The following is a 115,343-nucleotide window of genomic DNA, read 5'->3' on the forward strand; positions in this document are numbered from 1 at the left end:
AGTTCAGAAAAAGGAACTTCAGATAAAAAGACAGTAAAAATTGAAAATAGTTATAAATTAAACGGTAAAGATCCAAAAGGCAGCGATGCTAAACAAGTGAAAGATACAGTAGAAGTACCTGTTAATCCTAAAAACGCAGTTGTTTTAGATTACGGTGCATTAGATACGTTAAAAGCATTAGGTGTGGCAGACAAGGTAAAAGCAACACCTAAAGGTGAAGACAACAGCACTTTACCAGATTTCTTAAAAGAATTTAAAGATGAAAAATACTTAAACACAGGTTCATTGAAAGAAGTCAACTTTGATAAAGTTGCACAAGCAAAACCAGAAGTAATCTTCATTTCAAACCGTACAGCGAACCAAAAGAACTTAGATGAATTCAAAAAAGCAGCACCTAAAGCAAAAGTAGTTTATGTCGGTGCAGATGATAAAGACTACATGAATTCAGTTAAGAAAAACGCTGAAAACTTAGGTAAAATCTACGACAAAGAAGATAAAGCAAAAGAATTGAACAAAAAATTAGATAAAAAAGTTGCGGACATGAAAGCTAAAACGAAAGACTTCGATAAATCAGTGATGTACTTATTAGTGAACGAAGGCGAATTATCAACATTCGGTCCTAAAGAACGTTTCGGAAGCTTAGTTTATAACACATTAGGTTTCAAACCAGCAGATGAAAAAATTAAAGCAAGTGCACATGGTCAAAACGTCACAAACGAATATGTTAACGAAAAAAATCCAGGTGTAATCATTGCGATGGACCGCGGTCAAGCTATCGGCGGTAAATCTACTGCGAAACAAGTATTAGGCAATGACGTAATTAAAAACGTTAAAGCTATCAAAGATGACCAAGTATACGAAGTAGATCCTAAACTTTGGTACTTCGCATCAGGTTCTACAACTACAACAATGAAACAAATCGACGAATTAAAAGACATAGTTAAATAATTATCGTTAAACATGGGGGAAGACGATAAAAAAACGGGTGAGTCACGATGATAAGTTATCGTAACTCGCCCGTTTTGATTTTATATTTCAAAGTAATGCGGATAGTGTGCTTCGCAACGCGGATTGAATGGTGCGTTGCAATGAGGACAATGATTGGTTTTGGTATATTCTGCAATGGTAAGTTCATGTCCGCATACACCGCACAAAATCGCATGTGTATCATATTCTTCTTTGGACCATGGAATAGGTGCGTGGTCTTCTGATTCGTTATGGCAATGAATACAAGCATAGTATTTGCCGCAGCATTTGAATTTAATAGCGACTACGTCTAAGAGTGTGTGATAGTGTGTACATCTTGTTTCGCTGTCTAAACCAATGCCGTGTACTTGTTGTGAATGCGACATATCAATTGCCTGCCTTATTGCTGGTCTTCTGGATGGTCGCCGATGATACGCACTTCCGGATGCAATTCAACATCGAACTTTTCTTTTACCACTTGCTGAACATGGTGGATCAAGTCTTCGTAGTCCGTTGCTGTGCCGTTATCGACATTGACCATGAAACCTGCGTGTTTGGTAGAAACTTCGACACCGCCGATACGATGGCCTTGCAAGTCTGAATCTTGAATCAGTTTACCTGCAAAGTGGCCTGGAGGTCTTTGGAAGACACTGCCGCATGATGGATGTTCAAGCGGTTGTTTTGATTCACGGCGTTCAGTCAAGTCGTCCATGACAGCTTGAATATCCTCTTGATTGCCTGGTGCTAAGTTAAAGGCAGCTTCTAAGACTACTAAGTGCTGCTTTTGCACAATACTGCTGCGGTAGCCAAGTTCTAATTCATCACGTGTCAATTGGACTAAGTCGCCGCGTTCATTGACGCATACAGCGTAATCGATACAATCACGGACTTCTCCGCCATAAGCACCTGCATTCATGAAGACAGCACCGCCGATTGAACCTGGGATGCCGCATGCAAATTCTAATCCAGTTAAAGATTTGTCGCGAGCGGTACGGGAGACATCAATAATCGCTGCACCGCTGCCTGCGATTATGACATTATCTTCAACTTTAATATAATCCATGGATAATAAGCTCAATACAATTCCGCGGATACCGCCTTCGCGGATAATAATGTTAGAGCCGTTGCCTAAGTATGTGACAGGGATGTTGTTGATTCTAGCAAGATGATTGATGGCTTGGACTTCTTTGAAATTTGTCGGACTGAGATAGAAATCAGCCTTTCCTCCTGTTTGCGTATAAGTATAGCGTTTTAATGGTTCATCAACTTTAATTTTTTCTTCTGGCAGAATTTTAGCTAATTCTGTAAGAATGTCATCTTTGTGCAACGATAGAACTCCCTTTCAATTGTTTTCATCTTCTTATTATAGCAATGAAACCTTTAGTTTGTGAAATGCTATAACCTTAATTTAAATGAAATTGACGTGACAATTTTTCAAACAATGCATCTTTAGCTTCTTCATATTCGCGAATGGTTGCGGCTTGTGTATGCAATGTTTGTTTTTCCTTTGAAAACTGCGCGCTGAGTTCAGTATCTTGGCTCAGTGCAGCATCCATTTCTTTATAATGGCAATATTGTTTTGATTCAATCTGCAAGATATGCAGGCGTACAGTTTGTTTTAGTTCAGTCATATCATTGAACTTTACCATCACGGCTTTTTTCTTGTAGCTGTGATGCACACGATAAAAGCCGGCATAATTCAAGCGCTTTTCATCTAATGCAGTAATATCATGCAGGTTGTTCACACCGACCAAAATATCTAAAATAGGTTCAGTCGGATAGTTGAAATGTGCAGTTCCTCCGATGTGCTGCACGGTTTGAACAGGTGTATTCAACAAACCAAGCAAAAGTTTACTTAACCTGTCGAATTGATCTTGATAAGAGGGTAATGCCTTTTTATCTTTTATTAAAGGCTGTGTTTTTGAATACATAATCAACCGTCCTTTGTAAAAGTCTCTAAAATATTATATTATGAATCTTGACTTACTCAAACACTTAACACGCAAATTATAAAGATAAACAGACAGGAGTGGACAAAAGTGAAAAGGTGGCTTCTCATAATAACGATTGCTTGTCTAACGCTGTCTCTTGCGGCATGCAGTAATAAAACGCAGTCAGATTTAAAACATTTTGAAAAAGCAAAGCATGAAGTAGATAAAGAAGAGCGTCAAGTTGAAAAAATTATGGATGACATGCGCTTGAATCGTTTGAATGAACTCAGCAAATCAGATTTAACAGATAGAAATAAAACAGACTTCAAACAATTGGAAAAGGATATGGATAAGAAGCTGATGCCTGCATTTGAATCTTATCAGCACGCCGCAGAACAATTGCCGGCTGAAACTAAAGATGTCAAAGCCTTGCGTAAAACTTACATAAGTGAGGTTAATGAACAAGAAAAAGATTTAAAAGCCATCCGCAGTTTTATACACCTTTGCAACGCCTCGATTAAAGCAAATGAAGATATTTTGAATTATACGAGGCTGTTTGAGAAGAACCGTGCGCAGTTAGAGAAGCAAGTCGAAACAGCACGCCAAGCAGGGGAGTCTGACAGTATCGATAAATTTATTCATAAGTTGAAGCATCATAACAAAGAGCTGCAGCAGATTGCGAAAAAATATTTAGATACAGATGATCCGGCTAATACGAAAACCGTGATTAAAGATAAAGTACAGCCTCTGATTAATCGACAAATCGAAGAGCTGAACCAAGCGAGTGTGTCAGAGCCGAATACTGCAAAAGCACATCAAACGGCTATTGAAATGTATTACAGTCTGCAAAACTATTATGAGACACGACAAAAGACAATAGATGTCAGCAATGGTTTAGAACGATATGATATGAATAAAACGCCTTTAACAGGGAAAGAATTAGATGAAGCGCATAAACCGTTTAAGCGCGAGTTGACGGACTTAAAAAACAAATTGCACAAGAATGATTGAAAAAAGCAAGGAAAATGTTAGTGTTTTGGTTAACATTGAAATATAAAGTGTGTATAATTAGACACATTGAAATAGCAATTAGAATGGGACTATCACGTGTAGTGATAAATATTTTTAGAGGTGAATAGAATGGCTACAAAGCTGACTTCAATTGACCAGTTTGAACAGGTAATTAACGACAACAAATATGTATTTATAATGAAACACAGCGACACTTGTCCAATTTCAGCAAATGCTTATGATCAATTCAATAAGTTTTTGTATGAACGTGATATTGATGGATATTACTTAATTGTACAAGAACAAAGAGACGTATCAGATTATATTGCTGAAAAAACTGGAGTGAAGCACGAATCGCCGCAAGCTTTCTACTTTGTAAATGGAGAAGTGAAGTGGCATGCGAGTCATGATGACATTAATGTGACCTCACTCGCACAAGCTGAAGAATAAGCTTGTTAGGGGAAAACATCAATAATAAAATATGAACGAAAACAGGCTCCAAGCTTTGGAAGGCGGAAATGAAAGAAAATAAAACAGTTCCAACTTCCGATAGGCTTGGAGTTATTTTAATTTTAAGGGCTAGACGTAACAGTGGGCATTTTGAATAATGCCCTGTATAATATTAAAGTGAATGCAACAAACATTGGGAAACTTTATTTGAGGTGACAAAATGAGAGTATTAGTCGCAATGGATGAATTTAATGGAATCGTTTCGAGTTACGAAGCGAATCGCTACGTAGAAGAAGCAGTAGCAAGCCAAATCGAAGGGGCAGATATCGTGCAAGTGCCTTTGTTCAACGGCCGGCATGAACTGATGGATTCGGTCTTTTTATGGCAATCCGGAACAAAATACCGTGTGAATGTACATGATGCAGATATGGAACCAGTTGAAGCGGTTTACGGCAAAACAGAGAGCGGCATGACGATTATTGAAGCGGATTTATTCTTGCAAGGTAACAAGCCGATTGTCGATCGTTCAAGCTATGGTTTAGGTGAAGTGATTGCGGCTGCATTAGAAAATGATGCACAGCATATTGTCATTTCCCTTGGCAACATTGCAAGCTTTGACGGCGGTGCAGGTATGCTGCAAGCTTTAGGCGCAAAATATTATAATGACGAAGGCGAATCAATTGATGCAAGCAAAGGTGTCAATGTTCTAAAATATATTCGCCACGTCGATTTTTCTGGTTTGAATCCACGCTTATCAAAAACACGCTTCCAGCTAGTGTCGGATTTCTCAAGCAAAATGTACGGCAAAGCCAGTGAAATCATGCAAGTCTATCCGTTATTAGGTATTTCACGCGAAGAAGCAGCGGCAGTAGATAATCTTGTATGGTACTTCAGCGAGATTTTGAAAAATGAAACACGTACCGTAACAAGCACAGTCGAACGCGGCGGTGCAGGCGGCGGTGTTGCGGCTGTCTTAGCAGCGCTATACAACGCAGAGGTGCTGACAAGCCATAATCTGGTGGATCAAATCACACATTTAGAAAGCTTGATTGAACAAGCAGATTTAATTATGTTCGGTGAAGGCATCAATGAACAAGACCAGCTTTTAGAAACAACGACATTGCGTATTGCGGAACTTGCGACGAAATATCATAAGCCTTGCATTGCGATTAATGCGACTGCTGATAAATTCGATCGCTATGAAGCTTTAGGTGTTACAGGCATGTTCAATTTATTTATGAAAATGCCGAAAAATTATACGAGTTTTGAAGCGGGTCTGCAAATTCGTTTCTATGCAGTACAAGCACTTAAACTGTTGACAACATCTTTTGATAATGATGAGAAACAAGCATAATTCAAGCAATAAAACGGCTGAATCCTTTTAATAGGGACTCAGCCGTTTTTTCGTAGAGATAACTATTTTTTTATTTTGATGATGCTGCAACTTCTTCAGCAATGCCTAAAATCACTTGTACTGCTTTTTCCATAACATCGATAGATGCATACTCGAATGGACCATGGAAGTTGTCGCAGCCTGTGAAGATATTAGGTGTCGGCAAGCCCATAAATGAAAGTTGAGAGCCGTCTGTTCCGCCGCGAATCGGTTCTGTATTCGGTTCGATACCTAATTGTTTGAAGACACGTTTTGGAATCTCGATAACTTTAGGTACTTCATTGATTTTTTCAGCCATATTATAGTATTGGTCATTAACTTCTAATTCTACCGGATCATTCGCATAGTCTTGATTGATAGTATCTTTAATCTCTTCAAGCAATGCTTTGCGTGCTTCGAATTGGTCGCGGTTATGATCGCGAACGATATATTTTAATTGTGCTTTTTCAGTAGTACCATTGAAGCTCATTAAGTGGAAGAAGCCTTCATAGCCTTCTGTTTGTTCTGGTACTTCATCTTGCGGCAATGCATGATCAAAGCGTTCGCCTAATTTAATTGCGTTGACCATCACATTTTTCGCTGAACCCGGATGTACATTGACACCGTGGCAAGTGATAGTTGCTTCAGCAGCATTGAAGCTTTCAAATTGAAGCTCGCCGTACTGGCTGCCGTCCATTGTATAACCGAAGTCAGCCCCAAAGCGTTCAACATCAAATTTGTGCGGACCGCGTCCGATTTCTTCATCTGGTGTGAATGCGACTCGGATACGTCCATGTTTCACTTCCGGATGTTCCACTAAATAGTTTAACGCGGTCATGATTTCCGCTACACCTGCTTTATCATCTGCGCCAAGCAATGATGTACCATCTGTAATCATTAGCCTATGGCCTTCGACGGATTTCATAGCAGGGAAGACGTCTTGGTTCAATTCGCGATCTGTATCGCCTAATTGAATAGGTTGGCCGTCATATTTTTCAATGATTTGCGGTTTGACATTAGTCGCATTGAAATCTGGCGATGTATCGATATGAGCTAAGAATCCGACAGTAGGTACTTCAGTTGCGATATTGCTTTCTAATGTCGCAAATAAATAACCATAGTCGTCGATATCTGTTTTAAGACCAAGTTCTTCTAATTCTTGTTTGAGTAAATTTAATAAGTCCCATTGTTTCTCAGTAGATGGTGTTGTTTCTGAGTCGGGATTAGATTGAGTATCAATCTCCGCATAACGTTTCAGTCTGTCGATTAATTGTTCTTTCACTTGATATGCACCTCTTATCCTCGATTATTCATATTAAATTGCTTCTTATATGATTTACCTTTCATTTTACCATAGTATATTCTAATTCGATTATAAATATGATAGCTGATTTCTGCACATAAGATACCGAATGCTATGGCACCTGAAATTAAAGTCACCTCTAAGAAGGTATTGACTGCGTGTGTATATTGGTTGGTAACTAAGAAACGTGTTGCTTCATACGCAGCACCCCCAGGTACAAGAGGAATAATACCAGGAACGATAAAGATAATAACCGGTTGGAAATAACGTTTTGCCATTGCGTGACTCATAATAGCCAAGATAAAGCTTCCAAGGAAAGAAGCAGCAACTTTTCCTAAATTCAAATCCATGGACAAGATATAAATCGTCCAGCCCATTGCGCCTACATAACCACAAGCAGGTAACAACTTACGCGGCGCGTTGAAAAGTATCGAAAACAGAGTTGTAGAACTAAAACTGATAATGAAATGGAATAAATAATGTAAGATCAATTCTGTAACACGCCTTTCTTAAAAGAAGAGTAAGATGATTGCGACGCCGGCACCGATTGCAAATGCGGTTAATGCCGCTTCCATTCCGCGCGACATACCAGCAAGCAATTCGCCAGCCATTAAATCTCTGATAGCATTTGTAATTAAGACACCCGGTACTAAGACCATGACACCAGAAATGGTGATAATGTCTTGGTTGACCGATAAGCCAAGCTTGTGGCTGATGGCGGCAACACTGACGACTACGATAGCACTGATGAATTCTGAGAAGAATTTGATTTGGATAAAGCGTTGTACAAAATCAAAGGTTAAATAAGCACCAGCGCCAGCAATAATTGCGAAGATAAAGTCTTGCGCAACACCGCCGAACATGAATAAGAAAAATCCGCAGGCGATAGACACTGCTAAAAACTTTGTTAAATATGAATATTGCAGCGAGGCATGCTCCAAATGAATCAATTCAGATTTTGCTTCGTCAATATTCAATTCGTGTTTTGCAATTTTACGAGAAATGTTATTGGCTAAAGCAATCTTTTCTAAATCCGTAGTTCTATCTCGGACTCGAATTAAACGCGTGTTCGTTCGATCGTTTAATGAGAAGATAATTGCTGTGTTAGATACAAAGCTGTTGGTATTATCTAACCCAAAGCTGTAAGCAATACGTGACATCGTATCTTCGACACGATATGTTTCCGCACCGCTTTCAAGTAAAATTTTTCCTGCCGTGAGCACAACATCGATAACTTTGTTCTCATCTATTATGGTAATTGCTTCTTCAGGCACCTTGTAGCTCTCCTTCTTGTTTGTATTGGTTGATACTTGAAAGTTTACAGGGAAGATTTAAATCTTGCAATAGAACGGCGGTGATTGCAATAGAATTGCAAAAAAAGAGACAAGAACATCGAATTTGTCCTTGTCTCTGAAGTATTCATCTGAAACAAAATATTATTTAACAATCGGGTTAAACATCACTTGGTTACGTCCTTCATTTTTTGCCATATGCAGCATATCATCTGCGTCTTTAAAGACTTTGCGCTGTGATTTATAGTCATCTTCTGTTAAATAGCCGATACCGATAGAAACAGAGAGTTTAATCACTTCTTTGTTCGGCAAGTGGAAAGAAGATTGTTCTACACCTGCACGAATGCTTTCAGCGAGTTTCACACTTTGATCCAGCGAGTAGCCGAGCAAGACGACTGAAAACTCCTCGCCGCCGTTTCTGAATATCTTCATATTCGGCGGAACATAATTTATCAGCAATTGTGAAATCTGCTTTAATACTGCATCCCCAGAACGATGTGTAAAGGCATCATTCACATCTTTAAAGCCGTCAATATCGATTAATAACAGACCTAGGCTTGTGTGTTTGCTGTCAGCTTTGTCAGTCATTTTATTTAAGTGTCGGTCGAATTCTTTTACATTGCCGAGTCCTGTTAAATAGTCAAAACGTTCTTCGCTTTCATACCGTTGAACTAATGTGAAGAAACGCCAAATATCGACAAAGATAATAGATGATGAAATCGTTAATACAAATGATATCGGAATAAGATAAATAATTTCTTGCAATGTATAGAGACGTGTAATCACTGATACAATGCTGAGTATAATCAGACTGATAACGTTTAAAATCTGCAGCGAAACGATATCATTCTGCTTGATAAACGGTCCGATGAAACTCACAGCCAAAGCAATGATGATTAAGGCAATGTTGTAAGATAACGGGTCGCCATATACAAACACGCCTATCACAAAGAGAATTGCGGCTGAGACCATTGTAAAGAATACATTTGTATAACGGCCTAAGAATAATAGCGGAACAAATGTTAAATAAAGTGAATAATTATGAACTGGAATAGGATATGCCGCAAGCAATAGCGCTACAACAGTCATAAGTATTGTGACGTAAGTTTGTGAAAACTTCATTTGTTTCGTTTCTGAATATTGCAACCTATGGAATAGGTAAATTCCTGCAACGGTAACAGAAATATTGTAAATGATAGCTTCAATCATTTCGATCGGCTCCTTTGTTTTACCACTTAGTTATTGTAAGTGAAAATATACATTTTGTCATCTCAAACATTGCTAAGAGTTGCCAGAATTTACTACAATTAATAATAATTCGTGTTAAAATAGATTATTAGTATTGTATACATATGAAAAACTGAAGGGAGGTTCCCTTGTCAAAAGACAGATAGCAGCGTGCTCATCTTATGTATAACATAATTTGAGAAGCATTTTGGCAATGGAAATAAGATGATAACACTTTTATTGATACTTATTTCAATGGTCGTCAGTGTAGTGTTGACACCGATTGTTATTAAAATATCCAAAAAACTGGATATTATGGATAAGCCGAACTATCGAAAAGTGCACACCAAACCTGTTTCTGTACTTGGCGGAACGGTGGTACTCTTTTCATTTGTGTTAGGCATTTGGATCGGCCATCCGATTGAACGCGAAATCATTCCACTGCTAATCGGTATGATTATTATGTACATTGTCGGCTTGATTGATGACGTGCATGAATTAAAACCTTTATATAAGTTATTCGGTCAATGTTTAGCCGCGCTGGTAGTTGTGTATCATGGTGTGACGATTGATTTCATTCAGTTGCCCTTCGGTACGATTCAATTCGGGATTTTAAGCATTCCCTTTACTGTCTTTTGGATTATCGCTATTACGAATGCCATCAACTTAATAGATGGTTTAGACGGTTTAGCAGCAGGGGTGTCTACCATTGCTTTTATGACTATCGGGTTTATTGCGATACTGCAAGCGGATATCTTCATCATGATGATTTGTTCTGTCATGATCGGTTCATTAATCGGATTCTTATTTTATAATTTCCATCCGGCTAAGATTTTCTTAGGGGACAGCGGTTCCTTGCAGCTGGGCTTTATTATCAGCTTTGTTTCACTGCTCGGGTTTAAGAATATTACATTCTTCTCACTATTCTTCCCGATGGTGATTTTAGCAGTACCTTTCATTGATACATTATTTGCGATGATCAGACGTGCAAAGAAGGGACAGCGTATTATGCAGCCGGATAAATCCCACCTGCATCATAAATTGCTGAAACTCGGTTATACACATCGTCAAACGGTTGTACTGATATATTCCATCGCGATTATGTTCAGTATTTCAAGTATTATTTTATACTTATCGCAACCATGGGGTGTTGTGATGATGTTGATCCTAATCTTAATTACGATTGAATTGATTGTTGAGTTTACTGGACTGATTGATGATAATTACAGACCATTGCTCGGACTCTTAGAAAGAAGAGCCAACCGAGGACATAAAAATAAATAACACTGAAATGAAACCGCCTAAGTTCTATGTCGATGATAGAGCTTGGGCGGTCTTTCATTTGAAATCATGTATTATTTTGTTTCGATATCAAAAGGCAAGCGTGTCACTGTGCCTTCATCTAATTCAAATTTGCCGGCAGTAATACGATTTAAAAAGGCGATAAAATCTTCATAGTCATCTTCTAATACATCGATTTTATAGCTGACTTTGTCAGTATAAATCGTATCTCTTAAGATGAAATCAGTAGATTGCAACTCGTATTCGAATTTGCCGGTTTGATCATAGCTGATTGTTACTGTAGTAGGAAGTGCATTGCGCAATTCTACGCGTCCGCCTTCTTTGATAGCATCTCGGACTGCACCGCTGTATGCTCTGATTAATCCGCCGGTGCCAAGTTTAATACCGCCGAAATATCGTGTCACTACAGCAGCTGTATTATGTGTTTCTAATTTTTTTAAGATTTCAAGCATCGGTACACCTGCAGTCCCGCTCGGTTCGCCGTCATCATTTGCTTTTTGTGTCAGCATATTATCGCCGATGGTATAGGCTGAACAGTTATGTGTTGCATCACGGTGTTCTTTTTTGACCGCTTCGATGAATGCTTTCGCTTCTTCTTCGGTTGCTACCGGCTTGATATGAGCAATAAACCGTGATTTGTTAATGACATTTTCAATCACGTATTCTTGCTTGATAGTAATAATATGATTCTCCATTGTATGACATCCTTTTATGCATTTCTTGAACGCAATTTGTTCTCAATCTTAACTCCTATTATACATGGCGAAACAGTTTTTTCTAAACGTAAGAATCGATTTTCTTTTCTAATGAAATAAGGTATGATTAAAAATGAGTATATTTGAGGAGGAAAACTATGAAGATTGCTGTAATGACGGATTCAACAACATCATTAACACAAGCTTTATTAGATAAATATGATATTTCAGTTGTGTCATTAAGTGTGACATTTGAAAACGGAGATAATTATACAGAGAGAGTCGATCTTGCGCCGAGTCAGTTGTATCAGCGTATGAAATCAGAGAAGAAGATTCCTACAACAAGTCAACCGGCAATCGGAGAAGTCGTCGAAGTCTATGAAAGACTAAAAGCAGAAGGCTATACAGATGTAATCGGCTTATACTTGTCTGCAGGTATCAGCGGAACGTATCAATCTGCAACACAAGCAGGCGAAATGGTAGACGGCATTAATGTACATTCATTCGATTCTAAATTGTCGGGTATGATTTTAGGCGGTTATGTCATTCATGCGGCACAACGTGCTAAAGAAGGCCTTTCAGCTGAAGCCATCATGGATGAGTTATATGAAATGAGAGACCATACAGGTGCGATGATTGTAGTAGATGACTTGAAGAACCTGCAAAAGAGCGGACGTATTACAGGTGCGCAAGCCTTTATCGGTACGCTGCTTAAGATGAAACCTGTTTTGAAGTTCGATGATGGTTTAATTGTTCCGGTTGATAAAGTACGTACGAAAAAGCGTGCGATCCAACGTATCGAAGACGGCGTATTAGAACAAGTCAAAGACTATGATGAAGTGACACTATATGTGGTTAATGGAGATTCAAAAGAAGATGGATTAAAGCTTTATGAAAGTCTGAAAAAGCGTTGTCCAGACCATTATGTCATCAACTATTCAGATTTCAGTCCGGTCATTGCTTCGCATTTAGGCGTCGGCAGTGTTGCGTTAGGCTTTACGAATAAAAGTCTTGAAGTCTTAGCAAATCGACCAGAGGATTATGTAGAAGAATAAAATTTAATAAGCAATAACAATATTTCGGGCAAATGAAGTGCGCTATGAAGCGGCTTGATTTGTCCCTTTTTTGTTTGAAGGAGGAATCATAATAATCAAACACTACGGCAAACTCGTCAGAAATACAGCGCATCTGACAGATGAAACAATCCTTTATCAAGGGCCTGGTGTCATAAAAGACAGCAAAGGCAAATGGTATTGCCGACAATGTGCAACACCGAATCAACACGATTATTATACGTATGCATCACCATTTCATCAGCAGACCATCACTTACTGCAGAAGGTGCTTGCAGCTGGGACGGATGGATACACTGCAAATGATTGCTGTGACAGAAACTGCACATTATAAAAGCTCGGGGGACTATCATTTGGATTTTCAACTCTCGCAGCAGCAAGCGTATGCTTCGTCGCATATTATCAGAGCTATTCAAACACAAGAAATGCTGCTGTTATATGCAGTAACAGGAGCAGGGAAGACAGAAATGATGTTTGAAAGTATCCGATATGCCAGGCAAGAAGGGCTGAATGTAGCAATTGTATCGCCAAGAGTCGATGTTGTCGTTGAAATCAGCAAGCGTATTATCGAAGCATTTTCTCATGAATCAATTGATGTGTTATATCAAGGTCAGTCACAAAAGTACTGCGGGCATTTTGTAGTTGCTACGGTCCATCAATTGTATCGGTTCAAACAACATTTCGACGTTATTTTTATTGATGAAGTGGATGCTTTCCCGCTTGCGATGGATCCGCTGTTAATGCAGACGCTGATTCATGCTTCTGCATCTTGCTATAGTCATATTTATATGACTGCTACACCCTCTAAACACTTGTTAAAGCAATTCAAAAAAGAAAATATTATTACTTTGCCGGCACGTTATCATAGAAAGCCGCTGCCTGTACCGAAGTTTCGCTATTTTAAATTCAAACCCAAGCGAATGCAGCCCTATTTACTGAAGCTGTTGCAAAAGCAGATTGAAAACAAACGTATTACTTTAGTGTTCTTTAACCAAATCGAAGCAATGGAACAAGCTTTAGTGCATTATCAAAAGCATTTTGATGATTTAGCTGCGGTGCATAGTGAAGATGTACTGCGTTTTGAAAAAGTTGAAGCATTAAGAGCGGGTAAACACCGAATCATTTTTACGACGACTATTTTAGAACGCGGCTTTACTATGGCACATTTAGATGTCATTGTACTAGAGAGCCAAACCTTCCAAGCTGCAGCACTGGTTCAGATTGCAGGGCGTACGGGACGCAAGTTGCAAGATACATCAGGTAATGTACTATTTCTGCATAATGGTGTAACTTTAGCGATGCTCAGTGCAAAGCACCAAATTCAGCGTATGAATCGACTGGGATTTGAGAAAGGGTGGTTAGATGCCAAGATGTAAACAATGTCTTGTGCCATTTCATGAGCCGTTAACTGCCGCAAATTTTTATAAATCGCCTGAAATATTATGCGAACGCTGCAGACTAGAGTGGGAGGCTTGCCGTTTAACAACAGTACACCGCTGCAAGCGTTGTTTGAAACCGTTAGCTGAAAAAGAAACCGTGTGTTTGGATTGTGCTTTTTTAGAACAAAAGTTTCAATTGATGCATCAGCTATACTGTGATTATCGTTATATCGGCAAAGTACGCGATACGATCCACCAATACAAAATAGCAGGGGATACTGCTTTGTGTGAGGTGATTGCGGATCGAATTCAGCTGCCGAAAGAAAAATACGACCTCATTATACCGATTCCCTCTCCAATCCTTAGAGACCAAAATAGAACCTTCAATCCTGTGCAGCAAGTACTGGATGCAAAAGGTATCCGTTATCAGGATGTGTTGCAGACGGACCTCAGACCGAAACAATCCAGCTTGAATAAGGTGATGCGTGCAAAAGCGGAGAATCCTTTTTATATCAACAATGAAAACGCAATCAAAAATCTTGAGAACAGTTCAATTTTACTCGTAGATGATATTTATACAACAGGTCTTACTGTTCATCATGCGATAGCAACGCTATTTGTCAGAAAAATTGGAAAAATAGATGTCTTTGCTTTCGCTAGGTAGTTGAAACATGTTATTATAATAGTGAGCATTACCAATCAAACATATATAGAGGTTAAAGGAGTCGATCACTATGATTAGATTTGAAATTCATGGAGACAACCTCACTATTACAGACGCAATCCGTAATTACATTGAGGACAAAGTTGGTAAACTAGAACGTTACTTTACAAATGTGCCGAACGTTGATGCACATGTAAAAGTAAAAACTTACGCAAATTCAAGCACTAAAATTGAAGTGACAATTCCGCTTAAAGACGTGACACTTCGTGCAGAAGAAAGAAACGATGATTTATATGCGGGAATTGATTTAATTACTAATAAATTAGAACGTCAAGTGCGTAAGTACAAAACACGCGTAAATCGTAAAAAACGCAAAGAGAATGAGAAAGAACCATTCCCAGCTATTCCAGAAACACCTCCGGAAGCAGCTGATCAAGATAAAGATGATGAAATCGAAATCATCCGTTCTAAACAATTCAGCTTGAAACCAATGGATTCTGAAGAAGCAGTATTACAAATGGACTTATTAGGTCATGACTTCTTCATTTTCACAGACCGTGATACAGATGGTACAAGCATCGTTTACCGCAGAAAAGATGGTAAATACGGTTTAATCGAAACAGTTGAAAATTAAGATTCATATGTAAGAGAAGGGGGCTTGCAGCTGTATCAGCTGCAAGTCTCTTTTTCTATTTCACAAAGATTAAGATTGTATTAATAGAATTGTATTTGATTGATTTAGGCAACTTAAACATGTCAGAATAAGAGAGATATGTGCATTTGGTGCAGAAATAACGCATCGAGCAATAGATACTTATGCATAGGGTAAAAGAAAAAGACTTGAATCGTAATAGTCAAAACAAGGGACAGACGGCTATTATAATGAGTATTTAAGTGTAAATTTGACGATATAAATGGTAAGATGAATTGTTGTAAGCCAAACAGTTTTTATACCAAAGGAGCGAACAGAATGGGTTTTTTATCAAAAATTGTTGACGGCAATAAAAGAGAAATCAAACGCCTAGGTAAGCAAGCTGACAAAGTACTCGCTTTAGAAGAAGAAATGTCAATTCTTACTGACGAAGAAATTAGAAACAAAACAAGAGAATTCCAAGAGAGAGTTCAAGCTGAAGAAGATGTAAGAAAGCAAGATAAAATATTAGATGAAATCCTTCCTGAAGCTTTTGCTTTAGTAAGAGAGGGAGCTAAACGCGTATTCAATATGATTCCTTACCGTGTCCAAGTGATGGGCGGTATTGCGATTCATAATGGCGATATTGCGGAAATGAGAACCGGTGAAGGTAAAACATTAACAGCTACGATGCCGACGTATTTAAACGCATTAGCAGGCCGTGGTGTACACGTTATTACAGTCAACGAATATTTATCAAGTGTACAAAGTGAAGAAATGGCTGAGCTGTATAACTTCTTAGGTTTATCAGTAGGGTTAAACTTAAACAGTTTATCTACTGCTGAAAAGCGCCAAGCTTATAAAGAAGATATTACGTATAGTACGAATAATGAATTAGGGTTCGACTATCTGCGCGACAACATGGTGAATTATGCGGAAGAACGTGTTATGCGTCCGCTGCACTTTGCTATCATTGATGAGGTCGACTCTATCTTAATCGACGAAGCGCGTACACCATTAATCATCTCAGGCGAAGCTGAAAAATCAACATCGCTTTATACGCAAGCAAACGTATTTGCGAAGATGTTGAAAGCGGAAGATGATTACAACTATGATGAGAAAACAAAATCTGTACAATTAACAGATCAAGGTGCAGATAAAGCTGAACGTATGTTTAAATTGGATAACTTATATGATTTAAACAACGTAGATATCATTACACATATCAACACAGCTTTACGTGCCAACTACACATTGCAGCGCGATGTTGACTACATGGTGACTGACGGCGAAGTCTTAATCGTTGACCAATTTACAGGTCGTACAATGCCGGGACGTCGTTTCTCTGAAGGTTTGCACCAAGCGATTGAAGCGAAAGAGGGCGTGCAAATCCAAAACGAATCTAAAACAATGGCATCGATTACGTTCCAAAACTTCTTCCGTATGTACAACAAATTGTCAGGTATGACAGGTACAGCGAAAACAGAGGAAGAAGAGTTCCGTAACATTTACAATATGACGGTGACGCAAATACCGACAAACCGTCCAGTTCAGCGTTTAGATAAACCTGACTTGATTTACATCAGTCAAAAAGGCAAATTCAACGCCGTTGTTGAAGATGTAGTGGAGAAACATAAAAAAGGCCAACCGATTCTATTAGGTACAGTTGCGGTTGAAACCAGTGAATATATTTCTAAACTATTGAAAAAACGCGGTGTACGCCATGATGTACTTAACGCGAAAAACCACGAACGCGAAGCAGAAATCGTATCGACTGCAGGTCAAAAAGGCGCAGTAACGATTGCGACAAACATGGCCGGACGCGGTACCGATATTAAATTAGGCGAAGGTGTAGAAGAATTAGGCGGCTTAGCAGTTATCGGTACAGAACGTCATGAATCACGCCGTATCGATGACCAATTACGTGGTCGTTCCGGACGTCAAGGCGACAAAGGCGAAAGTCGTTTCTACTTATCATTGCAAGACGAATTAATGGTACGTTTCGGTTCTGAACGATTACAAAACATGATGGGCCGTTTAGGTATGGATGATTCAACACCGATTGAATCTAAAATGGTATCGCGTGCAGTTGAATCTGCGCAAAAACGTGTTGAAGGGAACAACTTCGATGCACGTAAACGTATTCTTGAATATGACGAAGTATTGCGTAAACAACGTGAAATCATTTACGGTGAAAGAAATAACATTATTGATAACGAATCAAGTTCAGAACTTGTGCAAACAATGATGCGTTCTACATTAGACCGTGCTATCGGCAACTATGTCAATGAAGATATCGACGAAATAGATTATGAACCGTTCATCAACTATGTTGAGGATGTCTTCTTGCATGAAGGCGAATTGAGCGAGTCAGAAATCAAAGGCAAAGACCGCGAAGATATCTTTGATACAGTTTGGGCTAAAGTTGAACAAGCGTATGAAAATCAAAAAGCGAATATCCCTGAGCAATTCAATGAGTTCGAACGTATGATTTTATTACGTTCTATCGATAGCCGTTGGACAGACCATATCGATACAATGGATCAATTGCGTCAAGGTATTCACTTGCGTTCATATGGTCAGCAAAACCCATTGCGTGATTATCAAAACGAAGGACATCAGCTTTTCGATAACATGATGATGATGATTGAAGAAGATGTCAGCAAATATATCCTTAAGTCTGTAATCACAGTAGAAGATGATGTGGAACGTGATAAAGCAAAGGAGTATCAGGGGCAGCACGTCTCAGCTGAGGACGGCAAAGAAAAAGCTAAACCGAAGCCGATTGTAAAAGGCGACCAAGTAGGCCGAAATGATCCCTGCCCATGCGGAAGCGGCAAAAAATACAAAAACTGCTGCGGTAAATAATCAGCGTTGTTAAGAACCGCTGCGAGATGCTTTGACAAGAAGTGTATGCTTTTTGTCAATGCCTGCTTTTGGTTCTTTTTCTCATTCATGACAAGAGATGAAATATGCTAAAATAATACCAGTATAAAATGAAATGAAAATAAGTGTACAGGAGAGAGATAAGATGGAGCTATCTGAAATTAAGCGCAACATAGTCAATTACGAAGAAAAATTAGAACAACTTAGGGGGTCTCTTTGACTTAGAGGAAAAAGAGACAAACATCCAAGAATATGAAGAAATGATGACAGAACCGAATTTCTGGGATGATCAAAATAAAGCGCAAGAAATTATAGATAAAAACAATGCGTTGAAATCAGTGGTACAAGGTTACCGTGATTTAGAAGCAGAAATCGAAGATATGACAGCGACACATGAGCTGCTGCAAGAAGAATATGACGAAGACTTAAAAGCGGATCTGGAAGAAGAAACCAACAGTTTTAAAGAAAAATTGGACCAATTCGAATTGCAGCTGTTATTAAACGGACCTTATGATGTCAATAATGCAATTCTTGAATTGCATCCTGGTGCCGGCGGTACAGAGTCTCAAGACTGGGCAAGCATGTTATTGCGTATGTATCAGCGCTATGCAGAGAATAAAGGCTTTAAAGTGGAAGTGGCAGATTATCTGCCAGGTGATGAAGCGGGTGTTAAGAGTGTTACATTAGTGATTAAAGGACATAACGCTTATGGTTATTTAAAAGCTGAGAAAGGTGTACATCGTCTAGTACGTATTTCACCATTCGACTCTTCAGGCCGACGTCATACTTCATTCGTTTCATGCGATGTGATTCCTGAATTCAGTAATAATGAAATTGAAATCGATATTAACCCGGATGATATTACAGTAGATACGTTCCGTGCATCAGGTGCCGGCGGTCAGCACATCAACAAAACAGAATCTGCAATCCGTATTACCCACCATCCTACAGGCATTGTAGTAAACAACCAAAACGAACGTTCTCAAATCAAGAACCGTGAAGCAGCAATGAAAATGCTGAAATCGAAATTGTATCAATTGAAATTAGAAGAACAAGAACGTGAAATGGCAGAAATCCGAGGCGAACAAAAAGATATCGGATGGGGCAGCCAAATTCGTTCTTATGTCTTCCATCCATATTCAATGGTTAAAGATCATCGTACAAATGAAGAAACAGGTAATGTGAATGCGGTAATGGATGGAGATATCGGTCCATTCATCGAAGCTTACTTGCGTACACAAATGGATAATCGCGAAGCTTAATCTCTATACTTATGAAGGCCAGGACAGGAAATGTCTTGGCCTTTTCTTTTGCTGCAGCGAAAAAAGCGTTTCGCATAAAAATAATTTTAGATGTTTAATGCATAGATTAATATTACTGTTATGTGACATGAAAAGTTATTAAATAACCTATCGAGCATTGAAATGCCTATGATTTGCTTTAATTGACAGAAAGTTTGTTCAATTTAGAGTTTAAACGATAGTATAACGATTATATTACAAAATTATAACAAAGCCCCCAGGGTAAGAAAGTTGTGCTATATTGAATGCATTACAAATTGACAGCAAAGGATGAAATAATAAATGAAGAAAGCTTTATTACTATCAGCATCATCACTAACTTTACTTACATCATTAAATGGTGTTGCATCTGCAGAACAAACACACGTAGTTAAAGAAGATGCTAAGTTAAGCGAAGTTGCAGCTTTGTTTGCCACTACTACAGACGAGATTAAAAATTTAAACCAATTAAACCAAGACGAAGTTAAAAAAGATACTTCTTTAGTTTTACCTGATACAGACGTTGTAGAAGTCAAAGCTGGAGATACTTTAAAATCAATCGCAAAAGCACATAATATTACATTAGATACATTGTATAAATTAAACCCAGGTGTTTCTCACGTTATCTTACCTGGAGATATCTTAGCAGTTTCAGAAAAAGGCGCAGCGCATTTAGAAGCATTATATACTGGTAAAGCTGTACCAACTGAAGCACAAGCATCACAATCTAAACAAGATACAGCAGCTCCAAAAGCAGCTGCAAACTACGACGCACCGGCAAATACAACAGCAGCACCTGTAAACTATACATCAGATGCAGCTTACAACAGCTACAATACAAACTATACAAGCTATGAAGCACCAACTTACAACGCTACTGAAACATACAGTGCGCCAGCAGCTTCATACAGCGCTCCATCATATCAAACAAGCGCACCATCTTACTATTCAGGTGCTAACTTATACACTGCAGGACAATGTACTTATTACGCATTCAGTCGTGCAGGCGGCAACATCGGATCAACTTGGGGTAATGCAAATAACTGGGCGAACGCAGCAGCAGCGGCAGGACATACAGTTAACAATACACCAGCAGCTGGTTCAATCATGCAATCTTCAGCAGGTGCATACGGTCACGTAGCATACGTTGAAGGTGTTAACAGCGACGGTTCAGTTCGCGTATCTGAAATGAACTACGGTTACGGCCCAGGTGTTGTAACTTCACGTACAATTTCAGCAGGCCAAGCAGGCGGATATAACTACATCCACTAATTAATAATTGATATAGCGCACTGTTCTCTTTTGAGGACGGTGCTTTTTTTGTACCTTGTGCTATGAATAGATGAAGTCGAAAAATTGCTTGAGAAAGGGTAATATTAATTTAAAGTCGCTGTTGAAAATGGTAAAGTTAAATCAACTTTTAGTATTCGGGTTGTTCTTATATGAAATGCGGATGAATAAGAAATTTCTTTGACAAAGCATCAATATATTTTGAATAGAAAATAAAGAATGTTTGAATGAACTTGAATGATATGTTTTCAAAGTGCTTGCGCAATGCGAAGACATGCGCGTATAATATTCGATTAAATAGATAAGGGGTGAGCTCAACGTGGGTGTACATCAATATTTTAAAAGACTGTCTGATTTAGAAAAGCTGATACGCTTGCCTGGTAAGTTTAAGTATTTTGAGCATAATGTAGCAGCACATTCATTTAAAGTGACTAAAATTGCACAATATTTAGGTACAGTAGAAGAACAGCACGGCAATACGATTGATTGGAAGAGTTTATATGAAAAGGCTTTAAATCATGACTTTGCGGAAGTATTTACAGGAGATATCAAAACCCCGGTTAAATATGCGAGCAGTGATTTGAAAAAGTTGTTTTCCCAAGTGGAAGAAGAAATGGTAGATAACTTTATCAGAGAAGAATTCCCAGAGGAATATCAAGATGTGTATAGAGAACGTCTGCAAGAAGGCAAAGATGATTCATTAGAAGGTCAGATTTTGGCTGTCGCAGATAAAATAGATTTGCTTTATGAAACATTCGGAGAAATTCAAAAGCGTAATCCAGATTCGTTATTCTTCGAAATTTATGAAATGTCATTAGAAACAATTATGCAGTTTGATCATTTGGTCTCCGTACAAGACTTTATCGATAATGTGATACCTGAAATGCTGACAGAAAACTTTATTCCGCGTTCAGAATTGCGTGAGTTGACGATGTCAATTTTAAATAAAAGAGATGGGTGACTGACAAATGGTTCTCATTTGGTATCTTTGCGCCTCATTTTTCCCTTGTATCTTAGTGGTACTTTTCAGTGTCGTTACTAAGAACAAATGGGTCGGTGCAATTGTAACGTTGATGTTAATCGGCGGTTCGATTTATAAAGGATTCTTTCACAACGAGTGGATTATATTTATAGATGTCGTTTCATTGTTGGCAGGCTTTGTCATCGTGGATCAATTAAAACTGCATCAACATCATGAAGATGACCGTTAAATTGCAATACAGGTACTTGTCAAAGCAGAGACAAGTGCTTTTTTGTTTGGTAAAAAACTTCTGTTTTACGAACAGATGTTTGTATTTCTTTGACATGATTTGTTATAATACTAAGTGATGTAAATAGTTTGAAAACAAGTAATTGAGAGTATAAATAGAGTAAATAGATAGATTATATGAAAATTGAGAAGTTGCGAATTAACAAGCTTAATTGCAATCTCAACATGAAGTGAACGGTTGGGACAATGGTGGAATGTCTCAGCCTATTTATATTTTAGAGACGCTTCAGTATGCATCGTATAAAAAGGAGGATACCTGATTTATGGAACATCATCCATTTAAAGTGGTTTCAGAGTTTACACCTCAAGGAGACCAGCCTGCCGCAATTGAAAAGATTTCTAAAGGAATTAAGGAAGGCAAACATCATCAAACTTTGCTCGGTGCAACAGGGACAGGTAAAACTTTCACAATGAGCAACGTAATACAACAAGCCGGCAAGCCTACATTAGTACTTGCCCACAACAAGACTTTAGCAGGTCAGTTATACAACGAATTCAAAGCATTTTTCCCAGAAAACAGAGTAGAATATTTTGTCAGTTTCTATGATTATTATCAACCAGAAGCTTATGTACCTTCTACGGATACATTTATCGAAAAAGATGCGACAATTAACGACGAAATCGACCAATTACGCCACTCAGCTACAAGTTCATTATTCGAACGCGATGATGTAATTGTAGTTGCCAGTGTCAGCAGTATCTTCGGTTTAGGGGATCCGTCTGAATACAGCAGTTTGGTTGTCAACGTGCGTCGAGGCATGGAAATGGACCGCAGCCAATTCTTGCGCGGATTAGTAGATATCCAATATACACGTAACGATATCGACTTCAAACGCGGTACATTCAGAGTACGCGGCGATGTGGTAGAAGTCTTCCCGGCGTCTCGCGATGAAATGTGTATTCGTGTCGAATTCTTCGGTGATGAAATTGATCGTATCAGCGAAGTGAACTATTTAACAGGAGAAGTACTGCGTGAAAGAGACCACTTCTCTATTTATCCAGCATCTCACTTCGTAACGCGTGATGAAAAATTAGAGTTAGCCATCCAACGTATTGAAAAAGAACTTGCAGACCGTCTGAAATATTTAAGAGAAAATAACAAATTGTTAGAAGCGCAAAGACTGGAACAACGTACTAACTATGATTTAGAAATGATGAGAGAGATGGGCTTTGTTTCAGGAATCGAGAACTATTCTGTGCATTTAAACTTAAGAGACTATGGTTCTACACCTTATACATTGCTTGATTATTTCGGTGATGATTGGCTGATTATGATTGATGAATCACACGTGACTTTACCGCAAATCAGAGGGATGTATAACGGTGACAGAGCACGTAAACAAGTGCTGATTGATCACGGTTTCAGATTACCGAGTGCTTTAGATAACAGACCGTTAACGTTTGAAGAGTTTGAAAAGAAAGCGCATCAATTAGTATACGTTTCAGCAACACCAGGTCCTTATGAATTAGAACATTCAGATGAAGTGGTTGAGCAGATTATTCGACCGACAGGATTGCTGGACCCTAAAATAGATGTCCGTCCAACGAAAAATCAAATTGATGATTTATTAAGCGAGATTCAAGATAGAATCGATAAAAATGAACGTGTACTCATTACAACATTAACGAAAAAAATGAGTGAAGATTTAACGACTTATATGAAAGAAGCAGGTATCAAAGTCAACTATCTGCATTCTGAAATCAAGACATTAGAACGTATCGAAATTATTCGCGACTTAAGAATGGGCACTTATGATGCGGTTGTCGGTATCAACTTATTAAGAGAAGGTATCGATATTCCGGAAGTATCGCTAGTGGTGATACTTGATGCAGATAAAGAAGGCTTCTTGCGTTCAGAGCGTTCGTTAGTTCAAACTATCGGCCGTGCAGCACGTAACGAGCATGGTCAAGTGATTATGTACGCAGACAAAATTACAGATTCTATGAAATATGCGATGGATGAAACAGAACGCCGTCGCAAGATTCAACAAGCGTATAACGAAGAACATGGTATTACACCGAAAACCATCAAGAAGAAAATTCATGATGTTATCAGTGCTACTGTGGAAACAGAAGAAGAAAACGAACAAGAACAAAAAGTGGTACCTAAGAAATTAACGAAAAAAGAACGTGAAAAAACGATTGAAAATGTAGAAAAAGAAATGAAACAAGCAGCAAAAGCATTAGACTTTGAAAGAGCAACAGAATTACGAGACATGTTGTTTGAACTCAAAGCAGAAAGATGAGGTGACGCGGGTGAGTAAGAAAGATCCATCAATTGTTGTAAAAGGTGCACGTGAGAATAACTTAAAAAATGTGAATGTGGAACTGCCGAAAAATAAATTGATCGTCATGACAGGCTTATCAGGTTCTGGTAAGTCTTCCTTAGCATTCGATACTATCTATGCGGAAGGACAAAGACGTTATGTAGAATCCTTAAGTGCTTATGCACGTCAATTCTTAGGACAAATGGATAAGCCGGATGTAGATACGATTGAAGGTTTATCTCCAGCGATTTCAATCGACCAGAAGACAACAAGCAAAAACCCGAGATCAACTGTAGCGACAGTCACAGAGATTTATGACTATATTCGTTTGTTGTATGCACGTGTCGGTAAAGCATTTTGTCCGCATCACGGCATCGAAATCGAATCGCAAACTGTTCAGCAAATGGCAGACCGCATTTTAGAACTGGAAGAACGTACTAAAATACAACTCATGGCACCGATTGTAAATCACCGCAAAGGTTCGCATGAAAAACTGCTTCAAGACATTAGCAAAAAAGGTTATGTGCGTGTCAGAGTCGATGGCGAAATCAGAGATATTAATGATGTGCCGGAATTAGACAAAAACAAAAATCACACAATTGAAGTGGTAGTGGACCGTCTTGTTGTTAAAGAAGGCATTGAAACACGTTTAGCAGACTCAATTGAGACGGCTTTAGAATTAGCAGAAGGCAATTTAACAGTAGATGTCATTGACGGCGAAGAAATGAAGTTCTCTGAAAATCATGCATGTCCGATTTGCGGGTTCAGTATCGGAGAACTTGAACCGCGTATGTTCAGTTTCAATAGTCCGTTCGGAGCTTGTCCAACATGTGACGGGCTAGGCCAAAAGCTGAAAGTGGATATTGATTTAGTGATTCCAGATCCGGACAAATCATTAAGCGAAGGTGCGATTGTGCCTTGGGAACCGAAGAGCTCTGACTTCTATCCTACATTATTAAAACGTGTAGCTGAAGTGTATAAAATCAATATGGATAAGCCGTTCAAAAAACTGACTGAACGTCAAAAAGATATTATTTTATATGGCTCTAAAGGTAAAGAAATTACATTTACTTTCGGACAGAAAAACGGAACGACACGTACAAGAACGATGGAATTCGAAGGTGTAATTCCAAATATCGAACGCCGTTATCATGAATCGCCATCAGAATATGTACGTGAAATGATGCAGAAATATATGACAGAATTGCCATGTGAAACGTGCCACGGCAAACGTTTAAGCCAAGAAGCATTATCTGTCTACGTATCAGGCTTGAATATCGGAGAAGTGGTTGAATATTCTATTAAAGAAGCACTCCATTTCTTTGAAAATATCGATTTATCCAGCCAAGACCGTAAAATCGCAGACTTGATTTTAAAAGAAATTATTTCGAGACTTTATTTCTTAAATAACGTAGGTTTGGACTATCTGACATTGAATCGTTCATCAGGTACGCTATCCGGCGGTGAAGCACAACGTATCCGTTTAGCTACACAAATCGGTTCAAGATTGTCTGGTGTGTTGTATGTCTTAGATGAACCGTCTATCGGGCTCCATCAACGAGACAATGACCGCTTAATCAATACATTGAAAGAGATGCGTGATTTAGGCAATACTCTGATTGTTGTAGAACATGATGATGATACGATGAGAGAAGCGGATTATCTTGTCGATGTAGGACCGGGTGCAGGCGAACACGGCGGTGAAATTGTCGCAGCGGGCACACCTAAACAAGTGATGCGCAATTCTAAATCACTGACAGGCCAATACCTCAGCGGCAAAAAACGTATTGAAGTACCTGAATACCGCAGACCAGTTACAGACCGCAAATTAAAAGTACACGGGGCGCAAAGCAACAACTTGAAAAATGTAGATGTGGACTTCCCGCTATCTACTATGACTGTTGTGACTGGCGTATCAGGTTCAGGTAAAAGTTCATTAGTAAACGAAGTACTGTATAAAACACTAGCGCAAAAAATTAACCGTGCCAAAGCAAGACCCGGCAAGGTAGATGAGATTGAAGGTATCGATCAATTAGATAAAGTCATTGATATCGACCAATCTCCAATCGGACGTACACCGCGTTCCAACCCTGCGACTTATACAGGTGTCTTTGATGATATCCGTGATGTCTTTGCGTCAACGAACGAAGCGAAAATCAGAGGGTACCAAAAAGGACGTTTCAGCTTCAATGTTAAAGGCGGACGTTGCGAAGCTTGTAAAGGCGACGGTATCATTAAAATCGAAATGCACTTCTTGCCGGATGTTTATGTTCCTTGCGAAGTTTGCGGAGGCAATCGCTACAATCGTGAAACATTAGAAGTCACATACAAAGGTAAAAACATCGCAGAAGTATTGGATATGACTGCAGAAGAAGCGACACACTTCTTTGAAAATATCCCTAAAATCAAACGCAAACTTCAAACACTAGTCGATGTGGGATTAGGTTATGTGCGTTTAGGCCAACCTGCGACAACATTATCCGGCGGTGAAGCACAGCGTGTAAAATTGGCTTCAGAGCTGCATAAACGTTCCACAGGACGCTCGATTTATATTTTAGACGAACCGACAACAGGCTTGCATGTAGATGATATCAATCGTCTCTTGAAAGTGTTGAATCGTATTGTAGATAACGGTGACACTGTTGTGATTATCGAACACAACTTAGATGTCATTAAAACTGCAGATTATCTGATAGATTTAGGACCTGAAGGCGGCGACGGCGGCGGTACGATTGTCGCAACAGGCACACCTGAAGAAATCGCAGCATCAAAAGACTCTTATACCGGAAAATATTTGAAAACAGTATTAGAACGAGACGCTGCTCAAAATGTTTAAGCATGAAGTAAACGGTATTTTGCCTTAAATAAGGTAAAATGCCGTTTTTTTACATATTTGAAGCGAAAAACAGTGTTAAAATTTGATTTTTGAATCATCATGAGAAATGATAAAATAGGTAGGGAATTTAAGTAGTAATACCAATAACGTTTTCGCATTCTTTTTTGATATGATAGTAGTAAGCATAGAAAGAAGAATGACGATTGAGGTGAAAATATGTTAAGTGCTAGAGCTTTAGTAAACAGATTTAAATTGAATTTAGCAGCCGGAGAAGAAGGATTGGATCGTCCAATCCATAATACAGATATTTCAAGACCAGGATTAGAAATGGCAGGATACTTTTCGCATTATGCATCAGATCGTATCCAGTTATTAGGAACAACAGAACTGTCATTTTATAATCTATTGCCTGATAAAGAAAGACATGGCAGATTACGCAAGTTGTGCCGCCCTGATACACCTGCAATTATTGTGACAAGAGGGATTGAGCCTCCAGAAGAGTTAGTCAATGCGGCGAAAGAACTCGGAACACCTTTACTTACATCTAAAGATGCGACAACAAGTTTAATGAGTCGATTAACTACATATTTAGAACATGAACTTGCCAAAACAACATCTTTGCATGGTGTATTAGTGGATGTGTATGGTGTCGGTGTTTTAATTACTGGTGATTCTGGTATCGGTAAAAGCGAAACTGCTTTAGAGTTAGTCAAACGCGGGCACCGCTTAGTCGCAGATGACAACGTAGAAATCCGCGAAATCACTAAAGATGAACTTATCGGCAAACCGCCGAAATTGATTGAGCATTTATTAGAAATCAGAGGGCTTGGTATTATCAACGTGATGACACTATTCGGTGCAGGGTCTATCTTGACTGAAAAGAAAATCGGTTTGAATATCAACTTAGAAAACTGGGACAAAGATAAGTTATATGACCGTGTCGGTTTGAATGAAGAAACCTTGCGTATTTTGGATACAGAAATCACTAAGAAAACCATTCCAGTACGACCAGGAAGAAATGTGGCAGTTATTATTGAAGTCGCAGCGATGAACTATCGTTTGAATATTATGGGCATTAATACTGCTGAAGAGTTTAACGAACGATTAAATGCTGAAATACTAAGAAAAAACGAACATAAAGAGGAGTAAGCAATTATGTTTTTTAACTTTGGTTATATTGATCCGGTGGCTTTTAATCTAGGTCCTATCTCCGTGCGCTGGTATGGGATTATCATTGCACTTGGAATTTTATTAGGATACTTTATTGCACAAGCAACCGCGAAAAGAGTGGGCCTGCATAAAGACGCATTGATTGATATTATCTTTTGGAGTGCGATTTTCGGGTTCATAGCAGCGAGAATCTACTTTGTAATTTTCCAATGGCCGTATTATGCGGCACATCCCGCTGAAATACCGATGATTTGGCATGGAGGTATTGCGATTCACGGCGGCTTGATCGGCGGCTTCATTACAGGGGTTATCGTATGTAAAATGAATAACCATAATCCATGGCAGATCGGCGATATCGTTGCGCCGAGTATTATCTTAGCGCAAGGTATCGGACGCTGGGGGAACTTTATGAACCATGAAGCACATGGCGGTCCAGTGTCGCAATCATTTTTAGAAAATCTGCATATTCCAAGATTCATCATTGATAACATGTACATTGACGGCAAATATTATCAGCCTACATTTTTATATGAATCAATTTGGGATGTGATTGGTTTTGCGTTATTGCTGTTCTTGCGCAAACATTTGCGTATCGGAGAAACATTCTTCTTATACTTGATCTGGTATTCTATCGGAAGATTCTTCGTTGAAGGCATGCGTACAGATAGTTTGATGTTAACGAGCAATATCAGAGTCGCACAAGTTATGTCGATTATTTTGATTATTATCAGCGTAGTGATGATTATTTACCGCAGATATAAAAGCCAACAGCCGAAATTCAAAGATGCCGGCGATCTTTCATGGCCGAAATAAAGAGGGGATTCAATGAGGCGTTATCAAAAAGTTGAAGATAAAGCGACACATATCAATCCATTATGGAGAATGTATCATTTCATTAAATTCACAAAGCTGTTTAAACAAACTTTATTCATTGAATTAGCACGGTTCATGCCATCGTTGAGATTAAAACGATGGATTTACCGTGCTTGTTTAGGCATGCAAGTCGGCAAACATACAGCTTTTGCGTATAAAGTTATGCCGGATGTGATTTATCCGCATTTAATTCGTATTGGAGATAATTGTGTGATAGGGTATAATACAACAATATTGACACACGAATTTTTAGTGACAGAATGGCGTGTAGGAAAAGTGAATATCGGCAACCACACATTAGTAGGTGCCAATGTGACAATTTTGCCTGGCGTAACAATCGGAGATCATGTGCGTATCGGTGCAGGTACAGTCGTAAACAAAGATGTGCCTGATGGTGCACTTGCCTACGGCAATCCGATGCAGATTAGAAAATAATGAGAAAGGAGGGGCAATCCATGGTACAAGAACCGCATAAAAACGTAATACCTATGACGCAAGATGCGTCTTTCTTCAAAAAGCTGGCTGACTCGAAATTAAAACATCGTGATTACCATAAAGCTGCAGAACATTATAGAAAAGTCCTTGAATTGTCACCTTCTGACTTTGAAGCATTGAAAGACTATACAACAGCACTGACTGAAATGGGCCAAGGCAAACAAGTCATTGATCATTATTTTGATTTTATTGCGAAAGATGCACATACTGCGGATGCTTTCTACCAATTAAGCCAGCTGTTTATTCAATTAAACGACCCGAACAAAGCATTTTGTTTCGGTATCAATTACGTTATTATTTCAAATGATGAGGCGTATCGAAAAGAATTAGAAGAAATGTTTGAAGTCGTGTATGATGACTTGGACAAACTTGAACAAGAAAGCAAAGTCTTTGCGGTACAACTTATCTTCCAACACCTCTTTGCGAGAGGCAGATTAGAAGATGCCCGCGATTACATTACGAACCAAGATATGGATGTGCAGACACATCATGGTACGCGTAATTTATTAGCGATGATTTATTTATATCTCGGCAATTACGATTCTGCGAGAGAGATGCTGAAACAATTGCTGAAAGAAAATCAGACAGACGTGCATGCTTTATGCCACTATACATTGCTTTTATATAATACGAAAGATGAGGCTTATCCGACATATTTAGAGTCTTTATCAAAAGTTGTACCCATGAATGATGATGAAAGTTTCAAACTAGGCATTGTGCTGAGCTATTTGAAGAAGTATCAAGCTTCGCAAAAGTTGCTTTATCCGCTGTATCGAAAAGGAAAGTTTATTTCGTTGCAGTTGTTTCATGCGCTCAGCTATAATTTTTATTTCCTGGGAAATCAAGAACGAAGCCATGAGTTTTGGAAGAAACTAGAAGATATTACACAAGGCAATCCAGGATATCCGCCGTGGCTGATGTCTGAAAAGAACGGTTACTTCAAAACGAATATCTTGCCATTGCTGATGAGTGAAGATAACCATGAAAGACTGTATGGTATTTTCTTATTAGATCAAGTGAATGAGAAAGAACTGCTCATTACAGAAGAAATCTGGTCTGTACTAGAAGGTATGGGAGAGTACGAAAAGCTCTATCTTACCTATTTGATTAAAGATTTGAAGTTGATAAAATTAGGCTTTATTCACCGAGGCATGTTAGCCTTATATGAGAATGAAGAATTAAAGTTTTTAAAACCTTTATTTTTAAATTGGATCGATCGCGCTGAAGGGATTATCGAACATGGCTATGATTTAGACCATGTGGAAGGATATACTGCAGCGCTCGTGTATTTATACTTCAAATCTTTAGAGCATCCTTATACCAAAAAGCAAGTTGCAGAATGGTTTGGGGTAACGCTTTATCGTTTGAATAAATCGATTAACATTCTTCTAGAAGTTTAAATAATGTACAAGTGAAATTAGTATATTTTACAATTTGAGCATAAAAGTATATTTCAAGGACACAGTATAATATAATAACTGTTGATTAAAGACTAGGAGGCTATAAGAATGGCGAAACAACAAGCTGAATATGATGTTGTAATTATCGGCGCAGGTCCAGCAGGAATGACTGCAGCTGTATATGCTTCTCGTGCGAACTTAAAAACTGTAATGATTGAACGCGGTGTGCCCGGCGGACAAATGGCGAATACAGAAGATGTAGAAAACTTCCCAGGATTCGAATCGATTTCTGGTCCGGATTTATCAACAAAAATGTTTGATCATGCGCAAAAATTCGGTGCAGTATATCAATATGGTGATATTAAATCCATCGAAGATAAAGGCGATATCAAAGAAGTCTTTTACGGCAATAAATCAGTAACAGCCTACGCAGTAATTATTGCGACAGGTGCAGAATACAAGAAAATCGGTGTGCCTGGCGAAGAAGAACTCGGCGGTCGCGGTGTAAGTTACTGTGCAGTTTGTGACGGCGCGTTCTTTAAAGGCAAAAACTTATTCGTAATCGGCGGCGGAGACTCTGCAGTCGAAGAAGGTACATTCTTGACTAAATTCGCAGACAGCGTAACAGTAGTTCACCGCAGAGACCAATTACGTGCACAAAAAATCTTGCAAGATCGTGCATTCAAAAACGAAAAAATGCACTTCATTTGGGATCACACATTAGCATCTATTAATGAAAAAGACGGCAAAGTCGGTTCAGTAACTTTACAATCTACTAAAGACGGTAAAGAAGAAACATTAGATGCAGATGGTGTATTCGTATATATCGGTATGAAACCTTTAACAGCACCTATCGTTGATTTAGGTATCACAAACGACGCAGGCTACATCGTGACAAACGATGAAATGGAAACTAAAGTGCCGGGTGTCTTTGCGGCAGGCGATGTGCGCGAAAAAGGTTTAAGACAAATCGTTACAGCAACTGGCGATGGAAGTATTGCGGCTCAAAATGCGCAATCTTATATTGAAGGTATTAAAGACAAATTAGAAGCTGAAACAGAAGAAGCATAAGCAAAACACAAACAAGGTTTGAGTAGTGCATGCAGCGTTTAGGTTGCATGCATATATTCAAACCTTTTTTCATAATATACGGTATTAATGTCCAACATAGAAATGAATATGATACTATTGTTATGATAAGGATATTATGAGCGAATTTAAATACAGGATGGTGTCGTCATGCAACATGAAGAAAATGAAGTCGTAAATAAGAGTGAATTATTAGTGGTTACGGGTATGTCAGGAGCGGGTAAGTCTGTAGTACTTCAAAGTTTAGAAGATTTAGGGTATTTTTGTGTAGACAATTTACCTCCGATTTTACTGCCGAAATTTGTTGAATTGATGGAACAAGGAACACCATCATTGCAAAAAGTCGCAATCGCAATTGATTTACGCGGACGCGAATTTTTCAAATCCTTAGTAAAAGAAGTGGATTTACTGCGCAGCAAGAATAAAATTATTGTTGACGTTATGTTTGTAGAAGCCAGCGAATCTAAATTGATTTCAAGATATAAAGAAACACGCCGTGCGCATCCATTAAGCGACAACGGTCAGAATTCATTGATTGATTCTATCAGAGAAGAACGTCAATCATTGTCTGAAATTCGCAGTTTCGCAAACTTTGTCATAGATACTACAGAATTAAAACCAAAAGAATTACGTGCAAAAATAAATAAACTCTTTAACAGAGATGATATCGAAACATTTAGTATCAGTGTTACAAGCTTCGGCTTTAAACATGGTATTCAACAAGATGCGGACTTAGTTTTTGATGTGCGCTTCTTACCGAATCCTTTCTATGTGAAATCACTGCGTCCATTAACAGGAAATGATGATCCAGTGTATCAATATGTGATGAAATGGCAAGAGACTGCTATTTTCTACGATAAATTATTAGACTTATTGAAATTTATGATTCCAGGTTATAAGAAAGAAGGTAAGACGCAGTTAGTTATCGCTATCGGTTGTACCGGAGGACAGCACCGTTCTGTAGCTTTAGCAAAAAGATTGGCTGAAGACTTGAACGACAGTTACGACTATAATGTTTACGTTCATCATAGAGATGCACATATCGAAAGTGGCGAGAAAAATGAAAAAGCTTAAAATCGTATTAATCGGGGGAGGCACAGGTTTATCTGTCCTTGCTCGTGGTTTAAAAGATTTTCCGATAGATATCACTGCAATCGTGACTGTTGCGGATGATGGCGGAAGTACAGGCAAAATCAGAAGTGAAATGGATATCCCGGCACCAGGCGATATCCGAAATGTTATCGCAGCATTAAGCGATACGGAACCGACGTTAAAGGAGCTATTCCAATATCGTTTTAAAGAGAATCAAGTAGAAGGCCATTCTGTCGGCAATCTCCTGATTGCAGCGTTGACGAACATTATGGACGACTTTGGTCATGCAGTGAAAGAACTGAGTAAAATTTTAAATATTAAGGGCCGTGTGATTCCCTCAACCAACTCCAGTATTCGTTTGAATGCAGAAATGGATGATGGCGAAATTGTTTATGGCGAATCTAATATACCAAAACGCGAAAAACCGATTAAAAGGGTCTTTATCGAACCGGCAGATGTGCAGCCTATGGAAGAAGCGGTAGAAGCGTTAGAAGAGGCGGATTTAATAGTCTTAGGACCGGGTTCGCTTTATACTAGTGTGCTTTCAAACTTGTGTGTCCCAGGCATCGGTCAAGCGATTGTAGAAAGCTTGGCACCTAAAGTCTATGTGTCTAATGTGATGACACAGCATGGGGAAACAGATCATTTTGATGTGATGGATCATGTAAATGCCATTCATAGACATATGGATACCAAGTTTATTGATTACGTGATTTGCTGTATCAATCATGACTACAGCAAGGAAATTTTAGAGAACTATCGTAAAGAGCATGCAGAGCCGGTAAAGTATCATAAAGAAGAGATAGAAGCGGCTGGTATTGTACCGTTAACAGCAGATGACCTTGTGCATATCTCAGATAAAAATCGAGTCCGTCATAATACGACACGTTTATCACGTATGATTTATGAACTTGCACTTGATTTAACAAGTACAATCCAATTTAATCCAAAACAAAGAAAAAAATAACGAAAGGAATGGCACGGCATGAGCTTTGCATCAGACATGAAAAATGAATTGACAAGAATAGATGTCGATGATAAAAATGCGCGCGCTGAATTAAGTGCATTGATACGGATGAATGGTGCGCTCAGTTTGTCGAACCAGCAATTTGTCATCAATGTGCAAACTGAAAATGCGACAACAGCCAGACGTATCTACTCTTTGATTAAGAAAGTATTTAATATTGAAGTAGAGATTCTTGTTAGAAAGAAAATGAAATTGAAGAAAAATAATATCTATATTTGCAGAACGAAAGTGAAATCTCGCGAAATTCTGCATGAATTAGGTATTTTAAAAGATGGCGTATTTACGCATGCGATAGATTTGGACATGATACGTGATGATGAAATGAAACGCAGTTATTTAAGAGGTGCCTTTTTAGCAGGCGGCTCTGTCAATAATCCGGAAACGTCATCATATCATTTGGAGATATTTTCGCTGTATGAGAGTCATTCAGAAGGCTTAACAGCGTTGATGAATGAGTATGAATTGAATGCAAAGCATCTTGAACGTAAAAAGGGCAATATCGTTTATTTGAAGGAAGCGGAAAAGATTTCTGATTTCCTAAGTTTAATCGGCGGTTATCAAGCAATGCTGAAGTTTGAAGATGTACGTATTGTCAGAGATATGCGTAATTCAGTGAACCGTTTAGTGAATTGCGAAACAGCTAACCTGAACAAAACTGTCAGTGCTGCAATGAAACAAGTGGAAAGTATTCAATTGATTGATCAAGAAATCGGTATTGAGAATCTGCCTGACCGCTTAAGAGAAATTGCAAAGCTGCGTGTAGAGAATCAAGATGTATCTTTAAAAGAGTTAGGTGAAATGGTGTCGACAGGTACTATTTCAAAATCAGGTGTGAATCATCGTTTGCGTAAATTAAATGAATTAGCAGATAAAATCAGAAGCGGCGAACATATTGAAATGTAAACCATAAAAAGAAGACTGCACTTCCTTGAAAAACAATCAGGAAAGTGCAGTCTTCTTTTAGTATTTTATGGGGCCTTACAACTATTCTGTTACACTTTTATTCGGAATCCACAGTGCAATAAGGAAGCCGATAAAGTTAACCAGCGATAATAAGATAAACATCATTTTAAATGAATGCAAGTGACTCATCAGCTGCATAGAAAGTACCGGTGCAATCGCTGTACCGATAAATAACATAAAGGTATTGATAGATAAGTAGAAACCTTTATCTTTCACTGTAAGCAAGCCGATTTGTGAAATCACAGAAGGGATGACAAATGCGATACCTGCAACAAAGATGACGCTGAAGATAGTGATAATCAAGATATTGTGTGTCAGACCCATGAATATCATAGAGATGCCTGCTGTAAGCAAAGCGATTAAGATAATACGTTTAACACCTAGATGATCACTGAGACGTCCGGCAAATAATGCCAGCAGCATACCGATAAGTCCAAACAGTTTAACAGTAGAAATCGTTGTTAAGTCTGCATTAATCGGATTTGAAGTCAGATATTCATTTAAGAGTGTATACATAGAAACAAATGAAGTTAAGATTGTCAGTGATACGAAGAAGCATAATACAATGCCTTTATAGTCAAAGATGTGACGCATATTTTTAAAGAACACTGAAAACTTCGTATCAGGCATGTGATAAGGACTTTTAGGAATGGATTTATAAATCCATAAGATAAGCAAGAGATAGACGATTGTCAGAATAAAGTAAACCACACGCCAACTTGTATGCGCAGCGATAATATCACTCAAGTTTTGTCCTAAAACTCCTGAAAGCATAAAACTTGTACTGATAAAGCTGATTGCTGTAACACGCTTAGTAATCGGGAATACTTCTGTTACATATGTTAATGAGACCGGAGAGAAACTAGCGGCCGCAATACCTTGAATAACACGTACAATCAATAATAAAGCGAAGCTGTGGATAAAGCCAATCGCTAATGTGGTCAATGTCAGCAAGGCTAAGCCGACGAGTATGACTTTTTTCTTTCCGAATTTATCTGCAATAATGCCGTAAAACATACAGCTGACAGAATAGGAAACTGAAAAGACAACGCCGATTAAAGTTGTTGCACTTTCAGTCAAATGCAATTCTTCGCCCATAATCGGCATGAGCGGAATCGCAGAATACAAACTGCACATCACAGCAATACCAGAGATAAAGAAGACTGTGGTAATCAAGTTGTAATTAAATGATTGTTGTTTCAAGATAAACCTCCCTTTCTTTGAATAGATTAAATAGTTGATAGGGGTTTAATATATAAACAGACAAATAAAAAATGACATCATCATGCCATTAGAAATTTGTAAATCAATGAATCAAAATGTTTAAAACAGTGAAAAAAGGTCTGATTTCATCCGGCCTTTGTTTTCACCTTTAAATTGCATTGTTAATTTTAACACATTTAATCGAGAATTAAATAGAAAGGGTTGATATTGAAATATTGTGACAATAGTAAGGTGCTAAATCATAAAAAAGACCTTTCCCTAATGAAAAGGAAAGGCTTTAGTGTATTACGATGCGGTTGTGCTTGATTGTGTCTGTTTCTTATTACGTATAAAGTCGATGATCATACCAATCATTGTTAAAGCGATAAATGGGAATAACCAAGCAAGACCTAAGTCAGATAAAGGTAATTTTTGGTAAACCGCATTTAAAGGTTTGATAAGTTTAAATGTGTTGAAGATTTCAAGAACTGAAATGACCAATGTTGAAATGGTTGGTAAGATATAAGCCACTTTCAAGTGTGTCGGAATAGCAATTGCGAAGAGTGAAATCAACACTAACACAATTGAAATCGGATAAATAAATGTCAGTAAAGGTACTGCGATTTGTAATATCATATCCAGTCCAAGAATAGATATTAAGAAACCGACTAACGCAAATGAAACGACATATGTTTTATACGAAATTTTAGGGAACTTCTTCATACCGAAAGCGGCACTTGCGTTCACTAAACCAATACATGTTGTTAAACAAGCTAAGATGACAATCATACCGAATAAGATGTTTCCGAACGCACCGAACAAGCGGACTGAATTGTATGTTAAGATGCTTGCGCCGTTTTCAAAGCCTGGCTTGCTCGTGGTAATTCCTAAGTAAGCCAATGAAAAGTAGATTACTGTTAATAATACAGCTGATATTAATCCTGATAGAATCACATTCTTAACAATCTTTTTGCTGTCAGTTAAGCCAGCAAGTTTAAAACTTTGTACAATAACGACTGAGAATGCCAATGCAGCAACTAAGTCCATTGTGTAATAACCTTCTAAAATACCAGAAACGAAAGGTGCTTTTTCATATTTTCCGTGCGGTTGTCCTACTGGACCTTCTGGATTAACAATCGCCCCGATACATAATGCCCCGATAATGATTAAAAGTGCGGGTGTTAAAATTTTACCTAAATTATCGACCATTTTAGTTGGATATAAAGCAATAAGTCCTACAACGATAAAGAAAACCAATGAGAATCCAACTAGTGTCCATGTATTATGGATAGGGATAATAGATTTCGCCCCGATTTCGTAAGCTACGTTTGCGGCACGTGGAATACCGTAAAGTGCTCCGATTGATAAATATATACATACAGCAAATATAAACCCGAATTTTGGATGGACACGGTTCCCGATAAATTCAACGCCTCCATCATAATAGGCAATGACAATCACTGTGATAAAAGGCATTAAAATACCTGTTATCGCAAAGCCTGTCATGCCAGTCCACATATTGCTTTGCGCGGTATAACCGAGCATAGGCGGGAAGATCAAGTTGCCTGCCCCAAAGAATAATGAGAAGAGCATTAAACCTGATACTAGTATTACTTTTTTCATATTAACCTCCTGGTGTTGCAAATCTTTCTCTATTTACAAAAATTTCTGACAATTTATGTAGATAAATTTCTATCAAACATATAAACTTTAACATATTTCCAAATATTAGAAAAGAGAATTTTTTTGAAAATTTAAAAGACATTGGGGTCAGTTAATAGGAAAATCAAAATAAATAAGCGAAAACAAGAAGGAAACAGGTGCTTCAGCTTGGCGTTTAATATTGTATTTTTCCAACAGACAAAAGAAAAGCCCTTAAACAAAGTGTTTAAAGGCTTAAAATTACCCCCTCGAAGGGAATCGAACCCCTATTTCAAGAACCGGAATCTTACGTGTTATCCATTACACTACGAGGGGTAAATATTAGCATGCAATTAATAGTGTACCTTTATCGGATAGAGTGGTCAATATAGTCAATTTAAGAAGTATGAGTTTTATTTTTGACCATTTTTGACTTTTGAGTTAAAATAAGGATAATTCATTAAAAGTACAAGGAGGAAATAGAATGAATTTAATTCCTACAGTAATTGAAACAACAAATCGCGGCGAACGTGCTTATGACATTTACTCAAGATTGTTGAAAGACCGTATTATTATGTTAGGTTCAGCAATTGATGATAACGTAGCAAACTCAATCGTATCACAATTGTTATTCTTACAAGCACAAGATGCTGAAAAAGATATTTATCTTTATATCAATTCACCAGGCGGCAGTGTAACAGCTGGTTTCGCTATTTATGATACAATCCAACACATTAAACCTGATGTACAAACAATCTGCATTGGTATGGCAGCATCAATGGGTTCATTCTTGCTTGCTGCAGGTGCGAAAGGCAAACGCTTTGCTTTACCGAACGCTGAAGTAATGATTCACCAACCACTTGGCGGTGCACAAGGTCAAGCAACTGAAATCGAAATTGCTGCTACACACATCTTAAAAACACGTGCTAAATTAAACAAAATCTTATCTGAACGCACAGGTCAATCTATCGAACAAATCGAAAAAGATACTGATCGCGATAACTTCTTAACAGCAGATGAAGCGAAAGAATACGGCTTAATCGACGAAGTTATGCAACCTGAAAAATAAGATGTTCAAGCATAAAGAAAGTTCCGGCATTATTGCTCCGGAACTTTTTTGTGTCTTTCTTATTTTGCTTTTGATACATAACGAAATTGTAGACTGTCCATCCCAGTAAAATGATGCCGCTAACCAGATAGAGACATGCAATATACAATGAAGGGATGGCGCGTGTCATTGAGAAGCTGCCGATACAGATTAACAGTATCGCAGCAATCATAAGTAATATTCGTGTTACCATACTACTCTTATCCATTGATCCACCTTCATTCAAAAACAATCTTGCTTTTAGTTTGTTTAAGTGAGTGCTGCTTGTTAAATAAACGCTCACAATTCAAATCTATTATATCTCTTTTTACTCATGAACTAAACTATCTAAAGCTGATTTCAAGTTAGGGTAGGCGAATTGGAAACCATATGCGTCTAAACGGTTAGGAATCGCTTTTTGCGTATCTAATATAATGGTTGCTCTTTGGCCTAATACTAGACGCAATAATGCGCTCGGTACCCATGTTTCGTGCGGTTTATGCATTGCGCGTGCAAGGGTATAGCCGAATAAGTTTTGACGTTCTGCGACAGGTGTTGTCATATTAAATACACCAGAAGCTTCGTCTTTATTGATTAAGAATAAAATGGCACGTGTTAAATCTGTGATGTGGATCCATGAATACCATTGGAAACCAGTGCCGAGTTTACCGCCTGCATAAAAACGATAAGGCAATTCCATCATCGGAAGCGCGCCGCCTTCATCTGACAGCACCATTCCGAAACGGCCGATAATAACACGTGTTTGATGTTGTTCGAATTTACGTGCAAAACGTTCCCATTGATAGGTAATATCTGATAGGAAATCATGCGGGTCGCACTTTGATAATTCGGTATAAGTGCGGTGAACATCAGGTCTGTAGTAACCGACTGCACTTGCATTAAATAAAATTTCCGGGAATTTTCCTTTATGCTCAAACAGTTCATAAAGCGCTTGTGTTGCTTGAATACGGCTTAGCATTAAGGTTTGTTTATATTCATCTGTCCATTTTTTATTTAAAGTTGCACCTGCTAAATTGATTACGATATCAATATGATCAGGGACTTTATCTTCCCAACCTTCTTTGTTCCAGTTAATATAGGTGATTTTCTCATCTAAGTTCTGACGATCTTGACGTGTCAAAATCGTAATGTGGGAGTCTGTGTTGTGTATGGCATCAACTAAATGACTGCCTACCAAACCTGTACCGCCTGTAATTAGAAACTGCTTCATTACCTTTCACCTCATTAATAGTAATCATTATCAATTATAACAACGGATGTTCAGATTGTAGAAATTCTAAACATTCAATGATTATTCAATATTTAGTCATTAATATGTCAAGATAATCTAAATAATCTCGTTTAAATCACTTTTAGAAAAGTTATAATAGAAGTACCTTCGGAATTAATTAAACATCTCTTAATTAAAAATAGTATACCCCATAATATACATGCGAAGGTGAAATTTTGACTCCCTTTAGTTTTGGGCCTATGCGAGCAGCGTATAGGTCCATTATTTTTGTCTTCTTCCATTGATTGATGATGTTATTATAACAATCTTACTGTCATTAATCACTTGTATTGGATTTTACTATTTCATTCCTTCAACTTGCGAATATTCTCAATATATATAAAATCAATTGTTTGCTAACTAAAATGATGTATCCCTTGTGTGAAAATGTTATGATAAATAAATGAATACAACGAAGAAATAATAGTGAAGTTATCAAGAAACGGGTAATAGATAATATCGTGAGAAAACACACTTGTACTTATATGAGAAAAAGAAATGAGACTGAAAAGAGGAGAGCGCATGTCTAACAATAAAATGAGTAGACTCGCAAAGATAGTGAGTTCTATCATCGTCATAATATTATTGTTTGGTTTAGCATTTGCTACATTTGCTTTTGTAGATAATAACAAAAAAAGCAGCGAACGCTATAGTCAGCAGCAAAAGAAAGAGAAACAAGAGAAAAAAGAACGTGCTGAGAAGAAAAAGAAAGAAGAAGAAAAGCAAAAGCGCGAACAAGAGTTAGAAGAACAAAGACAGCAAGAAATTGCGAATCAGCAGGCTGCAGAACAGCAGCGTCAAAATGAAATCAATGCACAACGCGAGCAACAGCGTCAACAAGAACAAGCGCGTCAAAATGCTGCGGCACAAAAACAAGCTGATAAACAACAAGATGAAAAGCAGAAAAAAGCACAAGAAGCAGCACAAAAACAAAGAGAACAAGCCAGCAAAGAAGCAGCTGAAAAACAAAAAGCACAGCAAGAAGCACAACAAAAACGACAAGAAGAAGCGCAAAAGCAAGCGCAAGAACAAGCTCAAAAACAAAGAGAAGAAGCTGCACAACAGAGAGAACGTGCACAAGAACAAGCAAAACAAGAACAAAGCCAACGCAGCAGCCAATCCTCTCAACAACCCAGGCCAGGGCAAGAACAGCAGTCAAAACCAGTAAACGAATCTCAAAGCTCACAGCCTAAACCATCTGCACCGCAGCAAAGTTCTCGATCAAATCAATCATCAAGTTCAAGTCAATCGAGCCAAAGCAGCTCTGATGATTAATAAAATTTTAAATAGTTAATGATAAGGCAGGAAGCTGATGTTTCCTGCCTTTTTTATGGCAGAAAATATTTGTAATGATTAATGAAAGACATGAAGCGGGTATGTGATATATATCAGAAAAAGCAACCAAGCTTTGACTTGATTGCCTTAATATTTAAAATAAGTTGATTTAAGACATAAGGCTGATGAGCCAAGTGATAATTAATGCGATGACAGCGACTGCTGGAAGGCATCCGCATCCAAATGGAGTGCAGCCGAAGGAGTAGTATTTTATCTTTCTGTCGTTTTCAAAGCGTGAACGCTGTTGTTCTTCTGGACTGCGGTTAAAATAGGAATCATCTTTGTATCTTGGATCATCAGGATCAATGACTTCTGGTTTATCATCATTATTATGAGTCGATCAGATACCCTCCTTTGTTAACCTCATTATAATAGAGAAGCTTCAGAAAATATATTTAAAAGAAATGAGGTTTTCAGATGATTTTTCTTTGGTGAAAAGGGTATAATATAGGTAAGGTAGTAGTGTTGCTTGCAATAATGTATCGAACAACTCACCTTAGTAAATCTTAAAGCTTGCTTTTTATATCAGATGATAGTATTATGACAATTGTAAGAGATGTTATTTTTTTGTCCCACCTGGGACTAAAAACGTCAAAGTGTGGTTGCATGCTGACCCTTAAAGAAAAAGAGGAGGAAATAGTAGTGGAAGACTTGCTTAAAGTCCAACAGAAATTGATTCCTGAGCTTGTCGAAAAAATGTACCGAAGATTTACTATACTCACTACTATCAAGATGCACCAGCCAGTCGGAAGAAGAAGTTTAAGCGAGTTTATGAATTTGACTGAGCGTGTATTGAGATCAGAAACAAACACTTTGAAAAAGCAAGAACTCATCAAAGTAAAACCGACAGGCATGGAATTGACTGCTGAAGGCGATGCTTTGATTGAAGAGTTGGAATCTTATTTCGATATGTATTCTGATGGGTATCATTTGGCACAGTTGGTAAAAGAACGTTATCAAATTAAGAACGTTTTTGTTGTACCGGGTGATACAGATATGGATAGTGCTGTAAAGAAAGAAATGGGCAGTCAAGCAGGACAATTGTTAGAACGTACATTTTATAATGATGCTATCGTATCTATCACTGGCGGCTCTACAATGGCTGCTGTGAGCGAATCAATGCATATACTGCCGTTTAAAACTTTCTATGTCCCAGCAAGAGGGGGACTAGGAGAAAACGTAGTTTATCAGGCAAATACCATCGCAGCAAGCATGGCACAACAAACAGGCGGCGATTATACAACACTCTATGTTCCTGACAATGTCAGCGAATCCACATATGAGATGTTGCTGCAAGAGCCATCAGTTCGCAACACATTAGATTTAATCAAACAATCCAATATAACGGTTCACGGCATTGGTGATGCGCTGAAAATGGCAAACAGACGCCATTCGTCAAAAAGTGTGATTGAAAAGCTTCATCATCACAATGCAGCAGGAGAAGCGTTTGGATATTATTTCGATAATGAAGGCAATATCGTACACAAAGTGAAAACGATAGGACTTCAAATGGAAGATTTAGTATCAAAAGAATATATTTTTGCTGTAGCGGGCGGAGCTTCAAAAGGAGATGCAATCAGAGCATATCTTTCCATTGCTCCTAAAAACACCATCTTAATTACAGATGAAGGTGCAGCAAGAAATATTGTTCAATCACAATGAATTTAGTTTAAAAAAGTGATTTCACTTTTTAACAATATCTTTTAAAGGAGGCCATAATAATGGCAGTAAAAGTAGCAATTAATGGTTTTGGTAGAATCGGTCGTTTAGCATTCAGAAGAATTCAAGATGTTGAAGGTATCGACGTAGTAGCAGTAAACGACTTAACAGACGATGAAATGTTAGCACACTTATTAAAATATGATACTATGCAAGGACGTTTCACTGAAGAAGTTGAAGTTGTAGATGGCGGATTCCGCGTGAATGGTAAAGAAGTTAAATCATTCGAACAACCAGATGCAAGCAAATTACCTTGGAAAGATTTAGGAATCGACGTAGTATTAGAATGTACTGGATTCTATACTAGCAAAGAAAAAGCACAAGCTCACATCGATGCAGGTGCTAAAAAAGTATTAATCTCTGCACCAGCAACTGGTGATCTTAAAACAATCGTTTACAACGTAAACAACCAAACTTTAGACAGCAACGACACAATCGTTTCAGGTGCTTCATGTACTACAAACTCACTTGCTCCAGTAGCAAAAGTTTTAAATGACAGCTTCGGTTTAGTAGAAGGTTTCATGACTACTATCCACGCTTACACTGGTGACCAAAATACTCAAGACGGTCCACACAGAAAAGGCGACAAACGTCGTGCACGTGCAGCAGCTCAAAACATCGTTCCAAACTCAACTGGTGCTGCTAAAGCAATCGGTAAAGTAATTCCTGAAATCGACGGAAAATTAGACGGTGGCGCTCAACGTGTTCCTGTAGCAACTGGTTCATTAACTGAATTAACTGTTGTATTAGACAAAGACGCTACAGTAGAAGACATCAACGCAGCTATGAAAGCAGCTTCAAACGAATCATTCGGTTACACTGAAGACGAAATCGTATCTTCTGACGTAGTTGGTATGACATTCGGTTCATTATTCGACGCAACTCAAACTCGTGTAATGACTGTATCTGGTCGTCAATTAGTTAAAGTTGCAGCTTGGTACGATAACGAAATGTCTTACACTGCACAATTAGTACGTACTTTAGAATACCTTATCAAAGACGTAAAATAATTGATCAACACTGATATGAAATAAGGTCTGAATTTAACAAGCGGTAATGTGTTGTTGAAATTCAATGACCAGCTTATGAGTAAGCGGGGAGGCACATACGCTTCTCCGCTTATTTTCATTAAGTACATGGTTATTAGAGTTAATATTTTCAGAAAGATGAAATTTTTCATTGGATTCTGTTAATATATCTGCAATATTTGTGCCCATATGCTAACCTCAAATTACAGACATTTTATATATTCGTGCTTTTATCCAAAGGAGGAAGTTTTGATGGCAAAAAAACATGTATCTGATTTAGATTTAAAAGGTAAAGTCGTTTTAGAACGTGCAGATTTTAACGTACCTTTAAAAGATGGAGAAATTACAAACGATAACCGTATCGTTCAAGCATTACCAACTATTGAGTATATTCTTGAACAAGGCGGAAAATTAGTTTTATTCTCTCACTTAGGCAAAGTTAAAGAAGAAAGCGATAAAGAAAAATTAACACTTAAACCTGTAGCAGTTCGTTTAAGCGAAAAATTAGGCAAAGATGTTAAATTTGTTCCGCAAACACGCGGTAAAGAATTAGAAGACGCAATCGCTGCATTAAATGAAGGCGATGTGCTTTTAGTTGAAAATACACGTTTCGAAGATTTAGACGGTAAAAAAGAATCTAAAAACGATCCTGAATTAGGTAAATACTGGGCTTCATTAGGCGATGTATTCGTAAATGACGCATTTGGTACTGCGCACCGTTCACACGCTTCAAACGTAGGTATTGCTTCTAACTTAGAAAGTGCTGCTGGAGATTTGATGGAAAAAGAAATCAAATTTATCGGCGGTGTTGTCAACAACCCTGACAAACCAGTTGTCGCTATCTTAGGCGGAGCTAAAGTTTCAGATAAAATCGGTGTAATTGAAAACTTATTGAATGTTGCTGATAAAGTCTTAATCGGCGGCGGTATGGCATACACATTCCTTAAAGCACAAGGTTACGAAATCGGTAAATCTTTATTAGAAGCAGACAAAGTCGACTTCGCTAAAGACTTATTAGAACGTGCCGGCGGTAAAATTGTATTACCAGTTGACGGTAAAGTAACAAAAGAATTCTCTAACGATTCACCATATACTGTTGTAGGTATCGATGAAATTCCTGAAGATCAAGAAGCTTTAGATATCGGACCTAAAACTGTTGAGTTATTCAAAAAAGAATTAGAAGGTGCGCATACTGTAGTATGGAACGGACCTATGGGTGTATTCGAATTTGAAAACTACGCACAAGGTACAATCGGTGTATGTGAAGCAATTGCAGAACTAAAAGACGCTACAACTATTATCGGCGGCGGCGACTCAGCAGCTGCAGCAATGATGCTTGGATTCGAAAAAGACTTCACGCATATTTCTACTGGCGGCGGTGCATCATTAGAATATCTTGAGGGTAAAGAATTACCAGGTATTGCATCAATTAGCGATAAATAAGCTGTAACATATTAATATAATTTCAAGGAGCGTTTTATAATGAGAAAACCAATTATTGCAGGTAACTGGAAAATGAATAAAACAGTGCAAGAGGCTAAAGATTTCGTAAATGCTTTACCTCAGTTGCCTGATACAAGCAAAGTTGAAGCTGTGATTTGTGCACCTACAATTCAATTAGATGCCTTAACTACAGCTGTTAAAGACGGCAAAGCTGAAGGTTTGAAAATCGGTGCAGAAAACACTTATTTCGAAGACAGCGGTGCTTTCACAGGAGAAACTTCTCCAGTAGCATTAGCTGATTTAGGTGTTGAATATGTGATTATCGGTCACTCAGAACGCCGTGAATTATTCTTTGAAACTGACGAAGATGTAAATAAAAAAGCACACGCAGTATTCAACCATGGTATGACACCTATCATTTGTGTAGGTGAAACACTTGAACAACGTGAAGGCGGTAAAGCTGAATCAGTTGTAGCTGAACAAGTTAAAAAAGCAGTTGAAGGTTTATCAGATGATCAATTGAAACAAGTTGTTATTGCTTATGAACCAATCTGGGCAATCGGTACTGGTAAATCATCTACAGCGAAAGATGCAAACGAAATGAGTGCATTCATCCGCAAAACTGTAGCAGAACTTGCTAGCCAAGACGTAGCAGATGCAGTACGCATCCAATACGGCGGCAGTGTTAAACCTAACAACATTGCAGAATATATGGCTGAATCAGATATCGACGGCGCTTTAGTCGGCGGTGCTTCATTAAAAGTTGAAGACTATGTAAAATTATTAGAAGGTGCTAAATAATATGGCGAAACAACCAACAGCATTAATCATCTTAGATGGTTTTGCAAATAGAGAAGATGTACATGGTAACGCAGTTAAACAAGCGTATAAACCAAACTTCGACCGTTATTATGAAAAATATCCTACAACTCAAATTGAAGCCAGCGGCTTAGAAGTAGGTCTTCCTGCTGGTCAAATGGGTAACTCAGAAGTAGGTCACATGAATATCGGTGCTGGACGTATTGTTTACCAAAGTTTAACACGCATTAACAAATCAATTGAAGACGGCGACTTCTTTGAAAATGAAGTGCTTAACGAAGCAATTGAACATGTTAAAGCGAACAATTCAGCATTGCACGTATTCGGATTGCTTTCTGACGGCGGTGTACACAGTCACTATACACACTTATTTGCAATCTTAGAATTAGCTAAAAAACAAGGACTTGATAAAGTCTATGTACACGGTTTCTTAGACGGACGTGACGTGGATCAAAAATCTGCATTTAAATATGTCAAAGAAACTGAAGAAAAATTCAAAGAAATCGGCATTGGCCAATTCGCTTCAATCTCAGGCCGTTATTATGCAATGGACCGTGATAAACGTTGGGAACGTGAACAAAAAGCATACAATGCAATTCGTGACATCGATACACCTGAATATGCGACAGCAGAAGAAGGTATCGAAGCAAGTTACGAAGAAGGTTTAACTGACGAATTCATTATTCCATTCTCAATCAAAGAACAAAATGAAGGTGTTCAAGACGGAGATTCAGTTGTATTCTTCAACTTCCGTCCTGACAGAGCCGGACAACTTTCAGAAATCTTTACAAACAAAGATTTCAAAGGCTTTGAAGTTAACCAACCTAAAGATTTATTCTTTGCGACATTTACAAAATACAACGACCAAGTTGATGGTAAAGTTGTATTTGAAAAAGTCGATTTAAAACAAACTATCGGTGAAGTTGCAGAAGCAAACAATCTTAAACAATTAAGAATTGCTGAAACTGAAAAATACCCTCATGTTACTTACTTTATGAGCGGCGGACGCAACGAAGAGTTCGAAGGTGAACGTCGTATCCTTATCGATTCGCCTAAAGTTGCAACTTACGATTTAAAACCAGAAATGAGTGCATATGAAGTTAAAGATGCATTATTAGGGGAATTAGATAAAGGCGACTTAGATTTAATCATCTTGAACTTTGCCAACCCTGATATGGTAGGACACAGCGGTATGTTAGAACCTACTGTAAAAGCAATTGAAGCAGTAGACGAATGTTTAGGAGAAGTCGTTGATAAAATCTTGGATATGGGCGGCAATGCAATTATTACTGCTGACCACGGCAACTCTGACCAAGTTTTAACTGACGATGATCAACCAATGACAACACACACAACAAACCCGGTTCCTGTTATCGTAACTAAAGACGGCGTTGAATTACGCGAAACTGGTAAATTAGGCGACTTAGCACCGACATTACTTGATTTATTAGGTGTTAAACAACCTGAAGAAATGACTGGAGAGTCATTAATTAAACATTAATTGTTCACAATCAATATCGGATAATTAATTCATTTTTTAAGCAAGACAAGTTATAATATATATGAAAGCAATTATGAAAAGGAGATTATCAACATGCCAATTATTACAGATGTTTATGCTCGCGAAGTCTTAGATTCTCGCGGAAATCCAACAGTTGAAGTAGAAGTATTAACTGAAAGCGGTGCATTCGGTCGTGCGTTAGTACCATCAGGTGCATCTACAGGTGAATACGAAGCCGTAGAATTACGTGACGGTGACAAAAACCGTTACGGTGGTAAAGGTGTTACTAAAGCAGTTGAGAACGTAAACGAAATCATTGCTCCAGAGATTATTGAAGGCGAATTTTCAACATTAGATCAAGTATCTATCGACAAAATGATGATTCAATTAGACGGAACAGAAAACAAAGGTAAATTAGGTGCCAACGCTATTCTTGGTGTTTCTATCGCTGTTGCACGTGCTGCAGCTGACTTCTTAGGTCAACCACTTTACAAATATTTAGGCGGATTCAATGGTAAACAATTACCAGTTCCTATGATGAACATCGTTAACGGTGGTTCTCACTCAGATGCGCCAATTGCATTCCAAGAATTCATGATTTTACCTGTTGGTGCTGATTCATTCAAAGAAGCATTACGCTGGGGTGCTGAAATCTTCCACAACTTAGCTAAACTTCTTAAAGGTCGCGGCTTAGAAACTGCAGTAGGTGATGAAGGTGGTTTCGCACCTAAATTCCACGGTACTGAAGATGCTGTAGACACTATCTTAGAAGCAATCAAAACTTCTGGTCTTGAACCAGGTAAAGACGTATTCTTAGGATTTGACTGTGCTGCTTCTGAATTCTACGCAGACGGCGTTTACGACTACACTAAATTCGAAGGTGAAGGCGGCGCTAAACGTTCTTCAGCAGAACAAGTTGACTACTTAGAAGAATTAGTTAACAAATACCCAATCATCACTATCGAAGATGGTATGGACGAAGACGACTGGGATGGTTGGAAACAACTTACAGATCGTTTAGGTAAAAAAGTTCAATTAGTAGGTGACGACTTATTCGTTACTAACACTAAAAAATTATCTGAAGGTATCGAAAAAGGTATCGGTAACTCAATCTTAATCAAAGTTAACCAAATCGGTACTTTAACTGAAACATTCGACGCTATCCAAATGGCTCAAAAAGCAAACTACACAGCAGTTATCTCTCACCGTTCTGGTGAAACTGAAGATACTACAATTGCTGACATCGCAGTTGCTACAAATGCTGGTCAAATTAAAACAGGTTCATTATCAAGAACTGACCGTATCGCTAAATACAATCAATTGTTACGTATTGAAGACGAACTTTACGAAACAGCTGAATTTGACGGCATCCATTCTTTCTACAACTTAGACAAATAATTTAAGACTTACTGAAATTGAGTTCACGCAAAATTTAATTCAGTAATTGAAATAGGAAACTGTTAAGGCTTAAGTGCTTTGACAGTTTCTTTTTTTGCGATGCTTGGAATACTCCCACTTCTCTTTCATAACTGATATAATTAAAAACAATGAGAGTATTCTATATTTATTAAGGAGTTTGGTTTTATCGTGGATACTGAAAATACTAAAGCGATGCGCGCAAAAAAATCAGGGAAATTAATCGCATATGCTTCAATCTTTTTAGCGATGATGTATGCGACATATATATTTGTGGTATTGGATAAAAGTGTCATTGTTGATTTATTAAATTCCCACCAAATAGAAGCAACGAAAAATGCGGTCGGCAACTTCTTAAACAGTTACCGCTTGACCGGCATTATGTATTTACTGGCTTACTTATGCGGATTAATCGCAATTTGGAATCAGCACCCGTATTTATGGTGGTTCTTGTTTGCGGTCTATATTTCACAAACTTTCTTTACTGCTGTGAACGCTGGACCGATTATGCAAAGTATTATTCATGTGAAGTCTTTATATATGACATTGCCGCTATGGATTACTTTGGTAGGTTCATTAATCTTAGCACTGTATATGCTGATCATATCTATCAAACGCAGAAGTACATTTAATCGTTGATTTTTTGAATCTGAATTTGATATACGCTGTCTTTTCGTGTTATAATTGTCAGGTATATTATGAATGGAGGACTAACGCATGCATGTTTTGTTAACAGTTTTATTAGTCATTGACTGTATCGCTTTAATTACAGTTGTGTTACTCCAAGAAAGCAAAAGCAATGGACTTTCAGGAGCAATCAGCGGCGGTGCTGAACAGCTCTTTGGTGGAAAACAGAAACAACGCGGTGTAGATTTATTCTTAAACCGTGTCACAATCGTATTATCTATTGTGTTTTTCGTGTTAATGCTCGCAATTACTTATCTTAATATGTAAATGTAAGGTCCGACAATGTAAAAGTCGGGCTTTTTTCATTATAATGGTATGTGAGTATGTATATTTAATGAGATGAAAGGGTTGAAAGACATGCAGATTAAATTGCCTGAACCGTTCTTCTTTGAAGAAGGGAATAGAGCAGTATTATTATTACATGGGTTTACTGGGAATTCATCAGATGTACGTCAGTTAGGACGTTTCTTGCAGAAGAAAGGTTATACATCTTATGCACCTCAGTATGAAGGCCATGCAGCACCACCGGAGGAAATTCTGCAATCCAGTCCGCATGTCTGGTTTAAAGATGCGTTAGACGGATATGATTTCTTAAAATCCAAAGGATATGATGAAATCGCAGTGGCTGGATTATCTTTAGGCGGCGACTTTGCCTTGAAATTAAGCTTAAACAGAGATGTAGAGGGTATTGTAACCATGTGTGCGCCTATGTTTATCAAGACAGAAGGCTCAATGTACGAAGGCGTATTAGAATATGCACGCAACTTTAAGAAATACCAAGGTAAAGATGAAGCGACAATCGATCGCGAAATGGATGCATTCCATCCAACTGACACTTTAAAAGAGCTTCAGCAAACAATTCAAGATGTGAGAGATCATGTTGATGAGGTAATGGACCCGTTATTGGTCATTCAAGCTGAACAAGATGATATGATCAACCCTGAATCTGCAAATGTAATTTATGATGAAGCGTCATCTGATGACAAATCAATTAAATGGTATGCAGAATCAGGTCACGTTATTACGATTGATAAAGAAAAAGAACAAGTTTTCGAAGATATTTATGCCTTCTTAGAAGGACTAGATTGGTCTGAATAAGATCATTAAAAATAAACTATTAAATAAGGAAGAAAGGAGGGGGCATAATGGATTTAAAACAATCTGTAGCAGAAATCATTAAACAACCTGATTATGAACCTATGTCAGTGTCAGATTTCCAAGATCGTTTAGGTTTAGATAATGCCGACTCATTCAGAGACTTAATAAAGGTGTTAGTTGAACTAGAACAATCCGGACTTGTGGAACGCACTAAAACAGACCGCTATAAAAGAAAGAGCAGTCAAAAGAAAATGAAAGACAACTTAGTCAAAGGGACTTTAAGCCAAAACAAAAAAGGTTTTGCCTTCTTAAGACCTGAAGACGAAGACATGGAAGATGTCTTTATTCCTCCGACTAAAATCAACCGCGCCATGGATGGCGACACTGTTATTGTAGAAGTGCAGCCCTCACGCGGAGATTTCAAAGGAAAAGTCGAAGGAGAAGTTAAATCAATTGAAAAACATTCCGTTACACAAGTAGTCGGAACGTATACAGAAGGCCGTCATTTTGGTTTTGTAATCCCAGATGACAAACGTATTATGCAAGATATTTTCATTCCAAAAGGTCAAAGCTTAGGTGCTGTGGAAGGCCATAAAGTGTTAGTGCAGATTTCTAAATACGCACAAGGCAATGATAATCCTGAAGGTCATGTTTCTGCAATCTTAGGGCATAAAAACGACCCGGGTGTAGATATTCTTTCGATTATTTACCAACATGGAATTGAAATCGAATTCCCTGATGAAGTATTGAAAGAAGCAGAAGCCGTACCGGAAACTATCCAGCCGTCAGAATTAGAAGGCCGCAGAGACTTGCGTGATGAATTAACAATCACAATTGATGGCGCAGATGCGAAAGACTTAGATGATGCGATTGCGCTGAAAAAGCTTAAAAACGGCAATACGCAATTAACAGTAAGTATCGCAGATGTCAGCCATTATGTTACTGAAGACTCAGCGTTAGACAAAGAAGCATATGATCGCGGTACAAGTGTTTATTTAGTAGATCGTGTTATTCCGATGATTCCGCATCGATTAAGCAACGGTATCTGTTCATTGAATCCAAATGTAGACCGTTTAACCTTAAGCTGCCGTATGGAAATCAACCAAGACGGCAAAGTGGTAAAACATGAAATCTTCGACAGTGTGATTCAATCTGACCATCGTATGACTTATGATGAAGTAAATCAGATTATTACAGATAAAGATGAAGCGGTACGTTCAAAATATTCAGATGTGACACCGATGCTGGATATGGCGCAAGAATTAAGCAATACACTGATTCAAATGCGTAAACGCCGCGGTGAAATAGACTTTGACATTGATGAAGCACAAGTTATCGTTAATGACGAAGGTATTCCGGTAGAAGTGAGAATGCGTGAACGCGGTGAAGGTGAACGCTTAATCGAATCCTTCATGCTAGCTGCGAACGAAACAGTTGCGGAACACTTCAACAAAATGGAAGTACCGTTTATCTATCGTGTGCACGAACAGCCGAAATCAGATCGCTTAACACAATTCTTCGAATTCATTACGAACTTCGGAATTTTGGTAAGAGGTACAGGCGAAGATGTATCTCCAAGTACGCTTCAAGAAATTCACGAAAAAGTGAAAGGTCTGCCTGAACAAACAGTAGTATCTACTATGATGTTACGCTCTATGCAGCAGGCACGTTATGAAGATACTAACTTAGGCCACTTCGGTTTATCAGCGGATTACTATACACACTTTACGTCACCAATTCGTCGTTATCCTGACTTAGTTGTCCATCGACTAATCCGCAAATACTTGATAGAAGATTCAATGAGCGGTAAAGAACTAAGAAAATGGGAAGATAAACTGCCAGAAATCGCAGAACACACTTCAAATCGCGAACGTCGTGCAATTGATGCTGAACGTGACACGGATGAATTGAAGAAAGCAGAATTTATGCTTCAACACATCGGTGATGAGTTTGAAGGTATCATCAGCTCTGTCGCAAACTTCGGTATGTTTGTAGAATTGCCGAATACTGTAGAAGGTATGGTGCATGTGTCTAATATGACAGATGACTATTACCAATTCGCAGAAGGTCAAATGGCTATGATTGGAGAACGCTCAGGCAATGTCTTCCGCATTGGCGACGCTGTTAAAATCAAAGTCGTTAATGTCGATGTAGAACAACGTATGATTGATTTCCAAATCTTAGGCATGCCGGAACCAAAACGCAAAAAATCAAGCGAACGTCCTGCACGCGGTACGACAATTCAAACAAAAACACGCGGTAAAAACCTTGGCGGAGATAAGAAAAAAGGTAAGAAGAAACAACGTAAAGGTAAAAATCAACGTAACCGCGATAAACAAAACAATACAAATCACAAACCGTTTTACAAAAGTAAAAAGGTAAAACAAAAAGCACGTAAAAAGAAATAATGTATGAGAAAGAGATTTAAGTACTGTGTACTTACTTCTCTTTACTATAATTTCAACAAGAGGTGAACACGATGTCGAAGAAGAAGAAAAAATCTCCTGGTACTTTAGCGGAGAACCGCAAAGCCAGACACGATTATAATATAGAGGATACGCTTGAAGCGGGCATTGTGTTAAGAGGTACAGAAATTAAATCCATTCGTCGCGGCAGTGCCAACTTAAAAGATAGTTTCGCACAAGTGAAAAATGGTGAAATTTACGTTCATAATATGCATATTGCGCCTTATGAAGAAGGCAACCGATTTAATCACGATCCATTGCGCCCAAGAAAACTGCTCTTACACAAAAGAGAGATTCAAAAGTTGGGAACACGTACACGTGAAATCGGCTATTCTATTATTCCATTAAAACTGTATCTCAAGCATGGACAATGCAAAGTCTTGATTGGTGTTGCGCGAGGTAAGAAAAAATACGATAAGCGTCAAGATCTTAAAGATAAAGCAGTAAAACGCGATATCCAACGTGCAATGAAAGACCGTTATTAAGGGCAAGCAGGCACGTCCTGCTTCCCGTATCTTATTTAAGAATACTAAGAGAATGTAAACAATTTCGTTGCTTAGTTAAAGTTTATTTGATATGATAAAGAATGCTTTCGGATTCTTTACAATTAGAATCTGTTTATTAATATTAAGGGGGCGTTTTGGATTCGACAGGGGTCCCCAGAGCTTATTAAGCGTGTCGGAGGGTTGTCTTCGTTATCAACACACTCAGTTTATAATAACTGGCAAATCAAACAATAATTTAGCAGTAGCTGCCTAATCGCACTCTGCATCACCTAACAGCATCGCCTATGTGCTGTTAACGTGATTCAACTTTAGTAGGATACGCTAGGCACTGCTGTTCGAAGTCTGTCTAGAAGAGATTAAGCGAACTAGCATGGTGTTGGTTGTCTATTTCCTACCACCATGTGAAATTTGAATAATAGACTACACACGTAGAAAGATTTGTATCAGGATCCTTGGACGCGGGTTCAAATCCCGCCGCCTCCATACATATGCCTATAACCCGCGTGGTTATGGGCTTTTTTATTTGGGTATTACCACAAAAAGTGCACAAATTTATTAATTTTTCATAAAGGTTTTGAATGACTGTGTTTGTATGAAAACAAAGTAAGAGGGCAGCTTTTGAGCTGCCCAAAATGAGATTATTTTAATTTGATTTTTTCTGTTTTAGTTCCAAAAACACCAGATTGAACTTGAAGTACTAAATTTTGTTTGTTTGCGACTTCTTTTGATACATCGAAAACAACTTTTCCATTTTTAGTGCTGTCTGGATTTATTTTATCTCCGAAGAAACCTAGGTCATCAGGTGAAACAGCTTGGTTGGCAGTCGTTGATGCTGCAGAATCAGCTTCATAAGTTTTGCCGTCCCCAACTAATTTGAAAAATGAGTTTGCAATATCTACTGCTTTATCCCCATTATTTTTAACAGTAACATCTAAAACAATAAATGTTCCTTTTGCTTTGTTAGTCAGTACATTTCCCACTTGATCAGCAACTGCTTTATTTGTCACATTGAATTCTAGTTTATCGAGTTTAACAACTTCATTCATTTTGTGAGGGGCTTTAGTTTCTTTTTTAGTATCTTGTTTCTTTTCTGATTTTGATTCAGAATTTGTATTGCTAGTGTTATCGTTTTGAGGAACGTTGTTATTTGTCATCATATTCACAGCACCCATTACTACTAAAACTGTAATCAGGATTTTAACCCACAACCTCCAGGATTTAAACTTCCACATTAAAAATAGACCTACTGGAAATACAAATAATAGCATTAAAATCGTAAACCAAGTTGATTTATACCATTCTTTCTTTTGTTTCATGTTGTAACCTCCAAGATGTTTTGATTATAATAAAGCGGATATACGCCTATTAATACAAAAAGAATATGCTTGTAAAAACTTTGATAAAAGTATTTTTGTTTTGTAAATATTGTATAGTTATTTTGTAGAAGTGCCAATAGGAAATTCTTCATTTTCTAATTTTTATGGTCAATCAAAATGTAATTTTACATTGCTGGTTGGCGGTTTTTTATTTGTAAGTGTTATTTGAGTCAAAAGGGTGTACAAATCGAAAAAATACGTGTAGTATTGAACTTAAGTAATTTTTGTTCGTGAAATTAATTTGAAGTTTTATTCGTATGAATTTGCTCCCATTGATTTTTATAAACAAGTTACAAATATTCGTGCAAAAGCACATGGAGGATTTTTATATGAATAACGGTACAGTTAAATGGTTTAACGCAGAAAAAGGTTTTGGATTTATCGAAAGAGAAAATGGCGACGACGTATTCGTACACTTCTCAGCAATCCAAGGCGATGGCTACAAAACATTAGAAGAAGGCCAACAAGTTGACTTCGACATCGTTGAAGGCGACCGCGGTGAACAAGCTGCTAACGTTGTAAAAATGTCATAATTTTTACTAAAGCTGAAATAAGCAGCACAACAATCTTTTAAAGGTTGTTGTGCTGCTTTTCTTTTTGGATAATTATTGTTTATATTGATCGTATTTTCCTGCTTCGATATCTGCTTCGCGTCTTTGTATTTCGTCATAGATTTCTTGTTGTTCTTCTTCGCTGCCATCGTAATAACCTTGTTCTATGGCATGCTTGGTTTGAATTTCAGCGGAAGATAAACCGCCATTATATTTTTTACGCAAGGCATCGATATATTCCTCTTCTGTTTGTGCAGCGTTGATTTCAGCGTTGACGTCTTCTTGAGGTGCTTCCTCAGTTTGAGTATTTTGTTGTTGATTGTATACAGACTGTTCAGCACCACTTTCAACATTGAGTGAGCTTTGATAAGCAGCACTTGCTGGTCCTTCAGTTACATTGCCTTGAGGGATGACACCGTTTGCGACTGCAGAGTTATAGGCCTGTATCTTCTCTACTTCACTATAATTGCCATAAATAACACTTTCTAATGTTTTGCGATCAGTAATATTGCCTAAATTAATCTGATTTACTGGTGGTGTTTCATTAGTTTGATTATTGCTTTCTTCTTGGCTATTTTGGTTTTGTTTTTCATCCTGATTATCTGATAATTTCTCTTTTGCTGGTTCATTGTCTTTCTTTTTATCTTTAGTTTTATCTTTGGATTGACTGTCTGAAGATTTCTCCGTCTTTTCTTCTTTGTCTTTGTTTGCTTTCTCTTCTTTTTCGCTATTGTTGCCGCAAGCAGTGACAAGCAATAAGCTAGAAGCTAAAATAACAAGCCATTTTTTCATAATTTGCACCCTTTCATCTAAGTTTAAAAAGCATCTTTTGTGTTTTGTATAACCTTATTTTGCAAAAGAAAACAAGACCCGAAAAAACAGGTCTTGTGTATATAAATTATAAATAGATATTGCCTTTGGCATATTGATAAAAACGTTTTTTGCTAGGGATGAACAGTGCTAATACTGTTACAACACCTAATTTACCGCATATCATGACAATAATGATAATAGCTTTTGTCAGGGTATGATATTCAGTTGTAAAGTTCATGCTTAAACCTACTGTACCAAACGCTGATACGACTTCAAAAATAACTTTAATGAATGGTGTTGTTTCGTTTAAACAGCTGACAATAAAAGTGACAGTCAACACAAATATTAAACTTACAGAAGTGACAGTAATTGCTTTTGCGATTGTTTTAGGTTTAATCGTTCTATTGAAGAGTGTTGTATGATCATCGTCACGCAATGTGCTGTATACAAACATAAGCACAACAATAAATGTAGTGACTTTAATCCCGCCTGCTGCACTAAAAGGTGCACCGCCGATGAACATTAAAATCATCATCATAATTGCGGTAGGGGTATGAATCAAACCTAAATCTACAGATTGAAAACCGGCTGTTCTCGTAGTGACAGATTGAAAGAAAGAAGTGCCGATTTTAGCCCATATATTAAAAGGTCTTAACGTATTGGTATATTCTAATAAGAAATAGCCTGCTGTACCAATGGCAATTAAAGCAAGAGTGGTAGTAACTGCAACTTTTGTATGCAGCTTTAATTTAGATAATCTTCTTGTACGTATCAAATCAGACATCACTAATGGTCCAAGGCCGCCCATAATGATTAGTATAGGAATGATAAGTGTAACAACCGGATCATCATTAAACCCAATCATGTTCTTTGAAAATAATGCAAATCCTGCGTTATTGAACGCTGAAACAGCGGTGAACATACTGATGAAGATACCTTTGCCAAAGCCGTATTTCGGTACAAACGACAATGCCAAAAGCAGCATTCCGATGAATTCTGTTGTGATACTATACAGCGTTAATTGGCGAATTAAACGTACCATACCGCCAGGTTCATCCACATTCCAAGTGACCATAATCAATTTGCGTTCGTGCATGGATATTCTGCGGTTAGCGATAATCAATGTAAGTGTTGTAATGGTCACAATACCTAATCCGCCGATTTGAATTAAAAACATAATAATGATGTCGCCGAGCCAATTAAACTGTGTTGTGATATCTACAGTGGATAGACCGGTAACAGTAAACGCACTAGAAGCTACAAAGAAAGCATCTATAAATGAGGTGTATTGCTTACCTGTTGCAGGCAAATACAGCAATAACGCTCCAAATAGTGTAGTACTAAGAAATAATAGTAAATAAACAGTTAAGGGTTTCTTTAAGAAATCCAAACGAACACCTTCTAAACTTGAATGTATTTTTATGTGTATTTCGAATACAACTGTTATTATACAATTATTTTTGGTAATTGCATCTATAAAATAACGCTATGCAAAAATAAACTTAAGAGGGTATAAAACAAGAAGATTCTGTTGGTGAAATTTAGCCAGATAGATAGGTATCATGTATAATAAAATTGAGAATCTTTAAGTTAAAGGAGCAGATTATGAAGAAAATACTTACACCTCTTATCATCATCGGAATCGTTATAGTCATCATTGGAGTGACTATGATTGCACCTTACAATAAACTTGTAGGAATGGATGAAGATACTGAAAACCAACTGTCTAACATTGATAACCAGCTTCAACGCCGTGTTGATTTAATTCCAAACTTGGTAAATACTGTTAAAGGTTATGCGAAGCATGAAGAAGATGTATTTAAACAAGTTTCAGATGCACGCAGTAAACTAGCTGGGGCCTCAACACCGAAAGAAAAAGCTGAAGCAAACGAAGAAGTGAATTCTTCATTAAGCAGACTCTTAGCAATCAGTGAGAATTATCCAGATTTAAAAGCAGACAAACAATTCACTGGATTGCGCGATGAACTAGCTGGAACTGAAAACAGAATTGCGGTTGCCAGAAATGATTACAATACATCAGTCAATAAATATAACCAAGCCATTCGACACTTCCCAACAACCATTGTTGCTAAAATATTCGGATTCGATAAGAAAGAGTACTTTAAAGCTGAGAAAGGTGCCGATAAAGCTCCTAAAGTAGATTTCGGCACTGATAAATCTCAATGATAAAACGCATTGCCAGCTTATTAGCTGTAATGATCGTTGGGATAATGCTCGTTGCACAAAATGCAGGTGCTGCGTCATCAGATAAATTTCCTAAACTAGAACCACCAGTATTTGTTCAAGATCATGCGGATTTAATTTCTGCGCAAGATAAAGATGAAATTGTAAACAAAGGTCAAAAATTGCAAGATGGTACAGACTCGGACATTTTGGTAATGACGATGAAATCTATCGGTCAGACACCAAAAGAAGACTATGCGTATCAAGCTGGCCGCCACTATAAAGTAGGGGACCAAAAGCATAGTCGAGGTGTCGTTATTCTAGTCAATTTAGATAATGGTAATGAATATCAAAACAGAGGCATCCAAGTTGCTGTCGGAAGAGGCCTGGAAGGTGTTTTAAACGATGCTAAAGTAGGTGCTCTGATTGATGACAACTTCATGCCTTATGCGAAAAAAGCAGCACATGCTGACAGTAAGGAACAACAAAAAGCATATTACAGTCAAGGTATTACACAATTGTACAATGCTGTTTGGAAAGAGATAGCTAAAGCTTATGGTTATGATGGTGAAAAGTTCACTGAATCTTCACCAAAAGAACAAGATAACTCAGAAGGAGATGCTTATTTAAGTGTCTTCGGCATCTTTTTCCTTATTGTCGTGATACTTATTATAATCTTCACTAAAAATGGCGGCGGCGGACCTCCTAGAGGCGGCGGTCGCAGAAGACATGATTCAGATACTTGGTGGGTCGGATCCGGGGGCTTTGGCGGAGACTTCGGCGGCTCATCAGGCGGTGGAGGATTCAGCGGCGGCAGTTTCGGCGGAGGTGGCGGCTTCGGCGGCGGAGGTGCCGGACGCGGATTCTAATCTCATCGCTATGCACTAAGCAGGACTATTTACGGTCCTGCTTTTTATTTTGCGCACTTTTAATTAAAAATATTTTACACATGATTCAATTGAGCTATTTAAATATTACAAAAGATTGAATTTAGTGAAAAATAATGCATTAAACTTTATAATGTCTGCATAAAAGCCTTGCGTTTCTGTACCCCCTCCGCTAACGTAAAGAGTAAGAAGAATGATTCCTGAAAAATATATCAAATAAAGAAAAACAAACGTGATTATTAGGTGGATGAAGTCTTCGAAAAATTATGATTATTTGATCGTACAAACTTAGAATGTGAAAAACACAGTGCTGAAATAGGTTGATTGTTTTAATAAGTAATCAATGAATTTTGCTAAAAACTATATTCAATATGAAAATTTATGTTATACTGACAAAAAACCTATTTAACTGATAAGAATAATTTTTCGTAGATAGCGAAGACTTATTGATACTAGTGTTTTCGATTTAGAATATCTTTAAGTGGGGTTGTTATATGAGCTTTTATAAATTTATTATCACATTTATGGAAGATGATACACCTTTTGGGCAATTAGCAGAGTATATTGTTAAAGATAATAATTTTCCAAAAGAAGAGACTGATACAGAGCATATTTTCGAATACGTCCATGAAAATTATTGTGAGCATCATCTGTTAGAATCAGCAAACAGAGCCCTTAGCGTGTATAAAAGCAATTAAAATAAGCAAGTGCAAACTCATCATTTTTGCACTTGCTTTTCTCTTATATAAAATTAAATCGTAAAAATTACGATTTATGGTTTACAAATCTAAAATCATCATGTAATATAAAACGTAACCGTTACGATTTACGGTCACTTAATTACAACTTACTTTACTTAATCAATTCGGTACACGGGAATGTACCGAATTTTTTTATTTATACCTCTGATACAGCTTAATTAAGATGTGCTGCTTTTTGAATTGGATAGATTAACCAATGCTCATCGATATATTTCTCTCCGTATTTGCGTGATGCAGTTTCAAAACCGATTTTAGAAAAACCATACTCGCTGTAAAATGTAAGGGCACTGATATTGTTTGATGCGACTGGTGCTAAAATCTTTTCGATTGCACGTTGTTCGCAAAAATCAGTAACAGTGTTTAATAATTTCTCATCGAGATGATCAATATCTTTAACATACATATTTTCTATGATTGCTTTATGCTGTGTTCCGACAATAATAGGGTGAAACAAAGTTAATGCACCCACAAGTTCTTTGTTGAAGAAGACGCCGAATAAATATTGGACTTTATTGCTTTTATCTACTAGTCGTTTGAAATAGTCCTTTGACAATGTATTTTCATCATAAATCGCCCATGTATAAATATTTTTAAAGTCACGCGTTGCTTCTTTGAATAGTTGGTAGACCTCATCTAAATCTTCTGGGCCTAGCAAGCGGAATTCTTTCATAAATAACACCTCTCTTTTGGTATATCTGGATTTCTTGTTTGTTTGTCTTAATCCCGTTATCACTGATAAGTTTAATTTAATATTATTATACGTATTTAATCAAAGCAATACTAAAATGATGGTTTTAACAAAAAAGTAAAATTATAAAAGGTGTTGCTTGCAATATTAAGCCACATTAATCTTAATGAATGTAATTGTGCATCTAGGTAATTCTTATGCTATTATATAAAATGATTATAATGCGTATACACAAGCGTGAGAAGGGACGGATGACATGGGGTGCATTTCATTTATCGTTATAGCGCTTATTATTTTAGTTATATTATCATTCATAGTCTTACTTTTAATTTTAGACTAGTGTTAAACTATTAATAATATAAATGATTCAAAATAACAAGCAGCAATGTTAAATAAAGGGGTTGTTACAATGACACAGGTTGAAGTCGCGGCTACTATTGCGCCGAAATTTGAAGCAACAGATGAATTACTGTCACAATTGAAGAAAAATGCAGCAGCAATAGATATCATTGAATTAAGAATCGATCAGCGAGAAACGTTTGATCCAGAAACATTAGAAGCATTAACAGCTGCATTGCATGAAGCACATCAAACTGCCAAAATTCTAGTGACCTATCGTACAAGTTCACAAGGCGGAAAAGGGGAAAAATCCGAAACAGCTTATTATGAATTGGTTGAAGCATTAATCGAATTGTCTGGTATCGATATGATTGATATTGAATGGGAAGAACAAAACAAATTACGTATTGAGCAATTAGTAAAGAAAGCACAAGCTTCCGATTTAGAAGTAGTGCTTTCTCAACATGACTTCAATCAAACACCTCCGTTAGAAAACTTGAAATTTACTTATTTTAAAATGAGTAAGACAGGTGCAGATTATATAAAACTTGCAGTAATGCCGAACACTGCAGAGGATGTAACGCATTTATTAGATGCGTTGTATATTTCATCAGAGAGTGTCGGCGCTAAAGTGATTGGTATTTCTATGTCTCAATTAGGACTGGTTTCAAGAACAGCGCAAGGTGTCTTTGGAGGCACAGTGTCATATGGTGCGTTAGGTGAAGCACAAGCACCAGGACAAATTCATGTCAGCAAATTAAAAGAATTGTTAACTTTATATGATATAAACAAATAATTTGAAATAAAATGTAAACCAATCTATACTATAAATGATAATGATTATCAATAGGTAAAGGGGAGTTGGATTGTGGAATTAAGGGAAGCAATTTCTTCAAGACGCAGTGTGAAGATTTTTGACCATGATATGCATATAGATGATAAAGCGTTGTATGAAGCATTAAAACTCTCTACAGATGCACCTAATCATGGAATGAGGGAACCTTGGAGAATCATCCATGTGTCTAAAGACAGACTGCCTGATTTAAGCAGATCGGTTTCTCGTTATGCGTTTCGAAACGAACCAGAGAAACAGCAAAGTCACTACGATGCAGTGACTAAATTAGGCGGCTTACTCGTATTGATCGTAAAACGAGATCCAAGACAAAAAGAAAACCTAGAGAACCATTTAGCATTTGGTGCTTATGCACAAAACTTGATGCTGCTGCTGCATGAAGCGGGCATCGGTACGTGCTGGAAAACACCGCCATACATTTTCCAACCTAAAGTGAGAAAAGTATTAGGTGTAGAAGATGATGAAGATTTATTAGGTTTCTTATATCTTACAGACATGGAAACAAAAATCCCTCCAAAAAAACCGCGTCATACTGAAAACTTTATTTCAGAATATTAATGTATAGAAAAGCCGGGCTGCAAATCAATGCAACCCGGCTTTATTTATACGTTAGACGAAAAAATTATTAATTATTTGTTGAAAGTTTGGCTTAAGAAATCTTCAACTTGTTCTGGAGATTTAGCATTTGCTGAATGCAAGTGTGCAGTTTTTTCGCCATCTTTGAATACAAGCAAGCTAGGAATACCCATGACTTCGTAATCTTGTGCAACATCTTCTAATTCGTCGCGGTTGACTGTATACCATTTATAGTCGTTGTATTTTTCAACAATCGGGTCAATCCACATATCCATAGCACGGCAATCAGGGCACCATCCAGCTTCGAATTTAATGATAACTGGTTCATTGCTTTGAATGATATTATCGAAATCTTGACGTGTTTTAATCGATTCCATTTAAATTTCTCTCCTTTTTTCTGATACTACTAACATTATTATAACCAATTTGTGCGTAAGATTAAAAAAATATACCTATAATTTAAAGCGTTCTTTATGAAAATTTGCTATATTAGAAATAATTAGTTAAAGGAGGTCAAAAGATGATTAGATTCTATCAGTACCACAACTGTACGACTTGTAAAAAAGCTGCAAAATTTTTAGATGAATATGGTGTAAGTTATGAACCGATTGATATTGTAGAACTAAACCCGAATAAAAGAGAGCTGCAAGACATTATTGATAAAACGGGTGTTGAGCTTGATAAGTTATTTAACAAACGCGGAGGCAAATACCGCGAACTTGGTCTGAAAGATAGACTAGACAGTTTGTCTGATGATGAAAAACTAGATTTATTGGCTTCTGACGGTATGTTAGTCAAACGTCCGCTTGCTGTGTCTGGCAATAAAATTACATTAGGTTTTAAAGAGCAAGAATACAAAGATACTTGGGTAAATTAAGTTAAAAGTCCAACTGCAACAGCAGATTGCTAATTATTAAATTAACTCTAAAGATTAAAAAACTACAAGATGTCTATAAATAGTTGAATGAAAAGGTTTCATATGGCATCATTAAAGAGTATTCATTTATAAATAGGAGGGGATTCGTGTGGCAGTGCCAGAGGAATTAAAATATTCAAAAGAACATGAATGGGTAAAAGTTGAGGACGACACAGTAACAATCGGTATTACTGAATACGCTCAAGGAGAACTTGGTGATATCGTATTCGTTGAATTACCAGAAGCTGACGATGATATCGAAGAGGGCGAATCTTTCGGAAGCGTTGAATCAGTTAAAACTGTTTCTGAATTATACGCTCCAGTTTCAGGAACTGTAGTCGAAGTTAACGAAGAATTAGAAGACAGCCCAGAATTTGTTAATGAATCACCATACGAAAAAGCATGGATGGTTAAAGTTAAATTAAATGACGAAAGCCAATTAGATGAATTATTATCAGCAGATCAATATAAAGAAATGATCGGTGAATAATTGACGCTTCGTCGTAACTCCAAGATACTTTGTATTTTGGAGTTATTTTTTTATTTAACGGGCTATAAGTAACTATGAAGGTAAAGTGCAAGTGCTTAACAGCAGAATTATTACATAAATTGAAAGGGCTTGTTTGTACATAAAACAAGTTGCGTGTAATTTAAAAGGCGCTTGCGTTACAATTGAGTTAGCAGCTCACAAAACAATATAATATTGGTAAGAACCTAAGCACTTACGTTTGCAAGTTATTATGCAATGATATCACGAGAGTATTGGAGTGTAGTGAATATGGCATTGTTAGATAAAGTAATCGTTGTTGAAGGTAAGACAGATAAGAAGCGTGTTCAAGAGGTCATTGATGAACCAGTACAGATTATTTGTACACATGGTACGATGGGAATCGATAAATTAGACGATATGATCGAAACATTGTATGAGCGTCCAGTTTATATTCTTGTTGATGCAGATAAGGAAGGCAGACGGATTCGTCAATGGTTTAAACATTATCTTTCTGAGAGCGAGCATATTTTTGTAGATAAAACATATTGCGAGGTGGCTCGCTGTCCACGCCCATATCTTGCCAGAGTGCTTAGAAATTATGGATTTATGGTAAAAGGTGAAGCACCTGTGAAAGGATTAGTATATAGATGAATTCTAAGCAACATATTGCAGATATCACACAAAACTTCGATCAAGATAAACATTTGATATTCGGCTACACCCCGATGTGCGGAACATGCAAAGTGTCTGAACGCATGCTGGATATTGCAAATGAGATTTTAGATTTGCCGATTGTTAAGGCAGATTTAAACTTCCATGCAGATTTCAGCGAACAATATCAAATTCAATCAGTTCCTGTTTTGATGGTGATGTCTAAAGATAAGGAACTAAAACGTATTTATGCATTTCAATCTGTTCCTTACTTATTAGAAAATTTAAAATAGTTATTGACGCCTACCGAGTGAAGTGGTAGGATTAATATCAATTAAATAGTTATCTCTTATCAAGAGAGGTGGAGGGATGTGCCCGTTGAAACCCGGCAACCGTCTTTTAAAGAAATGGTGCCAATTCACAAAAAGTTGAACTGCTTTTGAAGATGAGAGAAAGAATTTTTAAAATGCTTTCTCTTTTTTGCTTACAGCAGCGATAAGAGAAAGCATTTTTAATTTTGCAGGTAAAGTAAGGAAAGGGGAGAAACAAGTGATTCAACTGAAACAAATCGTCAAAAGGTATAAGACGAAACACCAAGATGTGCTGGCAGTTGATCATGTCGATTTAGATGTGGCAGAAGGTGTCATATACGGTGTCATCGGGTTTTCAGGTGCCGGTAAAAGTACACTTGTCAGAATTTTAAATTATTTAGAGGAACCTACATCAGGAGAAGTCATCATAGATGGAGATGAATTAGGACAACTCAGCAAGGCGCAGCTTAGACAGAAACGACAAAAGGTAAGTATGATATTCCAACATTTCAACTTGCTTTGGTCGCGAACTGTTGTAGATAACATTAAGTTTCCGTTGGAAATAGCCGGAGTAGATAAGAAAAAAGCTGAAAGCAGAGCAAAAGAGCTTGTAGAACTTGTAGGACTTAAAGGGCGAGAAAATTCTTATCCTTCTGAACTATCTGGCGGTCAAAAACAAAGAGTGGGTATTGCACGTGCTTTAGCAAACGAACCGAAAGTATTGCTTTGCGATGAGGCAACAAGTGCACTTGACCCGCAAACGACTGATGAAATTTTAGAGTTATTACTGAAAATCAGAAAAGAAGAAGATTTAACAATTGTTATCATTACGCATGAAATGAATGTCATTCGTCAAATCTGCGATGAAGTTGCAGTAATGGAAAATGGTAAAGTGATTGAGCGCGGTAATGTAAAAGAGGTCTTTGAAAATCCTCAGCATCCGGTAACTAAACGCTTCGTTAAAGAAGGCTTGAATGATGAATTCGATGAATCGATTCAAGAACTTATTCCTGAAGCAACAAATGGTTACATTGTCCGTTTGAACTTCTCAGGAGAAGAAACAACTGAACCGGTTGTATCATATATCACTCAAAAATATAATCTCGATGTGAACATCTTAGAAGCGAATATCCGTCATTCGAAAAGCGGACCGATCGGTTTCTTGATTGTACATATTGCAGACTTGAAAACTGAATTTTTTGATGATTTTAAAAACGAGCTTGAAAACCGCAATGTACATGTGGAGGTGATTCGAAATGGATAAGTCATTCAGCGATATTCTGCGCGAAATGGTAACCATGCCGAACGTCCAATGGGATCAAGTTTGGGTGGCTTCATACGAAACACTTTATATGACTGCTATTTCAACGGTTTTCGCATTCTTTATCGGCATTATTTTAGGTGTGCTACTTTTCTTAACAGCTAAAAGCAAATCACCAGCAGCCAAAGTGTTTTACCAAATCGTATCATTCATTGTCAACTTGTTCCGTGCAATTCCGTTCATCATTTTAATCTTGTTATTGATTCCATTTACAAGTTTGATTTTAGGAACAATCAGCGGACCGACAGGGGCATTGCCGGCATTAGTCATTGGTGCGGCACCATTCTATGCACGTTTAGTTGAAATTGCGTTTAAAGAAATAGATAAAGGCGTTATTGAAGCTGCACGTTCAATGGGTGCAAATACTTGGACAATTATTCGAAAAGTATTAATTCCTGAATCACGTCCAGCACTTATCTCAGGTATTACAGTTACAGCTATCGCATTAGTAGGTTCAACTGCAGTAGCCGGAGTAATCGGTGCCGGCGGTTTAGGTAACTTAGCTTATTTAACAGGCTTTACTAGAAACCAAAATGACGTCATCTTGGTTTCAACTATCTTTATTTTGGTATTTGTGTTCATTATCCAATTTGTGGGTGACTGGGCTACAAATAAAATCGATAAACGTTAATTACATTAAGAGAGGATCAATTCAATGAAAAAGATTATTACTATTTTAGCAGTTTTAGTATTAACTGTAGCTTTAGCAGCATGCGGCAATAAAGACAAATCAAGCGGAGGAGAATCTAAGACAATTAAAGTCGGAGCATCACCGGCACCTCACGCTGAACTTTTAGAACAAGCAAAACCAATCTTGAAAAAAGAAGGTTATGACTTAAAAATCAAAACAATCAACGACTATACTACACCAAACAAATTAGTAGACAGCGGTGAATTGGATGCGAACTTCTTCCAACACACACCTTACTTAAACACTGAAAAGAAAAGCAAAGGCTATAAATTAGTATCTGTAGGCAACGTTCACTTAGAACCAATGGCTGTGTATTCTAAAAAATACAAAAGCTTGAAAGAACTTCCTAAAGGCGCAACAGTTTACGTATCAAACAACCCAGCTGAAGAAGGCCGTTTCTTGAAATTCTTCGTTGACGAAGGTTTAATCAAATTGAAAAAAGGCGTTAAAATCCAAGACGCACACTTCAGCGACATTGTAGAAAACAAAAAAGATATCAAATTCAACAACAAACAATCAGCTGAGTACTTACCGAAAATCTATCAAAACCAAGATGTTGACGCAGCAATCATCAACTCTAACTTCGCGATTGAACAAAAATTAAGTCCTAAAAAAGACTCTATCGCACTTGAAAAACCAGAAAACAACCCATACGCAAACTTAGTAGCGGTTAAAGAAGGTCATGAAAAAGATAAAAAAATCCAAGCTTTAATCAAAGCATTACAATCTAAAGAAATTAAAGATTTCATCAATAAAAAATACGATGGTGCAGTGATCCCTGCCGAGTAAACCATTGTCTATCACTCTCAAGCATAATGCTTGGGGGTGTTTTTTTATTGAGTTATTCATAGAATATTATCAAATGAAAACGATTAATAAATCTATATTTGATATTTAGTAAAGACTAATACACTAGTTAAATTGGTTAAACAGTTAAAAAAACGTATCCTATAAGATAGGTGTGATATAATAGAAGCGGGAATTTAAGTGACTGTGACATAAGGAGAAATTATGAAAACAACAATTAAAATGAGTGATATGACATTAGGCAATATTAAAAACGTAAACTACGGTTCCTTTAATACAAACGCTAATTTTTCTAATATAAACAAATCTAACGTTGTGGGGTTTTATGGTCAAAATGGATCAGGAAAAACTACGGTAGTTGATGCATTCAAAATTATCGAAAGTTTAATAGAAAATAGAGAGCTGTCTCAAATCGGAAAAAGGTTAGTAACATATGGTAAAGAGAATTTATGGTTGCAAGCTAAGTTTATTGTCATATTAGAAAATCAAAAAAAGCTGTATCTTGAGTATTATGTCGAAATTTCAGAGAAAGATAGCGGCTATCATGTTGAATCTGAAAAATTAGTATATAAAGAAGATGAAAAAGGCAAGAGGTTCAAAACGCTAGTGCAAGCAGGTTCCGACACAATATATGTCAGAAATCAAAATATTAAAACGATGAGAGACGAAATGAAGATTCAAGGGTTAGTTTCATTTCATTTGTCTAAAAAACAAAGGAAGTCGCTTATTTTTAATAGTGAAATGTTACCAATTTACAATGAAATTTTTTCAAAAGAAGAAATGCAGATTTTTTACGCATTAAGTATTCATTTTGTTCAAGGCTTGCACATTATTGAAAATAGAAATTACGGGCTTTTAATGGCGAATATTTTAATCCCTTTTAATATCTTTCAAGATGAAGTTAAAGGGATAGTGCCATTGAGTCAAAGTGTCGATAATAAATCGGCTACTATCCCTAAAAAGATTTTTGATTTATTGAAAAGAGAGGTTTTCCCAAATATAAATGTGGTCTTACCTTGTATCGTTCCAGGTTTGACGATAGAAATTAATGAAATTGCTGAAATTCATAAAGAAGATGGAACGAAAGGAATACAATTTGAATTGCTCTCTAATAGAAATGGTAATAGACTCCCTCTTAATACAGAATCTGAAGGTATAATCAAAATCATATCTATGCTAAGTGTTTTGTCAGCGTTATTTAAAGAGACTAATGTTTGCGTAGTTGTAGATGAATTAGATGCAGGAGTATTTGAATATTTGTTAGGAGAAGTCTTGAAAATTGTAGATGAGAGTGCAAAGGGACAATTGATTTTCACTTCGCATAATCTTAGAATTGTAGAATTATTACCCACTCATTCAATTTGGTTTACTACAACGAACTCTGAAAATAGGTATGTACAACTTAAACATACAAGTAAAACGTCCAATAACAGAGATGTGTATATAAGATCTTTACAAATTAAAAATCAACAAGAAGAACTGTATGATAAAACAGATAATTTTAAAATTAAAAGAGCATTTAAAAAACTAGTAAGAAAAGGAAGTCATCATGAAAAACAAAATTCTTATAGCTCTGGTGGAAGGTGACACTGACGAGGCTTTAATAAATGTTTTGATAGAAAAGTTCAAATCAAATATTGAATTTCAAGTCCATATAGTCAGGTGTGATTTATTTTCACAATATACTCAAAAGAGTATAAAGCAAAATATAGGAGATTGGATTAAGAAAGAAGTATTAGTTAAATATAAGTTGAAAAAGAAAGATATTATTGCTGTTATTCAAGTGGTAGATATAGATGCTGTTTACTTATCTAATGTAAAAATAAACAATCAAGTCGATAGAATTGCATATTATGACGATAGAATTGAAGTTCCTAATGAGAAGCGTAAATGTGAGATTCTGAGTAGAAATAAAAATAAAAGCAGTAAGATCAATCAAATGATCATCACAAAAATATTTTCCAATATAGAGTTTAGGTTGTTTTTCTTTTCGTGTAATTTAGAGCATGCAATTTTCAATAAACTAAATTTGTCGCAAGAAGATAAAGATGATTTGATGTTTGAGTATATTGACTGTACTGAAATCGAAGAGATTGAGAAACATATTGAAAGTGTTGCTTGTCGAAAAATAACAAATGATTTTGAGGAAGACTTTGATAACAGTTGGCAGATGATGAAAAGTTTTGAGATGAATGTTAGAAATACTAATATCAATTTATTAAATAGTTATGTCAGTTTTATATTGAAAAGGTAATCTATCACTCTCAAGCATAATGCTTGGGGGTGTTTTTTGGTTGTAATAGGAAGTGAAAGTAGTGGGAATTGTTGTTCTAAATATGTGACAAAGATATGGGTAATGATAATAGAAGGAGAGAAAATGAGAATCAATGCCTTTAAAATTCGTGCAGCTTTTCACATTGAATTGCATTTTTAAAAGTGATTACTATTTAAGAATTCTTTTAATTTAGGTGCTTAAAAGGTTTATTCTAGGGTTTAATTGCGTTATAATTTATAAATGTACGAATGTAGTGCTGTTTTGACTACAGATTAAAATTATTATAAACTAGTAATTGAAATACTATTTATGTTTACGGAGGGACTTTTAATGCCATCAACATTGGAGATTAAAGACTTACACGTGTCTATCGAGGATAAAGAAATTTTAAAAGGTGTTAACTTAACAATTAACACAGGAGAAATTCATGCAGTAATGGGACCTAACGGTACTGGTAAATCAACTTTATCAGCAGCAATCATGGGCCACCCAGCTTTTACAGTTACTAAAGGTGAAGTATTACTTGACGGTGAAAACGTTTTAGAATTAGACGTTGACGAACGTGCAAAAGCAGGTTTATTCCTAGCTATGCAATATCCATCAGAAATCACTGGTGTTACAAACGCTGACTTCATGCGTTCAGCAATTAATGCTAAACGTGAAGAAGGTAAAGAAATCAACTTAATGCAATTCATTAAGAAATTAGATAAAGAGATGGAATTCCTAGATATGGATCCTAACATGGCACAACGTTACCTTAACGAAGGGTTCTCAGGCGGCGAGAAAAAACGTAACGAAATTTTACAATTAATGATGTTGCAACCTAAATTCGCTATTCTTGACGAAATCGACTCAGGTTTAGACATTGATGCGTTGAAAGTTGTATCTAAAGGTATCAACGAAATGCGCGGAGATGACTTCGGTTCATTAATCATTACGCACTATCAACGTTTATTAAACTACATCACACCTGATTTCGTACACGTTATGTATAACGGTAAAATCGTTAAAACAGGCGATGCAGAATTAGCAAAACGTCTTGAAAATGAAGGTTATGAATGGGTTAAAGAAGAATTCAGCGAAGCGTAAGCTTATACGCAAAGATGAAACAACCGATTAAATGTTATAAGTATCGTTAGGAGGATATTAAGTTATGACGACTGAAACTTTGAACATTTCTGAAGCAGAACTTGTTGAGTATTCACAAGCCCAAAATGAACCTTCTTGGATGACAGAATTACGTAAAGAAGCGTTGAAACTTACTGAAACTTTGGAAATGCCGAAACCAGATAAAACTAAAATTACTAAATGGGATTTCGACTCATTTAAACAATTCGAAACAAAATCTGAAAAATACACTGGCATCAGTGAAGTTCCAGAATCAATCGAAAAAATCATTGATGTTGATCAATCAGAGAATTTAATCATTCAACATAACAACTCACTTGCATTCTCACGTGTTTCAGAGCAAGCACAAAAAGACGGTGTAGTGATTGAAGGTTTAGCTGATGCATTAGTTAATCACGGCGACCTTGTTCAAAAATATCTTATGAAAGATGCAGTGAACGTTGATGAACATCGTTTAACAGCATTACACACAGCATTAATCAACGGCGGTGTATTTGTTTATGTTCCTAAGAACGTAGTTGTAGAACACCCAATCCAATATGTTGTGCTTCATGATGATGAGAACGCAAGCTTCTTCAATCATGTGATTATTGCGACTGAACAAAGCGCAGAAGTCACTTATGTTGAAAACTACTTGTCTGACGTAAGCGGCGAAGGCAACCAAGTAAACATTATTTCTGAAGTGATTGCGGGTGCTAACTCAAAAATCACTTATGGTGCAGTAGACTATTTAGATAAAGGTTTCACTGGCCATATTATTCGTCGCGGTATTACAGAAGCAGATGCTACAATCAATTGGGCACTTGGTTTAATGAACGAAGGCAACCAAATCATTGATAATACAACAAACTTGATCGGTGACCGTTCGACAAGTGAATTGAAATCAGTAGCAGTAGGTACAGGCGAACAAAAATCTAACGTAACATCTAAGATTGTTCAATACGGTAAAGAAACTGATGGTTACATTCTTAAACACGGTGTTGTTGAAGAACAAGCAACTATCATCTTTAACGGTATCGGATATATTAAACACGGCGGTTCAAAATCAGTTGCGAACCAAGAGTCACGTGTCTTAATGCTTTCTGATAAAGCACGCGGAGATGCAAACCCTATTCTATTAATCGATGAAGACGATGTAGAAGCAGGTCACGCAGCTTCAGTAGGCCGTGTGGATGATGAACAACTTTACTATTTAATGAGCCGCGGAATTTCTAAACATGAAGCGGAACGTTTAATTATTCATGGTTTCTTAGACCCTGTAGTAAGAGAATTACCAATTGAAGATGTTAAACGTCAATTACGTGAAGTTATCGAATTAAAAGTTGCAAAATAAAAAAGTTAAGCTAGGCAGGAGAGGTTGAAAACAGGAGGAAGTCAACGCGGAACCAATCAACACGTTTGCTTTCCTCCTTCTCTTTCGACCACTTGAGCAACCAGATCTCAAATGATTCATTAAACCCTGTCTGCTTTTCGTTATTTTGTACGATAGTGATTATTAATGAAGAAAGGTCTGTGGATATAGTGGCCGAAACAACACTAAATGTTAATGAAGTTATAGAAGATTTTCCAATCTTAAAACAACAAGTCAATGGCAAACGCTTAGCTTATTTAGATACAACAGCGACAAGTCAAACACCGATTCAAGTAATCGAAGCAATTGACGATTATTATAAACGCTATAATTCTAATGTTCACCGCGGTGTGCATACACTCGGTTCATTAGCAACAGATGGTTATGAAGGTGCACGCGAAACAGTAAGACGTTTCATTAATGCACGTTATTTTGAAGAAATTATCTTTACAAGAGGTACGACAGCATCAATCAACTTAGTTGCACGCAGCTATGGGGATGCGAATGTTTCAGAAGGCGATGAAATCGTTGTCACTGAAATGGAACACCACGCAAACATTGTACCTTGGCAAGAACTTGCACATCGTAAAGGCGCAACTTTAAAATTCATCCCAATGACTGAAACTGGAGAATTAAACATCGAAGATGTGAAAGCAACAATCAACGATAATACTAAAATCGTTGCGATTGCACACGTTTCTAACGTATTAGGTACAATCAACGATGTAAAAGAAATTGCCAAAGTTGCACACGAACATGGCGCAATTATCAGTGTTGACGGTGCACAAGCAGCTCCGCACATGAAAATTGATGTTCAAGACTTAGATGTTGATTTTTATAGTTTCAGCGGACACAAAATGCTTGGTCCGACAGGTATTGGTGTCTTATTTGGTAAACGCAGCTTGCTTAAAGACATGGAACCGATTGAATATGGCGGCGACATGATTGACTTCGTAGGAAAATACGAAGCAAGTTGGGCAGACTTGCCGACTAAATTTGAAGCAGGTACACCATTGATTGCACAAGCAATCGGTTTAGCAGAAGCTATTAAGTACCTTGAAAATTTAGGCTTTGATGCGATTCATGCACATGAGAAAGAACTGACTGAATATGCGTATGAACAAATGTCTGCGATTGAAGATTTAGAAATTTACGGACCGCCGAAAGACAGTCGTGCAGGCGTAATCACTTTCAACTTGAAAGGTATTCACCCGCACGATACTGCGACAGCTTTAGATACTGAAGGCGTAGCCGTTCGTGCAGGTCACCACTGTGCGCAGCCGTTAATGAAATGGTTGAATCAATCTTCAACAGCAAGAGCAAGTTTCTATATTTATAATACGAAAGAAGACATTGATCAATTAATTAGCGCTTTAAACCAAACGAAGGAGTTTTTCTCATATGAATTTTAATAATTTAGATCAGCTATACAGATCTGTAATTATGGACCACTACAAAAATCCGAGAAATAAAGGTAAATTAGATAACGGCTCTTTAACTGTTGATATGAATAATCCAACATGCGGAGACCGCATCCACCTTACTTTCGATATTGTTGACGGTATTATTGAGGATGCTAAGTTTGATGGTGAAGGCTGTTCAATTTCAATGTCTAGTGCATCTATGATGACTGAAGCAGTTAAAGGTCATTCACTAAAAGAAGCATTAGAAATGAGCCAAGAGTTCTCTAAAATGATGCTTGGCGAAGATTACGAACTTACTGAAGATATGGGAGATATTGAAGCATTGCAAGGTGTTTCTCAATTCCCAGCACGTATTAAATGTGCAACACTTGCTTGGAAAGCTTTAGAAAAAGGAACTGTGGAACGCGAAGGCAAAGCAGATCCTGAATCTGAAGAAAATGCAAAGTAAGTGTAAATAACGGGTAAACGTATGATAACTGGCAAGGTGGTTTCTTACTTGTCAGTTCCATGATAGACTGATTAATACAAGTATTATCTCAGCGCAGGTAATACACTAGCATTTAATCACCAAGAAGCGCTATCTATTTTTGAAATAATGTCACGGGTCAATAAATCGTGTTGATTATATAAAAGGAGTGATTGAAATGGCTAAAAAAGCACCTGATGTTGGGGATTACAAATATGGTTTCCACGACGAAGATGTTTCCATTTTCAGATCAGAACGCGGATTAACAGAAAATATCGTTACTGAAATATCAAGAATGAAGGAAGAGCCAAAATGGATGTTGGACTTCCGTCTTAAATCATTAAAATTATTCTATAAAATGCCGATGCCGCAATGGGGCGGCGACTTGTCAGAGTTAAACTTTGACGACATCACTTACTATGTTAAACCTTCTGAGCATGCAGAACGTTCTTGGGATGAAGTACCAGAAGAAATCAAACGTACTTTCGACCGTTTAGGTATCCCAGAAGCAGAACAAAAATACCTTGCTGGTGTTTCTGCACAATATGAATCAGAAGTTGTTTACCAAAACATGGAAGCTGAATTAGAAGAGAAAGGTGTTATCTTCAAAGACACTGACTCTGCATTAAGAGAACACGAAGAATTATTCAAAGAATACTTTGCTTCAGTTGTTCCAGCTGCCGATAACAAATTCGCAGCACTTAACTCAGCAGTATGGTCAGGCGGATCATTCATTTATGTTCCTAAGAACATCAAATTAGATACACCGCTTCAAGCATACTTCCGTATCAACTCAGAAAACATGGGTCAATTCGAACGTACTTTAATCATCGCTGATGAAGGTGCTTCAGTAAACTACGTTGAAGGTTGTACAGCTCCAGTTTATACAACTAACTCACTACACTCAGCTGTAGTAGAAATCATCGTACACAAAGATGCACATGTACGTTACACTACAATTCAAAACTGGGCAAACAACGTTTATAACTTAGTTACTAAACGTACTTTAGTTCATGAGAATGGTAACATGGAATGGGTTGACGGCAACTTAGGTTCTAAATTGACTATGAAATACCCTAACTGTGTATTAGCAGGAGAAGGTGCCAAAGGCAGCACACTTTCTATCGCTTTAGCAGGTAAAGGTCAAGTTCAAGATGCGGGTGCGAAAATGATTCACTTAGCACCAAACACATCTTCAACTATCGTTTCAAAATCAATTTCTAAAGATGGCGGTAAAGTTGTTTACCGTGGTATCGTTAAATTCGGACGCAAAGCAAAAGGTGCACGTGCGAACATCGAATGCGATACGTTAATCTTAGATAACAAATCAACTTCAGATACAATTCCTTATAATGAAATCATGAACGATGACATTTCATTAGAACACGAAGCGAAAGTTTCTAAAGTATCAGAAGAACAATTATTCTACTTGATGAGCCGTGGTATTTCAGAAGAAGAAGCAACTGAAATGATCGTAATGGGCTTCATCGAACCATTCACAAAAGAACTTCCAATGGAATATGCCGTTGAAATGAACCGTCTAATCAAATTCGAAATGGAAGGTTCTATCGGTTAATCGATATTCTATGGAATTAAAATACTGCAAACAAAGCACGAGCAATGCATACCAATTAGGTAGAAGCATTGCTCGTGTTTTTTAATTCTTGTTATTCACATACTTATTAATGAAGCGTATAGTTGGCTTAAATAGATGATAATATTTAATGGATGAAAGAGACATAATTCCACTTAAAGAAAGTGGGAGATAAAATGGCTAAAGATTTAGACTATGAAAAACTGGACAAAATTAGGATCGCTTATTTCACAGAATGGGGAAAACGAAATGGTTTGACCGAAGAAGAAAAAAGAAGGATGGATTTAACTATCCTAAAGGTTTTGATGAATTGACAAGTGATGAATATAACTATGTGAAATTTAATGTTAAACCTTTTGACTATGACGAAAATGCACTAAAATTATGGGAGTATGTAGATAAATATTTAGAAATAATTACAATAGATGGCGATAAATTTAGAGGATTGAGCTTTGACTTTTTTCTAGATTAAACAGTGGATCTGACGAAGATGCAATTGCTTTGAAAATTAATTACATCGACAACCTCATTGATATTAATGCTGAGAAATATACTTTATGGACAAATTATGATTGTTGCTGTTTTGTCTTAAGTGAGATTGACAAAATCACAATCAAAGATGACATACCCTATATAGAGTACCTTGCGGAGTTTGTGACGATCCATACATCAAATGGAGTATATACAGGTTTTGTAAGCGATAAAAAAAACATGAAGACGTCTATGAACTCAGTATTAAAATATACTATACTGATGAAAAATATAAATTAGACAGTGGCAAAATTTCAAATATTTGGTGGGATACCTATCAAATTAAGACGAAGGATATCAAAGAAATTGAACTTGAAAAGCATATTTTTATTGAGAACACGCCACCTATTAATTTAAAGCGTTTTGTGAATCATGAAGTAGAAATAACTACTTTAATTGGCAATAAGTACACGGGTTATGTTACAGGTGTAGAAGAGACGAAAAAGGATAATACTGAAATTTTAATAATGGACGTTGCAGATTTCAATGTGAATTATAATGAGGCTACAGATGCTATTGAGTTCGAGGCGATATCAAGAGCAGTAAAATTTTTCAAAAGTGCAATTATGAGTATTGAAATAGTAGATAATCCAAAATTAGATGATTATGTAGGCAAGTACGTTGAACTGACAACGCAATCTTATACGCGTTTTAAAGGGCGTGTCAATGCAATGCAATACGATAAAAATGAAGCGTGTATCTTGTTAGAAGTTAACGATGTTCATGAATGGTTGACTACAGATACGAAAGTAGCATTTGAATCAGAGTGTGCGAGTCAACTTTATTCATTTAAAGAAAGTGAGATTCTTTCTATTCAAGAGGTGGAATAGATGGTTCTGAATGTTTACGCTTTAGTCAAAAGATATAAATTTTTATATTCTATAAACATTTCGTCTGAAAATTCGGTACAATAGGATTAAATACTTTCACTGTGCGAAAAAGTGTCAAGTGCATTCGGTTTACATCGTTAGCTGAAAGGGAAAATATTATAGATATAAACGCATTTTCTTGCAAGTGAAAACAGAGTTCTAAGGGAGCGTTGCCACCATGATTATAGCTATCATTATATTAATATTTGTTTCTTTCTTCTTTTCAGGCAGTGAAACTGCATTAACTGCCGCAAATAAAGTTAAATTACAAACGGAAAGCCGTAAAGGTGATCTTAAATCTAAAAAATTATTAACATTACTCAATAGACCTAGAGATTTCATCACAACGATATTGATTGCGAACAACAGTGCTAATATCGTGTTGCCGACATTAGTAACGATTTTAGCAGTTCAAAACGGATGGAATGTCGGAATTGCGTCGTTAGTCATTACTGTTGTTGTAATCATTGTTTCAGAAGTTATTCCTAAATCTATCGCAGCTACATATCCGGATGTGATATCTAAACTTGTTTATCCAATCATTCAATTCTTTGTGGTAATTTTGACACCTATCACAAAAATATTGAACGGTTTAACAGGTTTAATCAACAAAATGCTTGCGAATGATAAATTTCAAAGTCATAGAATGTCGAAAGAAGAAATTCGTACAATGGTGACGATTGCTGGGGCACAAGGTGCTTTTAATGAAAGTGAGCGAGACAGACTTCAAAGTGTTTTGACTTTCGAACAACTGCGTGTAAAGGATGTAGATACTACACCGCGTGTCAATGTGACCGCATTTTCGCTCGATACACCTTATGATGAGGTATATGATATTATTATGACCCACCCTTATACACGTTATCCGGTGTATGATGAGGAAATTGATAACATTGTAGGTGTATTTCATTCTAAATATTTATTAGTATGGAGTCGACATCATGACAAATCATTAGAAGATTACATCTCAAAACCGCTGTTTGTGAACGAGCATAATAAAGCAGAATGGGTGATGCGCAAAATGATTGCATCACGTAAACATATCGCGATTGTGCTCGATGAGTATGGCGGAACGGATGCGATTATTACCATGGAAGACTTGATTGAACAGTTGCTTGGTATTGATATTGAAGACGAAATGGATCAACACGAACAAAATAAAGTCAATGAACGATTAAGACAAAAACAAAAACAAAAGCCTAAACCAAATCAACCAACTTTATAAGGAGTGTTTACCCTATGTGGTTTGAGACAAAAGCGAGTGCAATGCTTGGCATCAAGTATCCTATTATTCAAGCAGGTATGGCAGGCAATACAACGTCTGAACTTGTCGCAAGTGTGAGTGACAGCGGCGGATTAGGAACTATAGGTGCAGGATATTTCAGTTTAGAACGATTAAGCGAAGAAATAGATAAAGTGAAACTTTTAACTGCCAAACCGTTTGCGGTGAATTTATTTGTGCCGAACAAGCAAAAATTGAAACCGGCACAAGTAGATTTAATGAATGCTTGGTTAAGTCCCTACCGCCGTGCACTGGATTTAGAACATCCTGTTGTCAATTTATCAGAGTCTCAACAGCTTGAACGCCAAATTGATATATTAATCGAAAAGAAAGTAGCTGTCGCAAGCTTTACTTTCGGCGTACCTGAAATCAAATTAATTCGTAAAATGCATGAGCATGACATTATTGTGATGGGGACAGCAACTTCAGTTGAAGAAGCTCTGGCAAATGAAGCAGCTGGTGTTGATATTATCGTGACACAAGGCAGTGAAGCAGGCGGACATCGCGGTTCATTCTTAAAACAAGATGGTGAATATCCGATGATCGGCAGTATCTCGCTGATTCCTCAGGTTGCGGATGCGGTGAGTGTACCGGTTATCGCTGCAGGAGGCATTATGGATGGCAGAGGTGTGCTTGCAAGCTTAATTCTAGGTGCATCTGGTGTACAAATGGGTACAGCGTTCCTTACATCCCAAGAAAGCGGCGCAGACATCGCTTATAAGCAAGCTATCCTAAACAGCACAGAAACCTCTACAGTGCTGACAAATGCTTTCAGCGGTAAAATGGCACGAGGCATCCGTAATAACTTTGTGAACTATTTATCGCAATTTAACGGAGAAGTTCCGGAATACCCTATCCAAAACCAATTGACATCAGCGATTCGAAAAGCTTCTACCGCAAACCACGATGATTCGATGATGTCTTTATGGAGCGGTCAAACACCGCGATTAGCGACAAGCCGCTCTGCACAAGAGATTGTAACGTCTATCGTTAATCAAATTGAAGAGATGCGTTTTCGCTAACTGAATAGCATCAATATTAAAGTACTGTGCAGCACGCACAGTGCTTATTTTAATCATGAGAAAGTTGGTTGAGATAAGGTCGTACGTTAAAATATGATAGAATGAAACTGGTGATTAAGTATGATAGAGATAGGGCTGACAGGTTGGGGAGATCATGATTCCCTGTACACTGATCTAAGTCGAAAAACTGATAAATTAAAGACGTATGCGAGTCATTTTCCGGTGGTAGAATTGGATGCATCGTATTATGCGATTCAACCTGAACGCAATATCCGAAAATGGATTAAAGAAACACCTGACCGCTTCAAATTCGTCGTTAAAATCCATCAAGCACTCACGTTGCACGCAGACTACAAAGATTTTGCGGACACACGTGAAGGCTTATTTGAAGATTTTAAATTAATGATTGCGCCATTAATCGAAGCGGATAAACTAGCGATGGTCTTAGTTCAATTTCCGCCATGGTTTGACTGCAAGACACAAAACATTAATTATATTCGATACGTCAGAGCACAACTAAAAGATGTCCCTGTATGTATCGAATTCAGAAATCAAACTTGGTTTAAAGACGGCATGAAAGAACATACATTAGAATTCTTAACGGAGCAGCAGCTTATTCATGCGATCGTGGATGAACCGCAAGTCGGCGAAGGTTCAGCACCGCTCGTCAATCGTATTACAACAGAAACGGCATTTGTACGTTATCATGGCCGTAATCGTCATGGTTGGACCAAACAAGACATGACAGATGAAGCATGGCGTGATGTGCGTTATTTATACGATTATTCAACAAAGGAACTGGAAGATTTAGTTGAAAAAGTACGTATTATTCAGCACAAAGCCAAAAACATATATGTGGTGTTTAATAATAACTCCGGCGGTCACGCTGCCGGTAACGCAAAAGAATTCCAGCGTATATTAGGGATTGATTACGAAGGATTAGCACCGCAGCAATTGAAATTATTTTAGGAAGTGATGGGATATGGTGAGTATTATACTGCTCATTTTAATTGGGGCGCTATCCGCAATTATCGGTTCTATTGTCGGAATCGGCGGCGGATTGATTATTGTTCCGACTATGGTGTATCTTGGAGTGGAGCATGACATGCTGCATGGGATTACACCGCAAATTGCGATCGGAACTTCTTCTATTATTCTAATCGTAACGGGTTTAACCTCAACATTAGGGTATTTAAAATCTAAGCAAGTCGATGTTAAAAACGGTTATGTCTTCTTATTCGGCTTGTTGCCGGGGTCATTGCTCGGCTCCTTTATCAGCCGTTATTTAACATTAGATTCATTCAACCTTTATTTCGGACTGTTTCTGATTTTAGTTGCTGTGTTGTTGTTAGTACGTCATGCAATTAAACCGATTAAAGTATTTGAAAAGAAAAAATATGAAAAAACGTATGTAGATAAAGATGGCACACTTTATCATTATCATGTACCGCCTGTGTTTGCTTTCTTTGCGACATTCTTTATCGGGATTACAACAGGCTTATTCGGCATCGGCGGAGGTGCTTTAATGACACCGTTAATGCTGATTGTATTCAGATTCCCTCCGCATGTGGCAGTAGGTACAAGTATGATGATGATTTTCTTCTCAAGTGTCATGAGTTCCATCGGACATATTTTCCAAGGCCATGTGGCTTGGCATTATGCAATCGTCTTAGTTATTTCAAGTTATCTGGGTGCGAAATTGGGTGTGAAACTCAATCAATCTATGCAATCGAACACAGTGGTCGCATTGCTGAGAACAGTAATGCTGCTGTTAGGGGTATATCTTATTATCAAATCATTTCTATAGAGGAGGCGTCCGAGTTTGAAGTTAACGATTTATCATACGAATGATATTCATAGTCACCTTCATGACTATGAGCGAATTGCTGCTTATTTAGCAGAACACAGACCGTTATTAGACCATCCTTCGCTTTATATCGATATCGGCGACCATGTTGATTTATCAGCACCCGTGACAGAAGCAACGCTTGGCCATAAGAATGTTGAGCTGCTGAATGCAGCACATTGCGACATTGCGACAATAGGCAATAATGAAGGAATGACCATTTCGCACGAAGCATTAAATGCCTTATATCATGATGCAGACTTTGCGGTGACTTGCAGTAACGTGTTTGATGAAGCGGGCAACTTGCCGAATCATCTGACATCGAGCTATATTACAGAAATTGAAGGCACGCGTATTTTATTTGTCGCAGCAACTGCACCGTTTACACCTTTTTACAGAGCGCTTGATTGGGTAGTAACGGATCCGATGGCTGCGATTAAAGATGAAATCGATAAGCAAGAAGGACAGTATGATGTATTGATGGTTATGAGTCATTGCGGTATCTTCTTTGACCGTAAATTATGCGAAGCATTACCTCAGATCGATGTGATTTTCGGTAGCCATACGCACCATTATTTCGAACAAGGAGAAATGAAGAACGGGGTGTTGATGGCAGCGGCCGGAAAATACGGTCATTTTTTAGGCGAGGTCACTCTGGAAATCGAAAATCATAAAGTTGTACATAAAGAAGCGGTGATTCATCCTGTTGAAACACTGCCGCAAGTAGAGACGCACTTCAAAGAAGAAGGCAAAGCACTAATGAGCGACCCGGTCGTTGATCATCCGGTCAGCTTGCCGAGAAGAACGGATGTGATTACGAAAACCGGTTATCTGCTTGCAGAAAGTGTGTATGAATTTACGCATGCGGATTGTGCGATTATCAATGCCGGTTTAGTCGTTAAAGGTATTGAAGGTCCAAAAGTGACAGAGTTTGATGTTCATCAAATGCTGCCGCATCCGATTAATTTAGTAAGAATCAAAATTACAGGCAGAGATTTGAAACAAGTTATCTTAACAGCCGAAGAGCAGGATTATATGCATGAGCATGCACAAGGACTTGGATTCAGAGGAGATATCTTCGGCGGCTATATTTTGTATAATATGGGCTATATCGAGTCAGAAGCGCGTTTTTATGTACAAGGCAAAGAAATCGATGATGACCATGTCTATACTTTAGGTACAGTAGATATGTATACGTTCGGACGTTATTTTCCTCTGTTTAAAAATCTGCCTACAGAGTATTTGATGCCAGAGTTTTTAAGAGATATTTTCAAAAAGAAACTATTAGAATTATGAATTATAGGTAATAGCGTTTTCATTTTCTGATAAATTCGTTATAATAGTATGAAGATAAGTACACAGGAGGGTATGTGTTGTTATGGCTACTAAAAATGATGAAATTTTACGTAAACCAGATTGGTTGAAGATAAAGCTTAACACGAACGAGAACTATACTGGTCTGAAAAAGATGATGCGTGAAAAGAATTTAAACACTGTTTGCGAAGAAGCAAAGTGTCCGAATATACATGAATGTTGGGGTGAGCGCCGTACAGCTACATTTATGATTTTAGGTGCAGTTTGTACACGTGCTTGCCGCTTCTGTGCAGTTAAAACAGGCTTGCCGAACGAATTAGACTTAGGTGAACCAGAACGTGTTGCAGAATCAGTTGAAATGATGAACTTAAAACATGTTGTTATCACAGCGGTTGCGCGTGATGATTTACGTGATGCAGGTTCAAACGTTTACGCTGAAACTGTAAGAAAAGTAAGAGAACGTAATCCATATACGACAATTGAAATTTTACCGTCAGATATGGGTGGGGACTATGATGCATTAGAAACATTAATGGCATCAAAACCTGATATCTTAAACCACAATATCGAAACAGTACGTCGTTTAACACCAAGAGTACGTGCGCGTGCAACTTATGATCGTACTCTAGAATTCTTAAGACGTTCTAAAGAATTACAACCAGATATTCCGACTAAATCAAGTATCATGGTTGGCTTAGGCGAAACAATCGAAGAATTACATGAAACAATGGATGATTTGCGTGCAGCAGATGTTGATATCTTAACAATCGGTCAATATTTACAACCATCACGCAAACACCTTAAAGTTGAAAAATACTATTCACCATTAGAATTCGGCAAATTACGAAAAGTAGCAATGGACAAAGGATTCAAACATTGCCAAGCTGGCCCATTAGTACGTAGTTCTTACCATGCAGATGAGCAAGTTAACGAAGCTGCAAAAGAAAGACAACGTATCGGTGAAGAAAAATTAAATGAATCTACTTCAGAAGCGTAATAGAAATGAATGAATAACAATAGGGGGGAAGCGGACTGCATCAGTCCGCTTCTTTCGTTGTTTCACGCCCATTTTGTTGTATAATGTGAGGTAAGCCCTACGTGTGCATAGGCAAAAAGTATGCATCACGTTAAAACTGTGTACTACACTGAGTAAAAAGAAGAAACAATCAAAATAGAATTGTTAGGTGACATAGATGATTAAAGCAGGAGATAAATATTTTGAAATGATAGAAGAGTATCGTGATTGTTTTGATGAAGAACAATTTGCGGACCGCTATTCAGAGATATTAGATAAATATGACTACGTAGTCGGCGATTTCGGTTATGATCAGCTGCGCTTAAAAGGATTTTATAAGGACTCTAACAAAAAAGTAGAAATCAGCAAACGCTTTGCGACAATACAAGACTACTTATTAGAGTTCTGTAATTTCGGATGTGCCTATTTTATTTTAAGACGTATACCTGAAAGAGAATTAAAAAAGTTACATGCACAACATAAAGATGACACTTTAAAAAGCGATAAGCTGCATGATGTAAAAATAGCACCGAGTCTTCCGAATGACCATAAGAAAAAGGACAGCTGATGAAGTACCAGCTGTCCTTTAGTATGTTTAAAACAATTATTTTAATATTCCCCGCTGTCGAAAGTACCGCTCGGGATAACATCTTTCAAGTATTCAGTCAGTTCTTCGCCTTCTGCTTCGCTGACACCTAAGATATAAGAGATGTAGCCGTCTTCTGCTAAATCGTCCGGACCAATGATGCCGAATTTATTCGTCTGCATATTTAAGACTAATACTTTCCCGTAATGACGGTTGGTTTGAAAGAGCATTAAATCATAACGGCTTTCTTCACCGACCATACCTACATATTGTACATCAGCTTCTTCGTTATCATCGTATAAAAACATATCTATCATGATTTCTTTGACTCCTTTGTACATGTTGTTTTCTCAAGTATATACAGAAATGATTTGTACTGCAAAGATGTGATATGATTGAGGGGATGAGGAGATGAAGAATATGTATTTTGTTGATAAAGATAAATTGACGTATAAACTGAATTACTTACAAAAATTAACAGAAGATTATTCAGAAAATAAAGAGAACCATTATGCATTTGAGCGTATTGCACAAATGCTCATAGAGTCTTCAGTAGATATCGGCAACATGGTGATTGATGCATTTGTATTGAGAGATCCGGGAAATTATAAAGATGTGATCGATATTCTAGAATTAGAAAAAGTGATTTCTGCAAAAACACAACAGGGTATAAATAAAACTGTAGATGTACGCAGACGCTTTGTACATCAATATGATCAATTGGATACAGATGATCTGATCCCGTTATTTGATGCTTCGCTTGAAGACTATAGAAATTTCATTGATGAAGTTGTCAATTTCTTAAATAATGAAAATGTACCTGTTACAGCATTTGGAAAAGGAGATAAGAAATAGATGAAACAATACAAAGGTTATCTGATTGACTTAGATGGCACAATGTATAAAGGCGCTGATCCGATTGACGGTGCCAAACAATTCATTGATTATCTAAATCAAAATAACATCCCGCATCTTTATGTGACGAACAACTCTACAAAGGTGCCGGAGGATGTTGTGAAGAAACTGGCTGAGTTTGGTATTGAAGCGAAACCAGAAGAAGTGATTACCTCTGCTTTAGCAACAGCAAGCTATATTAAAAAAGAAAACGAACATGCGTCGATTTATGTTATCGGCGAAGGCGGTATTCGTACAGCACTGCTGAATCAAGGTTTAACACTTATAGACGACACGAATGTGGATTATGTCGTTGTTGGTTTAGATACGCATGTCAATTACGACAAACTTTCACAAGCGACACTTGGTGTGCGCAACGGTGCGAAATTTATTTCGACTAACCAAGATATTTCAATTCCGAATGAACGCGGCTTCTTGCCAGGCAACGGCGCAATCACAAGTGTGATTGCCGTGTCGACAAAAGTACAGCCGACGTTTATCGGCAAACCGCAGCCGATTATCATGGATATGGCTATGGATGTCATCCGATTACCTAAAGAAGACGTTGCGATGGTCGGTGATTTATACGAAACAGATATCATGTCAGGTATTAATGCCGGGATCGACACGATTCATGTACAAACAGGTGTAACCAGCAAAGAAGAACTCGCAGAGAAGCCAACACAACCAACGTACACATTCAAAGACTTGAATGAGGTATTAAAAGACTTAGAAGGGTAGGTGTTACGATGACCAAAGTGTTAGTGACACGTAAAGTACCAGACAAATTTGTACAACAGTTAAAAGAATTTGCGGATGTAGAAATGTGGAATGAAGAATTCGTTCCGATGCCGCGCGATAAATTTTTAGAAGAAATCAAAGATGCGGAAGCAGCATTTATTACACTAAGCGAAAAAATCGATGAAGAAACATTAGAAGCGGCGCCGCATTTAAAAATTGTAGCCAATATGGCAGTAGGCTATGACAATATCAATGTTGCTTTAGCAGCAGAAAAAGGTGTGACTGTAACCAACACACCAGGTGTCTTGACAGAGACTACTGCAGAACTCGGCTTTACCTTAATGCTTGCGACAGCACGCAGAATTGTAGAAGCTGAACAATATGTCAAAGACGGCGAATGGAAAAGCTGGGGACCGTATTTATTAGCAGGCAAAGATGTGCACGGTTCTAATATCGGTATCTTCGGTATGGGAGATATCGGCAAAGCATTTGCGCGCCGCTTGAAAGGCTTTGAGGCCAATGTGATGTACCATAATCGCAGCCGCCACCGCAGAGCTGAAAAAGAACTCGGTGTATTGTATGTATCATTTGATGAATTGCTTGAAAACAGTGACTTTGTCGTTTGTACAGCACCATTAACACCGCAAACCAAAGAAAAATTCAACGCAGCAGCATTTAAAAAAATGCGCAACGATGCAATCTTTATTAATATCGGACGCGGGGCAACTGTCGTTGAAGAAGATTTGATTCAAGCATTAGAAGACGGTGAAATCGGCGGAGCAGGACTTGATGTCTTCAGAGATGAACCGATTTCGGCAGATCATCCATTGCTTAAATTTAAAAACGTAATCGCCTTGCCGCATATCGGCAGTGCGACGGTCGTGACACGCGACAGAATGATTCAGTTATCAATCAACAATGTGAAATCAGTGTTGCAAGGACAACCTGCAATTACGCCTGTTACTGATAAATAAAAAAGAGAGAATGCAGTTTTACACACTGATGCACAGTAGGTAAAACTGCATTTTTCTGTGTAAATAGGTGTAAGTCCAAAGCATGATTTAAGGATATGTAAAAAGTATTACAATAATGTTATGTGAGTAAAGATTGTATTTCAAGAGGAATAGAAGTAAAATGTAAATACTCAAAATTTATTGATAATCGCATGATTGCATATCAATGCAAAAACATTAAAAGTATGCAGCTATGTTTGACACAGTTGTGTTGGCGCTTGAAATCGGTAAAATAATGCTTTATTTTTCAAGGATACAATTGAAAATACATGAGAAAAAGATTATAATGAATTATATTTTTGTTGAATTGGGAAAGACGTTCGACAGGAATGATTGAGTCGAAGTAAAAAAGATTAACTACCTGATAAGAGGGGTGTAAGATGAAATCAAAAGAACCCAAAGCAACTTCGGAAACTTTTAACAAATTAAAACCATATTTATTGACTGCTCTTTATTTAGCGATATTCATTACATTGTATCTGATATATGGCTCAGGAGACACACACAACAACTTTATTTACAATGAATTCTAATTAAGGGAGTATAGTTATGACAGAAATTATTAGTGCACTAAGACGTATTGCGACAAACCAACCTGATACTATAGCAGTGAGACATATAGACGAAACATTAACTTATCAACAGTTGGATGAGTTATCAAACAAATTAGCATCATTGATTCAAGACAGCAAGACACCCATCGTACTATATGGTCATATGTCGCCTTATATGATTGCGGGTATGCTGGCAGGTATTAAAGCGGGATGCGGCTATGTGCCGATCGACACATCAGTACCAGATGATCGTACAGCAATGATTATCAACAAAGCACAGCCTGAATTTATCTTTGATGTATCCAACCATCAATTAGCATTCGAGCAAGGCACAGTATTAACGACAGCATCTTTGGATGAGGCTGAAAATATTGCGTTTGAACCTCGAATGAAAGCAGAAGATATCGTATATACGATTTTCACTTCAGGTTCTACAGGCGAACCTAAAGGCGTTCAAATTCAATACGGCAGCTTAGTAGAGTTTGCGGAATGGATGAAATCGCTCAATCAGTTCGGAGAAGGATTGGAATGGTTGAACCAAGCGCCGTTTTCATTCGACTTGTCTGTAATGGCCGTTTATCCATCTCTTGTGACAGGCGGAACTTTGAACTTAGTAGATAAGGATATGATTAAGAAGCCTAAGCTGCTTAATGATATGCTGCAAGCTACACCGATTAATGTATGGGTTTCAACACCATCATTTATCGAAATGTGTCTGCTTTTACCAACATTAGATGAAAAACAATATCCAAGTTTGAAAGAGTTTTTCTTCTGCGGTGAAATCTTGCCGCATCGTACAGCTAAAGCATTAGCACAGCGTTTCCCTTCATCTGTGATTTACAATACTTATGGACCGACGGAAGCTACCGTAGCAGTCACAAGTGTACAAATTACAGAATCTGTACTAGAACGTTTTAATCCGCTTCCTGTCGGACAAGCACGACCTGGTACGACACTATCAACTACAGAAGAAGGCGAGTTGCTGATTGCAGGGAATAGTGTCAGTGCAGGCTATTTGAAAAACGAAGAGAAAAACCAAGCAGTCTTCAGCGAAACAGATGGACAACGTGTGTATCGTTCTGGAGACAAAGCTAAATTCGAACATCGTCATTGGTTCATCCAAGGACGAATCGATTTCCAAATCAAAATGAACGGTTATCGTATGGAACTCGAAGAAATCGAGTCAGTGCTGCGTCAATCTGATTTAGTGAGAGAAGCGGTCGTTGTACCGGTTTATAAAAACGGAAAAGTCACTCAATTAATCGGTGCTGTTGTACCGGCACAAACAGTTGAAGACAGTGCGCAGCTTTCGCACGATATAAAACAAGCATTAAAATCCAGCTTACCCGAATACATGATTCCAAGAAAATTTGTATGGATGGATCAATTGCCGTTAACGAACAACGGAAAACTAGACCGTAAGAAAATTGCTGAGGAAATTAATTAATGATTCCTTATGGTACGTTTAGTTTCTTCCTGATTGCATTTATTATTCTTATACCTGTTATTATTTTAGGTTTCTTAGGTAAGCGAAGCTATATCTATAATGGTATAAGTACTGCAATAATGATTGTGCTTATCTTTTCTTCTGACAAGCTCAACTTGTTCGGACAAAAGTATTTAAGTATTCAGCTGATTAGTTTTGTTATCTATGTATTATGGCAAGCCTTGCTGATTATGTGGTATTACCATTCACGTCCTAAAAAGAATACATTCTTGAAATTCTTTATCGTGATGGCCTTGTCTATCTTGCCTTTAGCGATTGTTAAAGTCTTAACAAGTACATGGCTTGGCGGTCAGCAAATCCAATTCCATGAGCATAAACTGATTCAATTTGTAGGTTTCTTAGGGATCTCTTATGTTACATTCAAAAGTGTGCAGTTAATCATGGAAATCAGAGACGGTTCAATCAAAGAAATCAAATGGGGCAAAGTCTTCCAATTCATTTCTTTCTTCCCGACTATTTCATCAGGGCCGATTGACCGCTACAAACGTTTTGTAAAAGATGATAAAAAGGTACCGACGAAAGACGAATACCGCGGCTTGATTTTAAAAGCAGTGCATATGATTATGCTCGGGTTCCTTTACAAATATATTATTGCGTATTTTGTGAACCAATACGGTGTGACACCGCTTCAAGCGAATTTACACGGCTTTACAAATTATTGGTTGTACATGTATGCCTATAGTATGTATTTGTTCTTTGACTTTGCAGGCTACAGTTTGTTTGCGATAGCATTCAGTTATATTTACGGTATTAAAACGCCGCCTAACTTCAATCAGCCGTTCAAAGCGAAGAACATTAAAGACTTCTGGAACAGATGGCACATGACTTTATCATTTTGGTTCCGTGATTGTATTTATATGAGATCTTTATTCTTCATGTCTAAAAAGAAATTATTAAAAAGCCAATTTGCGATGTCAAATGTTGCTTTCTTTATAAACTTCTTTATCATGGGTATTTGGCACGGAATAGAAATTTATTACATTGTATACGGACTTTATCATGCGGCAGGCTTTATCGGCTATGGCTATTATGAGCGATGGCGCAAAACACATCCGCCGCGTTTTAATAACAAGTTCACAACGGCACTCAGCGTTATTATTACATTCCACTTTGTCACATTCGGATTCTTAATCTTTTCAGGCAAATTGATTTAATTATAAAGGAGACTTAACAATATTATGGAATTTAGAGACCAAGTATTAGACTTATTAGCAGAAGTAGCAGAGAACGATATCGTGAAAGAAAATCCAGATGTAGAGATTTTTGAAGAAGGCATTATCGACTCTTTCCAAACAGTAGGATTACTGTTAGAAATTCAAAACAAATTAGACATTGAAGTATCTATTATGGACTTTGATCGTGATGAGTGGGCGACTCCGAATAAAATTGTTGAAGCTTTAGAAGAACTTAGATGAGTTCAAAATTAAAACCGTTTTTGCCGATATTCATCAGCGGCGCAATCTTCATTATATTTGTATTGCTGCCATCTAGCTGGTTTACAGGTCTCGTTAATCAAAAGACACTAGCAGAAAACCGCATGTCTTTAACAGACCAAGTATTAAAAGGGACTTTGATTCAAGAACGCTTGTTCAATCATAATGATAAATATTATCCGATTTACGGATCAAGCGAATTAGAAAAAGACGATCCTTTTAATCCAGCTGTCGCATTAAACAAACATAATGCATCTCGCCAACCTTTCTTAATTGGTACAGGTGGGAATACAGACTTGGTTAATGGTATTGAGCTTGCATCTAATTATGATGAATTAAAAGGAAAGAAATTTGCTTTTATTATTTCACCGCAATGGTTTACAAACCATGGGTTAACCAATCAAAATTTTGATGCACGTGTATCTCAAAACCAAATTAATCAATTGTTCCACCAAAAAAATATGAGCAATGAATTGAAACAGCGTTATGCAAAACGTTTACTGCAATTCAAACACGTCCACAACAAAGACTTTTTAAGAACAACAGTAGAAAATAAAGGCAAAACGGATGGGAATTACATTTCTAACTTCAAAGAAAATCAATTAGTCAAAATCGAAGCGATTAAAAGCTTAGCGAATTTTAAAGATGTTCCGTTAGAACATGTAAAACCTGTAACAGATGAAAAGGCCTCATGGTCAGAAATGAGAGATGTCGCAACGCAATACGGCAAAGCACATTCTCAATCCAATGAATTCAAAATCCGTGATAAATATTGGAAATTAATCAAAGCGAATAAACGTAAAATCAATCGTGATTATGAATTTAATATCAACTCACCAGAATTCAGCGACTTGAAATTATTAGTCGATACTATGCGAGAGGCAGGGGCTGATGTGGAATATATCAGTATCCCAGCCAACGGTAAATGGTATGACCATATTGGTGTAGATATTGAAAAACGCGAACCAGTTTATAAAAAAATCAACAAAACCGTTACTGAAAACGGCGGTAAGATTTATGACATGACAGATAAAGACTATGAACCGTATGTTATTACAGATGCAGTTCATATCGGCTGGAAAGGCTGGGTTTATATTGATGAGCATGTCGCACATCATATGAAAGAAAAGTAATGTATTTAAACACAAGTGGTATGTTAATATCATTTGTGTTTTTTTATGCTTAAGCAGATTAGAATTATCATTTTGCAAGATGGATTAAATGACAGTGTTATCATCTAGACAAAATAAAAAAGCACAGCTGGATTTACAGGCTGTGCTTATCGCGTAAGACGATTTATTTAAATGAATTAGAAGACTTGTTCTACTTCAACGACACCAGGTACTTCTTCAAGTAATGCACGTTCAATACCTGCTTTTAGTGTAATAGTTGAGCTTGGGCATGAACTGCATGCGCCATGAAGTTGTAATTTAACAATACCGTCTTCAACATCGATTAATGTACAATCTCCGCCATCTCTTAATAAGAATGGACGTAAACGTTCAATGACCACTGCGACTTGATCAAACATAGTTGTATTTTCAGTTGGCATGGATATATCTCCTTCCAAGTATATAATTTCATTTTTTGCTTGTTTATTTATTATAATAGACTTAGAGAAAAAAATCTATGGAGGGGAACCAAATGACTAAAGTTAGTGTAGTAGTTTATGGGGCAGATGTGGTGTGTGCAAGTTGTGTGAATGCGCCGACATCTAAAGATACGTATGACTGGCTTCAAGCATTATTAAAACGTAAATATCCAGATATCAACTTTGAATTCACATATATCGATTATCTGAAAGATACAGAAAACTTAACAGATCACGACCAACAATATATTGAACAAATCGAAAACGACGAATTGTTCTATCCATTAGTTACAATGAATGATATGTATGTGGCGGATGGTTATGTACAACTCAAAAAAATCACAAGATTTATAGATGAACACTTTGCGCAAGCTTAAAATTGTGTGAGACATTAAAAAAGCTCGAGTACTAAATATCAGTGCTCGAGCTTTTCTTATCCTCTATTTTAACCATTATGATATTTGTATAACCATAAAACACCCGATTTCAAGATAGAAGCAATGCGACCTGTTAAAGGTCTGTCCATGACATAAGCAAAGCCTTGTTTGTCTCCTAATGAACCTAGGAAGCCTTGAACTTTAAGTTCATCCATTTTGTCAGGCAATGCTTCGCCTTTCCATTGTTTCTTCAAGACATCGGCAATTTGGTCGCCTTGAACTTCAGCTAATTGTGCACTCGGCGCATGCGGCAAGTTGGCACAATCACCCACAACATAGACATTGCGGTAGGTTGGTACTTGGTGATATTGGTTGATAATCACTGCACCGTTTTTACTGACATCTACCGGCAAGTTGCGGACAACTGAAACAGGCTGAATACCTGCAGTCCAAACTACGATATCGACTTCTTCAGGGTCGCCGTGGTTGTAAATATACCCCGGTTCGACTTTGTCGATATTGGAATTCGGTACGACAGTCACATTATGTTTATGGAACCATTTTTCAATAAAACGACTTAATTTTTCTGGGAAACGTGCTAAAATACGTTCGCCGCGATCATACAGTTTGATGTCTAAATCTGAACGACTCTCACGTAATTCGCTGGCAAGTTCAATCCCGCTTAAACCTGCGCCGACAATTGCCACTTTAGCCCCCGATGGCAATTCGTTAATCGTATGATACGTTTTACGTGATTTAGATAAAGTCTGGATACTGTATGTGTATTCTTCTGCCCCTGGCACGTTATGATACTTATCCTCGCAACCAAGTCCGATAATAAGTTCATCATAATCTACTTTCGTGTCACCCACTGAGATGATTTGTTCATCTAAATCAATAGACGAAATTTCACCGTAAACGATGTTAAGCTTCTCAGATTCCGGAAAACTTAATCGCACATCTTTATCTGATTTTGTACCAGCTGCTAACGCATAATATTCTGGTTTCAAACCATGATAAGGCATACGATCAATCAAAGTGATAGTGTAGTCCTCAGGTAAATCATCAGGCAAGATATGCGATAAAATACGCATGTTGCCGTAACCGCCACCTAACATTACTAAATTCTTCATTCCGATAACCCCTCTAATCAAGATTTATATAACGCTGTATCACTGCTTGATGACTGGAAGATATGTTAAATTGTAACCAGCGTCATTTTAGATGTTAATTCTAAAAATATGCTTTCATTTATTATAATCTTTTTTGATGTTGCATACAAACAATGTTTCGATTGAGAAAAAATCATACGAAACCCAAGAGAAATTGAACCAGGTATGTTATAATTGTATGACTAAAAAATAACAAGAGGTGCATTATGAATCCAATAGTAGAATTTTGCATTTCAAATATGGCAAAAGGTGGAGACTATGTATATAACCAGCTGGAACAAGATCCAGGTGTAGACGTATTAGAATACGGATGCCTGCAAAATTGCGGGGTTTGTTCAAGCGGCTTGTATGCATTAGTGAATGGTGATATTGTTGAAGGTGAATCGCCAGACGACTTATTACAAAATATTTATAAGCATATAGAAGAAACTTGGATTTTCTAGTTTCGAACGAGTAGTTTCTTAAGGAGGAATAGGATATGTCTACAGTAAATATGACAGAAGCAGCAGCATACGAAGTTAAAAGTATGTTAGAAAGCAATGATATGCCGAACGGTTATTTAAAAATCAAAGTAAACGGCGGCGGCTGTACAGGTTTGACTTACGGTATGTCAGCTGAAGAAGCACCTGGAGAGAATGACGAAATTATTGAATTCTACGGTCTTAAAGTATTAGTAGATAAATACGATAAACCTGTATTAGAAGGTACAACAATAGACTTTAAACAATCATTAATGGGCGGCGGTTTCCAAATCGACAACCCGAATGCGATTGCATCTTGCGGTTGCGGCAGCTCATTCAGAACTGCCAAAGTTGCTGGCCAGCCTGAAGATTGCTAAAACATCACAAATGGCATGAGATGAAGAGTTGGGGGATAAGACCTCAGCTCTTTTTTTGGTTTAAATATGTTTTTACTTTAAAAATAGATTAAACTATGTCCATAATAGTGTTATCGGACAATCAGTAAATTCTGAAATTATCTGCGGTTTTCTTAGTATTGCCTTGAAAAAATGTTTAGATAATTATAGAATTAAGAGGAATGGCATTTGTCTTTAATTGGCATTTTTTTCAATCAAATGGGGTATATATTAAGATAGCGTATACTAATAAAATTATTTAAGAAAGCATAGGTGAATAAAATGGCTGAAACAAAAAAAGTTCTTGTTTTAGGGGCAGGTTATGCAGGATTGCAAACTGTTACAAAATTACAAAAGATTTTACCAGCTGACGAAGCTGAAATCACTTTAATCAACAGAGATGAATATCACTATGAATCAGTACTTTTACATGAAGCATCAGCAGGTACTGTAAACTATGAAGATATTATCTATCCGGTTGAAAGTGTTGTAGATCAAAATAAAGTAAAATTCCTTAAAGCAGAAGTAACAAAAATCGATCCGACAGCTAAAGTTGTTGAAACAAACAATGGTCGTTTCAACTATGACGTTTTAGTTGTAGGTTTAGGCTTTATCAGTGAAACATTCGGTATTAAAGGTATGTTAGAACATGCTTACCAAATCGAAAATATCCATACTGCACGTGAATTATCTCGTCACATCGAAGATAAATTTGCGAACTATGCATCTTCAAAAGAAAAAGATCCTAAAGATCTTGCATTCTTAGTAGGTGGCGCAGGCTTCACTGGTATCGAATTCTTAGGTGAATTAACTGAACGTGTTGATGAATTATCAAACAAATACGGCGTAGATCGTGATAAAGTTAAAATCACTTGTGTAGAAGCTGCACCAAAAATGCTTCCGATGTTCGACGACGAATTAGTGAACCACGCTGTAAACTTCTTAGAAGAACGCGGTGTTGAATTCAAAATCGGTACACCAATCGTTGGTGCGAACGAAAAAGGCTTCGTAGTTAAAGTGGGAGACGAAGAGCAACAATTAGAAGCTAACACTTCAGTATGGGCTGCTGGTGTTCGCGGAAGCAAATTAATGGAAGAATCATTTGACGGTGTTAAACGTGGCCGTTTAGTAGTTAACCAAGACTTAACTGCACCTGGACACGAAGAAACATTCGTTATCGGTGACGTTTCTGCTTACATTCCTGAAGGTGAAGAACGTCCATTACCGACAACAGCACAAATTGCTATGCAACAAGGTGAAAACGTTGCACAAAACATTAAAAACATCTTAAATGGTCAACCTAAAGAGCCATTCAACTTCGTAAACCGCGGAACTGTATGCTCATTAGGTGCTAACGATGGTATTGGGATTGTATACGGCAGAAACATTGCAGGCAAAAAAGCTGCATTCATGAAAAAAGTTATCGATACACGTTCTATCTTCAAAATCGGCGGTATCGGCTTAGCATTCAAAAAAGGTAAATTTTAATATTAACCATATTTCGGCTGAATAAGTAAGAGCCGGCTAAAAAATAGACTTTAAGAGGTTGGCAAAACTGTTGATACAACAGGGTTACCAACCTCTTTTTTATAATGAAGGAGGATTTGTATGCCAATACAAATTACATTTGATGAGCAAAATCAATTATCGAGCGACACATTAGTTATAGGGTTGCCAGATCATTTAAATCAGCTTGGAGCAGTATCTATTCAAGGAGAAGACTTAACTGATGCTTTAGATACATATAAACAGCGTCATCTTATCAGCAGTGAAGTCGGCAAAGTCAGTGCTACATTCTTTGAAAGCGGAGCGATTCGTGTGCGATTGATTACTGTCGGGTTAGGCAACCTTAAAAACTTAGATCGTATTCAAGCAGCGAAAGTTTTCGGCAATTTATTGCAATACTTCAAACAAGCACATGTCAACAACGCAGATATCCTGTTTTCAACATTCGATTCAAAAGCGATTGAAAAAACAGAAATGGCAGAATTATTTGGTCTGCAAGGCAAGAAATCATTGTATGTCTTTGATAATTATAAATCCGACAAGAAAGTACCCTACCATCTAAGTTTGAGACTGCATGAAGCAGGTGCAGATGAAATTACAGCAATCAAAGACGGCGAAGTGATTGGTGAAGGTATTAAAATTGCGAGAGATTTAAGCAATATACCGCCTAACATATTAACACCTGAGTACTTTGCGGACTTAGTTACAGCACACTTTGAAGAAACAGCTGTAGAAGTGGATGTTAAAGACGCACAAACACTGCAAGCAGAAGGTTTTGGCTTGATTCATGCAGTAGGAAAAGGTTCAGATAACGGCCCGCGTTTAATCACATTAACGTATAACGGCGCACCAGATGCGGATGCGGCACCTATTGCTTTAGTAGGGAAAGGCATTACTTATGATTCAGGCGGTTACTCTATTAAATCTAAACCAGGTATGCAGGAAATGAAATTCGATATGTGCGGCGCTGCGAATGTTGTAGGGATGATTGAAGCAGCACATCGTTTAGCATTGCCTGTCAACATTGTAGGTATTATTGCTTCTGCAGAAAATATGATCAATGGAAAAGCGATGAAACCAGATGATGTCTTCACAGCTATGAGCGGCGAAACTGTAGAGGTACTGAACACTGATGCGGAAGGGCGTTTAGTGTTAGGAGATGCTGTCTTCCAAGCAGCACAGCATCGTCCGAAAGTTATTTTAGACTTTGCGACCTTAACAGGTGCTGCAATTGCGGCACTTGGCTTTGATAAAGCAGCTGTCTTTAAAAATAACGCTGAAGCACCGTTGAATGAAATCACAGCCATTACACAGCAAAATGGCGAATGGACGTATGAATTGCCAGTGACAGCAACAGAACAATCATTAATTAAAAACAGTGAAGTTGCTGATTTAGTCAACCATACCAACGGCATGGGCAAAGCCTTATTTGCGGCCGCATTTATTATGCATTTCAGCAACTCGATTCCGCACTTGCATTTTGATATTGCAGGACCGGCAACCACTTCAAAAGCAAGTTATAATGGTCCAAAAGGTCCTACAGGCTTTTTAATTCAAAGTATGATAGATTGGTTAAGAAAATAGATGATTCAGAGTCGAATTTATCAAGACATAATTTCGACTCATTTTTTATGTGATTTATATTGAGAATATTCTGACATTTAAATATAATAGGTGCTAACTAAACTTTCAGTCAGCAGATGGTTCACATGCCGAAAAAGGCGATTCATTTAATTATATTTGACGTTATTGCTTCATTTGGTTCGCAAATTTTCAGCTTTGCGTGCAGCTTCTTCATTTTAAAACATACAGATAATACTGCTTTCTTCAGTATATATTTAGCGGTAGTTACATTATCTACAATAATCAGTGCACCATTATTTGGGACATTCACCGATACAATGAACAATAAACGCTTAATTACTGCGGCACAAATTGTGAATATTGTCAGCTTAGTATTATTTGTCTTTATTTATCACTCCTTTTTTTATTACATTCTCATTTTAGGGATTATTTTAAATCTAACAGATGGTGCCATCAGTAATATCATTTCAGCCAACATGCAGCAAATCGCAGAAGATAGAATTGAAAGATTCATATCGCTCTTTCAAGGCATTGGCAAGGGGATAAGTATCATTGCGCCGATTTTTGGTGGGGTGTTGATTTCTTTTGTCTCAATTGAAAAACTAGCATTATTCAATGTTTTGACAGAACTCACAGCGATTGTGATTATTTATTTTATACCTTTGAAGGGGACGCTTTCACGCAACGAACAAAATTTTTGGTTTGATTTTAAAGAAGGCTTTCATTATTTATTAAACAAACGTTTCATATTATCGGTAATTTTATTTGTGACGCTTTTCAACTTTTTAGCCAATTGTATTGCGGTAGGAATGCCGATTATCTCGATTCAATCTTTGAAACTAACTGCACCGCAATTCGGATTCGTTGAATCCAGCTTTACATTAGCGATGATGCTGATGATGATTGTGCTTTCTGTATTTCCAATTAAACAAGCACTTAAGGGATCGATGCAGATTTCACTATCCATCGCGGCGTTAACTATCATTGGTTTAGGTCTATATTTGTTAAATATTCAAAGCAATACTTTCTCATTCATTGTGATTCTAGCAGTAATGACATTAGTCGGTATTTCATTGCCGATTTTTAATGTCCCTACAATGATCTTTATGCAAAAGGCAATAGATGATCAGTTTAAGGGCAGAGTATTCGGTTTATGCAACGCTATCTCGCAATCGATGACACCTTTATCTTTTGTTTTCTTTGGTATGGTATTAAACAACCATCAAGGGTGGGTCTTTTTGATAACAGGAAGTGTCTTCCTTTTAGCCATTTTATTGTTCTCGCTGTTTATTAAAAAGGAACAATTTAATGTTGCTTAATTTAGGAACAGAATAAATCAGATAAGATTGGATTGTGATATTGACAACAAAGTAGCAGACTGTTATCATACTAACATAACGCTTTAGTTCGATAACGTAGTAAAGGAGTAACACAAATGTTAAATGCAGTAGTCATCGCAGTTTTATTAATGATTATTTTATGTTTATTCAGACTCAATGTTGTATTAAGTCTGTTTGTCAGCGGTTTAGTTGGCGGTTTAGTGGCAGGAATGCCGGTGGAGAAAATTATCAAAGTATTTTCAGAAAATATAGTAGATGGTGCAGAAGTCGCACTGAGTTATGCTTTGCTTGGGGGCTTTGCGGCATTAATTTCATACAGCGGCATTACAGATTATTTAGTCGGCAAAATCATCAATATGATTAAAGCTGAGAATACAAAAGTATCTCGTTCGACAATCAAAGTCATTTTAATTGTCGCGTTATTACTCTTAAGTATGAGCAGTCAGAACTTGATTCCTGTACATATTGCATTTATTCCAATTGTTATTCCACCATTACTCAGCTTGTTTAATGAATTGAATATCGATAGACGACAAATCGGTTTAGTCATTGGATTTGGATTATGCTTCCCTTATCTGTTATTCCCATACGGATTTGGACAAATTTATCACCAAATCATTCAAACAGGCTTTACAAAAGCACATCACCAAATTGAATTTGATATGGTATGGAAATCATTGTTGATTCCATCAATAGGTTATATTGTTGGTTTGATTTTAGGTCTGTTCTACTACAGAAAACCTCGTAAATATAATAGAGATCAAGAAAATATCGAAAATGCACCGAAAGAACTTAAACCTTATGTATTAGGCGTAACGATTGTCGCAATCTTAGCGACATTCTTAGTACAAACATTTACGGAATCTATGATTTTCGGTGCGCTTGCAGGTGTGATGGTCTTCTTCGTATCTCGTTCATTCAAATGGATTGAACTAGATAGAGAGTTTACAGAAGGTATTAAAATCATGGCTTACATCGGTGTTGTTATTTTAACAGCCAACGGTTTTGCGGGTATTATGAATGCGACAGGCGATGTGAAAGGCTTAGTAGAAAGTATTGCTTCTGTGACAGGCGACCACAAATTAATCGCAATCATCTTAATGTATGTGATTGGATTAATCGTAACATTAGGTATCGGATCATCATTTGCGACGATTCCGATTATCGCAGCGCTTTTCATTCCATTAGGAGAACAAATGGGTATGAGTACGATGGCATTGATTGCCTTAATCGGTACAGCAGGTGCACTAGGCGATTCTGGTTCGCCAGCCAGCGATTCAACATTAGGACCGACAGCCGGTTTAAATGTAGATGGTCAGCACGACCACATCAGAGACACATGTATTCCGAACTTCTTATTCTATAATATTCCGTTAATGGTCTTTGGTACTATTGCAGCTATGGTATTATAAAGTTAATACACATGCAGGGGAGCGGATGGAATGACGAATTTACTCGAAGTCTTAGAAATGGAAATTTTAGAAGTCTCAGAAGGCTATGCGAAAGTGCAAATGCCGGTGACGGATAAAGTGAAACAACCTTTTGGTTATCTGCATGGCGGTGCTTCTATGGCTTTAGGAGAGACAGCATGTTCTGTAGGTGCTGCACATATGGTAGATACGAATAAGGTCATCCCAGTAGGATTAGAAATGAATACGAACCATATTCGCTCAGCGACAGAAGGTCATGTCTATGCGATTGCAAAAATTATCCATGGCGGAAAATCAACGCAAGTATGGAATATCAATATTGTAGATGAACACAATCAAATCATCAGTGTGATGAGAGGAACGATGATGTTGAAGCCGCGTCGTTCATAATAAATAAGCATTCCTGTTTTTTCAGGAATGCTTATTTTTTCTGCTATGAAACTTTAACATCTTCATTGAGATAGGCTTTAGCAATACGGTCAGCAGCTTCTCTGCCGCCCGCAAAGCTTCTTGCGAATGGTCCTAACTCTATATCTGCAAGTGCACCGGATACAAATACACCAGGCATCCATTCTAAGTTTTCGCTTAGTTTAGGGTGTTTTGTTTCTGTTAATGGTGCTTGGTTGTGCTGCACAAAGTTTTGAATAACAGGCAGCTGCATAATATTATTTTTAAAGCCTGTCGCAAGCAGAATAGTATCATAATCATACACTGCTTTGTCAGTGATGATTTGGTGGTCCTTAATGTCTTTGATTTCATTTACATGTATTTGAAGCTGTCCTTCTTGTACATGCTTCTTAAGACGCAAATATAGTTCTTTAGGCATTGATCCTTTATGACGTTCTTGAGCAATGATATTCAAACGCTCTTTGGATGAATCGATTTCACGATAATGTGTCATTTTCTTCGGACCGAGCCAACCTGGATCAGCATCAAAATCATAAACTTCTATATCTTTATTCATCCATAAATGAATTACATCAGAAGCGGAATCTTCAATCAGTTTTAATGTTAAATGTGCTGCAGTGATACCACTGCCGATGACGTGAGACGCATTATGATAAGGTGTTTCTGTATCATCAAAGATATGTTGTACATCAGGCTGATTTTGATACATATCTGGAATGTGCGGGATATTATTACTGCCGATGGCTAATAAGAGGTGGTCGCTGATAACACTGTCGTGTGCTTTCATATCGACTTTCCATTGCCCATCGACTTGTTCGACGTTCGTCGCAATATCTTTAATGTGACGGCTGTTTAAATCGAATTCATGCAGCATTTTATGCACATGGTCCATGAACATATCACGTTGCGGGCGCTGATATTTACCGTAAGTTGCTCCGGTATATTGGTGATGTTTGGCGAATTTTTTCAAGTGGAAAGGATCGGGATGTACATGGTGCACATGCGGTGAGCGTAAGAATGGCATACCGATTCGGCATGAGAAGTCATCAAATTGTTCACACAGGGAGTCATGAGGGTCAATAATAGTTAATGCTTCAGCAGGAAGGCCTGAAGCGCGTAATTTTATAGCAATTGTTACAGCGTGAATACCGCCGCCAACGATTGTCCAAGACATAGCGTCACCTTCTTAAATCGTAATAGTTTCGATTTATTTAATATAGCACAAGTAATCGTTGTTCTCAAGTTAGAACCAATAAAAAAGACGCTGTAAAGGCTGATTAAACAGCTTTTACAGCGTCTGAAATCTTCATTATGATTTACTAGCAGCTTTTGGTTTTTCTTGTTGTGCTTCATTGATTTCATCTAATTGTGTTGATTTAGAATAAGGTGTTTTGACTTTATATGCCGCTTTGATAATCAAGTGGCTGGATAAAGGACCTGTAATTAAAATGAATAAAATCCCGATTAATAACTGCGGATTGACAAAGTGGTCTTTACCGATAAAGTATAAGAAAACACCGAGCATCAAACTCATAGATCCTAATGTAGCTGCTTTACCAGCTGCGTGAGAACGTCCGTAAACATCTTTAAGACGCAGGATACCGATTGAAGAAAGGGCGCTGATGATCGCTCCGATGACAACAAAGAATAATGCTAAACTAATCATTACTGTTTCTATCATGTTCGATCACCTTGCCTTTCTGCATATATTTGGCGAAAACAGCTGTACCTAGGAATGCGATAATTCCGATTAAAAGTATTGCGGAAATCATGTATTTTGTATCTAAGAAGATACTGAACAATGCGACGATAGCCATCAGCTGAATACCAATCGCATCTAGAGCCACAACTCGGTCTGCAAGAGAAGGGCCGAGTATTACACGGACAAGCATACCTAGAATCGACAGTGCAACAATGACAAGTGCAATGATAATTACTACGTTAAAGGCAAACATTATGCTTCTCCCACCTCTCTGACAGCTTTTTCTAATGACGATTTGATACCTTCGATTTCTTCTTCCTTAGTACTGAAATCTAAACAGTGAATATAGATTTTCGTTTGATCATCACTGACACCGAGAACAATCGTTCCTGGAGTTAAAGTGATGAGGGTACTTAATACGACAACTTCCCAAGACTGTTTTAAATCTGTGTCGTAGACAAAGAATGCTGGTTTATTGTCGATTTTCGGTTTTACTACAATTCGGATAACATCGATATTAGCTTTGATTAATTCGATTAAGAAAATCCCCATCAATTTAATCACATAATATAAAGTAACGATGTAGAAACGACCAGGTAAAATTTTTCGCATTAAGTAAACGAGCAGCAGCCCAAAAATAAATCCGAGTACGAAATTGTTAAGAGTGTAGCTGTCATTGACAAACAGCCAAAATATAGCAAGTAAAATATTAACTAAAACTTGAATTGCCATATTATTTCACCCCCAATACGCTGTCGATATATGCTTTAGGGTCGTAGAAAGTCACTGCTGCTTCTTTGATAAACGGATATAACCAATCTGCAGCGAAACTGAATACAACACATAATGCGACAGCAAGAATAGCGACGCTGAGCAAGCCGCGATAATGTAATTTATGGTTGATCTTATAACCTTTTGCTTCACCGAAGAAGCCTTTAATAAAGATTTTCATGACAGAATATAAAATCAACAGACTTGAAAGCAATACAACAATACCGCTGATATAGAAGCCTTTTTCAAAGGCAGCTTTGACGATAAACATTTTACCGTAGAAACCGCTGAAAGGCGGAATACCAGCAAGGTTTAAACATGCGATAAAGAATGTCCATCCTAAAATCGGATAGCCTTTAATCAAACCGCTGAACTTCCGTAAATCTGTGGTATTGGTAATCTTAAGCATTATACCGATTAAGAAGAATAATGCAGCTTTAATGAGCATGTCATTGACTGTGTAATACAATGCGCCGATAATACCGTCTTCATTCATCATTGCTACACCGACTAAGATAATACCGACTGCAATCATAATGTTATACAAGATGATTTTCTTAGTGTCGTTATAGCTGATGGCTCCGATAGAACCAAAGATGATCGTAAGCAATGCTAAGATCAGCACGGTATAGTGCGAGAATGAAAGCGAGTCTGCAAAGAACAAGCTTAGTGTTCTTGCGATTGCATAGACACCGACTTTTGTAAGTAATGCACCAAAGAATGCGATGATTGCGAACGGAGGTGCGTAATATGCACCAGGCAACCATACATACATTGGGAAAGCACCGGCTTTTGTCGCAAATACGAATAGGAACATGATAAAGACAATGCTGACCAGTCCGCTGTCTGTATCTGACAAGTGGCCGAGTTTCTTACTGATATCAGCCATATTCAATGTGCCGACAACAGAGTATAAAATACCGACTGCCATAACAAAGAAGGCTGATGATGCTACGTTTACGAGCAAGTATTTGATACTTTCTTGCAGTTGGATTTTAGTACCGCCGATAACCAGCAATGCGTAAGACGAAATTAAAAATACTTCGAAGAATACGAACATGTTAAAAATATCGCCTGTAATAAAGGCACCGATAATACCTGTTTCCATAAACATTACTGCAAAGTAATAGTAATATGTTTCGCGATGCAAGCCGATAGATTGATATGAGAATAAGATAATCAATAGCGTTACAATCAAGCTGGTAATGACTAAAATTGCACTGAATAAATCAAGTACAAATACAATACTGTATGGGGCTTTCCATGAACCTAATTCTAATTTAAGAGGGCCATGGTGCCAAACGTTAATGAAGTTGACAATCGCAAAACCTAAAGCAATTAATGATCCTGCTAAAGCAACAAAACGTTTAATGAAAGGGCGCTTGCCGATAAATACGAGAACAACTGCTGTAATCATTGGAACAATCAGCATCGCTGCAATCAAGTTATCTTGAGTCATCATCTTCAGGCACTCCCTTCATTCTTTCTACGTTGTCAGTTCCGAGTTCTTTATAACTTCTAAAGGCAAGTACTAAGAAGAACGCGGTTACTGCGAATGAAATAACAATCGCAGTTAAAATCAATGCTTGCGGGATAGGGTCGACGTAATTCTTTGTACCGTGTTTGAAAATAGGTACAGTGCCTTCGCCTAAACCGCCCATTGTAATTAAAAACAAGTTGGCTGCGTGCGTTTGAACAGCGGTACCGATAATGATTCGAATCAAGCTCTTAGATAAAATGAGATAGATACTGATTGATGTTAAGATACCGCAAACAATAATCATAATTATTTCCATTACTCATTCTCTCCAATCGCTAAAATAATCGTCATTACTGTACCGACTACTGCAAGCAGTACACCTAAGTCAAAGAAGACTGCAGTGTGGATTTCCATTGGTTTTAACAATGGAAGCGGAATTTCAAACACTTTGTGTGTGAAGAAATTCTTGCCGTATAACCAACTTGCCATAGGTGTTAATACACAAAATGTTAAGCCGGCAGCAATTAATTTTTTAAAGTCCCATGGGAAGATTTTACGCATGGTTTTAACGTCATAGGAAACTGCCACAAGTACTAAAGAACTTGAAACGAGCAAGCCTCCGATAAATCCTCCTCCTGGTTGATAATGTCCGTTAAGGAATAACGAAAAGGCAAACATCATGATCAGGAAGAAAATGACGATTGTTGAATACTGAAAGATAATATCATTTTTCTGTTTGTTCATTTTCTTCCACCCTTTCATAACCGTTTTTGTGTTTAGAGCGCAATTTAATCAATGTGTAAACACCAAGTCCTGCAATACCGAGTACAGATGATTCGAATAATGTATCGGTACCACGGAAGTCGACAAGGATTACGTTTACCATGTTGTTACCATGCGCTAAGCTAAGCACATTGTCTTTATAGAATTGTGCAATTGATTCGAAATGTCTGTTACCGTATGCGATTAAACCGAGTACAGTCACTACTAAACCAACGCCGCCTGCGATAATCGCATTGACAACTTTGAATGAAGTAGATTCATTGTGTCGGTTCAAGTTAGGCAAGTGGTAGAAACATAATAAGAACAATGCTGTTGAGATTGTTTCAACTACGAATTGTGTCAATGCCAAGTCCGGTGCGTTAAAGAAGATAAAGAATATCGCCATAGAATAGCCGACCGCACTTAACATGATAATGCTGAACAATCTTGAACGCGCAAATACAATCATTGTAGCAGATGCAAGAATCATCACTACGATAATGATTTCATAAGATCTGACGCGTGTAACATGTTCAAAATTCAATGTGAATGGCATGCATAATATTGTAATGACTGCTAACGCAATCAAACTTCCCATAATGACAAGTAATTTATTACGGATAAATCCGCTCATATAAGTGTTTGTGACTTTCTTAGAATAGCTTGGCAAGTTATCAGATGAACGATTGTAGAAATAGTTAAGTTCTAAGCGTTCAGGGATAGCTTCCAAGATTTTGACCCACTTATGATAAGCCAAGATTAATAAGATACCGATGACGTAAATGACTAACGTTGAGAAGAATGCAGGTGTGAAACCATGGAATAAATGGAATTCTGCATCTGGCAGCTCAGCATTACGTATCGCCTGACTGGCAGGATCGATAATCGGTTTAGCTAAAAGACCTGGGAATAAACCGAAAAGTACGACTAATACGGCTAAAAATGCCGGCGCAATCCACATTAATACTGAAGGTTCATGTGGTTTGTGCGGTAAATCGTCCGGTTTGTATGAACCCCAGAAGATTTGTCCGATAAATCTTACTGAATAAACGAATGTAAAAATACTGCCGAGTATTGCGACAATCGGAATCAGTACACCAAGTGTATTCAAACTGAAAATACCGGCATGTGTAACATTAATCATCGCTTCAAGGAAACTTTCTTTAGATAAGAATCCGTTGAACGGCGGAACACCGGCCATACTGAGTGCTGAAATCACTGTGATTGTAAATGAAATCGGCATAACGGTCATAAGGCCGCCTAATTTACGCACATCACGTGTTCCTGTTTCATGATCGACAATACCTGCAATCATGAAGAGCGCACATTTGAAAGTGGCATGGTTGATTAAGTGAAATACTGCTGCAACGAAAGCTGCGGCATACATCTGACTTTGTTCACCTTGGTAATGGAAACTTACTGCACCAATACCAAGCATAGACATGACCATACCGAGTTGAGAAACTGTCGAGAATGCCAAGATTCCCTTCAAATCTGCTTGTTTTGTCGCATTTAAAGATGCCCAGAACAATGTAATTAATCCAATTGCTGTTACAGCCCAAATCCAACCTTGAGACAAGGCGAAGATAGGTGTAAGACGTGCAACTAAATAAATGCCTGCTTTTACCATGGTAGCTGAGTGAAGATAAGCACTGACTGGTGTTGGTGCTTCCATTGCATCTGGCAACCATATGTAAAATGGAAATTGTGCAGATTTTGTCATTGCGCCAAAGAGTATTAAAATCATAGCCAAAATAAAGAATGGACTCGATTGAATCTCAGAGGCATGAGCAATGAGATGGCGAATACTTGTTGAGTGTCCTGAAAGTGTCATTAAGATAAGGCCGCCGAGTAAAGATAGTCCGCCGAATACTGTAATTAATAATGACTTTTGCGCACCATACAATGAAGCATGGCGTGTGCGCCAAAATGAAATTAATAAGAAACTAGAAAATGAAGTCATTTCCCAGAATAAATACAGCATGAAGACATTATCAGATAAAACGACGCCTAACATTGCACCCATAAAGAGTAGTAAATAGCAATAGAAATTCCCTAGTTGTTCTTTTTTGCTTAGATAGCTGATTGAATAGAAAGTAACGAGTGAACCGATACCTGTAATCAATAAACTGAATAATAAACTTAAGCCATCTACATATAAATTAAAGTTCATACCGATCTGCGGCATCCATTGCAATTCCGCAAATCTAGGTTTACCTGACATCGTTGTCGAAATATAAGTTAAGAAATAAATAAATAAAACGACGGGGACAGGCAATACGAACCATCCTATATGTATACGTTTAATAAAACGATAAACAATAGGGATAATGAGTGCAAAGATGAACGGCAACAATACCGCTGCATGTAACCAACTCATTATTTGTCCTCCTTTGAATATAAGATAACCCCATTATACATCAATGTGATAGGGGTAAAAACCTTGATTTTCAGTAACCCGCTTACATTTCACGGAACTGTTAAATAAGAAGAAACACATAATTTTTAGTGGAAAGTTTTTTTATACTGAACGCTGTAATCTTTTTTGAGTGTATTTAAGTTCTCTAAAGAATGTTTTGCATGTTCAGTATCTTGTTGCTGCAATTGTTCTTCTAGATCCGTAATCGCTTGCTGCAGAGAGTCCACGTAATCTAAAGTTTCTACGTTGAAATCACGTAATTTAGAACGTGGTGTGAATCTCTTTTCGTAATGACTGAGTGCACGGCGTTCATGGAAGAAGACACCATCAACTGCGTTCGGGTTATGCAAGTCGCCTTGTTTAGGATGCTTAATGACTTGTTCGACTTGAACCAAGACTTCCCCGTTGTCTTTCTCTTCTACAATAGATACACCGTAAGTTCCGGTTTTATGTGAGAAACGATATAACATTTTAATACTTCCTTTCTGTTCTATATGTTAATATTGTGATATATCAATCTTAACATGAATGGAGTATTTAACATGGCAAACTATCCTCAATTAAATAAAGAAATACAAGATAATGAAATTAAAGTAGTAATGCATACGAATAAAGGCGATATGACATTTAAATTATTACCAGACTTAGCACCGAAAACAGTAGAAAACTTTGTAACACACGCTAAAAACGGTTATTACGACGGCATTACATTCCACCGTGTTATCAACGATTTCATGGTACAAGGCGGCGACCCGACTGCAACAGGTATGGGCGGCGAAAGTATTTACGGCGGTTCATTCGAAGATGAATTCTCAATGGAAGCTTTCAACTTATACGGCGCATTATCAATGGCTAATGCAGGACCGAATACAAATGGTTCTCAATTCTTTATTGTACAAATGAAAGAAGTACCTGAAAACATGTTGAATCAATTAGCTGACGGCGGTTGGCCAGAACCAATCGTAGAAGCATACGGTGAAAAAGGCGGTACACCTTGGTTAGACCAAAAACATACAGTATTCGGCCAATTAATCGATGGAGAAGCGACTTTAGAAGATATCGCGAATACTAAAGTAGGACCTCAAGACAAACCCGTACACGATGTAGTCATCGAATCTATTGATGTAGAAGAAAAGTAATCTTGTACTTTAATGAAAAATGAATCCGATACAGCTCGATTTGTGAAGACGCAAATCGGGCTTATTTTAAGTAATAGAGGAGGTACTGATCGAATGGAAAAGAATGAAGTCAACATCGCCTTATACCAATTATTAGCAGATTGGAATCCGATGCAATTTCAAGATAAAACGATGGGCGATACAGAAGTATACGAAATGATGGATGCAGTGCATCAAGCAGAAGATGTTGATGAACTTGCTCAGAAGTTTCAAGATATCTTTATATTTTCATTTGAAGAACGCTTGCCGATAAAAGCATGCAAACAAAAAGCTGATGAAGCTTTATCATTAGAAGGCACGTGCGGATTATAATACAGGAGGGACATAAAATGTCTGAAATGCTGGATTTATATGATCAATACCGCCAAGCACTTAAAGGACAAGTTGTTGAACGCGGACACCAATTACCAGAAGGCACGTATCATTTAGTTGTACATGTGTGTGTATTTAACCAAAAAGGCGAAATGCTGATTCAACAAAGAAAACAGGATAAAAAACTATGGCCGGGATTATGGGACTTTAGTGCAGCCGGTGCAGTGATGCAAGGAGAAACAAGCAATCAAGCAGCACAACGAGAAGTTAAAGAAGAACTGAATTTAGACTTGGATTTCACTTTAATGCGTCCGCAACTAGCTATGACATACACTGCTGGGTTCGATGATATCTATTTAATTCAAGCAGATATCGATGAAACAGATATTACCATTGAACCAGAGGAAGTAGAAGCCATCCGTTTTGTGAATCGAGAGACACTGTTAAACATGCTGGATTCAAAGGCATTTATTAATTATAAACCGGGTTTGATTTCACTTATTTTTGATTTTATTGCTTCGCAAAATGATGGGATGTACCAATCATAATACAACAGCAGCAATCATGAAATTTCTATACTTTATTATATATTCATCTAAATAGGCATGGATAAATGGGTCATTTTGATCGGTTTATCCATTTTTTTATTGCGTTACAAGTAAAATACATGCAGTGTGTGCAAGAGAAAACGCTTTAATTTGATTTTAAATGTTACAAAAATATTAAATTTTCATAAGAGAATAATCACAAAAATAGTTGCTTCATATTAACTATAACTACGAAAAACAAAGTAAGCATCAATTAGTGATTTTAAAGCTTGCAGTGGTGCAACAATATATGAAATTTGCATATTCAATGCAGTAAACAACAATTACAATCAATAATAATTACTTAAAAAACGATAACATTTCTATTATATACAAAGACGTACCTCCAATTTATAATTATAAGGTAGTTCAAAACTTAATATATCGGAGGACATCACATGAAGAAATTGGACTTTTTGCCTAATCTAAAGAATAGATACTCGATTAGAAGATTTTCTGTAGGAACAGCTTCTATCTTAATCGGGTCTCTATTATTTTTAGGTCACAACGGCGAAGCCAAAGCAGCAGAGAATACAAACGATACAACAGTTGCTGAGGCAACAAAAGCATCAAGTACAGCTCAGCCGACCGCTGCAGCTGCAACTTTGCAAGAAAGTACAGCACCAGCAACAGAGACAAATGCTGACAAAACAGCACCTAGTGCTTTAGAACTTGCGAAAACACAAGCATTTAAGCAACTTGAAACTTATAAGCATTTATCTGAAACTCAGGTTCATCAATTCACTGAAGCTATCCAGCAAGCAAAAACAGAAGCGGATGTTCAAACAGTAGTTGAACATGCTAAAACAGCAGAAGCAGAAGCGGTTCAAAAAGAAGAACAAGCAAAGGCAGAGGCAGCCAAAAAAGTAGCTGCAGAAACAGCTTCAACGAAAACGCAATCAGCATCAAAGACAACTGAGACAACTTCAAACACAGAAACAGACAAAACACCAACAAGCGAAACAGTTTCACCATCAGAAACAACACCAGCACCATCGGTTGCGGTTGAACAAACAACACCGACTGTTGAAGCAGCCGCTTTAAGTGTTGAACAAAAAGTGGAAAAAGTAAGAACAGCTTTAGCTGCTGATTACGATAATACTCAAATAGACGAAGTGTTATCAGTAATTGATGTCAGCAATTTAACGGATGAACAAATTAAAGCAGAAGCTTTAAGAATTTTATTAGGCCGTGCATCAGAAGAAAAAGATTTCTACAGCCCGCAAGCTACATTGCCTAGAACAGAAGAGGCAGAACAAAAAACAGCTGTGCGTGCGTTTAGTGTAGATACAACTAAAAAAGATGAAGTGGTTGTTACGCCAGAAAACTTTAATGATTATTTCTGGACTGTTGATGATGCGACTTATGATAAATCTACAGGTATTGCGACGCTAACTCCGAATGAAAGAAGTAAAAAGGGTTCAATTTCATTAGATACTAAAATGAATATTAATAAAGATTTCCATTTCTCTGGCGAAGTGAACTTAGGGGATAAAGGGGAAGGACATCCTAAAGACGGCGCAGAAGGCGGCGATGGTATTGCCTTTATTTTCAACCCAGGGAATACACATGAATTAGGACTTTATGGATCCGCTGTAGGTATGGGCGGACTTAAATATGCTTTCGGCTTTAAATTAGATACTTATGTAAATAAAAGCTATGACCCAAAAGGTAAAAGTAATCCTGATCCGAACCAATTCTATAATAAAGGCTCTTTCGGGGCATTTGCGTGGAGTAATTCATCTGGTATAGTTTCAACGCAATCAGGTAACGCAGGTTGGGACGCAACTATGTTAAATCCACAACCAACGGATAACCAATTCCAAACGTTCACAATCGACTATAACGGTGATACAAAAGATATGACAATCACGTATGCGGGTCAAACATGGAAACAAAATATGAAGAATTACTTTAGATACACGCATAAAAATGAATATGCATTATCTATTGCGGCATCTACAGGCGGTGCGTATAACTTACAACAAGTTAAAATTAACCAATTCACTTATACTGCAGGTGCATTATTAGAAGAAGACTTTATCGATGCGGATACACATGAATTATTTGACCGTCCGATCCGTACGTCTGGTGATGTAGATAAAATTATCACTGTACAAGATCACTCTGCTTATTTAGCTGATAAAGGTTATAAATTATTAACTGAAGATGATACATTGGCACCGACATATGACAAAACAAAACGTACGGTTAAATTAACGAATGAAAGTCAGTTCATTTTATATCATGTAAAAGATATTCAAGCACCGGTCATCGGAGATATCGCAGATCAGTCAGTAGGTACAAATACTGAAATGGCACCGTTGGTTTTAGATATTACAGATAATAGTAAATATCTTGCGTCTAAAACAGTGACAGGCTTGCCTGACGGCGTTACTTTCAACAGCGATACTAATACAATTTCTGGTACACCGACTGCGGCGGGTACATCTACTGTGACAGTTACAGCTACTGACCATGCTGGATTAACTACGACTAAAACATTCACATACACAGTAACTGATACACAAGCACCAACAATTACACCAGTAAGCAATCAAACAGCTGAAGCATATAATACGATTGCACCGATTACAATCGCAGCACAAGATAATGCACAAACAGCACCGACAGTAACGGTGACAGGTCTGCCGGCTGGATTAACTTATAATCCAACAACACATCAAATTACAGGTAAACCGACAGCAACAGGTACATCAACAGTAACTGTAACAGCGACAGATGCGGCAAATAATACCAGCACTTCTACATTTGATATTACAGTTCAGCCTAATCGTGCATTAGAAGCTTTAAGAACAGCAGTCGCAGATGCGAAAACGGTAAATAAAGCAGACTATACTCCTAACAGCGTGGCAGCGTTAGACGCTAAAGTGGCTGAAGGAGAAGCATTGCTTGCACATCCTGAAAATGGTTCAACTGAACAATTTAATACAAAAGCACAAGAAGTTACTCAAGCTAAATCACAATTAGTACAGCGTGCTGATAAAACAGCATTGAAAAAAGCAATTGCGGATGCAGAAAAGATTACTAACTTAGATCCGACAAAAGCAATCGATCAGCAATTAAAAACTGCTTTAGCCAATGCCAAAACAGTTGATGCTGATTTGAATGCGACACAAAAAGCAACAGACGACAGTAAAAACAGCTTGATTAATGCGATTCAAGAAAAGTTAAGAGCGGATGCATATGAAAAATTGCAAGAAGCAGTAGCTAGAGGGGTACAAGTCGCAAGTACAAATGGCTATACACCAAACAGCATTCAAGCAGTCAAAGATATGATTCAAAAAGTGAATCCTTTAGTAACAGCATCTATGTCTGATGATCCAGCAGTTCGCAAGCAATTTACCGTTGCGCAAATCGAGCAAGCAACTAAAGATATTAATGACAGTATTTCTGGTTTAGTACGTCAAGCAGATAAAACAGAACTGCAAAAAGCGATTGATAAAGCAGGTACGTTAGGTACATTAAATCCATCAGATAAAGAAGACAAAGCAGTTCAAGATAAATTAGCAGCAGCAAACCAAGTAAAAGCTGATGGCAATGCGACACAACAACAAGTCACTGATGCGACAACTGCATTAAATGATGCGATTAATAAAAAATTGTATCAAGATGCATTAGATACACTCAACGCAGCAATCAGAGATGCAAAAGCTGTAACAAAAAGCAATTACACACCTCAAACAGTCGCACCATTTGAAGCGGCAATTACAGCAGGTGAAACTAAAGCAGCAGATACACATGCGACACCTGAACAACTAAAAGCAGCAGCTAAAGCAATCAAAGATGCGCAAAATCAATTACAGCCTGTATCAGATAAAGCAGCGTTAAAAGAAGCCATCAAAAAAGCAGAAGCATTACAAGGATTAGATCCGACTGATAGAGAAGATAAAGCAGTACAAGATGCGTTAGCAGCAGCGAAATCAGTTGACGGTAATACCAATGCCACTCAACAACAAGTAGCAGCAGCAACAAAAACATTAAATGATGCATTAGCAGCGAAAGAACGCCAAGATGCATTAGATGTACTTAACGCGGCAATCAAAGATGCTGAAGCTGTAACGAAAAACAATTACACACCTCAAACGGTTACACCATTTGAAGCAGCGATTACAGCAGGAAAAGCTAAAGCAGCCGATGCACAAGCAACGCCTGAACAGTTAAAAGCAGCAGCACAAGCGATTAAAGATGCTAAAAATGCTTTGAAATTAAAAGCAGATAAAAACGCATTGAATACATCTATCGCAACTGCAGAAGCTTTACCGCCGTTGAAATCAGGAGATCCTGAAGATGATGCAGTAAAAGCAGCATTAGC

At 37.5% G+C, this 115,343-nt stretch carries 114 protein-coding genes, 1 tRNA gene, 1 other RNA gene and 1 riboswitch (2 of these 117 running past the window's edge); of the genes, 87 read left to right on the forward strand and 29 right to left on the reverse strand.

The window, feature by feature from the left end; translation table 11 throughout:
• Positions 1-948: the 3' portion of a ferrated catecholamine ABC transporter substrate-binding lipoprotein SstD gene (locus C7N65_RS05875; protein WP_105993547.1), read on the forward strand. Its footprint begins 81 nt before the window's first position; only the last 948 of its 1,029 coding nucleotides appear in the window; its start codon lies off the left edge, out of view; the stop codon is at positions 946-948.
• A gap of 80 nt (positions 949-1,028) precedes the next feature.
• Here C7N65_RS05875 and C7N65_RS05880 read toward each other — a convergent pair whose 3' ends face one another.
• The 3 genes from C7N65_RS05880 to C7N65_RS05890 form a co-directional block, all read right to left on the reverse strand.
• Positions 1,029-1,352 (reverse strand): CHY zinc finger protein, encoded by a 324-nt coding sequence (locus tag C7N65_RS05880; RefSeq protein ID WP_105993548.1) that lies wholly within the window; start codon positions 1,350-1,352, stop codon positions 1,029-1,031.
• Positions 1,353-1,366: 14 nt separating this feature from the next.
• A complete protein-coding gene (gene murB, locus C7N65_RS05885) occupies positions 1,367-2,293 on the reverse strand; it encodes a UDP-N-acetylmuramate dehydrogenase (protein ID WP_105993549.1) in 927 nt (308 codons plus the stop codon).
• A gap of 76 nt (positions 2,294-2,369) precedes the next feature.
• On the reverse strand, positions 2,370-2,897 hold the full coding sequence (locus tag C7N65_RS05890) for a GrpB family protein (protein ID WP_105993550.1): 528 nt from the start codon (positions 2,895-2,897) through the stop codon (positions 2,370-2,372).
• 108 nt (positions 2,898-3,005) lie between these two features.
• Here C7N65_RS05890 and C7N65_RS05895 point away from each other — a divergent pair, with 108 nt between their 5' ends.
• The 3 genes from C7N65_RS05895 to C7N65_RS05905 all read left to right on the forward strand — a co-directional run bounded on the left by C7N65_RS05895 (position 3,006) and on the right by C7N65_RS05905 (position 5,712).
• Complete coding sequence (locus C7N65_RS05895) at positions 3,006-3,908, forward strand: EMYY motif lipoprotein (RefSeq protein WP_105993551.1); 903 nt, start codon at positions 3,006-3,008, stop codon at positions 3,906-3,908.
• Between the two features lie 129 nt (positions 3,909-4,037).
• Positions 4,038-4,358: a bacillithiol system redox-active protein YtxJ gene (gene ytxJ / locus C7N65_RS05900; RefSeq protein WP_105993552.1), complete on the forward strand. Its 321-nt coding sequence runs from the start codon at positions 4,038-4,040 to the stop codon at positions 4,356-4,358.
• 220 nt (positions 4,359-4,578) lie between these two features.
• On the forward strand, positions 4,579-5,712 hold the full coding sequence (locus tag C7N65_RS05905) for a glycerate kinase (protein WP_105993553.1): 1,134 nt from the start codon (positions 4,579-4,581) through the stop codon (positions 5,710-5,712).
• Between the two features lie 70 nt (positions 5,713-5,782).
• On the opposite strand, the gene pepT is transcribed toward C7N65_RS05905, so the two are convergent.
• The 4 genes from pepT to gdpS all read right to left on the reverse strand — a co-directional run bounded on the left by pepT (position 5,783) and on the right by gdpS (position 9,534).
• The gene (gene pepT / locus C7N65_RS05910) at positions 5,783-7,012 is read right to left on the reverse strand and encodes a peptidase T (RefSeq protein ID WP_105993554.1); all 1,230 of its coding nucleotides are present in this window, start codon (positions 7,010-7,012) and stop codon (positions 5,783-5,785) included.
• Between the two features lie 14 nt (positions 7,013-7,026).
• A complete protein-coding gene (locus tag C7N65_RS05915; RefSeq protein WP_199790662.1) occupies positions 7,027-7,521 on the reverse strand; it encodes a threonine/serine exporter family protein in 495 nt (164 codons plus the stop codon).
• 21 nt (positions 7,522-7,542) lie between these two features.
• Complete coding sequence (locus tag C7N65_RS05920) at positions 7,543-8,307, reverse strand: threonine/serine exporter family protein (RefSeq protein WP_105993556.1); 765 nt, start codon at positions 8,305-8,307, stop codon at positions 7,543-7,545.
• A gap of 162 nt (positions 8,308-8,469) precedes the next feature.
• The gene (gene gdpS / locus C7N65_RS05925; protein ID WP_105993557.1) at positions 8,470-9,534 is read right to left on the reverse strand and encodes a GGDEF domain-containing protein GdpS; all 1,065 of its coding nucleotides are present in this window, start codon (positions 9,532-9,534) and stop codon (positions 8,470-8,472) included.
• A gap of 243 nt (positions 9,535-9,777) precedes the next feature.
• On the opposite strand from gdpS, the gene C7N65_RS05930 reads away from it, so the two are divergent.
• A complete protein-coding gene (locus C7N65_RS05930; protein ID WP_105993558.1) occupies positions 9,778-10,836 on the forward strand; it encodes a glycosyltransferase family 4 protein in 1,059 nt (352 codons plus the stop codon).
• Between the two features lie 71 nt (positions 10,837-10,907).
• Here C7N65_RS05930 and C7N65_RS05935 read toward each other — a convergent pair whose 3' ends face one another.
• A complete protein-coding gene (locus tag C7N65_RS05935) occupies positions 10,908-11,549 on the reverse strand; it encodes a YigZ family protein (protein ID WP_105993559.1) in 642 nt (213 codons plus the stop codon).
• Between the two features lie 158 nt (positions 11,550-11,707).
• On the opposite strand from C7N65_RS05935, the gene fakB1 reads away from it, so the two are divergent.
• The 19 genes from fakB1 (at position 11,708) to whiA (ending at position 35,173) form a co-directional block, all read left to right on the forward strand.
• Positions 11,708-12,604, forward strand: coding sequence for a fatty acid kinase binding subunit FakB1 (fakB1, locus tag C7N65_RS05940; protein ID WP_105993560.1), 897 nt, complete (start codon positions 11,708-11,710; stop codon positions 12,602-12,604).
• A 70-nt stretch (positions 12,605-12,674) separates the two neighbouring features.
• Positions 12,675-13,997 carry a DEAD/DEAH box helicase family protein gene (locus C7N65_RS05945; RefSeq protein ID WP_234019052.1) on the forward strand — a complete coding sequence of 441 codons (1,323 nt, stop codon included), beginning with the start codon at positions 12,675-12,677 and terminating at the stop codon, positions 13,995-13,997.
• Entirely contained in the window at positions 13,984-14,664 is a 681-nt protein-coding gene (locus C7N65_RS05950) for a ComF family protein (RefSeq protein ID WP_105993561.1), read from the forward strand. The genes C7N65_RS05945 and C7N65_RS05950 overlap by 14 nt, the downstream gene beginning before the upstream one ends.
• Positions 14,665-14,734: 70 nt before the next feature.
• Positions 14,735-15,298 carry a ribosome hibernation-promoting factor, HPF/YfiA family gene (gene hpf, locus C7N65_RS05955; protein WP_105993562.1) on the forward strand — a complete coding sequence of 188 codons (564 nt, stop codon included), beginning with the start codon at positions 14,735-14,737 and terminating at the stop codon, positions 15,296-15,298.
• Positions 15,299-15,634: 336 nt separating this feature from the next.
• Complete coding sequence (gene secA / locus C7N65_RS05960; RefSeq protein ID WP_105993563.1) at positions 15,635-18,163, forward strand: preprotein translocase subunit SecA; 2,529 nt, start codon at positions 15,635-15,637, stop codon at positions 18,161-18,163.
• A gap of 163 nt (positions 18,164-18,326) precedes the next feature.
• A protein-coding gene (gene prfB / locus C7N65_RS05965) for a peptide chain release factor 2 (protein WP_105993564.1) occupies positions 18,327-19,443 on the forward strand; the annotation gives its coding sequence in 2 pieces (ribosomal slippage) (positions 18,327-18,398 and positions 18,400-19,443; 1,116 coding nt in all).
• Between the two features lie 321 nt (positions 19,444-19,764).
• Positions 19,765-20,733 (forward strand): COG3942 and LysM peptidoglycan-binding domain-containing protein, encoded by a 969-nt coding sequence (locus C7N65_RS05970; protein WP_105993565.1) that lies wholly within the window; start codon positions 19,765-19,767, stop codon positions 20,731-20,733.
• Between the two features lie 337 nt (positions 20,734-21,070).
• Positions 21,071-21,712 carry a YfbR-like 5'-deoxynucleotidase gene (locus C7N65_RS05975; protein ID WP_105993566.1) on the forward strand — a complete coding sequence of 214 codons (642 nt, stop codon included), beginning with the start codon at positions 21,071-21,073 and terminating at the stop codon, positions 21,710-21,712.
• A gap of 7 nt (positions 21,713-21,719) precedes the next feature.
• On the forward strand, positions 21,720-21,962 hold the full coding sequence (locus tag C7N65_RS05980) for a CsbA family protein (protein WP_105993567.1): 243 nt from the start codon (positions 21,720-21,722) through the stop codon (positions 21,960-21,962).
• Between the two features lie 322 nt (positions 21,963-22,284).
• Positions 22,285-24,267, forward strand: a complete 1,983-nt coding sequence (uvrB, locus tag C7N65_RS05985; protein ID WP_105993568.1) for an excinuclease ABC subunit UvrB — start codon at positions 22,285-22,287, stop codon at positions 24,265-24,267.
• Positions 24,268-24,277: 10 nt separating this feature from the next.
• Positions 24,278-27,124 carry an excinuclease ABC subunit UvrA gene (gene uvrA, locus C7N65_RS05990; protein WP_105993569.1) on the forward strand — a complete coding sequence of 949 codons (2,847 nt, stop codon included), beginning with the start codon at positions 24,278-24,280 and terminating at the stop codon, positions 27,122-27,124.
• Positions 27,125-27,340: 216 nt separating this feature from the next.
• Positions 27,341-28,273 (forward strand): HPr(Ser) kinase/phosphatase, encoded by a 933-nt coding sequence (gene hprK / locus C7N65_RS05995; protein ID WP_105993570.1) that lies wholly within the window; start codon positions 27,341-27,343, stop codon positions 28,271-28,273.
• Between the two features lie 6 nt (positions 28,274-28,279).
• Positions 28,280-29,107, forward strand: coding sequence for a prolipoprotein diacylglyceryl transferase (gene lgt, locus C7N65_RS06000; protein ID WP_105993571.1), 828 nt, complete (start codon positions 28,280-28,282; stop codon positions 29,105-29,107).
• A 12-nt stretch (positions 29,108-29,119) separates the two neighbouring features.
• Positions 29,120-29,602 (forward strand): acyltransferase, encoded by a 483-nt coding sequence (locus C7N65_RS06005; RefSeq protein ID WP_105993572.1) that lies wholly within the window; start codon positions 29,120-29,122, stop codon positions 29,600-29,602.
• A gap of 20 nt (positions 29,603-29,622) precedes the next feature.
• The gene (locus C7N65_RS06010) at positions 29,623-31,062 is read left to right on the forward strand and encodes a tetratricopeptide repeat protein (RefSeq protein ID WP_105993573.1); all 1,440 of its coding nucleotides are present in this window, start codon (positions 29,623-29,625) and stop codon (positions 31,060-31,062) included.
• 108 nt (positions 31,063-31,170) lie between these two features.
• Positions 31,171-32,133, forward strand: a complete 963-nt coding sequence (trxB, locus tag C7N65_RS06015; RefSeq protein ID WP_105993574.1) for a thioredoxin-disulfide reductase — start codon at positions 31,171-31,173, stop codon at positions 32,131-32,133.
• A 168-nt stretch (positions 32,134-32,301) separates the two neighbouring features.
• Positions 32,302-33,225, forward strand: a complete 924-nt coding sequence (rapZ, locus tag C7N65_RS06020) for an RNase adapter RapZ (protein WP_105993575.1) — start codon at positions 32,302-32,304, stop codon at positions 33,223-33,225.
• Positions 33,212-34,210: a gluconeogenesis factor YvcK family protein gene (locus C7N65_RS06025; protein ID WP_105993576.1), complete on the forward strand. Its 999-nt coding sequence runs from the start codon at positions 33,212-33,214 to the stop codon at positions 34,208-34,210. Before rapZ ends, C7N65_RS06025 begins: the two co-directional genes overlap by 14 nt.
• 18 nt (positions 34,211-34,228) lie before the next feature.
• The gene (whiA, locus tag C7N65_RS06030; RefSeq protein ID WP_105993577.1) at positions 34,229-35,173 is read left to right on the forward strand and encodes a DNA-binding protein WhiA; all 945 of its coding nucleotides are present in this window, start codon (positions 34,229-34,231) and stop codon (positions 35,171-35,173) included.
• 81 nt (positions 35,174-35,254) lie between these two features.
• On the opposite strand, the gene C7N65_RS06035 is transcribed toward whiA, so the two are convergent.
• From C7N65_RS06035 to C7N65_RS06045, 3 genes are all read right to left on the reverse strand, one after another.
• A complete protein-coding gene (locus C7N65_RS06035) occupies positions 35,255-36,436 on the reverse strand; it encodes an MFS transporter (RefSeq protein WP_105993578.1) in 1,182 nt (393 codons plus the stop codon).
• 306 nt (positions 36,437-36,742) lie between these two features.
• Positions 36,743-38,059, reverse strand: coding sequence for a branched-chain amino acid transport system II carrier protein (gene brnQ / locus C7N65_RS06040; protein WP_105993579.1), 1,317 nt, complete (start codon positions 38,057-38,059; stop codon positions 36,743-36,745).
• A gap of 282 nt (positions 38,060-38,341) precedes the next feature.
• Positions 38,342-38,413 (reverse strand) — tRNA-Arg (locus C7N65_RS06045).
• 148 nt (positions 38,414-38,561) lie between these two features.
• Here C7N65_RS06045 and clpP point away from each other — a divergent pair.
• Complete coding sequence (gene clpP, locus C7N65_RS06050; protein ID WP_002481561.1) at positions 38,562-39,146, forward strand: ATP-dependent Clp endopeptidase proteolytic subunit ClpP; 585 nt, start codon at positions 38,562-38,564, stop codon at positions 39,144-39,146.
• A 346-nt stretch (positions 39,147-39,492) separates the two neighbouring features.
• Here the strand turns inward: clpP and C7N65_RS06060 are convergent, their stop codons facing one another.
• Complete coding sequence (locus C7N65_RS06060) at positions 39,493-40,395, reverse strand: TIGR01777 family oxidoreductase (RefSeq protein ID WP_105993581.1); 903 nt, start codon at positions 40,393-40,395, stop codon at positions 39,493-39,495.
• A 582-nt stretch (positions 40,396-40,977) separates the two neighbouring features.
• On the opposite strand from C7N65_RS06060, the gene C7N65_RS06065 reads away from it, so the two are divergent.
• The 13 genes from C7N65_RS06065 (at position 40,978) to ssrA (ending at position 54,958) form a co-directional block, all read left to right on the forward strand.
• Positions 40,978-41,730: a hypothetical protein gene (locus C7N65_RS06065; RefSeq protein WP_105993582.1), complete on the forward strand. Its 753-nt coding sequence runs from the start codon at positions 40,978-40,980 to the stop codon at positions 41,728-41,730.
• Positions 41,731-42,432: 702 nt separating this feature from the next.
• Positions 42,433-43,452, forward strand: a complete 1,020-nt coding sequence (locus C7N65_RS06075) for a sugar-binding transcriptional regulator (protein ID WP_105993583.1) — start codon at positions 42,433-42,435, stop codon at positions 43,450-43,452.
• A gap of 59 nt (positions 43,453-43,511) precedes the next feature.
• The gene (gap, locus tag C7N65_RS06080) at positions 43,512-44,519 is read left to right on the forward strand and encodes a type I glyceraldehyde-3-phosphate dehydrogenase (RefSeq protein ID WP_105993584.1); all 1,008 of its coding nucleotides are present in this window, start codon (positions 43,512-43,514) and stop codon (positions 44,517-44,519) included.
• A gap of 270 nt (positions 44,520-44,789) precedes the next feature.
• Complete coding sequence (locus C7N65_RS06085) at positions 44,790-45,980, forward strand: phosphoglycerate kinase (protein ID WP_105993585.1); 1,191 nt, start codon at positions 44,790-44,792, stop codon at positions 45,978-45,980.
• 39 nt (positions 45,981-46,019) lie between these two features.
• Positions 46,020-46,781 carry a triose-phosphate isomerase gene (gene tpiA, locus C7N65_RS06090; RefSeq protein WP_105993586.1) on the forward strand — a complete coding sequence of 254 codons (762 nt, stop codon included), beginning with the start codon at positions 46,020-46,022 and terminating at the stop codon, positions 46,779-46,781.
• Position 46,782: 1 nt separating this feature from the next.
• Positions 46,783-48,300, forward strand: a complete 1,518-nt coding sequence (gene gpmI / locus C7N65_RS06095; protein ID WP_105993587.1) for a 2,3-bisphosphoglycerate-independent phosphoglycerate mutase — start codon at positions 46,783-46,785, stop codon at positions 48,298-48,300.
• A gap of 93 nt (positions 48,301-48,393) precedes the next feature.
• A complete protein-coding gene (eno, locus tag C7N65_RS06100; RefSeq protein ID WP_105993588.1) occupies positions 48,394-49,698 on the forward strand; it encodes a surface-displayed alpha-enolase in 1,305 nt (434 codons plus the stop codon).
• A 189-nt stretch (positions 49,699-49,887) separates the two neighbouring features.
• Positions 49,888-50,355, forward strand: a complete 468-nt coding sequence (locus tag C7N65_RS06105) for a hypothetical protein (RefSeq protein ID WP_234019053.1) — start codon at positions 49,888-49,890, stop codon at positions 50,353-50,355.
• A 78-nt stretch (positions 50,356-50,433) separates the two neighbouring features.
• Positions 50,434-50,670, forward strand: coding sequence for a preprotein translocase subunit SecG (gene secG / locus C7N65_RS06110; RefSeq protein WP_105993589.1), 237 nt, complete (start codon positions 50,434-50,436; stop codon positions 50,668-50,670).
• Positions 50,671-50,760: 90 nt separating this feature from the next.
• Complete coding sequence (locus C7N65_RS06115) at positions 50,761-51,501, forward strand: alpha/beta hydrolase (RefSeq protein ID WP_105993590.1); 741 nt, start codon at positions 50,761-50,763, stop codon at positions 51,499-51,501.
• Between the two features lie 47 nt (positions 51,502-51,548).
• A complete protein-coding gene (rnr, locus tag C7N65_RS06120; RefSeq protein WP_105993591.1) occupies positions 51,549-53,909 on the forward strand; it encodes a ribonuclease R in 2,361 nt (786 codons plus the stop codon).
• A 71-nt stretch (positions 53,910-53,980) separates the two neighbouring features.
• A complete protein-coding gene (smpB, locus tag C7N65_RS06125) occupies positions 53,981-54,451 on the forward strand; it encodes an SsrA-binding protein SmpB (protein WP_105993592.1) in 471 nt (156 codons plus the stop codon).
• A gap of 146 nt (positions 54,452-54,597) precedes the next feature.
• Positions 54,598-54,958, forward strand: a transfer-messenger RNA (tmRNA) gene (gene ssrA / locus C7N65_RS06130).
• Between the two features lie 152 nt (positions 54,959-55,110).
• Here ssrA and C7N65_RS12695 read toward each other — a convergent pair.
• Entirely contained in the window at positions 55,111-55,788 is a 678-nt protein-coding gene (locus C7N65_RS12695; RefSeq protein WP_234019054.1) for a DUF4352 domain-containing protein, read from the reverse strand.
• Positions 55,789-56,177: 389 nt separating this feature from the next.
• Between C7N65_RS12695 and C7N65_RS06140 the strand changes: the two genes are divergently transcribed.
• Entirely contained in the window at positions 56,178-56,381 is a 204-nt protein-coding gene (locus C7N65_RS06140; protein ID WP_105993593.1) for a cold-shock protein, read from the forward strand.
• Positions 56,382-56,453: 72 nt separating this feature from the next.
• Here the strand turns inward: C7N65_RS06140 and C7N65_RS06145 are convergent, their stop codons facing one another.
• Positions 56,454-57,191: a hypothetical protein gene (locus tag C7N65_RS06145; RefSeq protein WP_105993594.1), complete on the reverse strand. Its 738-nt coding sequence runs from the start codon at positions 57,189-57,191 to the stop codon at positions 56,454-56,456.
• Positions 57,192-57,297: 106 nt separating this feature from the next.
• Complete coding sequence (locus C7N65_RS06150; RefSeq protein WP_105993595.1) at positions 57,298-58,602, reverse strand: TrkH family potassium uptake protein; 1,305 nt, start codon at positions 58,600-58,602, stop codon at positions 57,298-57,300.
• A gap of 215 nt (positions 58,603-58,817) precedes the next feature.
• On the opposite strand from C7N65_RS06150, the gene C7N65_RS06155 reads away from it, so the two are divergent.
• The 3 genes from C7N65_RS06155 to C7N65_RS06165 all read left to right on the forward strand — a co-directional run bounded on the left by C7N65_RS06155 (position 58,818) and on the right by C7N65_RS06165 (position 60,981).
• Positions 58,818-59,399 carry a LemA family protein gene (locus tag C7N65_RS06155; protein WP_105993596.1) on the forward strand — a complete coding sequence of 194 codons (582 nt, stop codon included), beginning with the start codon at positions 58,818-58,820 and terminating at the stop codon, positions 59,397-59,399.
• Positions 59,396-60,265 (forward strand): TPM domain-containing protein, encoded by an 870-nt coding sequence (locus tag C7N65_RS06160; protein ID WP_105993597.1) that lies wholly within the window; start codon positions 59,396-59,398, stop codon positions 60,263-60,265. The genes C7N65_RS06155 and C7N65_RS06160 overlap by 4 nt, the downstream gene beginning before the upstream one ends.
• 512 nt (positions 60,266-60,777) lie before the next feature.
• Positions 60,778-60,981, forward strand: a complete 204-nt coding sequence (locus C7N65_RS06165) for a YozE family protein (protein WP_105993598.1) — start codon at positions 60,778-60,780, stop codon at positions 60,979-60,981.
• Positions 60,982-61,198: 217 nt separating this feature from the next.
• Here the strand turns inward: C7N65_RS06165 and C7N65_RS06170 are convergent, their stop codons facing one another.
• Positions 61,199-61,714, reverse strand: coding sequence for a GNAT family N-acetyltransferase (locus C7N65_RS06170; RefSeq protein WP_105993599.1), 516 nt, complete (start codon positions 61,712-61,714; stop codon positions 61,199-61,201).
• Between the two features lie 427 nt (positions 61,715-62,141).
• Here C7N65_RS06170 and aroD point away from each other — a divergent pair, with 427 nt between their 5' ends.
• Both aroD and C7N65_RS06180 read left to right on the forward strand, forming a co-directional pair.
• The gene (aroD, locus tag C7N65_RS06175) at positions 62,142-62,867 is read left to right on the forward strand and encodes a type I 3-dehydroquinate dehydratase (protein WP_105993600.1); all 726 of its coding nucleotides are present in this window, start codon (positions 62,142-62,144) and stop codon (positions 62,865-62,867) included.
• A 72-nt stretch (positions 62,868-62,939) separates the two neighbouring features.
• Positions 62,940-63,482, forward strand: a complete 543-nt coding sequence (locus tag C7N65_RS06180) for a nitroreductase (protein ID WP_105993601.1) — start codon at positions 62,940-62,942, stop codon at positions 63,480-63,482.
• A 71-nt stretch (positions 63,483-63,553) separates the two neighbouring features.
• On the opposite strand, the gene C7N65_RS06185 is transcribed toward C7N65_RS06180, so the two are convergent.
• Positions 63,554-63,877 (reverse strand): thioredoxin family protein, encoded by a 324-nt coding sequence (locus C7N65_RS06185; RefSeq protein WP_105993602.1) that lies wholly within the window; start codon positions 63,875-63,877, stop codon positions 63,554-63,556.
• A 143-nt stretch (positions 63,878-64,020) separates the two neighbouring features.
• On the opposite strand from C7N65_RS06185, the gene C7N65_RS06190 reads away from it, so the two are divergent.
• The 23 genes from C7N65_RS06190 (at position 64,021) to C7N65_RS06300 (ending at position 85,372) form a co-directional block, all read left to right on the forward strand.
• A complete protein-coding gene (locus C7N65_RS06190) occupies positions 64,021-64,377 on the forward strand; it encodes an arsenate reductase family protein (RefSeq protein WP_105993603.1) in 357 nt (118 codons plus the stop codon).
• Positions 64,378-64,525: 148 nt separating this feature from the next.
• Positions 64,526-64,906 carry a glycine cleavage system protein GcvH gene (gene gcvH / locus C7N65_RS06195; RefSeq protein WP_105993604.1) on the forward strand — a complete coding sequence of 127 codons (381 nt, stop codon included), beginning with the start codon at positions 64,526-64,528 and terminating at the stop codon, positions 64,904-64,906.
• 288 nt (positions 64,907-65,194) lie between these two features.
• Entirely contained in the window at positions 65,195-65,557 is a 363-nt protein-coding gene (locus tag C7N65_RS06200) for a toprim domain-containing protein (protein ID WP_105993605.1), read from the forward strand.
• Positions 65,554-65,850, forward strand: coding sequence for a thioredoxin family protein (locus C7N65_RS06205; protein WP_105993606.1), 297 nt, complete (start codon positions 65,554-65,556; stop codon positions 65,848-65,850). Before C7N65_RS06200 ends, C7N65_RS06205 begins: the two co-directional genes overlap by 4 nt.
• Before the next feature lie 53 nt (positions 65,851-65,903).
• Positions 65,904-66,009, forward strand: a riboswitch (SAM riboswitch).
• A gap of 97 nt (positions 66,010-66,106) precedes the next feature.
• Entirely contained in the window at positions 66,107-67,132 is a 1,026-nt protein-coding gene (locus C7N65_RS06210; protein WP_105993607.1) for a methionine ABC transporter ATP-binding protein, read from the forward strand.
• Positions 67,125-67,820, forward strand: coding sequence for a methionine ABC transporter permease (locus tag C7N65_RS06215; RefSeq protein WP_105993608.1), 696 nt, complete (start codon positions 67,125-67,127; stop codon positions 67,818-67,820). The genes C7N65_RS06210 and C7N65_RS06215 overlap by 8 nt, the downstream gene beginning before the upstream one ends.
• Positions 67,821-67,844: 24 nt before the next feature.
• On the forward strand, positions 67,845-68,669 hold the full coding sequence (locus tag C7N65_RS06220; protein WP_105993609.1) for a MetQ/NlpA family ABC transporter substrate-binding protein: 825 nt from the start codon (positions 67,845-67,847) through the stop codon (positions 68,667-68,669).
• Positions 68,670-68,891: 222 nt separating this feature from the next.
• Positions 68,892-70,274, forward strand: coding sequence for an AAA family ATPase (locus C7N65_RS06225; protein WP_105993610.1), 1,383 nt, complete (start codon positions 68,892-68,894; stop codon positions 70,272-70,274).
• Positions 70,237-70,941, forward strand: a complete 705-nt coding sequence (locus C7N65_RS06230; protein ID WP_105993611.1) for a hypothetical protein — start codon at positions 70,237-70,239, stop codon at positions 70,939-70,941. Before C7N65_RS06225 ends, C7N65_RS06230 begins: the two co-directional genes overlap by 38 nt.
• A 351-nt stretch (positions 70,942-71,292) precedes the next feature.
• Positions 71,293-72,051: a Fe-S cluster assembly ATPase SufC gene (sufC, locus tag C7N65_RS06235; protein ID WP_105993612.1), complete on the forward strand. Its 759-nt coding sequence runs from the start codon at positions 71,293-71,295 to the stop codon at positions 72,049-72,051.
• Between the two features lie 64 nt (positions 72,052-72,115).
• Positions 72,116-73,423 (forward strand): Fe-S cluster assembly protein SufD, encoded by a 1,308-nt coding sequence (gene sufD / locus C7N65_RS06240; protein ID WP_105993613.1) that lies wholly within the window; start codon positions 72,116-72,118, stop codon positions 73,421-73,423.
• Between the two features lie 179 nt (positions 73,424-73,602).
• Positions 73,603-74,853 carry a cysteine desulfurase gene (locus tag C7N65_RS06245; RefSeq protein WP_199790658.1) on the forward strand — a complete coding sequence of 417 codons (1,251 nt, stop codon included), beginning with the start codon at positions 73,603-73,605 and terminating at the stop codon, positions 74,851-74,853.
• The gene (gene sufU / locus C7N65_RS06250; protein WP_105993614.1) at positions 74,843-75,313 is read left to right on the forward strand and encodes a Fe-S cluster assembly sulfur transfer protein SufU; all 471 of its coding nucleotides are present in this window, start codon (positions 74,843-74,845) and stop codon (positions 75,311-75,313) included. Before C7N65_RS06245 ends, sufU begins: the two co-directional genes overlap by 11 nt.
• Positions 75,314-75,509: 196 nt before the next feature.
• Entirely contained in the window at positions 75,510-76,907 is a 1,398-nt protein-coding gene (gene sufB, locus C7N65_RS06255; RefSeq protein ID WP_105993615.1) for a Fe-S cluster assembly protein SufB, read from the forward strand.
• A gap of 253 nt (positions 76,908-77,160) precedes the next feature.
• On the forward strand, positions 77,161-77,397 hold the full coding sequence (locus tag C7N65_RS12535) for a hypothetical protein (RefSeq protein WP_158698102.1): 237 nt from the start codon (positions 77,161-77,163) through the stop codon (positions 77,395-77,397).
• 625 nt (positions 77,398-78,022) lie between these two features.
• A complete protein-coding gene (locus C7N65_RS12540; RefSeq protein WP_158698103.1) occupies positions 78,023-78,286 on the forward strand; it encodes a hypothetical protein in 264 nt (87 codons plus the stop codon).
• A 217-nt stretch (positions 78,287-78,503) separates the two neighbouring features.
• On the forward strand, positions 78,504-79,550 hold the full coding sequence (locus C7N65_RS06270; RefSeq protein ID WP_105993618.1) for a hemolysin family protein: 1,047 nt from the start codon (positions 78,504-78,506) through the stop codon (positions 79,548-79,550).
• A 14-nt stretch (positions 79,551-79,564) separates the two neighbouring features.
• Entirely contained in the window at positions 79,565-80,629 is a 1,065-nt protein-coding gene (locus C7N65_RS06275) for an NAD(P)H-dependent flavin oxidoreductase (RefSeq protein ID WP_105993619.1), read from the forward strand.
• A 120-nt stretch (positions 80,630-80,749) separates the two neighbouring features.
• Positions 80,750-81,598 (forward strand): DUF72 domain-containing protein, encoded by an 849-nt coding sequence (locus C7N65_RS06280; protein WP_105993620.1) that lies wholly within the window; start codon positions 80,750-80,752, stop codon positions 81,596-81,598.
• A 13-nt stretch (positions 81,599-81,611) separates the two neighbouring features.
• Positions 81,612-82,436 carry a sulfite exporter TauE/SafE family protein gene (locus C7N65_RS06285; RefSeq protein WP_105993621.1) on the forward strand — a complete coding sequence of 275 codons (825 nt, stop codon included), beginning with the start codon at positions 81,612-81,614 and terminating at the stop codon, positions 82,434-82,436.
• Between the two features lie 15 nt (positions 82,437-82,451).
• Positions 82,452-83,771, forward strand: a complete 1,320-nt coding sequence (locus tag C7N65_RS06290) for a bifunctional metallophosphatase/5'-nucleotidase (RefSeq protein WP_105993622.1) — start codon at positions 82,452-82,454, stop codon at positions 83,769-83,771.
• A gap of 82 nt (positions 83,772-83,853) precedes the next feature.
• Positions 83,854-84,786: a lipoyl synthase gene (lipA, locus tag C7N65_RS06295; RefSeq protein ID WP_105993623.1), complete on the forward strand. Its 933-nt coding sequence runs from the start codon at positions 83,854-83,856 to the stop codon at positions 84,784-84,786.
• A 196-nt stretch (positions 84,787-84,982) separates the two neighbouring features.
• Positions 84,983-85,372: a YutD family protein gene (locus C7N65_RS06300; protein ID WP_105993624.1), complete on the forward strand. Its 390-nt coding sequence runs from the start codon at positions 84,983-84,985 to the stop codon at positions 85,370-85,372.
• Between the two features lie 41 nt (positions 85,373-85,413).
• Here the strand turns inward: C7N65_RS06300 and C7N65_RS06305 are convergent, their stop codons facing one another.
• The gene (locus C7N65_RS06305) at positions 85,414-85,707 is read right to left on the reverse strand and encodes a DUF3055 domain-containing protein (protein WP_105993625.1); all 294 of its coding nucleotides are present in this window, start codon (positions 85,705-85,707) and stop codon (positions 85,414-85,416) included.
• A 103-nt stretch (positions 85,708-85,810) separates the two neighbouring features.
• Here C7N65_RS06305 and hepT point away from each other — a divergent pair, with 103 nt between their 5' ends.
• The 8 genes from hepT (at position 85,811) to dltD (ending at position 92,665) form a co-directional block, all read left to right on the forward strand.
• Positions 85,811-86,245, forward strand: coding sequence for a type VII toxin-antitoxin system HepT family RNase toxin (hepT, locus tag C7N65_RS06310; RefSeq protein WP_105993626.1), 435 nt, complete (start codon positions 85,811-85,813; stop codon positions 86,243-86,245).
• Positions 86,246-87,025 (forward strand): TIGR01457 family HAD-type hydrolase, encoded by a 780-nt coding sequence (locus tag C7N65_RS06315; protein ID WP_105993627.1) that lies wholly within the window; start codon positions 86,246-86,248, stop codon positions 87,023-87,025.
• 8 nt (positions 87,026-87,033) lie between these two features.
• Complete coding sequence (locus tag C7N65_RS06320; RefSeq protein WP_105993628.1) at positions 87,034-87,999, forward strand: 2-hydroxyacid dehydrogenase; 966 nt, start codon at positions 87,034-87,036, stop codon at positions 87,997-87,999.
• 419 nt (positions 88,000-88,418) lie between these two features.
• Positions 88,419-88,571 carry a teichoic acid D-Ala incorporation-associated protein DltX gene (locus C7N65_RS06325; protein ID WP_105993629.1) on the forward strand — a complete coding sequence of 51 codons (153 nt, stop codon included), beginning with the start codon at positions 88,419-88,421 and terminating at the stop codon, positions 88,569-88,571.
• A 16-nt stretch (positions 88,572-88,587) separates the two neighbouring features.
• A complete protein-coding gene (gene dltA / locus C7N65_RS06330) occupies positions 88,588-90,039 on the forward strand; it encodes a D-alanine--poly(phosphoribitol) ligase subunit DltA (RefSeq protein WP_105993630.1) in 1,452 nt (483 codons plus the stop codon).
• Entirely contained in the window at positions 90,039-91,253 is a 1,215-nt protein-coding gene (gene dltB, locus C7N65_RS06335; protein WP_105993631.1) for a D-alanyl-lipoteichoic acid biosynthesis protein DltB, read from the forward strand. Before dltA ends, dltB begins: the two co-directional genes overlap by 1 nt.
• A 24-nt stretch (positions 91,254-91,277) precedes the next feature.
• Positions 91,278-91,514 carry a D-alanine--poly(phosphoribitol) ligase subunit 2 gene (dltC, locus tag C7N65_RS06340; RefSeq protein ID WP_002433359.1) on the forward strand — a complete coding sequence of 79 codons (237 nt, stop codon included), beginning with the start codon at positions 91,278-91,280 and terminating at the stop codon, positions 91,512-91,514.
• Complete coding sequence (dltD, locus tag C7N65_RS06345; RefSeq protein ID WP_105993632.1) at positions 91,511-92,665, forward strand: D-alanyl-lipoteichoic acid biosynthesis protein DltD; 1,155 nt, start codon at positions 91,511-91,513, stop codon at positions 92,663-92,665. The genes dltC and dltD overlap by 4 nt, the downstream gene beginning before the upstream one ends.
• Before the next feature lie 176 nt (positions 92,666-92,841).
• On the opposite strand, the gene C7N65_RS06350 is transcribed toward dltD, so the two are convergent.
• Positions 92,842-93,084, reverse strand: a complete 243-nt coding sequence (locus tag C7N65_RS06350) for a NifU family protein (RefSeq protein ID WP_105993633.1) — start codon at positions 93,082-93,084, stop codon at positions 92,842-92,844.
• Between the two features lie 92 nt (positions 93,085-93,176).
• Between C7N65_RS06350 and C7N65_RS06355 the strand changes: the two genes are divergently transcribed.
• Entirely contained in the window at positions 93,177-93,500 is a 324-nt protein-coding gene (locus C7N65_RS06355) for a YuzD family protein (protein WP_105993634.1), read from the forward strand.
• 68 nt (positions 93,501-93,568) lie between these two features.
• Here the strand turns inward: C7N65_RS06355 and C7N65_RS06360 are convergent, their stop codons facing one another.
• Positions 93,569-94,633 (reverse strand): NAD(P)/FAD-dependent oxidoreductase, encoded by a 1,065-nt coding sequence (locus C7N65_RS06360; protein ID WP_105993635.1) that lies wholly within the window; start codon positions 94,631-94,633, stop codon positions 93,569-93,571.
• A 245-nt stretch (positions 94,634-94,878) separates the two neighbouring features.
• Here C7N65_RS06360 and C7N65_RS06365 point away from each other — a divergent pair, with 245 nt between their 5' ends.
• The 7 genes from C7N65_RS06365 to C7N65_RS06395 all read left to right on the forward strand — a co-directional run bounded on the left by C7N65_RS06365 (position 94,879) and on the right by C7N65_RS06395 (position 101,778).
• Complete coding sequence (locus C7N65_RS06365) at positions 94,879-95,115, forward strand: YuzB family protein (protein WP_105993636.1); 237 nt, start codon at positions 94,879-94,881, stop codon at positions 95,113-95,115.
• 35 nt (positions 95,116-95,150) lie between these two features.
• Positions 95,151-95,510 (forward strand): HesB/IscA family protein, encoded by a 360-nt coding sequence (locus tag C7N65_RS06370; RefSeq protein ID WP_105993637.1) that lies wholly within the window; start codon positions 95,151-95,153, stop codon positions 95,508-95,510.
• Between the two features lie 300 nt (positions 95,511-95,810).
• Entirely contained in the window at positions 95,811-97,016 is a 1,206-nt protein-coding gene (locus C7N65_RS06375) for an NAD(P)/FAD-dependent oxidoreductase (protein ID WP_105993638.1), read from the forward strand.
• Positions 97,017-97,136: 120 nt separating this feature from the next.
• Positions 97,137-98,618, forward strand: a complete 1,482-nt coding sequence (locus tag C7N65_RS06380) for a leucyl aminopeptidase family protein (RefSeq protein WP_105993639.1) — start codon at positions 97,137-97,139, stop codon at positions 98,616-98,618.
• A gap of 125 nt (positions 98,619-98,743) precedes the next feature.
• Positions 98,744-99,937 carry an MFS transporter gene (locus tag C7N65_RS06385; RefSeq protein ID WP_158698104.1) on the forward strand — a complete coding sequence of 398 codons (1,194 nt, stop codon included), beginning with the start codon at positions 98,744-98,746 and terminating at the stop codon, positions 99,935-99,937.
• Between the two features lie 116 nt (positions 99,938-100,053).
• Positions 100,054-101,370, forward strand: coding sequence for a Na+/H+ antiporter family protein (locus C7N65_RS06390; protein ID WP_105993641.1), 1,317 nt, complete (start codon positions 100,054-100,056; stop codon positions 101,368-101,370).
• A gap of 30 nt (positions 101,371-101,400) precedes the next feature.
• Positions 101,401-101,778, forward strand: a complete 378-nt coding sequence (locus tag C7N65_RS06395; protein WP_105993642.1) for a PaaI family thioesterase — start codon at positions 101,401-101,403, stop codon at positions 101,776-101,778.
• A 43-nt stretch (positions 101,779-101,821) separates the two neighbouring features.
• Here C7N65_RS06395 and C7N65_RS06400 read toward each other — a convergent pair whose 3' ends face one another.
• From C7N65_RS06400 to kapB, 9 genes are all read right to left on the reverse strand, one after another.
• The gene (locus C7N65_RS06400; RefSeq protein WP_105993643.1) at positions 101,822-102,970 is read right to left on the reverse strand and encodes an FAD/NAD(P)-binding protein; all 1,149 of its coding nucleotides are present in this window, start codon (positions 102,968-102,970) and stop codon (positions 101,822-101,824) included.
• A gap of 135 nt (positions 102,971-103,105) precedes the next feature.
• A complete protein-coding gene (locus C7N65_RS06405; protein ID WP_105993644.1) occupies positions 103,106-103,477 on the reverse strand; it encodes a Na+/H+ antiporter subunit G1 in 372 nt (123 codons plus the stop codon).
• Positions 103,455-103,751 carry a Na(+)/H(+) antiporter subunit F1 gene (locus C7N65_RS06410; RefSeq protein ID WP_105993645.1) on the reverse strand — a complete coding sequence of 99 codons (297 nt, stop codon included), beginning with the start codon at positions 103,749-103,751 and terminating at the stop codon, positions 103,455-103,457. Before C7N65_RS06410 ends, C7N65_RS06405 begins: the two co-directional genes overlap by 23 nt.
• Positions 103,751-104,230: a Na+/H+ antiporter subunit E gene (locus C7N65_RS06415; protein ID WP_105993646.1), complete on the reverse strand. Its 480-nt coding sequence runs from the start codon at positions 104,228-104,230 to the stop codon at positions 103,751-103,753. The genes C7N65_RS06410 and C7N65_RS06415 overlap by 1 nt, the downstream gene beginning before the upstream one ends.
• 1 nt (position 104,231) lies before the next feature.
• Positions 104,232-105,728 (reverse strand): Na+/H+ antiporter subunit D, encoded by a 1,497-nt coding sequence (locus tag C7N65_RS06420; protein WP_105993663.1) that lies wholly within the window; start codon positions 105,726-105,728, stop codon positions 104,232-104,234.
• The gene (gene mnhC1 / locus C7N65_RS06425; protein ID WP_105993647.1) at positions 105,715-106,065 is read right to left on the reverse strand and encodes a Na+/H+ antiporter Mnh1 subunit C; all 351 of its coding nucleotides are present in this window, start codon (positions 106,063-106,065) and stop codon (positions 105,715-105,717) included. Before mnhC1 ends, C7N65_RS06420 begins: the two co-directional genes overlap by 14 nt.
• Positions 106,065-106,493: a Na(+)/H(+) antiporter subunit B gene (locus C7N65_RS06430; protein ID WP_105993648.1), complete on the reverse strand. Its 429-nt coding sequence runs from the start codon at positions 106,491-106,493 to the stop codon at positions 106,065-106,067. Before C7N65_RS06430 ends, mnhC1 begins: the two co-directional genes overlap by 1 nt.
• The gene (locus C7N65_RS06435; protein ID WP_105993649.1) at positions 106,474-108,891 is read right to left on the reverse strand and encodes a Na+/H+ antiporter subunit A; all 2,418 of its coding nucleotides are present in this window, start codon (positions 108,889-108,891) and stop codon (positions 106,474-106,476) included. The genes C7N65_RS06430 and C7N65_RS06435 overlap by 20 nt, the downstream gene beginning before the upstream one ends.
• Positions 108,892-109,016: 125 nt before the next feature.
• Positions 109,017-109,400 (reverse strand): sporulation phosphorelay system protein KapB, encoded by a 384-nt coding sequence (kapB, locus tag C7N65_RS06440; protein ID WP_105993650.1) that lies wholly within the window; start codon positions 109,398-109,400, stop codon positions 109,017-109,019.
• 72 nt (positions 109,401-109,472) lie between these two features.
• Between kapB and C7N65_RS06445 the strand changes: the two genes are divergently transcribed.
• The 4 genes from C7N65_RS06445 to C7N65_RS06460 form a co-directional block, all read left to right on the forward strand.
• Positions 109,473-110,069 carry a peptidylprolyl isomerase gene (locus C7N65_RS06445; RefSeq protein WP_105993651.1) on the forward strand — a complete coding sequence of 199 codons (597 nt, stop codon included), beginning with the start codon at positions 109,473-109,475 and terminating at the stop codon, positions 110,067-110,069.
• Positions 110,070-110,162: 93 nt separating this feature from the next.
• Positions 110,163-110,420 (forward strand): DUF1871 family protein, encoded by a 258-nt coding sequence (locus C7N65_RS06450; protein ID WP_105993652.1) that lies wholly within the window; start codon positions 110,163-110,165, stop codon positions 110,418-110,420.
• Positions 110,421-110,437: 17 nt separating this feature from the next.
• On the forward strand, positions 110,438-110,968 hold the full coding sequence (locus C7N65_RS06455) for an NUDIX hydrolase (RefSeq protein WP_105993653.1): 531 nt from the start codon (positions 110,438-110,440) through the stop codon (positions 110,966-110,968).
• A gap of 437 nt (positions 110,969-111,405) precedes the next feature.
• Positions 111,406-115,343, forward strand: part of the annotated coding region (locus C7N65_RS06460; RefSeq protein ID WP_158698105.1) for a lectin-like domain-containing protein (this coding region is incomplete at its 3' end). 1,307 nt of the annotated region lie beyond the right edge of the window; 3,938 of its 5,245 annotated nt are in view.

Origin of the sequence: Staphylococcus simulans (assembly GCF_002994445.1) — a bacterium.
Lineage (GTDB): Bacteria > Bacillota > Bacilli > Staphylococcales > Staphylococcaceae > Staphylococcus > Staphylococcus simulans_B.

What these genes read in the sequence shown, in the direction of transcription:
- C7N65_RS05880 (WP_105993548.1), bottom strand. Translation starts at nt 1,352, where the DNA reads ATGTCGCATTCACAACAAGTACACGGCATTGGTTTAGACAGCGAAACA.
- C7N65_RS05890 (WP_105993550.1), bottom strand. Translation starts at nt 2,897, where the DNA reads ATGTATTCAAAAACACAGCCTTTAATAAAAGATAAAAAGGCATTACCC.
- ytxJ (WP_105993552.1), top strand. Translation starts at nt 4,038, where the DNA reads ATGGCTACAAAGCTGACTTCAATTGACCAGTTTGAACAGGTAATTAAC.
- C7N65_RS05905 (WP_105993553.1), top strand. Translation starts at nt 4,579, where the DNA reads ATGAGAGTATTAGTCGCAATGGATGAATTTAATGGAATCGTTTCGAGT.
- gdpS (WP_105993557.1), bottom strand. Translation starts at nt 9,534, where the DNA reads ATGATTGAAGCTATCATTTACAATATTTCTGTTACCGTTGCAGGAATT.
- C7N65_RS05930 (WP_105993558.1), top strand. Translation starts at nt 9,778, where the DNA reads ATGATAACACTTTTATTGATACTTATTTCAATGGTCGTCAGTGTAGTG.
- C7N65_RS05935 (WP_105993559.1), bottom strand. Translation starts at nt 11,549, where the DNA reads ATGGAGAATCATATTATTACTATCAAGCAAGAATACGTGATTGAAAAT.
- fakB1 (WP_105993560.1), top strand. Translation starts at nt 11,708, where the DNA reads ATGAAGATTGCTGTAATGACGGATTCAACAACATCATTAACACAAGCT.
- C7N65_RS05950 (WP_105993561.1), top strand. Translation starts at nt 13,984, where the DNA reads ATGCCAAGATGTAAACAATGTCTTGTGCCATTTCATGAGCCGTTAACT.
- hpf (WP_105993562.1), top strand. Translation starts at nt 14,735, where the DNA reads ATGATTAGATTTGAAATTCATGGAGACAACCTCACTATTACAGACGCA.
- secA (WP_105993563.1), top strand. Translation starts at nt 15,635, where the DNA reads ATGGGTTTTTTATCAAAAATTGTTGACGGCAATAAAAGAGAAATCAAA.
- C7N65_RS05970 (WP_105993565.1), top strand. Translation starts at nt 19,765, where the DNA reads ATGAAGAAAGCTTTATTACTATCAGCATCATCACTAACTTTACTTACA.
- C7N65_RS05980 (WP_105993567.1), top strand. Translation starts at nt 21,720, where the DNA reads ATGGTTCTCATTTGGTATCTTTGCGCCTCATTTTTCCCTTGTATCTTA.
- uvrB (WP_105993568.1), top strand. Translation starts at nt 22,285, where the DNA reads ATGGAACATCATCCATTTAAAGTGGTTTCAGAGTTTACACCTCAAGGA.
- hprK (WP_105993570.1), top strand. Translation starts at nt 27,341, where the DNA reads ATGTTAAGTGCTAGAGCTTTAGTAAACAGATTTAAATTGAATTTAGCA.
- lgt (WP_105993571.1), top strand. Translation starts at nt 28,280, where the DNA reads ATGTTTTTTAACTTTGGTTATATTGATCCGGTGGCTTTTAATCTAGGT.
- C7N65_RS06005 (WP_105993572.1), top strand. Translation starts at nt 29,120, where the DNA reads ATGAGGCGTTATCAAAAAGTTGAAGATAAAGCGACACATATCAATCCA.
- C7N65_RS06010 (WP_105993573.1), top strand. Translation starts at nt 29,623, where the DNA reads ATGGTACAAGAACCGCATAAAAACGTAATACCTATGACGCAAGATGCG.
- trxB (WP_105993574.1), top strand. Translation starts at nt 31,171, where the DNA reads ATGGCGAAACAACAAGCTGAATATGATGTTGTAATTATCGGCGCAGGT.
- rapZ (WP_105993575.1), top strand. Translation starts at nt 32,302, where the DNA reads ATGCAACATGAAGAAAATGAAGTCGTAAATAAGAGTGAATTATTAGTG.
- C7N65_RS06025 (WP_105993576.1), top strand. Translation starts at nt 33,212, where the DNA reads ATGAAAAAGCTTAAAATCGTATTAATCGGGGGAGGCACAGGTTTATCT.
- whiA (WP_105993577.1), top strand. Translation starts at nt 34,229, where the DNA reads ATGAGCTTTGCATCAGACATGAAAAATGAATTGACAAGAATAGATGTC.
- brnQ (WP_105993579.1), bottom strand. Translation starts at nt 38,059, where the DNA reads ATGAAAAAAGTAATACTAGTATCAGGTTTAATGCTCTTCTCATTATTC.
- clpP (WP_002481561.1), top strand. Translation starts at nt 38,562, where the DNA reads ATGAATTTAATTCCTACAGTAATTGAAACAACAAATCGCGGCGAACGT.
- C7N65_RS06060 (WP_105993581.1), bottom strand. Translation starts at nt 40,395, where the DNA reads ATGAAGCAGTTTCTAATTACAGGCGGTACAGGTTTGGTAGGCAGTCAT.
- C7N65_RS06065 (WP_105993582.1), top strand. Translation starts at nt 40,978, where the DNA reads ATGTCTAACAATAAAATGAGTAGACTCGCAAAGATAGTGAGTTCTATC.
- gap (WP_105993584.1), top strand. Translation starts at nt 43,512, where the DNA reads ATGGCAGTAAAAGTAGCAATTAATGGTTTTGGTAGAATCGGTCGTTTA.
- C7N65_RS06085 (WP_105993585.1), top strand. Translation starts at nt 44,790, where the DNA reads ATGGCAAAAAAACATGTATCTGATTTAGATTTAAAAGGTAAAGTCGTT.
- tpiA (WP_105993586.1), top strand. Translation starts at nt 46,020, where the DNA reads ATGAGAAAACCAATTATTGCAGGTAACTGGAAAATGAATAAAACAGTG.
- gpmI (WP_105993587.1), top strand. Translation starts at nt 46,783, where the DNA reads ATGGCGAAACAACCAACAGCATTAATCATCTTAGATGGTTTTGCAAAT.
- eno (WP_105993588.1), top strand. Translation starts at nt 48,394, where the DNA reads ATGCCAATTATTACAGATGTTTATGCTCGCGAAGTCTTAGATTCTCGC.
- secG (WP_105993589.1), top strand. Translation starts at nt 50,434, where the DNA reads ATGCATGTTTTGTTAACAGTTTTATTAGTCATTGACTGTATCGCTTTA.
- C7N65_RS06115 (WP_105993590.1), top strand. Translation starts at nt 50,761, where the DNA reads ATGCAGATTAAATTGCCTGAACCGTTCTTCTTTGAAGAAGGGAATAGA.
- rnr (WP_105993591.1), top strand. Translation starts at nt 51,549, where the DNA reads ATGGATTTAAAACAATCTGTAGCAGAAATCATTAAACAACCTGATTAT.
- smpB (WP_105993592.1), top strand. Translation starts at nt 53,981, where the DNA reads ATGTCGAAGAAGAAGAAAAAATCTCCTGGTACTTTAGCGGAGAACCGC.
- C7N65_RS12695 (WP_234019054.1), bottom strand. Translation starts at nt 55,788, where the DNA reads ATGAAACAAAAGAAAGAATGGTATAAATCAACTTGGTTTACGATTTTA.
- C7N65_RS06140 (WP_105993593.1), top strand. Translation starts at nt 56,178, where the DNA reads ATGAATAACGGTACAGTTAAATGGTTTAACGCAGAAAAAGGTTTTGGA.
- C7N65_RS06145 (WP_105993594.1), bottom strand. Translation starts at nt 57,191, where the DNA reads ATGAAAAAATGGCTTGTTATTTTAGCTTCTAGCTTATTGCTTGTCACT.
- C7N65_RS06155 (WP_105993596.1), top strand. Translation starts at nt 58,818, where the DNA reads ATGAAGAAAATACTTACACCTCTTATCATCATCGGAATCGTTATAGTC.
- C7N65_RS06160 (WP_105993597.1), top strand. Translation starts at nt 59,396, where the DNA reads ATGATAAAACGCATTGCCAGCTTATTAGCTGTAATGATCGTTGGGATA.
- C7N65_RS06165 (WP_105993598.1), top strand. Translation starts at nt 60,778, where the DNA reads ATGAGCTTTTATAAATTTATTATCACATTTATGGAAGATGATACACCT.
- C7N65_RS06170 (WP_105993599.1), bottom strand. Translation starts at nt 61,714, where the DNA reads ATGAAAGAATTCCGCTTGCTAGGCCCAGAAGATTTAGATGAGGTCTAC.
- aroD (WP_105993600.1), top strand. Translation starts at nt 62,142, where the DNA reads ATGACACAGGTTGAAGTCGCGGCTACTATTGCGCCGAAATTTGAAGCA.
- C7N65_RS06185 (WP_105993602.1), bottom strand. Translation starts at nt 63,877, where the DNA reads ATGGAATCGATTAAAACACGTCAAGATTTCGATAATATCATTCAAAGC.
- C7N65_RS06190 (WP_105993603.1), top strand. Translation starts at nt 64,021, where the DNA reads ATGATTAGATTCTATCAGTACCACAACTGTACGACTTGTAAAAAAGCT.
- C7N65_RS06200 (WP_105993605.1), top strand. Translation starts at nt 65,195, where the DNA reads ATGGCATTGTTAGATAAAGTAATCGTTGTTGAAGGTAAGACAGATAAG.
- C7N65_RS06205 (WP_105993606.1), top strand. Translation starts at nt 65,554, where the DNA reads ATGAATTCTAAGCAACATATTGCAGATATCACACAAAACTTCGATCAA.
- C7N65_RS06215 (WP_105993608.1), top strand. Translation starts at nt 67,125, where the DNA reads ATGGATAAGTCATTCAGCGATATTCTGCGCGAAATGGTAACCATGCCG.
- C7N65_RS06220 (WP_105993609.1), top strand. Translation starts at nt 67,845, where the DNA reads ATGAAAAAGATTATTACTATTTTAGCAGTTTTAGTATTAACTGTAGCT.
- C7N65_RS06225 (WP_105993610.1), top strand. Translation starts at nt 68,892, where the DNA reads ATGAAAACAACAATTAAAATGAGTGATATGACATTAGGCAATATTAAA.
- C7N65_RS06230 (WP_105993611.1), top strand. Translation starts at nt 70,237, where the DNA reads ATGAAAAACAAAATTCTTATAGCTCTGGTGGAAGGTGACACTGACGAG.
- sufC (WP_105993612.1), top strand. Translation starts at nt 71,293, where the DNA reads ATGCCATCAACATTGGAGATTAAAGACTTACACGTGTCTATCGAGGAT.
- sufD (WP_105993613.1), top strand. Translation starts at nt 72,116, where the DNA reads ATGACGACTGAAACTTTGAACATTTCTGAAGCAGAACTTGTTGAGTAT.
- sufU (WP_105993614.1), top strand. Translation starts at nt 74,843, where the DNA reads ATGAATTTTAATAATTTAGATCAGCTATACAGATCTGTAATTATGGAC.
- sufB (WP_105993615.1), top strand. Translation starts at nt 75,510, where the DNA reads ATGGCTAAAAAAGCACCTGATGTTGGGGATTACAAATATGGTTTCCAC.
- C7N65_RS12535 (WP_158698102.1), top strand. Translation starts at nt 77,161, where the DNA reads ATGGGGAAAACGAAATGGTTTGACCGAAGAAGAAAAAAGAAGGATGGA.
- C7N65_RS12540 (WP_158698103.1), top strand. Translation starts at nt 78,023, where the DNA reads ATGAGTATTGAAATAGTAGATAATCCAAAATTAGATGATTATGTAGGC.
- C7N65_RS06270 (WP_105993618.1), top strand. Translation starts at nt 78,504, where the DNA reads ATGATTATAGCTATCATTATATTAATATTTGTTTCTTTCTTCTTTTCA.
- C7N65_RS06275 (WP_105993619.1), top strand. Translation starts at nt 79,565, where the DNA reads ATGTGGTTTGAGACAAAAGCGAGTGCAATGCTTGGCATCAAGTATCCT.
- C7N65_RS06280 (WP_105993620.1), top strand. Translation starts at nt 80,750, where the DNA reads ATGATAGAGATAGGGCTGACAGGTTGGGGAGATCATGATTCCCTGTAC.
- C7N65_RS06285 (WP_105993621.1), top strand. Translation starts at nt 81,612, where the DNA reads ATGGTGAGTATTATACTGCTCATTTTAATTGGGGCGCTATCCGCAATT.
- lipA (WP_105993623.1), top strand. Translation starts at nt 83,854, where the DNA reads ATGGCTACTAAAAATGATGAAATTTTACGTAAACCAGATTGGTTGAAG.
- C7N65_RS06300 (WP_105993624.1), top strand. Translation starts at nt 84,983, where the DNA reads ATGATTAAAGCAGGAGATAAATATTTTGAAATGATAGAAGAGTATCGT.
- C7N65_RS06305 (WP_105993625.1), bottom strand. Translation starts at nt 85,707, where the DNA reads ATGATAGATATGTTTTTATACGATGATAACGAAGAAGCTGATGTACAA.
- hepT (WP_105993626.1), top strand. Translation starts at nt 85,811, where the DNA reads ATGTATTTTGTTGATAAAGATAAATTGACGTATAAACTGAATTACTTA.
- C7N65_RS06315 (WP_105993627.1), top strand. Translation starts at nt 86,246, where the DNA reads ATGAAACAATACAAAGGTTATCTGATTGACTTAGATGGCACAATGTAT.
- C7N65_RS06320 (WP_105993628.1), top strand. Translation starts at nt 87,034, where the DNA reads ATGACCAAAGTGTTAGTGACACGTAAAGTACCAGACAAATTTGTACAA.
- C7N65_RS06325 (WP_105993629.1), top strand. Translation starts at nt 88,419, where the DNA reads ATGAAATCAAAAGAACCCAAAGCAACTTCGGAAACTTTTAACAAATTA.
- dltA (WP_105993630.1), top strand. Translation starts at nt 88,588, where the DNA reads ATGACAGAAATTATTAGTGCACTAAGACGTATTGCGACAAACCAACCT.
- dltB (WP_105993631.1), top strand. Translation starts at nt 90,039, where the DNA reads ATGATTCCTTATGGTACGTTTAGTTTCTTCCTGATTGCATTTATTATT.
- dltC (WP_002433359.1), top strand. Translation starts at nt 91,278, where the DNA reads ATGGAATTTAGAGACCAAGTATTAGACTTATTAGCAGAAGTAGCAGAG.
- dltD (WP_105993632.1), top strand. Translation starts at nt 91,511, where the DNA reads ATGAGTTCAAAATTAAAACCGTTTTTGCCGATATTCATCAGCGGCGCA.
- C7N65_RS06350 (WP_105993633.1), bottom strand. Translation starts at nt 93,084, where the DNA reads ATGCCAACTGAAAATACAACTATGTTTGATCAAGTCGCAGTGGTCATT.
- C7N65_RS06355 (WP_105993634.1), top strand. Translation starts at nt 93,177, where the DNA reads ATGACTAAAGTTAGTGTAGTAGTTTATGGGGCAGATGTGGTGTGTGCA.
- C7N65_RS06360 (WP_105993635.1), bottom strand. Translation starts at nt 94,633, where the DNA reads ATGAAGAATTTAGTAATGTTAGGTGGCGGTTACGGCAACATGCGTATT.
- C7N65_RS06365 (WP_105993636.1), top strand. Translation starts at nt 94,879, where the DNA reads ATGAATCCAATAGTAGAATTTTGCATTTCAAATATGGCAAAAGGTGGA.
- C7N65_RS06370 (WP_105993637.1), top strand. Translation starts at nt 95,151, where the DNA reads ATGTCTACAGTAAATATGACAGAAGCAGCAGCATACGAAGTTAAAAGT.
- C7N65_RS06375 (WP_105993638.1), top strand. Translation starts at nt 95,811, where the DNA reads ATGGCTGAAACAAAAAAAGTTCTTGTTTTAGGGGCAGGTTATGCAGGA.
- C7N65_RS06380 (WP_105993639.1), top strand. Translation starts at nt 97,137, where the DNA reads ATGCCAATACAAATTACATTTGATGAGCAAAATCAATTATCGAGCGAC.
- C7N65_RS06385 (WP_158698104.1), top strand. Translation starts at nt 98,744, where the DNA reads ATGCCGAAAAAGGCGATTCATTTAATTATATTTGACGTTATTGCTTCA.
- C7N65_RS06390 (WP_105993641.1), top strand. Translation starts at nt 100,054, where the DNA reads ATGTTAAATGCAGTAGTCATCGCAGTTTTATTAATGATTATTTTATGT.
- C7N65_RS06395 (WP_105993642.1), top strand. Translation starts at nt 101,401, where the DNA reads ATGACGAATTTACTCGAAGTCTTAGAAATGGAAATTTTAGAAGTCTCA.
- C7N65_RS06400 (WP_105993643.1), bottom strand. Translation starts at nt 102,970, where the DNA reads ATGTCTTGGACAATCGTTGGCGGCGGTATTCACGCTGTAACAATTGCT.
- C7N65_RS06405 (WP_105993644.1), bottom strand. Translation starts at nt 103,477, where the DNA reads ATGATAGAAACAGTAATGATTAGTTTAGCATTATTCTTTGTTGTCATC.
- C7N65_RS06410 (WP_105993645.1), bottom strand. Translation starts at nt 103,751, where the DNA reads ATGTTTGCCTTTAACGTAGTAATTATCATTGCACTTGTCATTGTTGCA.
- C7N65_RS06415 (WP_105993646.1), bottom strand. Translation starts at nt 104,230, where the DNA reads ATGGCAATTCAAGTTTTAGTTAATATTTTACTTGCTATATTTTGGCTG.
- C7N65_RS06420 (WP_105993663.1), bottom strand. Translation starts at nt 105,728, where the DNA reads ATGACTCAAGATAACTTGATTGCAGCGATGCTGATTGTTCCAATGATT.
- mnhC1 (WP_105993647.1), bottom strand. Translation starts at nt 106,065, where the DNA reads ATGGAAATAATTATGATTATTGTTTGCGGTATCTTAACATCAATCAGT.
- C7N65_RS06430 (WP_105993648.1), bottom strand. Translation starts at nt 106,493, where the DNA reads ATGAACAAACAGAAAAATGATATTATCTTTCAGTATTCAACAATCGTC.
- C7N65_RS06435 (WP_105993649.1), bottom strand. Translation starts at nt 108,891, where the DNA reads ATGAGTTGGTTACATGCAGCGGTATTGTTGCCGTTCATCTTTGCACTC.
- kapB (WP_105993650.1), bottom strand. Translation starts at nt 109,400, where the DNA reads ATGTTATATCGTTTCTCACATAAAACCGGAACTTACGGTGTATCTATT.
- C7N65_RS06445 (WP_105993651.1), top strand. Translation starts at nt 109,473, where the DNA reads ATGGCAAACTATCCTCAATTAAATAAAGAAATACAAGATAATGAAATT.
- C7N65_RS06450 (WP_105993652.1), top strand. Translation starts at nt 110,163, where the DNA reads ATGGAAAAGAATGAAGTCAACATCGCCTTATACCAATTATTAGCAGAT.
- C7N65_RS06455 (WP_105993653.1), top strand. Translation starts at nt 110,438, where the DNA reads ATGTCTGAAATGCTGGATTTATATGATCAATACCGCCAAGCACTTAAA.